The organism is Microbacterium sp. A93 (assembly GCF_051842835.1).
This window is the reverse complement of the sequence record NZ_JBPXMT010000006.1, coordinates 111,963-225,162: the sequence shown is the minus strand read 5'-3', so window position 1 is coordinate 225,162 and position 113,200 is coordinate 111,963. Positions and strand designations below refer to the sequence as shown.

At 69.3% G+C, this 113,200-nt stretch carries 105 protein-coding genes and 2 pseudogenes (2 of these 107 only partly in view); 38 read left to right on the top strand and 69 right to left on the bottom strand.

The genetic code is table 11. From position 1 onward, the window contains the following. From ACSU1G_RS16725 to ACSU1G_RS16710, 4 genes and pseudogenes are all read right to left on the bottom strand, one after another. Positions 1-762: the 5' portion of a 4Fe-4S dicluster domain-containing protein gene (locus ACSU1G_RS16725; protein WP_439281096.1), read on the bottom strand. The gene continues 462 nt to the left of window position 1, outside the view; only the first 762 of its 1,224 coding nucleotides appear in the window; its start codon is at positions 760-762; its stop codon lies off the left edge, out of view. A 171-nt stretch (positions 763-933) separates the two neighbouring features. After that, a pseudogene (gene fdh, locus ACSU1G_RS16720) lies at positions 934-4,293 on the bottom strand (formate dehydrogenase); the annotation flags it as partial. Positions 4,294-4,330: 37 nt separating this feature from the next. After that, complete coding sequence (locus ACSU1G_RS16715; protein WP_439281095.1) at positions 4,331-6,082, bottom strand: S-layer homology domain-containing protein; 1,752 nt, start codon at positions 6,080-6,082, stop codon at positions 4,331-4,333. Between the two features lie 111 nt (positions 6,083-6,193). Next, positions 6,194-8,878: an NB-ARC domain-containing protein gene (locus tag ACSU1G_RS16710; RefSeq protein ID WP_439281094.1), complete on the bottom strand. Its 2,685-nt coding sequence runs from the start codon at positions 8,876-8,878 to the stop codon at positions 6,194-6,196. A gap of 164 nt (positions 8,879-9,042) precedes the next feature. On the opposite strand from ACSU1G_RS16710, the gene ACSU1G_RS16705 reads away from it, so the two are divergent. The 6 genes from ACSU1G_RS16705 (at position 9,043) to ACSU1G_RS16680 (ending at position 14,001) form a co-directional block, all read left to right on the top strand. Further along, the gene (locus ACSU1G_RS16705) at positions 9,043-9,702 is read left to right on the top strand and encodes an NUDIX hydrolase (RefSeq protein WP_439281093.1); all 660 of its coding nucleotides are present in this window, start codon (positions 9,043-9,045) and stop codon (positions 9,700-9,702) included. Next, positions 9,699-11,057, top strand: coding sequence for a quinolinate synthase NadA (nadA, locus tag ACSU1G_RS16700; protein WP_439281092.1), 1,359 nt, complete (start codon positions 9,699-9,701; stop codon positions 11,055-11,057). Before ACSU1G_RS16705 ends, nadA begins: the two co-directional genes overlap by 4 nt. Further along, the gene (gene nadC / locus ACSU1G_RS16695; protein WP_439281091.1) at positions 11,054-11,998 is read left to right on the top strand and encodes a carboxylating nicotinate-nucleotide diphosphorylase; all 945 of its coding nucleotides are present in this window, start codon (positions 11,054-11,056) and stop codon (positions 11,996-11,998) included. The genes nadA and nadC overlap by 4 nt, the downstream gene beginning before the upstream one ends. Further along, positions 11,995-13,134 (top strand): cysteine desulfurase family protein, encoded by a 1,140-nt coding sequence (locus ACSU1G_RS16690; RefSeq protein ID WP_439281090.1) that lies wholly within the window; start codon positions 11,995-11,997, stop codon positions 13,132-13,134. Before nadC ends, ACSU1G_RS16690 begins: the two co-directional genes overlap by 4 nt. 131 nt (positions 13,135-13,265) lie before the next feature. Next, the gene (locus ACSU1G_RS16685; RefSeq protein ID WP_439281089.1) at positions 13,266-13,475 is read left to right on the top strand and encodes a dodecin; all 210 of its coding nucleotides are present in this window, start codon (positions 13,266-13,268) and stop codon (positions 13,473-13,475) included. A 37-nt stretch (positions 13,476-13,512) separates the two neighbouring features. Then, the gene (locus tag ACSU1G_RS16680) at positions 13,513-14,001 is read left to right on the top strand and encodes a rhodanese-like domain-containing protein (RefSeq protein ID WP_439281088.1); all 489 of its coding nucleotides are present in this window, start codon (positions 13,513-13,515) and stop codon (positions 13,999-14,001) included. A gap of 81 nt (positions 14,002-14,082) precedes the next feature. Here ACSU1G_RS16680 and ACSU1G_RS16675 read toward each other — a convergent pair whose 3' ends face one another. From ACSU1G_RS16675 to ACSU1G_RS16655, 5 genes are all read right to left on the bottom strand, one after another. Next, on the bottom strand, positions 14,083-14,466 hold the full coding sequence (locus ACSU1G_RS16675) for a zinc ribbon domain-containing protein YjdM (protein WP_439281087.1): 384 nt from the start codon (positions 14,464-14,466) through the stop codon (positions 14,083-14,085). Next, positions 14,459-15,118: a hypothetical protein gene (locus ACSU1G_RS16670; protein WP_439281086.1), complete on the bottom strand. Its 660-nt coding sequence runs from the start codon at positions 15,116-15,118 to the stop codon at positions 14,459-14,461. Before ACSU1G_RS16670 ends, ACSU1G_RS16675 begins: the two co-directional genes overlap by 8 nt. 124 nt (positions 15,119-15,242) lie before the next feature. Continuing rightward, complete coding sequence (locus tag ACSU1G_RS16665; protein WP_439281085.1) at positions 15,243-15,659, bottom strand: DUF2695 domain-containing protein; 417 nt, start codon at positions 15,657-15,659, stop codon at positions 15,243-15,245. A 114-nt stretch (positions 15,660-15,773) separates the two neighbouring features. Then, positions 15,774-17,441: an ABC-F family ATP-binding cassette domain-containing protein gene (locus ACSU1G_RS16660; protein WP_439281084.1), complete on the bottom strand. Its 1,668-nt coding sequence runs from the start codon at positions 17,439-17,441 to the stop codon at positions 15,774-15,776. 10 nt (positions 17,442-17,451) lie between these two features. After that, the gene (locus tag ACSU1G_RS16655) at positions 17,452-19,806 is read right to left on the bottom strand and encodes an FdhF/YdeP family oxidoreductase (protein ID WP_439281083.1); all 2,355 of its coding nucleotides are present in this window, start codon (positions 19,804-19,806) and stop codon (positions 17,452-17,454) included. Between the two features lie 87 nt (positions 19,807-19,893). Here ACSU1G_RS16655 and ACSU1G_RS16650 point away from each other — a divergent pair, with 87 nt between their 5' ends. The 3 genes from ACSU1G_RS16650 (at position 19,894) to arfB (ending at position 21,632) form a co-directional block, all read left to right on the top strand. Then, complete coding sequence (locus ACSU1G_RS16650; protein WP_439281082.1) at positions 19,894-20,538, top strand: M23 family metallopeptidase; 645 nt, start codon at positions 19,894-19,896, stop codon at positions 20,536-20,538. Positions 20,539-20,611: 73 nt separating this feature from the next. Further along, the gene (locus ACSU1G_RS16645) at positions 20,612-21,187 is read left to right on the top strand and encodes a 1-acyl-sn-glycerol-3-phosphate acyltransferase (protein WP_439281081.1); all 576 of its coding nucleotides are present in this window, start codon (positions 20,612-20,614) and stop codon (positions 21,185-21,187) included. Between the two features lie 4 nt (positions 21,188-21,191). Next, on the top strand, positions 21,192-21,632 hold the full coding sequence (gene arfB, locus ACSU1G_RS16640) for an alternative ribosome rescue aminoacyl-tRNA hydrolase ArfB (RefSeq protein WP_439281080.1): 441 nt from the start codon (positions 21,192-21,194) through the stop codon (positions 21,630-21,632). Positions 21,633-21,702: 70 nt separating this feature from the next. Here the strand turns inward: arfB and ACSU1G_RS16635 are convergent, their stop codons facing one another. Together ACSU1G_RS16635 and ACSU1G_RS16630 are read right to left on the bottom strand one after the other, a co-directional pair. Further along, entirely contained in the window at positions 21,703-22,092 is a 390-nt protein-coding gene (locus ACSU1G_RS16635) for a carboxymuconolactone decarboxylase family protein (RefSeq protein ID WP_439281079.1), read from the bottom strand. Between the two features lie 54 nt (positions 22,093-22,146). Then, on the bottom strand, positions 22,147-22,662 hold the full coding sequence (locus ACSU1G_RS16630) for a flavodoxin family protein (protein WP_439281078.1): 516 nt from the start codon (positions 22,660-22,662) through the stop codon (positions 22,147-22,149). A 115-nt stretch (positions 22,663-22,777) separates the two neighbouring features. Between ACSU1G_RS16630 and ACSU1G_RS16625 the strand changes: the two genes are divergently transcribed. Both ACSU1G_RS16625 and ACSU1G_RS16620 read left to right on the top strand, forming a co-directional pair. Continuing rightward, positions 22,778-23,059 carry a cupin domain-containing protein gene (locus ACSU1G_RS16625; RefSeq protein ID WP_439281077.1) on the top strand — a complete coding sequence of 94 codons (282 nt, stop codon included), beginning with the start codon at positions 22,778-22,780 and terminating at the stop codon, positions 23,057-23,059. Between the two features lie 14 nt (positions 23,060-23,073). Beyond that, positions 23,074-23,667, top strand: a complete 594-nt coding sequence (locus tag ACSU1G_RS16620) for a class I SAM-dependent methyltransferase (protein ID WP_439281076.1) — start codon at positions 23,074-23,076, stop codon at positions 23,665-23,667. Positions 23,668-23,711: 44 nt separating this feature from the next. Here the strand turns inward: ACSU1G_RS16620 and ACSU1G_RS16615 are convergent, their stop codons facing one another. Continuing rightward, on the bottom strand, positions 23,712-24,152 hold the full coding sequence (locus ACSU1G_RS16615) for a YtoQ family protein (RefSeq protein WP_439281075.1): 441 nt from the start codon (positions 24,150-24,152) through the stop codon (positions 23,712-23,714). 976 nt (positions 24,153-25,128) lie between these two features. Here ACSU1G_RS16615 and ACSU1G_RS16610 point away from each other — a divergent pair. Genes ACSU1G_RS16610 through ACSU1G_RS16600 form a run of 3 tightly spaced genes read left to right on the top strand, consistent with a single transcriptional unit; the run spans position 25,129 to position 27,163 of the window. Next, the gene (locus ACSU1G_RS16610) at positions 25,129-25,848 is read left to right on the top strand and encodes an MSMEG_4193 family putative phosphomutase (RefSeq protein ID WP_439281074.1); all 720 of its coding nucleotides are present in this window, start codon (positions 25,129-25,131) and stop codon (positions 25,846-25,848) included. A 5-nt stretch (positions 25,849-25,853) separates the two neighbouring features. After that, entirely contained in the window at positions 25,854-26,396 is a 543-nt protein-coding gene (locus ACSU1G_RS16605) for a DUF3090 family protein (RefSeq protein ID WP_439281276.1), read from the top strand. Further along, entirely contained in the window at positions 26,396-27,163 is a 768-nt protein-coding gene (locus ACSU1G_RS16600) for an SCO1664 family protein (RefSeq protein WP_439281073.1), read from the top strand. Before ACSU1G_RS16605 ends, ACSU1G_RS16600 begins: the two co-directional genes overlap by 1 nt. Positions 27,164-27,279: 116 nt before the next feature. Here the strand turns inward: ACSU1G_RS16600 and ACSU1G_RS16595 are convergent, their stop codons facing one another. From ACSU1G_RS16595 to ychF, 4 genes and pseudogenes are all read right to left on the bottom strand, one after another. Further along, positions 27,280-27,528 (bottom strand): GNAT family N-acetyltransferase, encoded by a 249-nt coding sequence (locus ACSU1G_RS16595; RefSeq protein ID WP_439281275.1) that lies wholly within the window; start codon positions 27,526-27,528, stop codon positions 27,280-27,282. Between the two features lie 232 nt (positions 27,529-27,760). After that, positions 27,761-28,063, bottom strand: coding sequence for a HigA family addiction module antitoxin (locus ACSU1G_RS16590; RefSeq protein ID WP_439281072.1), 303 nt, complete (start codon positions 28,061-28,063; stop codon positions 27,761-27,763). Continuing rightward, a pseudogene (locus ACSU1G_RS16585) lies at positions 28,050-28,330 on the bottom strand (type II toxin-antitoxin system RelE/ParE family toxin). The gene ACSU1G_RS16590 and the pseudogene ACSU1G_RS16585 overlap by 14 nt, the downstream one beginning before the upstream one ends. Positions 28,331-28,363: 33 nt before the next feature. Next, positions 28,364-29,449, bottom strand: coding sequence for a redox-regulated ATPase YchF (gene ychF / locus ACSU1G_RS16580; RefSeq protein WP_439281071.1), 1,086 nt, complete (start codon positions 29,447-29,449; stop codon positions 28,364-28,366). Positions 29,450-29,487: 38 nt separating this feature from the next. On the opposite strand from ychF, the gene ACSU1G_RS16575 reads away from it, so the two are divergent. After that, the gene (locus tag ACSU1G_RS16575) at positions 29,488-30,012 is read left to right on the top strand and encodes a hypothetical protein (protein WP_439281070.1); all 525 of its coding nucleotides are present in this window, start codon (positions 29,488-29,490) and stop codon (positions 30,010-30,012) included. Between the two features lie 80 nt (positions 30,013-30,092). Here ACSU1G_RS16575 and ACSU1G_RS16570 read toward each other — a convergent pair whose 3' ends face one another. Continuing rightward, positions 30,093-31,598: an amidase family protein gene (locus tag ACSU1G_RS16570; protein ID WP_439281069.1), complete on the bottom strand. Its 1,506-nt coding sequence runs from the start codon at positions 31,596-31,598 to the stop codon at positions 30,093-30,095. Between the two features lie 24 nt (positions 31,599-31,622). After that, on the bottom strand, positions 31,623-32,159 hold the full coding sequence (locus ACSU1G_RS16565) for an O-acetyl-ADP-ribose deacetylase (protein WP_439281274.1): 537 nt from the start codon (positions 32,157-32,159) through the stop codon (positions 31,623-31,625). A gap of 139 nt (positions 32,160-32,298) precedes the next feature. On the opposite strand from ACSU1G_RS16565, the gene ACSU1G_RS16560 reads away from it, so the two are divergent. From ACSU1G_RS16560 to ACSU1G_RS16530, 7 genes are all read left to right on the top strand, one after another. Then, positions 32,299-33,360 (top strand): ABC transporter ATP-binding protein, encoded by a 1,062-nt coding sequence (locus ACSU1G_RS16560; protein WP_439281068.1) that lies wholly within the window; start codon positions 32,299-32,301, stop codon positions 33,358-33,360. Continuing rightward, positions 33,357-34,241: an ABC transporter permease gene (locus tag ACSU1G_RS16555; protein ID WP_439281067.1), complete on the top strand. Its 885-nt coding sequence runs from the start codon at positions 33,357-33,359 to the stop codon at positions 34,239-34,241. The genes ACSU1G_RS16560 and ACSU1G_RS16555 overlap by 4 nt, the downstream gene beginning before the upstream one ends. 4 nt (positions 34,242-34,245) lie before the next feature. Next, positions 34,246-35,448, top strand: coding sequence for a sensor histidine kinase (locus ACSU1G_RS16550; RefSeq protein ID WP_439281066.1), 1,203 nt, complete (start codon positions 34,246-34,248; stop codon positions 35,446-35,448). Then, positions 35,445-36,053, top strand: a complete 609-nt coding sequence (locus ACSU1G_RS16545; protein ID WP_439281273.1) for a response regulator — start codon at positions 35,445-35,447, stop codon at positions 36,051-36,053. Before ACSU1G_RS16550 ends, ACSU1G_RS16545 begins: the two co-directional genes overlap by 4 nt. Positions 36,054-36,197: 144 nt before the next feature. Further along, on the top strand, positions 36,198-37,481 hold the full coding sequence (locus ACSU1G_RS16540) for a DNA recombination protein RmuC (protein ID WP_439281065.1): 1,284 nt from the start codon (positions 36,198-36,200) through the stop codon (positions 37,479-37,481). A gap of 108 nt (positions 37,482-37,589) precedes the next feature. Further along, complete coding sequence (locus ACSU1G_RS16535) at positions 37,590-38,144, top strand: NADPH-dependent FMN reductase (RefSeq protein ID WP_439281064.1); 555 nt, start codon at positions 37,590-37,592, stop codon at positions 38,142-38,144. A 277-nt stretch (positions 38,145-38,421) separates the two neighbouring features. Continuing rightward, positions 38,422-40,140 carry a DEAD/DEAH box helicase gene (locus ACSU1G_RS16530; protein WP_439281063.1) on the top strand — a complete coding sequence of 573 codons (1,719 nt, stop codon included), beginning with the start codon at positions 38,422-38,424 and terminating at the stop codon, positions 40,138-40,140. An 85-nt stretch (positions 40,141-40,225) separates the two neighbouring features. Here the strand turns inward: ACSU1G_RS16530 and ACSU1G_RS16525 are convergent, their stop codons facing one another. The 3 genes from ACSU1G_RS16525 to ACSU1G_RS16515 are packed head-to-tail and all read right to left on the bottom strand — an operon-like array spanning position 40,226 to position 42,921. After that, the gene (locus ACSU1G_RS16525; protein WP_439281062.1) at positions 40,226-40,735 is read right to left on the bottom strand and encodes a gluconokinase; all 510 of its coding nucleotides are present in this window, start codon (positions 40,733-40,735) and stop codon (positions 40,226-40,228) included. Then, positions 40,735-41,856, bottom strand: coding sequence for a 4-hydroxy-3-methylbut-2-enyl diphosphate reductase (locus tag ACSU1G_RS16520; RefSeq protein ID WP_439281061.1), 1,122 nt, complete (start codon positions 41,854-41,856; stop codon positions 40,735-40,737). The genes ACSU1G_RS16525 and ACSU1G_RS16520 overlap by 1 nt, the downstream gene beginning before the upstream one ends. Before the next feature lie 54 nt (positions 41,857-41,910). Further along, positions 41,911-42,921, bottom strand: a complete 1,011-nt coding sequence (locus ACSU1G_RS16515) for a hypothetical protein (protein ID WP_439281060.1) — start codon at positions 42,919-42,921, stop codon at positions 41,911-41,913. Between the two features lie 123 nt (positions 42,922-43,044). Between ACSU1G_RS16515 and xseA the strand changes: the two genes are divergently transcribed. Together xseA and ACSU1G_RS16505 are read left to right on the top strand one after the other, a co-directional pair. After that, positions 43,045-44,379, top strand: a complete 1,335-nt coding sequence (gene xseA / locus ACSU1G_RS16510; RefSeq protein ID WP_439281059.1) for an exodeoxyribonuclease VII large subunit — start codon at positions 43,045-43,047, stop codon at positions 44,377-44,379. Continuing rightward, on the top strand, positions 44,376-44,705 hold the full coding sequence (locus ACSU1G_RS16505) for an exodeoxyribonuclease VII small subunit (RefSeq protein WP_439281058.1): 330 nt from the start codon (positions 44,376-44,378) through the stop codon (positions 44,703-44,705). The genes xseA and ACSU1G_RS16505 overlap by 4 nt, the downstream gene beginning before the upstream one ends. Here the strand turns inward: ACSU1G_RS16505 and ACSU1G_RS16500 are convergent. Beyond that, positions 44,702-45,271, bottom strand: a complete 570-nt coding sequence (locus tag ACSU1G_RS16500; protein ID WP_439281057.1) for a type 1 glutamine amidotransferase domain-containing protein — start codon at positions 45,269-45,271, stop codon at positions 44,702-44,704. The genes ACSU1G_RS16505 and ACSU1G_RS16500 overlap by 4 nt on opposite strands. Before the next feature lie 174 nt (positions 45,272-45,445). Here ACSU1G_RS16500 and ACSU1G_RS16495 point away from each other — a divergent pair, with 174 nt between their 5' ends. Together ACSU1G_RS16495 and ACSU1G_RS16490 are read left to right on the top strand one after the other, a co-directional pair. Further along, positions 45,446-46,807: an L-lactate MFS transporter gene (locus tag ACSU1G_RS16495; RefSeq protein WP_439281056.1), complete on the top strand. Its 1,362-nt coding sequence runs from the start codon at positions 45,446-45,448 to the stop codon at positions 46,805-46,807. Continuing rightward, positions 46,804-47,001, top strand: a complete 198-nt coding sequence (locus ACSU1G_RS16490) for an MFS transporter small subunit (RefSeq protein ID WP_439281055.1) — start codon at positions 46,804-46,806, stop codon at positions 46,999-47,001. The genes ACSU1G_RS16495 and ACSU1G_RS16490 overlap by 4 nt, the downstream gene beginning before the upstream one ends. A 58-nt stretch (positions 47,002-47,059) precedes the next feature. On the opposite strand, the gene ACSU1G_RS16485 is transcribed toward ACSU1G_RS16490, so the two are convergent. The 4 genes from ACSU1G_RS16485 to ACSU1G_RS16470 form a co-directional block, all read right to left on the bottom strand. Further along, positions 47,060-47,932, bottom strand: a complete 873-nt coding sequence (locus ACSU1G_RS16485) for a PPK2 family polyphosphate kinase (RefSeq protein ID WP_439281054.1) — start codon at positions 47,930-47,932, stop codon at positions 47,060-47,062. 10 nt (positions 47,933-47,942) lie between these two features. After that, entirely contained in the window at positions 47,943-49,175 is a 1,233-nt protein-coding gene (locus tag ACSU1G_RS16480) for a pyridoxal phosphate-dependent aminotransferase (protein ID WP_439281053.1), read from the bottom strand. Between the two features lie 68 nt (positions 49,176-49,243). Next, the gene (locus tag ACSU1G_RS16475) at positions 49,244-50,398 is read right to left on the bottom strand and encodes a hypothetical protein (RefSeq protein ID WP_439281052.1); all 1,155 of its coding nucleotides are present in this window, start codon (positions 50,396-50,398) and stop codon (positions 49,244-49,246) included. Further along, positions 50,395-50,823: an NUDIX hydrolase gene (locus ACSU1G_RS16470; protein ID WP_439281051.1), complete on the bottom strand. Its 429-nt coding sequence runs from the start codon at positions 50,821-50,823 to the stop codon at positions 50,395-50,397. The genes ACSU1G_RS16475 and ACSU1G_RS16470 overlap by 4 nt, the downstream gene beginning before the upstream one ends. A 167-nt stretch (positions 50,824-50,990) precedes the next feature. On the opposite strand from ACSU1G_RS16470, the gene ACSU1G_RS16465 reads away from it, so the two are divergent. The 4 genes from ACSU1G_RS16465 (at position 50,991) to ACSU1G_RS16450 (ending at position 55,872) form a co-directional block, all read left to right on the top strand. Next, complete coding sequence (locus ACSU1G_RS16465) at positions 50,991-52,895, top strand: tetratricopeptide repeat protein (RefSeq protein WP_439281050.1); 1,905 nt, start codon at positions 50,991-50,993, stop codon at positions 52,893-52,895. Positions 52,896-52,986: 91 nt separating this feature from the next. Further along, positions 52,987-53,511 carry a hypothetical protein gene (locus ACSU1G_RS16460; RefSeq protein ID WP_439281049.1) on the top strand — a complete coding sequence of 175 codons (525 nt, stop codon included), beginning with the start codon at positions 52,987-52,989 and terminating at the stop codon, positions 53,509-53,511. A 127-nt stretch (positions 53,512-53,638) separates the two neighbouring features. Further along, positions 53,639-55,177: a sensor histidine kinase gene (locus tag ACSU1G_RS16455; protein WP_439281048.1), complete on the top strand. Its 1,539-nt coding sequence runs from the start codon at positions 53,639-53,641 to the stop codon at positions 55,175-55,177. Then, positions 55,174-55,872, top strand: a complete 699-nt coding sequence (locus ACSU1G_RS16450) for a response regulator transcription factor (RefSeq protein WP_439281047.1) — start codon at positions 55,174-55,176, stop codon at positions 55,870-55,872. The genes ACSU1G_RS16455 and ACSU1G_RS16450 overlap by 4 nt, the downstream gene beginning before the upstream one ends. Here ACSU1G_RS16450 and ACSU1G_RS16445 read toward each other — a convergent pair. The 3 genes from ACSU1G_RS16445 to ACSU1G_RS16435 form a co-directional block, all read right to left on the bottom strand. Next, complete coding sequence (locus ACSU1G_RS16445) at positions 55,851-57,095, bottom strand: aminoglycoside phosphotransferase family protein (RefSeq protein ID WP_439281046.1); 1,245 nt, start codon at positions 57,093-57,095, stop codon at positions 55,851-55,853. The two genes, ACSU1G_RS16450 and ACSU1G_RS16445, sit on opposite strands and share 22 nt — an antisense overlap. Positions 57,096-57,113: 18 nt before the next feature. Further along, the gene (locus ACSU1G_RS16440; RefSeq protein WP_439281045.1) at positions 57,114-57,812 is read right to left on the bottom strand and encodes a hypothetical protein; all 699 of its coding nucleotides are present in this window, start codon (positions 57,810-57,812) and stop codon (positions 57,114-57,116) included. A gap of 342 nt (positions 57,813-58,154) precedes the next feature. Continuing rightward, positions 58,155-58,811, bottom strand: a complete 657-nt coding sequence (locus tag ACSU1G_RS16435; protein ID WP_439281044.1) for a GNAT family N-acetyltransferase — start codon at positions 58,809-58,811, stop codon at positions 58,155-58,157. A gap of 70 nt (positions 58,812-58,881) precedes the next feature. Here ACSU1G_RS16435 and ACSU1G_RS16430 point away from each other — a divergent pair, with 70 nt between their 5' ends. The 3 genes from ACSU1G_RS16430 (at position 58,882) to ACSU1G_RS16420 (ending at position 61,043) form a co-directional block, all read left to right on the top strand. Then, positions 58,882-59,658 carry a 5-formyltetrahydrofolate cyclo-ligase gene (locus tag ACSU1G_RS16430; protein ID WP_439281043.1) on the top strand — a complete coding sequence of 259 codons (777 nt, stop codon included), beginning with the start codon at positions 58,882-58,884 and terminating at the stop codon, positions 59,656-59,658. Between the two features lie 100 nt (positions 59,659-59,758). Next, on the top strand, positions 59,759-60,181 hold the full coding sequence (locus ACSU1G_RS16425) for an FmdB family zinc ribbon protein (protein ID WP_439281042.1): 423 nt from the start codon (positions 59,759-59,761) through the stop codon (positions 60,179-60,181). A 256-nt stretch (positions 60,182-60,437) separates the two neighbouring features. Then, positions 60,438-61,043 (top strand): hypothetical protein, encoded by a 606-nt coding sequence (locus tag ACSU1G_RS16420; RefSeq protein WP_439281041.1) that lies wholly within the window; start codon positions 60,438-60,440, stop codon positions 61,041-61,043. A 26-nt stretch (positions 61,044-61,069) separates the two neighbouring features. Here ACSU1G_RS16420 and ACSU1G_RS16415 read toward each other — a convergent pair whose 3' ends face one another. The 4 genes from ACSU1G_RS16415 to guaA form a co-directional block, all read right to left on the bottom strand. Further along, a complete protein-coding gene (locus ACSU1G_RS16415) occupies positions 61,070-62,959 on the bottom strand; it encodes a DUF222 domain-containing protein (protein ID WP_439281040.1) in 1,890 nt (629 codons plus the stop codon). Between the two features lie 126 nt (positions 62,960-63,085). Next, positions 63,086-63,433, bottom strand: a complete 348-nt coding sequence (locus tag ACSU1G_RS16410) for a hypothetical protein (protein WP_439281039.1) — start codon at positions 63,431-63,433, stop codon at positions 63,086-63,088. Further along, on the bottom strand, positions 63,420-67,262 hold the full coding sequence (locus ACSU1G_RS16405) for a DEAD/DEAH box helicase (protein WP_439281038.1): 3,843 nt from the start codon (positions 67,260-67,262) through the stop codon (positions 63,420-63,422). The genes ACSU1G_RS16410 and ACSU1G_RS16405 overlap by 14 nt, the downstream gene beginning before the upstream one ends. Before the next feature lie 166 nt (positions 67,263-67,428). Then, positions 67,429-69,060, bottom strand: coding sequence for a glutamine-hydrolyzing GMP synthase (guaA, locus tag ACSU1G_RS16400; protein ID WP_439281037.1), 1,632 nt, complete (start codon positions 69,058-69,060; stop codon positions 67,429-67,431). A gap of 63 nt (positions 69,061-69,123) precedes the next feature. Between guaA and ACSU1G_RS16395 the strand changes: the two genes are divergently transcribed. Next, on the top strand, positions 69,124-70,506 hold the full coding sequence (locus ACSU1G_RS16395) for an MFS transporter (protein WP_439281036.1): 1,383 nt from the start codon (positions 69,124-69,126) through the stop codon (positions 70,504-70,506). Here the strand turns inward: ACSU1G_RS16395 and ACSU1G_RS16390 are convergent. From ACSU1G_RS16390 to guaB, 5 genes are read right to left on the bottom strand one after another with little or no spacing between them, the layout of a single operon-like run. Then, complete coding sequence (locus tag ACSU1G_RS16390) at positions 70,503-71,051, bottom strand: DUF3817 domain-containing protein (protein ID WP_439281035.1); 549 nt, start codon at positions 71,049-71,051, stop codon at positions 70,503-70,505. The two genes, ACSU1G_RS16395 and ACSU1G_RS16390, sit on opposite strands and share 4 nt — an antisense overlap. Further along, entirely contained in the window at positions 71,048-71,986 is a 939-nt protein-coding gene (locus ACSU1G_RS16385) for an SURF1 family protein (RefSeq protein ID WP_439281034.1), read from the bottom strand. Before ACSU1G_RS16385 ends, ACSU1G_RS16390 begins: the two co-directional genes overlap by 4 nt. A gap of 58 nt (positions 71,987-72,044) precedes the next feature. Further along, positions 72,045-73,931: a glycerol-3-phosphate dehydrogenase/oxidase gene (locus ACSU1G_RS16380; RefSeq protein WP_439281033.1), complete on the bottom strand. Its 1,887-nt coding sequence runs from the start codon at positions 73,929-73,931 to the stop codon at positions 72,045-72,047. A 5-nt stretch (positions 73,932-73,936) separates the two neighbouring features. Beyond that, positions 73,937-75,073, bottom strand: a complete 1,137-nt coding sequence (locus ACSU1G_RS16375; protein ID WP_439281032.1) for a GuaB3 family IMP dehydrogenase-related protein — start codon at positions 75,071-75,073, stop codon at positions 73,937-73,939. A gap of 41 nt (positions 75,074-75,114) precedes the next feature. Further along, entirely contained in the window at positions 75,115-76,659 is a 1,545-nt protein-coding gene (gene guaB / locus ACSU1G_RS16370) for an IMP dehydrogenase (protein ID WP_439281031.1), read from the bottom strand. A gap of 230 nt (positions 76,660-76,889) precedes the next feature. Between guaB and ACSU1G_RS16365 the strand changes: the two genes are divergently transcribed. Further along, on the top strand, positions 76,890-78,350 hold the full coding sequence (locus ACSU1G_RS16365) for a dicarboxylate/amino acid:cation symporter (RefSeq protein ID WP_439281030.1): 1,461 nt from the start codon (positions 76,890-76,892) through the stop codon (positions 78,348-78,350). A gap of 67 nt (positions 78,351-78,417) precedes the next feature. Here ACSU1G_RS16365 and ACSU1G_RS16360 read toward each other — a convergent pair whose 3' ends face one another. The 7 genes from ACSU1G_RS16360 to ACSU1G_RS16330 form a co-directional block, all read right to left on the bottom strand. Next, complete coding sequence (locus ACSU1G_RS16360; protein ID WP_439281029.1) at positions 78,418-80,181, bottom strand: ABC transporter ATP-binding protein; 1,764 nt, start codon at positions 80,179-80,181, stop codon at positions 78,418-78,420. Next, the gene (locus ACSU1G_RS16355) at positions 80,178-80,339 is read right to left on the bottom strand and encodes a hypothetical protein (protein ID WP_439281028.1); all 162 of its coding nucleotides are present in this window, start codon (positions 80,337-80,339) and stop codon (positions 80,178-80,180) included. Before ACSU1G_RS16355 ends, ACSU1G_RS16360 begins: the two co-directional genes overlap by 4 nt. Then, positions 80,336-81,190, bottom strand: coding sequence for a class I SAM-dependent DNA methyltransferase (locus tag ACSU1G_RS16350; RefSeq protein ID WP_439281027.1), 855 nt, complete (start codon positions 81,188-81,190; stop codon positions 80,336-80,338). The genes ACSU1G_RS16355 and ACSU1G_RS16350 overlap by 4 nt, the downstream gene beginning before the upstream one ends. 73 nt (positions 81,191-81,263) lie before the next feature. After that, the gene (locus tag ACSU1G_RS16345; protein ID WP_439281026.1) at positions 81,264-81,857 is read right to left on the bottom strand and encodes a hypothetical protein; all 594 of its coding nucleotides are present in this window, start codon (positions 81,855-81,857) and stop codon (positions 81,264-81,266) included. Next, a complete protein-coding gene (locus tag ACSU1G_RS16340; RefSeq protein ID WP_439281025.1) occupies positions 81,854-83,725 on the bottom strand; it encodes an alpha/beta fold hydrolase in 1,872 nt (623 codons plus the stop codon). The genes ACSU1G_RS16345 and ACSU1G_RS16340 overlap by 4 nt, the downstream gene beginning before the upstream one ends. A gap of 93 nt (positions 83,726-83,818) precedes the next feature. Next, positions 83,819-84,028 (bottom strand): hypothetical protein, encoded by a 210-nt coding sequence (locus ACSU1G_RS16335; RefSeq protein WP_439281024.1) that lies wholly within the window; start codon positions 84,026-84,028, stop codon positions 83,819-83,821. Between the two features lie 41 nt (positions 84,029-84,069). Beyond that, a complete protein-coding gene (locus ACSU1G_RS16330; RefSeq protein WP_439281023.1) occupies positions 84,070-84,279 on the bottom strand; it encodes a hypothetical protein in 210 nt (69 codons plus the stop codon). A 335-nt stretch (positions 84,280-84,614) separates the two neighbouring features. Here ACSU1G_RS16330 and ACSU1G_RS16325 point away from each other — a divergent pair, with 335 nt between their 5' ends. Further along, a complete protein-coding gene (locus ACSU1G_RS16325; RefSeq protein WP_439281272.1) occupies positions 84,615-85,493 on the top strand; it encodes a M23 family metallopeptidase in 879 nt (292 codons plus the stop codon). A gap of 100 nt (positions 85,494-85,593) precedes the next feature. Here ACSU1G_RS16325 and groL read toward each other — a convergent pair whose 3' ends face one another. The 3 genes from groL to ACSU1G_RS16310 all read right to left on the bottom strand — a co-directional run bounded on the left by groL (position 85,594) and on the right by ACSU1G_RS16310 (position 88,440). Continuing rightward, positions 85,594-87,189 carry a chaperonin GroEL gene (gene groL / locus ACSU1G_RS16320; RefSeq protein WP_439281022.1) on the bottom strand — a complete coding sequence of 532 codons (1,596 nt, stop codon included), beginning with the start codon at positions 87,187-87,189 and terminating at the stop codon, positions 85,594-85,596. A gap of 171 nt (positions 87,190-87,360) precedes the next feature. Continuing rightward, a complete protein-coding gene (gene groES, locus ACSU1G_RS16315; RefSeq protein ID WP_439281021.1) occupies positions 87,361-87,657 on the bottom strand; it encodes a co-chaperone GroES in 297 nt (98 codons plus the stop codon). Between the two features lie 252 nt (positions 87,658-87,909). After that, positions 87,910-88,440 (bottom strand): hypothetical protein, encoded by a 531-nt coding sequence (locus ACSU1G_RS16310; protein WP_439281020.1) that lies wholly within the window; start codon positions 88,438-88,440, stop codon positions 87,910-87,912. 22 nt (positions 88,441-88,462) lie between these two features. Here ACSU1G_RS16310 and ACSU1G_RS16305 point away from each other — a divergent pair, with 22 nt between their 5' ends. After that, complete coding sequence (locus ACSU1G_RS16305; RefSeq protein ID WP_439281019.1) at positions 88,463-89,869, top strand: THUMP-like domain-containing protein; 1,407 nt, start codon at positions 88,463-88,465, stop codon at positions 89,867-89,869. A 150-nt stretch (positions 89,870-90,019) separates the two neighbouring features. Here ACSU1G_RS16305 and ACSU1G_RS16300 read toward each other — a convergent pair whose 3' ends face one another. The 8 genes from ACSU1G_RS16300 to ACSU1G_RS16265 all read right to left on the bottom strand — a co-directional run bounded on the left by ACSU1G_RS16300 (position 90,020) and on the right by ACSU1G_RS16265 (position 98,031). Then, the gene (locus ACSU1G_RS16300) at positions 90,020-90,853 is read right to left on the bottom strand and encodes an endonuclease domain-containing protein (protein ID WP_439281018.1); all 834 of its coding nucleotides are present in this window, start codon (positions 90,851-90,853) and stop codon (positions 90,020-90,022) included. A gap of 386 nt (positions 90,854-91,239) precedes the next feature. Continuing rightward, positions 91,240-91,995, bottom strand: coding sequence for an iron ABC transporter ATP-binding protein (locus ACSU1G_RS16295; RefSeq protein WP_439281017.1), 756 nt, complete (start codon positions 91,993-91,995; stop codon positions 91,240-91,242). Then, positions 91,992-93,215, bottom strand: a complete 1,224-nt coding sequence (locus tag ACSU1G_RS16290) for an iron chelate uptake ABC transporter family permease subunit (protein WP_439281016.1) — start codon at positions 93,213-93,215, stop codon at positions 91,992-91,994. The genes ACSU1G_RS16295 and ACSU1G_RS16290 overlap by 4 nt, the downstream gene beginning before the upstream one ends. After that, on the bottom strand, positions 93,208-94,134 hold the full coding sequence (locus ACSU1G_RS16285; RefSeq protein WP_439281271.1) for an ABC transporter permease: 927 nt from the start codon (positions 94,132-94,134) through the stop codon (positions 93,208-93,210). The genes ACSU1G_RS16290 and ACSU1G_RS16285 overlap by 8 nt, the downstream gene beginning before the upstream one ends. Before the next feature lie 227 nt (positions 94,135-94,361). Beyond that, on the bottom strand, positions 94,362-95,387 hold the full coding sequence (locus ACSU1G_RS16280) for a siderophore ABC transporter substrate-binding protein (protein ID WP_439281015.1): 1,026 nt from the start codon (positions 95,385-95,387) through the stop codon (positions 94,362-94,364). A gap of 159 nt (positions 95,388-95,546) precedes the next feature. Continuing rightward, positions 95,547-97,388 (bottom strand): glycoside hydrolase family 3 N-terminal domain-containing protein, encoded by a 1,842-nt coding sequence (locus ACSU1G_RS16275; protein WP_439281014.1) that lies wholly within the window; start codon positions 97,386-97,388, stop codon positions 95,547-95,549. A gap of 78 nt (positions 97,389-97,466) precedes the next feature. Next, a complete protein-coding gene (locus ACSU1G_RS16270; RefSeq protein ID WP_439281013.1) occupies positions 97,467-97,826 on the bottom strand; it encodes a type II toxin-antitoxin system PemK/MazF family toxin in 360 nt (119 codons plus the stop codon). Beyond that, positions 97,804-98,031 (bottom strand): hypothetical protein, encoded by a 228-nt coding sequence (locus ACSU1G_RS16265; RefSeq protein ID WP_439281012.1) that lies wholly within the window; start codon positions 98,029-98,031, stop codon positions 97,804-97,806. Before ACSU1G_RS16265 ends, ACSU1G_RS16270 begins: the two co-directional genes overlap by 23 nt. 212 nt (positions 98,032-98,243) lie before the next feature. On the opposite strand from ACSU1G_RS16265, the gene ACSU1G_RS16260 reads away from it, so the two are divergent. Continuing rightward, positions 98,244-99,470, top strand: a complete 1,227-nt coding sequence (locus tag ACSU1G_RS16260) for a glutamate--cysteine ligase (RefSeq protein ID WP_439281011.1) — start codon at positions 98,244-98,246, stop codon at positions 99,468-99,470. On the opposite strand, the gene ACSU1G_RS16255 is transcribed toward ACSU1G_RS16260, so the two are convergent. The 13 genes from ACSU1G_RS16255 to ACSU1G_RS16195 all read right to left on the bottom strand — a co-directional run. Continuing rightward, the gene (locus tag ACSU1G_RS16255; RefSeq protein ID WP_439281010.1) at positions 99,467-100,771 is read right to left on the bottom strand and encodes a hypothetical protein; all 1,305 of its coding nucleotides are present in this window, start codon (positions 100,769-100,771) and stop codon (positions 99,467-99,469) included. The genes ACSU1G_RS16260 and ACSU1G_RS16255 overlap by 4 nt on opposite strands. Next, entirely contained in the window at positions 100,771-102,222 is a 1,452-nt protein-coding gene (locus tag ACSU1G_RS16250) for a hypothetical protein (RefSeq protein WP_439281009.1), read from the bottom strand. Before ACSU1G_RS16250 ends, ACSU1G_RS16255 begins: the two co-directional genes overlap by 1 nt. A 21-nt stretch (positions 102,223-102,243) precedes the next feature. Beyond that, positions 102,244-102,747 (bottom strand): hypothetical protein, encoded by a 504-nt coding sequence (locus tag ACSU1G_RS16245; protein WP_439281008.1) that lies wholly within the window; start codon positions 102,745-102,747, stop codon positions 102,244-102,246. A 124-nt stretch (positions 102,748-102,871) separates the two neighbouring features. Then, positions 102,872-104,302, bottom strand: coding sequence for a hypothetical protein (locus tag ACSU1G_RS16240; RefSeq protein WP_439281007.1), 1,431 nt, complete (start codon positions 104,300-104,302; stop codon positions 102,872-102,874). 1 nt (position 104,303) lies between these two features. Further along, a complete protein-coding gene (locus ACSU1G_RS16235; protein WP_439281006.1) occupies positions 104,304-105,680 on the bottom strand; it encodes a hypothetical protein in 1,377 nt (458 codons plus the stop codon). 3 nt (positions 105,681-105,683) lie between these two features. Then, positions 105,684-106,208, bottom strand: a complete 525-nt coding sequence (locus tag ACSU1G_RS16230) for a DUF6507 family protein (protein WP_439281005.1) — start codon at positions 106,206-106,208, stop codon at positions 105,684-105,686. A gap of 273 nt (positions 106,209-106,481) precedes the next feature. Next, positions 106,482-107,639 (bottom strand): tRNA (adenosine(37)-N6)-threonylcarbamoyltransferase complex transferase subunit TsaD, encoded by a 1,158-nt coding sequence (gene tsaD, locus ACSU1G_RS16225; RefSeq protein WP_439281004.1) that lies wholly within the window; start codon positions 107,637-107,639, stop codon positions 106,482-106,484. Between the two features lie 20 nt (positions 107,640-107,659). Continuing rightward, the gene (locus tag ACSU1G_RS16220) at positions 107,660-108,538 is read right to left on the bottom strand and encodes an ABC transporter ATP-binding protein (RefSeq protein WP_439281003.1); all 879 of its coding nucleotides are present in this window, start codon (positions 108,536-108,538) and stop codon (positions 107,660-107,662) included. Further along, positions 108,535-109,359, bottom strand: coding sequence for an ABC transporter ATP-binding protein (locus ACSU1G_RS16215; RefSeq protein ID WP_439281002.1), 825 nt, complete (start codon positions 109,357-109,359; stop codon positions 108,535-108,537). The genes ACSU1G_RS16220 and ACSU1G_RS16215 overlap by 4 nt, the downstream gene beginning before the upstream one ends. Beyond that, positions 109,359-110,246 carry an ABC transporter permease gene (locus tag ACSU1G_RS16210; protein ID WP_439281001.1) on the bottom strand — a complete coding sequence of 296 codons (888 nt, stop codon included), beginning with the start codon at positions 110,244-110,246 and terminating at the stop codon, positions 109,359-109,361. The genes ACSU1G_RS16215 and ACSU1G_RS16210 overlap by 1 nt, the downstream gene beginning before the upstream one ends. A gap of 7 nt (positions 110,247-110,253) precedes the next feature. Continuing rightward, a complete protein-coding gene (locus ACSU1G_RS16205; RefSeq protein WP_439281000.1) occupies positions 110,254-111,171 on the bottom strand; it encodes an ABC transporter permease in 918 nt (305 codons plus the stop codon). Between the two features lie 192 nt (positions 111,172-111,363). Beyond that, a complete protein-coding gene (locus ACSU1G_RS16200; RefSeq protein ID WP_439280999.1) occupies positions 111,364-112,884 on the bottom strand; it encodes an ABC transporter substrate-binding protein in 1,521 nt (506 codons plus the stop codon). 53 nt (positions 112,885-112,937) lie between these two features. Continuing rightward, on the bottom strand, positions 112,938-113,200 hold the final stretch of the coding sequence (locus tag ACSU1G_RS16195; protein WP_439280998.1) for an NtaA/DmoA family FMN-dependent monooxygenase. It continues 1,087 nt past the right edge of the window; the window shows 263 of its 1,350 coding nt (coding positions 1,088-1,350); its start codon lies beyond the right edge, outside the window — the gene reads right to left on this strand; its stop codon occupies positions 112,938-112,940.

Below are 113,200 nucleotides of genomic sequence, written 5' to 3'. Positions count from 1 at the left end.
GGCCGGCGACCGGTCCGTCTTGGGCTGGGCGATACCGTCCGAGCGGCGCTCGATCACACCGAACGGGCATCCGGCCACACAGGTGCCGCAGCCGTTGCAGACGTCATCCTGGACCACCACGGTGCCGTGCTCCGTGCGGAACAGCGCCCCCGTGGGGCACACGTCCAGGCAACCGGCGTTGGTGCAGTGCTTGCAGACGTCCGAGGACATCAGCCAGCGGAACTCGGGGGTGTCCGGCGGGGTGGTGTCCACGGCGGAGGAGTCCACCGGGCCCCCCAGGGAGGACAGCACGTCCAGTCCGCCCAACTCGGGCGCCGGGGCCAGGCCCGCCGCACCGGAGCCGGCGGCACCGAGGGCACCGGAGAAGCCGCCGGCCGCATCGGAAGCCGGGCGGCCGGCGTCGTGCCCCGGACCGGTTTCTCCGGCGGCCCGGCGGATCCCGGGCATCCCGAGGCTGACCAGGGCGCGTCCCGAGGCACGGGCGGCCTCCACCTGCTGGCGGCCCTGTTCCACGAAGGCGACGTGGCGCCATGTGTCTGCGCCCAGGCCCTCCGAGTTGTCGAAGGAGGAGTTGGACAGGGCGAAGGTGGAGTCGACCGGGTTCCGGTTCCACTCCTTGCAGGCGACCTCGCAGGCCTTGCAGCCGATACAGATGGAGGTGTCCGTGAAGAAGCCCTTGCGGGACTCCGGGTGTGCGTAGTCGGCGTCCGCGGTCGGGTTGCCGTCCACGGCCGCGTCCGGCCCCTGGGTCAGGTGCACCATCTAGTCGTCCCTCCTCTGCTCGGTGGCCGGCCTGCTCGTCCCGGTTGTCGGCCTGATGTCCGGCCCCGCGCCCGGCACGGGGTCCGGCCCGGTCCGCGGCTCGGGTTGATCCGGGTGCCGCCTCGAGGACGTGACCGATTCCGGTGCCATCGGGTCGGCCTCCGGCCCGGCGTCCTCTCCGCTGCCCGTGACGCCCTCGTTGCCGCTGTCCACCGTCAGGCCGGCGCGCTGCTGGAACCCGGCCACGAAATCCAACAGCTCGGTGCCCCGCGGCCGGCGGCCCGGGACGATGTCACAGGCGCCGACCTTGGAGCCCTGGATGAGCACGTTGGGATCCAGTGTCACACCGATGAGGTCGTTCGCCGAGTCCCCGCTGACCACGGCGTTTCCGCCGACGCCCCAGTGATACGGCAGGCCGATCTGGTGCACGGTCTGCCCGCCGGCCCCGGCCGCCCCGCCGATCTGCAGGGGGCGCATGCGCTCGGTGACGAGCACCTTGGCTTCGATCGCGGCCCGCGGGGAGACGATGGTGGCCCAGCCGTAGGGTTCCAGCCCGCGCTCGGCGGCCAGCTCCGGGGAGACCTCGCAGAACATCTCCGGCTGGAGCTCGGCCAGGTAGGGCAGCCACCGGCTCATCCCGCCGGCGGTGTGGTGTTCGGTCAGCCGGTAGGTGGTGAACAGGAACGGATACACCTCGGAGCCGGGCTGGCCCGCGCTGGGCGCACTGTAGTTGTCCGAGCGCGGCATGGTGACCCGGGTCGGATTGTGCTGCTGCGTGTACATGGCGTTGGGCACCGGGGATTCCTGGGCCTCATAGTGCGTGGGCAGTGGCCCGTCCACCATGCCCTTCGGGGCGAACAGCCAGCCCTTGCCGTCCGCCTGCATGATGAAGGCGTCGTCCCCCGCCAGGGCTGCGGGGCCACCCGCGCCCGGCTCCGGACGCGTTCCGGGGGCCAGGTTGACGGGGAAGTCCGGGACGTCGTTGCCGACCCACGCGCCCTGCTCGGCATCCCACCAGACGAGCTTCTTGCGCTCGCTCCAGGGCTTGCCCTCCGGGTCCGCGGAAGCGCGGTTGTAGAGGATCCGGCGGTTGGCCGGCCACGCCCAGCCCCATTCGGAGCTCTGCGGCCCCGATCCCCCACCGGGCTGGCGGTCCGCGGCGTGGTTGACGCCGTCCGCGTAGACGCCCGTGTAGATCCAGCAGCCGCCCGCGGTGGAGCCGTCCGCCGTCATCTCGTTGAAGGTGGACAGGTGCTGGCCCTTCTTCGGACCGGAGACGTAGCGCCCGTTGATCTCCGCCAGCACCGCCTCGCCGTCCGGCTCCCCGTGCTCGTCCACCGGGTAGTCCCAGGTGAGGTCCAACAGCGGCCGGTCACGGGGGTCGGTGGAGTCCGCCAGGCGGGCCCGGATGCGGCGACCGACCTCATAGAAGAACTGCAGCTCACTCTGCGCGTCACCCGGTGGGGTGACGGCCTGATGCCGCCACTGCACGAGCCGCTGGGTCTGGGTGAAGGTGCCGGCCTTCTCCACGTGGTTGGCGGCCGGGAAGAAGAAGACCTCTGTCTCGATGTCCTCGGTCTTCAGCTCCCCGGTCTCGATCTCCGGTCCGTCCTTCCACCAGGTGGCGGACTCGATCAGCTGGAAGTCACGGACCACGAGCCACTTGAGGTTCGCCATGCCCATCCGCTGCATGCGCCCGTTGGCCGAGCCCACGGCGGGGTTCTGTCCGAGCAGGAAGTACCCCTCGACCTCCCCGGCGATCATGCCCTCCACCGACTGGTAGGTCCCGTGCGGTCCGGTCAGCCGCGGCAGGTAGCCGTAGCCCCAGTCGTTCTCCGCGGTGGCGGACTCCCCCCACCAGGCCTTGAGCAGGCTGATGGTGTAGGCGTCGGCGTTGGCCCAGTAGCCCTTCTGCTCCTTGGACGCGATCCCGTCCAGGTAGGTGCCCAGGTTCTCCTTCTCCACCGTGGGCATCGGCAGGTAGCCGGGCAGCAGGTTGAACAGGGTGGGGATGTCCGTGGAGCCCTGGATGGAGGCGTGGCCGCGCAAGGCCATGATGCCGCCGCCCGGGCGGCCCATGTTGCCCAGCAGCAGCTGCAGGATGGTGGCGGTGCGGATGTACTGGGCCCCCACCGTGTGCTGGGTCCAGCCGACGGCGTAGGCGAAGCAGGTGGTCTTCTCCCGACCGGAGTTCTCGGTGATGGCGCGGGCCATCACCTCGAAGTCCTCCACGCTGATGCCGCAGACGTCCCGCACCATCTCGGGGGTGTACCGGGCGTAGTGCCGCTTGAGGATCTGGAACACCGAGCGCGGGTGCTGCAGGGTCTCGTCCCGCCGCGGACGGCTCACGTCCAGCTCGGGCCCGCCCATGCCGTACTGGTCGCCCGCCGCCTCGGTGGTCTGTTCCGCGCCGTCCTGCTCGGCCGGCCCGTCCTGCGCGACGCCGGCCCCCTCGCCCGGGTGCCCGGCTGCGGAACCAGCGCCGTCACGCCCGGCCGCCGCGCCGCCATCGTCCCCTTCCGGTTCATAGGACCAGCTGGACATGTCATAGCCGCCGGTCTCCGGGTCGAAGCCGGAGAACAGCCCGTCCAGGTCCTCGGTGTCCCGGAAGTCCTTGTTGATGATCGAGGCGGCATTGGTGTAGGCGACCACGTACTCGTGGAACCAGTGCTCGTTCTCGATCACGTAGTTGATCAGGGCGCCGAGCAACACGATGTCCGAGCCGGCGCGGATCGGCACGTGCTGATCCGCCACCGCCGAGGTCCGGGAGAACCGGGGGTCGACGTGGAAGACCTTGGCGCCGCGGGCCTTGGCCTCCGTGACCCACTGGAAGCCCACGGGATGGGCCTCGGCCATGTTGGAGCCCTGGATGATGATGCAGTCGGCGTTGGCCATGTCCTGCAGCGATTGGGTGGCGCCGCCGCGCCCGAAGGAGGTCCCCAGACCGGGAACCGTGGCGGAGTGTCAAATACGGGCCTGGTTCTCGATCTGGATGGCCCCGGCCGCCGTGAAGAGTTTCTTGATCAGGTAGTTCTCTTCGTTGTCCAGGGTGGCCCCGCCGAGTGAGGCGATGCCCATGGTGCGGCCGAGGTGGCGGCCCTGGTCATCAACGTCCTGCCACTTGTTCTTCCGGGACTCGAGGAAGCGGTCCACCACCATCTCGGTGGCCGTCTCCACGTCCATCTCCTGCCAGTCCTTCGCGCGTGGGGCGCGGTACAGGACCGTGGTCTGCCGGGTGTCCGAGGTGACGAGTTGTTTGGATGCCGAGCCCTTGGGACACAGACGGCCGCGGGAGATCGGGGAATCCGGGTCCCCCTCGATCTGCACGACCTTCTCGTCTGAGACGAAGACCTTCTGCCCGCAGCCGACGGCGCAGTAGGGGCACACGCTCTGCACGGTCCGGTCCGCCGTGGTGGTGCGCGGGGTGATCTCGGTGGTCTTCTTCGAGACCACGGCCGAGCTGCGACCGAGGCGGTCGCCGTCCAGGAACTGCCGGATCACCGGCCATCCCAGGAAACTCGAGCGCGACATGGGACCCAGCCTAGACCACCTCAGGCCGCCTTGTCAGTCAGCCGATCACCCCGTGATAACGGTGGAGGAAGGCGGCGAACTCGGCCCGGGTGACGTTGGCCCCTGGATCGAAGGTGCCGTTGGCCCGGCCGGTGGTGATCTCCTCGTGGACCATCCAGGAGATGGCCTCGTAGAAGTTGGTCTGGCCCTTGATCACGTCCTTGAGCTTTGAGGTGGCCGGGGCGGTGTAGTCCGGGTCTGCCTGGCGGTAGAGCACGGCGGCGACCTGGCCGCGGGTCATGTTGGTCCCGGACCGGAAGGTGTGGTCCGAGTAGCCGGTGACTACGCCGTTCTGCGTGGCCCAGCTGATGGGTTCGAAGAAGTTGTGGCCGGGCGGGACATCCGTCAGACCCGACCTGGCCGGAACGGTGAAGTCCTCGTCCACATAGCGGTAGAGGAAGGCCACGGCCTGCCCGCGGGTGACCGGGTGGTTCGGGCGGAAGGTGCCGTCGGTGAAACCGGTGGTGATCCCGCGCCCGACCATCCAGTTCACGGGGGCGTAGAACCAGGCGTTCTCCGGCACGTCCGTCAGCCCACCAGACGCTGCCCCGCGTTGGACCGACCAGTCGAGGACCGAAGCCCCGCAGGCACCATGGTTGAAGCGGATGTCGCCGGAGGCCGTTCCGTTGGCGTGGACGGTGCCATAGACGGTGAAGTCCCCGTCATGCCAGGTGATCTCGAAGGGTCGGCCCGCGGTGATCCGGGTGGCCGGGATCGGGAAGTCGGAGAAGTCATTCGTGCCTGATCCCAACAGGCTGCCGTCCACCGGCCCGATGCAGACCCAGAAGTACTCGCCGTTCACCCCGGTGATCGTGCCGTCCGCCGAGACCTCCAGGGAGAACGCCCGCGTCCGCGGATCGTCCGCCTGGCCACGGCCGTAGTGGGTCTGCAGCGAGCTGCCGCCGTAGCGGCCGGCCGCCGGCGCGGTGCCGTGCGAGTCCGGGACCACCACGGCCGTGGCCGAGATCCCGCCGGCCGGATGGTCGAACCGTACCTCGTAGGTCCCGGGCGCGCGCGGCGAGGTCAGCGTGAACTCGGCTTTGCCCACCGAGTTGGTCATCTGCGTCTGAACCCGTTCCCCGTTGACCAGGATGTCCACCGGGGCACGGTCCGGCAGGTCATAGACGAGGAACTCCGGCGGTGTGGCCGCCAGCTGGGACTGCGTGAACACCCTGCCATCGGTGTAGACATACGGATCGAAGTCCTCGGTGTACCACTCGCCGTCTGCCACGACCGTCAGCACGGCCTCCGCGGAGTCCTCCCCGTGGGTCAGCCGGACGCGGTGCTGTCCGGCCGGCAACTCCGCGGTGAAGCTGAAGCCGACCTCGCCGGCGGCGTCCACGGGGACCTGGCCGACGGCCGAGCCGTTGAGCCAGACGGTCACCTGCTGTCCCGGGGCGAACCCCCAGCCGAAGACCTCCATGCCCTGCCGGGCGATGTCCCAGACGGAGACCGAGGTGGCCCCCAGGTAGATGTCCGCGTCGTTCGCGGTGGGATGGGGCGCGACATCCGGCCGCTGCTGCGCTTCCCCCAGCTCCTGCAGTTCCACCGTTCCGGGCACCGGGCCCGCCTCGGTGCCGGCCGGCGGATCCGGTGGCGCTGCAGCAGCCGGAGCCACGCCCGTCGCCACCAGCGAGAAGGCCAGGGCGAGGGCCGAGACCAAGCCCGCCGCCCGCCGTCGTGCTCCACCCGCGCCAGCCCGGCGGAGCTCCGCGTACCTCGACCCGTCTGCAGTGCCGTGCGATGTCATGATGCGTCCTCGGTAGTCCCTCGTGCGATGCCCTGGTGGCCATGCACCCTGCCCACAGGATGGCGGGACCTTTCGTGGTCAGCCACCCGTCCGGACAAGTCCGGACGGGGATCAGGTCCGTTGTTCCGCCCCCTCCTCCAGGTCGCCATCCAGGGCCTCCTCCAGGGCCGCCCGGAGCACGGCCGCCTCATGGGCCCCAGCCCTCTCCAGTTCCACCAGCGCCGCTGCCAGCCACCGGGACCGCTCGGCCTGCTCGTGGCACAGGTACCCGCGGTGACGCCAGATCCGGCCACGCAGGACGTGGTCACTGGCGGCGGCCAGCAGTCCCTCGGCGCGGTCCAGCATCGTCACGGCCTCCTCCGGCAGCCCCCGGCCGTCCGCCAGTTCCGCCGCCACCACCAACTGTTCGGCGGTGGTCAGGTCATTGCCCAAGGTCTCGGCGGATTCCAGCGCCCGGGTGCTGCGCCGGAAGGCCCTCGCACGGTCCCCCAGCCGGTGCAGGGCGCGGGCCGCGGTTCCGTCGCCGTCGATCATCAGATAGGGGCTGCCCACGGCCTCGGCCTGTTGGACCCCGCGGTCCGCATCGGCGAGCGCCTCCTCGGACCGCCCCTGGGACAGCCGCAGATGGGCGCGGTTGACCAGGAAGTTGGCGATGAACAGGCCGTGCCCGTGCTCCCGGGCCAGCTCGAGTCCGCAGCGGATGACCTCGTCCTCCTCCTCGAAGCGGCCGGCCGTGTCCAGGGCGGTGCCCAGGTTGACCAGGGCGCTCATCTGGCGAGCGGCCTCACCCCGCTCCCGGTGGATCGCCACCGCGCGGTTCAGGTCCCGGACGGCCCGGTCCAGGTTCCCCCGGCGGATCTCCAGCAGTGCCGTCATGTTCAGGATGACCCCGAGCACACCCGGATCAGACAGGCCGCCGGCCTCCGCGACGAGTCGGGTGGCCCGGCGGAAATGCCGCAGGGCCTCCTCCGGCCGGTCGCGCTGGGCCAGCAGCTGGCCGGCGTCCAGGCTGGCCATGGCCAGCGCATCGGCATCTGCCACCTCTACGGCGACGTCGGCGGCGGCCTCATGCAGGCGCAGGGCCTCGTTGTGGTGGCCGGCGAGGTTCATCCACCAGCTCAGCCCCTCGGAGAGGCGGAAGAGCAGCTCCGGGTGGCCCTGTTCGGGGGCGGCATGCGCCAGGGTCAACAGCGAGTCCAGCTCGGCCTGAAGCCACCGTCCGGCCTGCTCGGCGTCCCCGCCACCGGTCACGGGGCCGGCGTTGGGGGCGGTATCGGTGTCGGCGCCGGCACCCGGGTAGACGAAGTCGGTCTTCCGCGGTACATCATCCATGCTGTGGGCGATCACGGCATAGGCGTGCCACACCCGGCGGGCGGCCTGGAGGGCGACCCTGCCGAAGGCCTCCCGGCGCACGCGCGGCGGGTCTGTCCCCCGGGCCCAGGAACGACCGGAGGCCCGCACCAGGGAATGCAGGGTGATCCGGCCGTGGCGGCGGTGGACCGCGAGGCCTCGGACCGCCAGCTGCCGGGCCAGCTCGGCCGCCCGGTCCTCGGAGACCTCCAGGGCGGCTGCGGCGGCGCTCATGTCGAGTTCGGCCAACGGCAGGTCTGCGACGACACGCAACAGGCGCGCCGCCTCCTCCGGCAGGTCCGCGTAGGACAGCGTCAGGGCGCCACGCAGCTCCTCGTCCAGGCGGGCGGCCGCGACCCCGTCCTCCATCAGGTCGACATGCTCGGCCAGGGTCCACTCGGGGCGGGTCGCCATCCGGCCCCCGACCAGGGCGACGGCCAGTGGCAGGCCGCCGGAGACCCGGGTCAGCCTCTCAGCAAGCTCCGCCGGCGCATCGGGGCCCGGGCCGCCCGGTGCCTGCGCGGCCCGCATGAAGTTCTCCAGCACCGCAGCCACGTCCTCCGAGCCCATCCCCTCCAGGGCGATGAGGCTCCACCCCTCGGCGTCAGCCTCGGGCCGGGACCGGCTCGTCACCACGATCCGCCCCGGACCGCCGGGCCCAGAAGGCAAGCCGGCCCCGGACCCCACGATGGCCCGGATCTGAGCCTCGTCCACCGCATCGTCCAGCACGAGGATCCGCCCCGCCTCCCGGAGGGAGTCCACCAGACGCTCCGCGCGCTCCCGAGTGCTCCCCACGTCATCCTGACCCACCGCACGCAGAACCGCCCGCTGCGCCGCCGCCGGGTCCACCGGGGAGGAATCCACGGGGCGTCCGCGCAGGTCGATGAACAGTCCCCGGTCTGGCCCGCCCGTCTCCCGCGCGGCAGCATGGATCTGCTGGGTGGCGGCGAGCGCCAGCTGGGTTTTGCCGCTGCCGGCCATCCCGGTGATCCAGATCCGCGCATCGGGGGCGTCCAGGGACCTGGCCAGGGCCGCCCGTTCTGGGTGACGGCCGGCAAAATAGGGCACCGGGGACGGGGCGCCGTCCAGGACCACGGTGATGGAGGCGTCGGCGGCCGCTGCCTGCGCCTGGCGCACCCGGCGGGACCACCGGTCCACCGCTTCGGACGGCAGGCCCAGAGCCAGGACGATCTCCCCGACGGCGTCGACATCCAGGCGACGGCGGCCGTCACGGAAACAGTCATAGACCGTGCTGCGTGGGATCCGCCGTTCGTGGTCCGGGACCCCTCGGGAGGCCCGCCCCCGGGCGATCCGGCGGACGATCTCGGCATAGGAGGGGTCCCCGGAGGCCGACCGCATGGACCGGAGCTCTGCCGCCACACCGTCCAGTCCGGCCGGCACCGCGTCCCAGTCCACGGCACGGATCACGTCAGCCGATCCGTCCATGGTGGCCCTCCTGTGGGTCTGTTGTGGGTCTGCCGGGCGAGGGGGCGACGGCAACCCTCATTCCAGCACGAACCACCCCTCTACTTAAGGTCCGAAAGACTGTATGCTCTGAGAAGTGTTCAAGTCATTCTGACTCTAAGGACGGACGTCGAAGGGAGACTCCCGTGGACCACTCGACCACGCGCCTCGCGGTCTCAACCGTCATCTTCGCCCTGCGCCCGGAGGACGGCGGGACCCCCTCCCTGTGGACCCCGTTCGTGCTGCGCACCCGCCAACCGCATCTGGACCAGTGGGCCCTGCCCGGTGGATGGCTGCCGGACGGCGAGGACCTGGACGCGGCCGCCGCGCGGACCCTGGCTGAGACCACCGGCCTGCATCCGAGCTTCCTCGAGCAGCTCTACACCTTCGGCCGCGTGGACCGCTCCCCCACCGAACGGGTGGTCTCCGTGGCCTACACGGCCCTGGTCCGCTCGGACGAGGTGGAACGGGCCGCCCCCGGGGAGAACGTCCGCTGGTTCCGCGCCGACGCCCTGCCGCGCCTGGCCTTCGACCACAACGCGATCGTGGACTACGCGGTGCAGCGGCTCCGCACCAAGGTCGAGTACGCGCACATCGCCCACACGTTCCTGGGTCAGACGTTCACGCTCTCCCAGCTCCGCTCGGTCCACGAGGCCATCCTCGGTCACGCCCTCGACGCCGCGAACTTCCGCCGTTCGGTGGCCACCTCCCCCGACCTCATCGAGACCGGCGAGGTGCTCACGGGCACCCCGCACCGCCCACCCAAACTGTTCCGATACCGCACCGCAGAAAGCAGCCGCTCATGAGCACCCCCCTGTCCCCGCCCCTCGACGCCTCCGTGGACCGCACCCTGAAGCTCCTCGCAGCAGGGTCCACCGCGGGGTCCGCCGCCGGCTCCTCGTGTTCCCCCGTCCTGACGTCCGGGCCGTGGGAGTACGACGTCGGCCCGGACGGGACGCCGGCAGCGCCCGGTTACGGACCGGGTGCCTCCCAGGACGACCCCCTCCCGGGTGCCACTCCGCGCCAGGGTGCGTTGCCGGCGTCGTACACCGAGGCCACCGAGACCGAACTGCACGAGCGGATCCTCGCGGCCAAGACGGAGCTCGGGGACCGGGTGGTGGTACTGGGGCACTTCTACCAGCGGGACGAGGTGGTGGCGCACGCCGACTTCGTGGGCGACTCCTTCCAGCTGGCCAAGGCCGCCCGCTCCCGTCCGGAGGCCGAGGCCATCGTGTTCTGCGGCGTGCACTTCATGGCCGAGACCGCGGACCTGCTCTCCACCCCCGATCAGGCCGTGATCCTGCCGAACCTGGCGGCCGGCTGCTCCATGGCGGACATGGCAGACCTCGATTCGGTGATGGACTGCTGGGAGCAGCTCGAGGAGCTCTACGGGTCCGGCCCGGATGAGTCCGGGCGGGTGCCCGTGATCCCCGTGACCTACATGAACTCCTCGGCGGCGCTGAAGGGCTTCGTAGGTGAGCACGGCGGGATCGTCTGCACCTCCTCGAATGCGGCGGCCGTGTTGGACTGGGCCTTCGAACGCGGTCAGCGGGTCCTGTTCTTCCCGGACCAGCACCTGGGCCGCAACACCGCCAAGGCGATGGGGATCGGGCTCGAGCAGATGCCCCTGTGGAACCCGCGCAAGCCGCTCGGCGGCAACACCGAGGAGGAGCTGGAGGCGGCCAAGGTCTTGTTGTGGCACGGCTTCTGCTCCGTCCACAAGCGCTTCACGGTGGACCAGATCGCCCGGGCCCGGGCCGAGTACCCGGACGTGCACGTGGTGGTGCACCCCGAGTGCCCCATGCCGGTGGTGGATGCCGCCGACTCCGCCGGGTCCACGGACTTCATCGTCAAGGCGATCGAGGCCGCGCCGGCCGGCTCCACCTTCGCGATCGGCACCGAGATCAACCTGGTCCAGCGGTTGGCGGCCCAGTACCCGCAGCACACCATCTTCTGCCTGGACCCCGTGATCTGCCCCTGCTCCACCATGTACCGGATCCACCCCGGTTACCTGGCCTGGGTGCTGGAGTCCCTGCTGGCCGGTGAGGTGGTCAACCGGATCACGGTGGCGGACGGCGTGGCCGAACCGGCGCGGGTGGCCCTGGAGCGGATGCTCTCCGTGGTCCCGACCGCCTCGAAGCCCCCGGTGGTGGCAGCATGAGCGTGTCGGCACCGGTGGTTGGAGGCGGGATAACGGCGTCGGCAGCAGCGGCAGCGGCAGCGGCAGCAGCAGCAGCAGCAGCAGCGAGCGTCCCCGCGGTTCCGGTACCCGTCCAACGTATCGTGGCAGCGGCACTCGAGGAGGATGCCCCGTGGGGCGACCTGACCTCAGAGGCCCTGGTCCCCGTGGAGACCGTGCTCCAGGCCCGGCTGGTGGCCCGCGAGGCGGGGGTCTTCAGCGGGGCCGGTGTCTTCGTCGCCGCCTTCCAGCTGGTGGACCCCACCATCCGGGTCACCCTGCTGGCCGCTGACGGCGATTCCTTCGAGACGGGTCAGGTGCTGGCCGAGGTCTCCGGTCCGGCGCGCGGCATCCTGCGCGCCGAGAGGATCGGGCTGAACCTCATCCAGCGGATGTCAGGCATCGCCACCCAGACGGCCCGCTACGTCCGCGCCGCTGCCGGGACCCGGGCGAGGATCGTCGACACCCGCAAGACCACCCCCGGCCTGCGGCTGCTGGAGCGGCAGGCGGTCCGGGACGGCGGTGGGCACAACCACCGCATGAGCCTGTCCGACGCAGTGATGGTCAAGGACAATCATCTCGCGGCGGTGCTCGCCGCCGGCCTGACCGTCACGGAGGCACTCGTGCAGATGCGGTCCCGGCTGCCGCACACCGCCCACGTGGAGGTCGAGGTGGACCGGTTGGACCAGATCCCAGACGTCCTGGCCGCCGGCGTGGACACGATCATGCTGGACAACTTCACCGTCGAGGACTTGCGCCAGGGGGTAACCCTGATCCGCGGGGCGGCCCTGGTGGAGGCCAGCGGCGGGGTAGATCTGGACACCGTGGGCTCGATCGCCGCCACCGGGGTGGACATCATCTCGGTGGGAGCCCTGACCCACGCCGCCCGCGCGCTGGACCTCGGCCTGGACACCGCCCCATGATCTACGCCGACCACGCCGCCACCTCACCGGTCCGGCACGAGGCCCTGGAGGCGATGTGGCCCTATCTCACCGGCCGCTTCGGCAACCCCTCCAGCCATCACACGGTGGGTGAGGAGGCAGCGGCCGGGCTGGACGCCGCCCGCAGCTCGATCGCCGAGCTCCTCGGGGTCCGGGCCGGTGAACTGGTCTTCACCGGCGGCGGGACGGAGGCGGACAATCTGGCCATCAAAGGCCTCGCCCTCGGCCGCCCCCGCGGACGGCACGTGATCACGAGCCCGCTGGAACATGAGGCCGTGCTGGCCTCGGTGGACTATCTTGCGCGCGTGCACGGCTTCGAGGTCAACTACCTGCACCCTGGCGCCGACGGGATCATCGACCCGGAGGAGCTGTCCACCCTGGTGCGACCGGACACCACCCTGGTCTCGGTGCAGTACGCCAACAACGAGATCGGCACCGTCCAGCCGTTGGCCGAGCTCAGCCGCGTCACCCGCCGGGCCCGCGTGCCCTTCCATACGGACGCCGTCCAGGCGGCGGGCTGGCTCCCCCTGGACGTCCCCACGCTCGGTGTGGACGCCCTGAGCCTGTCCGGACACAAGGTCGGTGCCCCCAAGGGGATCGGCCTGTTGTGGGCCCGTGGCCGGCTCCCCCTGGAACCGGTGCTGCACGGTGGGGGCCAGGAACGCGGTCGGCGCAGTGGCACCGAGAACGTCCCGGGGGCCGTGGCCCTGGCGGCAGCACTCGCCGCAGCGGAGGCGGAGCGCCCGTCCAGCGCCGAGCGGATGACCCCGCTGCGGGACCGGTTCACCGCCGCAGTCCTCGCGGGGGTGCCGGGTGCCACGGTGACTGGTTCCGCCCGGCTCCGGCTGCCGGCACATTCCTCCTGGGTGTTCGAGGGCACCGGCGGCGAGACCGTGTTGCTGGAACTGGAGCGCCGGGGCGTGGTCTGCTCCTCCGGCTCCGCCTGCGCCGCCGGCTCGGACGAGCCCCCGCTGGCGCTGACGGCCCTGGGGATGGCCGAGGACCTGGCTCGAACGGCGGTCCGCTTCACCTTCGGACCGGAGTCCACCGGGGACGAGGTGGACGCGGTGGCCGAGGCCCTCGTCGATGCGGTGCAGTCGGTCCGCCAATTGGCCTAGGACCTGCACCTCGACCTCGGCCCGGCCGGCACCCCCGCGGTGTACCGGGGGTGTCCACGGGCCGGTGGTCGGCCGTAGCCTGCTGGGACCCGCTCCCGCCCCACGGCGGGGCCGATCCCACGGAGGACACCATGGCCAACAATGTCTACAACATCAGCGAGATCGTCGGCACCTCATCCGACGGCATCGAGGCAGCCGTCGACAATGCTGTTGCCGAAGCCGGCAAGATGGTGCGCAACCTGGACTGGTTCGAGGTCCAGTCGGTCCGCGGCCACCTCGCGGACGGAAAGGTCCAGGACTGGCAGGTGACCGTCAAGATCGGATTCCGCCACGACGGCTGAATCGCGAGTGCCGGTGCAGGGGGCCGAGGAGGCGGCGGTGGCCACGGCGCCTGTCACCCCGAGGCGGGAGCGTGGCTCGATGGCCCTGCTGCACCGGGTGCGCGCGCACCTGGACCGGCTGACTCCCCAGCAGGCGCTCGCAGAGCAGGACGCCGGGGCCGTGCTGATCGATGTCCGCACCGCACTGCACCGCGCCGACGCCGGAACGGGCGCGCGTATTGATACTGGGACCGGCGCTGGGACCGGCACGGGAACGGGTTCCGGCGGTATCCCCGGAGCCTTGGCCATCGACCTGACGGTGTTGCCGTGGCGCCTCGACCCGGACTTCCACCACCGCATCCCGGAGGCCACGGACTGGGACGCGCGGTACATCCTGTTCTGCCGGCATGGCTACTCGTCCTCGCTCGCGGCGTGGAGTCTGCGGCAGATGGGCCTACACCGAGCCACTGACATCGTCGGCGGCTATGAGGCCTGGGAGGCCGCCGGACTGCCGGTCTCCGGGGACCCGGCCGACGAACGCCCCTGAGAGAGTGCGGGCAGGAGGGGACAGGATCCGGAGCCTGCCAGCTTGCCAGCCTGCCCTGCCCTGCCTTGCTCTGCCTGGTGATCAGACGACCTTCTTGACGACGCCCGACTTCAACTGCATCCGGCCGAAGCCGGGGACCGTGGCATCGATGTCATGGTCGCCGACACCGTCCGTGATGAGGCGGATGCCGCGGACCTTGGTGCCGACCTTGATGGAGCCACCACCGCCCTTCACCTTGAGGTCTTTGACCACGGTCACGGTGTCCCCGTCGGCCAGCGGGTTGCCGACGGAGTCCTTGACCACGGGCGGTCCTTCGGCGGCGTCCTCCCCCGTGGTCTCGGGGCCAGCGGAGACTTCCGCGGCGGCGGTCCACTCGTGGCCGCACATCGGGCACACCAGCAGGGCACCCTGTTCGTAGGTGTAGGCCTCGGCGCATTCGGGGCAGGACGGCAGGTTCTCAGTCATCAGACCGGGACCTTAGCATGGGTCGCCGTCCGGCGGACGTAGTCCAGGACGGCGCACCGAGCCAGCGGGGAACCCGGACACAGTACGCCTCGTATTCCTCCCCGAACAGGACCCGCAGCGCCCGCTCCTCCGGCCGAATCTGGAGCCGGTCGATGACGATGACGAATATCCCGACCGGGAGCCACGCCAGCGGACTCGCCCGGTATATCGCCTGCGCACCCAGGATCCCGGCCATCGACAGGTACATCGGGTTGCGGCTGATGCCGTTCACGCCGGTCGTGACCAGTGCGGTGGCCCGCTCCGGGGTCACCGGGTTCACGGTGGTGCGATGGGCCACGAACGAGAGCCCTGCGGCCAGGCCGACGCCGACGGAGGCCGCCGTGATGACCTGTGCGGCCCTTCGGCGGACCGGTCCGGAGTCGATGTCACCAGGCAGCAGCCGCTGGACGAGGCCCGCAGTGATCATCAGGGCGGGAGGAGGAAGGTGGTTGGCATGCTGGGCTGATGCACCGATCCGGTTCACCAGGTCCAGTCCAGTGGCGAATTTCCTGGAGCAGAACCGGGCGGTGAGAGTCTCGCCGCTGTGGCGCCAGTCGGTCAGGCCGGCCTCGGCGACGTCGGTGGGGGACAGCTTCTGATTCGGATCGCCCATTGAACCATCCTGCCTGTCGGGTTGCCAGGGAACCACCCTGGTGACCCAGCAGACGCGTTGTCGCCGAATTCGCCGTGATCTCGCCACCGAGGCCGCTTTCCAGGCCCAGCGGTCAGGGTGGCTTCTACCAATGGAGCACCGGCCCCCAATGAGCACAGGGTTGTGTCGATCCTTTGCGGACACCGGCGCAGGCCGGCATATGTTCAGGAGGCATGGCATCGATGAACTCCTCGCCCCCGGCCTCGCTCCAGACCCTCCGCTCCGGTGACCACAAGCGCCGAACCGGTTGATAGGCGTTGAGAAATATCTCGCAATCACAGTAGCCGCCCTTGGCTCCGAGCCTACTGTCCAAGGCGGTGGCCCGCGGTGCCACCAGGTCCCGATAGGCGAGGGCGAAACGCAACGTGTTGTGGCAACCGAATTGTTCAAGCTGGCGGTCCGTGAAACAGAGTACGCATTCACCGTCCCGAGGACTCAGGATGTCCATTGACGCGTTCGTGATGATCTTCTGGGCTTGGTCCGCAATGGGTGTCGTGTTCATGAACCCACCATCTCCTGCCCTCCGGACATGTTGTCCGGTTATCCACAGGATCAAGTCGATGCCCAGGCCTGGCGCACCCCGCGGCCTCACGGTTCCGGCCGGGGACCCTCGCTATCAGAGCTCGGCGACCTGCCCTGCCTGCACGGTCCAGCGACGGTCCGTCCGGACCGTGGCCAGCATCCTGCGGTCATGCGTGACCAACAGCAGCGTTCCCTCGTAGGACTCCAGCGCCTGTTCCAGCTGTTCGATGGCCGGAAGGTCAAGGTGGTTCGTCGGCTCGTCCAGCACCAGCAGGTTGACGCCGCGGGCCTGCAACAGGGCCAGTCCGGCGCGGGTCCGCTCCCCCGGCGAGAGCTCGCCGGCGGCCCGGTTCACGTGATCGGCTTTGAGACCGAACTTGGCCAACAGCGTGCGCACCTCGGCCTGGGGTGTGTCCGGGACGAGTGCTTCGAAGGCGGCGGCCAGGGTCTGCTCGCCGGAGAGCAGGGAACGCGCCTGGTCGATCTCCCCGATCGCCACGCCCGTGCCGAGGGTCGCGCTCCCCGCGTCCGGTGGTTGCTGTCCGAGCAGGGCCCGGAGCAACGTGGACTTCCCGGCACCGTTCGGCCCGGTGATCCCGATCCGCTCCCCTGCGTTCACCTGCAGTGAGACGGGCCCGAGCGTGAAGGTGCCCTGCCGCAGTACGGCCGCGTTGAGGGTCGCCACGACCGCACCGGACCGGGGTGCGGCCCCGATGCTCAACTTCAGCTGCCATTCCTTGCGCGGTTCCTCGACCTCGTCCAGCCGCGCGATCCGGCTCTCCATCTGGCGCACCTTCTGGGCCTGCTTCTCGCTGGACTCGGTCGACGCCCGCCGGCGGATCTTGTCGTTGTCCGGCGCCTTCTTCAGGGCGTTCCGCACGCCCTGGCTCGACCATTCCCGCTGGGTCCGGGCCCGCGAGACGAGGTCGGCCTTCGTCTCGGCGAAGTCCTCATACTTCTCCCGCTGCTGGCGGCGGAGCGTCGCGCGCTCCTGGAGGTAGGACTCGTAGCCTCCGCCGTAGAGCCGGTTCGAGCCCTGCGCCAGGTCGAGCTCGAGCACGCCCGTCACACACCGGGTCAGGAACTCGCGGTCATGGCTGACCAGCACCACACCCCCGCGCAGCCCACGGACGAAGGCCTCAAGCCGCTCGAGGCCCTCCAGATCGAGGTCATTGGTGGGCTCATCCAACAGCACGATGTCGAACCGCGAGAGCAGCAGTGCCGCCAATCCCACCCGGGCGGCCTGCCCTCCGGACAACGAGGTCATCAGGGTCTGCTCGATGTCGGGACGGCCGAGGTCGCGGCCGAGGTCCGCGAGCACGGCGGGGATGCGTTCGTCCAGATCGGCGGCGCCGCTGGCCAGCCACCGCTCCAGCGCATCGGAGTAGATCTCGGCGGGGTCGCCGTCGTCCGGTCCGGTTCCCCCGGGTTCTCCGAGGGCCTCGGCCGCGGCCTCCATGTCCCTGCCCGCGGCGGCGCACCCGGTGCGCCGGGCGATATACCCGGCCACGGACTCCCCGTCCACCCGCTCATGCTCCTGCGGCAGCCAGCCGACGAAGGCATTCGCCGGTGACAGGGAGACGGTGCCCGACTGCGGGGCGTCGAGGCCGGCGAGCAGCCGGAGCAGCGTGGACTTCCCCGCGCCGTTGGCGCCGACGACCCCGATGACGTCGCCAGGGGCCACGGTCAGGTCGAGTGATTCGAAGAGGGCCCGATGGCCGTACCCGCCGGCCAGGCCGTGGGCCACGAGAGTTGCGGTCATCGGACCATCATCACACCTGCTCGAGCAGGGAGCTGACCTCTTCTCGGTTCTCCATCCCGTCCGTCCGGCGTTCGAAGCGGACCATGATCGCCTTGAAGCCCGGCGTGTTCGATTCACGGGCCACCAGGTTCCGATGGACCAACGCGTTGGCCTCCGGGAAGTAGGCGGCCGCGCATCCCCGGGCGGTGGGATAGGAGACCAGCCGGAACTTCTCGGCGCGTAGTTCCTCGCCGCTGAAGGAGGACACCACGTCCACCAGTTCCCGGTCGGCGAAGCCCGAGGCCACCAGGTCCTCGGGATGGATCAGGATCACGCGACGCCCGCCGGAGATGCCGCGGTACCGGTCATCCAGGCCGTAGAACGTGGTGTTGTACTGATCGTGCGAGCGCATGGTCTGCAGCACCAGGTAGCCCTCCGGGGCAGCGAGGTACTCCAGCGGGCGGACCGTGAACTGGCCCTTTCCCTGGGCCGTGGCGAACTGGCGGCGGTCCCGCGGCGGGTTCGGCAACACGAACCCGTATTTCTCGCGCACCCGGCGGTTGAAGTCCTCCGTGCCGGGGATGACCCGGGAGCAGTGGTCCCGGATGACGTCGTAATCGTCCGCCATCCCCTTCCAGTCCACCCGGTGGTCCGGGCCCAGCACCGCCTCCGCCATCCGGGCGATGATCACCGGCTCGGCCAGCAGATGGTCCGAGACCGGCTCGAGCCGGCCCTGGGTGGAGCTGATGACGGACATCGAGTTCTCCACGGAGAGGAACTGGGCTCCCCCGGGGTGCTTGTCATCCCGGTCGGTCCGCCCCAGGGTGGGCAGGATGATCGAGGTCTTGCCGTGCACCACGTGGGAGCGGTTCGGCTTGGTGGAGATGTGCACGGTCAGTCCCGTGCGCTGCAGTCCGGCCTCCATATGGGCCGTGTCCGAGTTCGCCAACGCCAGGTTCCCGCCCAGGGACACGAACACATCGATCTCCCCCCGGGCCATCTCGATCATGGACTCGGTGGAGTCATAGCCGTGCTCGCGCGGGGAGGTGATCCCGAACTCGGTGTCCAACCGTTGCAGCATGTCCTCTGTCGGTTTCTCCCAGATCCCGAAGGTGCGGTCCCCCTGGACGTTGGAGTGGCCTCGCACCGGGCAGGCGCCGGCGCCCGGCTTGCCGAAATTGCCCTGGGCCAACAGCAGGTTGACGATCTCCTTGATGGTGTCCACGGAGTGCGGCTGCTGGGTGATGCCCAGGGCCCAGCAGAAGATCGTGGCCTTGGAGGCGGCCAGCAGGTCACCGATGTGCTCGATCTCGGAGCGCTGCAGCCCCGTGGCGGTCTCGATCTCGTCCCAGTCGAGGTGCTCGCGGGCGGCGGCGTAGTCGGCGAAGCCCGAGGTCTCGGACTCGATGAACTCCCGGTCGAGAACGGTGCCGGGGGCCGCGGCCTCCTTCTGCAGCAGCAGGTGGCCCAGCGCCTGGAACAGGGCCTGGTCTCCGCCGACTTTGATCTGCAGGAACTCATCGCTGATGCGCTCGCCGTCGGCCAGCAGACCCTGGGGTGTCTGCGGATCCTTGAAGCGCAGCAGCCCGGCCTCGGGCAGGGGGTTGACGGCCACGACGGTGCCGCCGTTCCGGCGGCATTCGGCCAACGAGCCGAGCATGCGGGGGTGGTTGGTGCCGGGGTTCTGACCGACCACGAAGACCAGTTCGGAGTGCTCGATGTCCTCCAGGGAGACGGTGCCCTTGCCGATCCCGATGGTGGGGTTCAAGGCCGTACCCGAGGACTCATGGCACATGTTGGAGCAGTCCGGCAGGTTGTTGGTGCCCAGGCTGCGTGCGAACAGCTGGTACATGAAGGCGGTCTCGTTCGGGGTCCGCCCCGAGGTGTAGAACGTGCAACGGTCCGGTGTGGTGGCCTGGATGTGCTGCCCGATCGTGGTGAAGGCCTCGGACCAACTGATCGGCCGGTAGTGCGTCTCGCCCTCACGGATCATCATCGGGTGGGTGATACGCCCGGATTGCCCCAGCCAGTATTCCGTCTTGTCCCTCAACACCGAGATGGGATGCGCCGCCCACCACTCGGGGGTGGCCACGCGGGTGGTGTTCTCCTCGGCCAGGGCCTTGGCCCCGTTCTCACAGAACTCGATCTTCTTGCGGTCCCCGGTGATCGACTCGGGCCACGCGCAGCCCGGGCAGTCCACACCCTGCGGCTGGTTGACGCGGTACATGGACCGGACGGTCCGGCTGACCCCGGCCTGCGTCAGGCCACGCTCGAAGGACACCCCGACGGCTTTGAGGCCGGCGGCCGAGGTCTGGGGCCGGGTGACCACCAGGTCGTCCTCGTTGATGTCCTGGATTTCAACGACGTGTCCGCGGACGTCCGCCATGACTGAACCACCCTCGATGCCTTGTCCAAAAAACTGTGATGTTGTGACCATCGCAACACTACCGGGATCCGACTAGGGTTTCCCTTGATGTCCACGCTCCAGTTGCAGTACCCCTTCACCGGCCGATGGCTGGTGCAGAACAGCCCGGCCCACCGGGTGCCCAGTCACGGCACCGCGCTGTTCGGGCTCTCCTACGCGATTGACCTCGTCCCGGTGGACGACGACGGCCGGTCCGGCCCGTACACACTCACCTCCTTCTTCCGCCCGGAGGCGCCGGCGGCCTTCCCGGGATTCGGCCGGCCGGTGCTCGCCCCGGCAGACGGTGTGGTGGTCGGGGTGCACGGCTCCGCACCGGATCACGCGTCCTACCGCGGCCTGCCGTCGGTGGGCTACGCCCTCACCCAGCGGCGCCGCCTCAACCGCGGCTGGCTGGCCGTGATCGGCAACCACGTGCTGATCGAGGTGACCAGACGCCCCGAGGCGGGCTCACCGGCAGGCCGCACGGCCGTCGTCGCGCTCTGCCATCTTCACCAGGGCAGCATCACGGTCCGGGTGGGCCAGCGGGTCAGGACGGGCGAGATGGTGGGCCGGTGCGGGAACTCGGGGAACAGCACCGAGCCGCATCTGCACCTGCACGCCCTCGATGGACGGGACATCCTGCACGCGAACGCGGTGCCGATCACGTTCCCGGGTGGGCTCCCCCGCAACGGGGAGATCGTCAGCGGGAACTGACGTGACGTAGAGGTGTGCCGACGCCCCCGGGCCGGTGTGGGAATGCCCGGCAGGGTGCCATACCGTGGTGTCCATGCTCCGACGACAGTTAGCCCGCGCCTTCTGGAGGCTCAGCCCGTGGACGCTGCAGACGCAGCCGGCGCCGACCCGGCCCACCGTGCTCATCGGCGCCCCGCACACCTCCAACTGGGACTTCGTGCTGATGCTCGCCATCGCCTGGGAACTGGACCTCGAGATGCGCTGGCTGGGCAAGAAGTCCCTGTTCCACGGCTGGCGCGGCCCGGTGATGCGTGCCTTGGGGGGCGTTGCCGTGGATCGGGAGAACCCCAGCCGGGTGGTCGGGCAGGTGGTGGAATCCGCGCGGTCGGGTGAGGTCTTCGGCCTGGTGGTCACCCCCGACGGCACGCGCGGGGACCACACGCATTGGAAGTCCGGCTTCTACCGCATCGCCCGCGAGACGGGGATGCCGGTGACGCTCGGCTTCGTGGACCGCACCACCATGACCTCCGGCCTCGGACCGACCCTTGAGCTGACGGGTGAGGTGGCGGCGGACATGGACCGCATCCGGGCGTTCTACGCGGACAAGGCGGGGTTCCGTCCCGAGCGGCGCGTGGAGCCCCGGCTGCGCGACGAACGCGAGATCGGCTGAGCCGGTGGACGACCTGCACGTGCCCCCGGGGCCCGGACTGCCCCGCGGACTCACGATTCCGGCCGGCGAGCTCCTCGAGCAGTTCTCCCACGCCTCGGGACCCGGCGGCCAGGGCGTCAACACCGCGGACTCGCGGGTGCAGCTCAGCTTCGATGTAGGCACGACGACGGCCCTGGACGAGCGCCAGCGGGCGCGGGCTCTGGACGTGCTCGCCGGAAGGCTGGCCGGCACGGTGCTCACCATCAGCGCGGCCGAACACCGCTCCCAGCGGCGGAACCGGACGGCGGCTCGGCAGCGCCTCGCCGAGCTGCTGCGCGAGGTCCTGGTGCCGCCGGTCCCCCGGCGGGCGACCCGGCCCACCCGGGGCTCACAGCGCCGCCGACTCGAGGCCAAGCGCCAACGCTCCGAGACCAAGCGTTACCGGAGGCGACCGGGGGCGTCCTGATCTCTTTTGAGCCTGCGGGCCACGCCGAGGACAGGCCCGCCCCGGGCAGGGATGTTGAGGGCAGGAACGCTTAGGGCCGGCCCAGCGGTCCGTCCGGGAAGGCGTCCTTCATGCATCGCATCGCCGCCAGCGTCTTCGGCACTCCGATGTACGGCATCAGGTGCACGAAGCACTCGGCGACGTCTTCCACGCTCATGCCGGCGACGTCCACCGCGGTCTTGATGTGACCGGTGAGCTGCGGTTCGGTCCCACCCATGGCAGCCAAGCCGGCCATGTTCAGCATCTGGCGGTCGCGCAGTTCCAGGCCCTCGCGCTGGTACGTGCCGCCGAAGACTGCGCCGACGACCCAATCGGAGGCGCCGGGGGCGAACTCGTCCAGCTGGTGCTTCCACGCCGCAGCGCCCTCCGGCGACTGCGTCTCCTCAACGAATCGATGGCCCTTGTCCATACTCAAATCCACGGTGTTCTCCTCTGACCCGGTACGACGTGGTCAGGCTAGCAGTCGTGGACGGGCTCAGGTCATGAGCAGGGCTGCCAGGGTCGCACCGAGCTCCCGTGCCGAGGCGAGATGGTGAGCAGTCACATCGCCGAGCGCTTCGAGGGGCTCACCTCCCGACTGCCACCCCAAGGCGCGCACGATCCCCTCGACGGAGCGCACCGCGCCGGTGGTGTCATACCTACCGTGGACGATCAATCCGTAAGGTCGACGCGGCCGAGACCGGCCGGCGTCGTCCGTGCCGTCCGCGCTTCCATCCGCACTGAGCGAACCGCCGATCTTCAGGAAGGTGCTGTCGAAGACATGCTTGAGCGCCCCGCTCATGTACCCGAAATTGGCCGGCGTGAGGAAGAGGTACCCATCGGCCTGCAGGATGGCAGTCTCGTCCTGCGTCCCCTGCGCCCAGGCCAGGGCGGGGACCGGCTGGATCTCGACGCCGACGATCTCCGGATCGCCCGCCCCTTCGAGGACGGCGTCCAACAACTGACGAACGCCGTCGGTCGGAGCATGGTGGATGACCAGAAGTCGCTTCATCACCTCAGGCTTTCACGTCCCAGCAGTGAATTGATGCAGATCAAGGACACCCGATCACCGAGCTTGCATACTGGGAACACGATCACCGACCACGGATCATCACGAGGAGTGCACGATGAAGCAGACCGTTCCACTGGATGAGGGTTCGGATCTTGTGGCGAAGCGGATGGAGGGCACCGAAGGCACCCCGTTTCCCCGGCACATGGCGTCGCATGAGTCAGTGCTGGTCATGGTGGAGGGCAGTTGCACCATCACCTTCCCCGACGTGGCCCACGAGTTGCAGACCGGCGATACGTTCATCGTCCCTGCGGACGAGGTCCATCAGGTCGTCGGCACTCCCGACTTCGCCGCCGTGCACATCATGCCGAAGGACATCCGGTTCACTTTCAAAGCCTGAGGGAGATTCCCCTGATGACCGTGAGCGCAGATGACGTCGGCGGCGCCTACGACACACAGTCAGCGCGTCTGGCTGACATGCTCGGTACCACCGTGCACCCCGACGACCCGGACCGTGCCCTGATCGAGCCATGGGCTGACGGCGTGAACGGCAGAATCCTTGATGTCGGCTCGGGCACCGGCCGTTGGACCGGACACCTCGCGGGCCTGGGGCACGATGTCGGAGGAATCGACCCCTCGGAGAAGTTCATCGAGGGTGCTCGACGCGCTCACCCCGGGATTCCCTTCCGAGTCGAGTCCGTTCACGATCTCGCGGCGTCCGAGGAACGATGGTCGGGCGTCCTCGCCTGGTACTCCCTCATCCACCTCGACCCCGACGATCTGCGCAGTGCCCTGTCGCTCCTGCACGCTGTGCTCCTCGACGGCGGGAGCCTCCTCCTGAGCTTCTTCACCGGCCCGCAGCTCGAACCCTTCGACCACCCGGTGGCACCCGCCTACCGATGGCCGACGTCGGCCATGTCCGAGGCGTTGAGTGATGCTGGCTTCCGTGGAGTGCATCAGCATGACAGCGTGTCCGACCTGCATGCGGCGATCACGGCCACGGCGTGATCACCTACGGGGATGCGGCCTGGGTGATTCTCGGGGCTACTGGCTCACACCTTCAGCACGTACCGCAGGGTCTCCACCACCTGGTCGGTGGTCGTGCACCAGGCCTGAGCCTCAGCGTCGACCTCCTTGAGCGGATGGACGATGTCTTCGTCATGGAGGGTCACGTAGGGCTTGCCCAGCGCTGCGCAGTAGCCGGCATCGAAGGCGGCGTTCCACTGCTTGTACTTGTCGCCGAAGCGCACCACCACCAGATCGCTCTGCTCGATCAGCGTGCGCGTACGAATGGCGTTGACCTTGGCGGACTGGTGATCACGCCAGAACTGGCGATCGGTCGCACCCAGATGATCGCCAGCAGCGTCGCTCGCGGGGTGGTCGGTCACCGGCGCGGTAAAGGACACGTCCAGCCCGGCCGCCTCGGCGCCCCGCTGGATCTCCGCACGCCAATCGCTATGGATCTCGCCGGAAAGATAGACAGAAAAACTCATGACTGGAAGCTCCTCAAGGGGTGTAGACGGACCTGGCCTGGTCTCTCTGGTTCACCACCCTATTCGTCCAGCGAAAAGAATCAGTGTCCGGCACCGGAAGCGCCCCAACCGGCGGGCGAGGCCGGAGAGCGCCCGGCGGGGCGAAGACTCCCCTGGGTGCAGGGCTCAGCGGCACCGCACTGTTGGCGCGGCCGGTGCTCGCCCCGAGCCGCGTCTCAACCTGCATGCCGTCCACGGGGAGATCGTCAGCGCGGGCTGATGTACAGGTGGTCCGGCCCGTCCTGACCGTCCTCGTCCAGCTCCGGGGCCCGCACCAAGCCCAGCTTGACCGCCACCCGTGCTGCTGCCAGTGCCGGGCCCACTGGTCCATCAGTCGGCGGGTCTCGGTGAGGTCCTGGACGGCGTCCGCAGGGTAGTGCTCGGTGGTCCTCAGGCCCAGGCCGGTGGCGATGAGCTGCGAGGAGCCAGCGAGGACGGCCGTCATAGCCGGGGCGTCCTCAACGCGCAGGGGGCGGCGGGAAATGAACTCTGTCATCAAGAAGACTCAACTCCATCGCAACGGACAACACAACCTTGGCTGAGCCGTCGCCCCGTCAGCTCCGGCATCCCCGGGTGCCTTACCTAAGAAAAGCCGTCCAATGGCCGGGCCCGCTCCCAGCATCGAGAGCGCGACGCCTTATCGATGCGGCCCAATCGGCGATGACCCTACGGTCTTCGGCGGCCATCGCCTCGACGGAGCCGAGGTACTCGGTGTATTCATCCGCTCGTGCCCCGTAGCCACTCCGGACTTTCTCGACCGCCGTTGCCCCCGTATTCGTGATTCTTCCGTGTTGCACGTACCGCTCACTCTCATCCGGCTGTTCGCACATGACGGATTGAGCACGGCATCGAATAGGTTCAGAGGCCGAGCTCACGCAGAAGATCCTCATGGGAGACTCCTTCCTCGTCATCCTGACCGCGTCGTTAGGCTGGGGGTATGGCGACAGTACTTCTCGTGCGGCACGGCCGCACCACAGCCAATGCCGCTGGTCTCCTGGCCGGTCGGGCCGTCGGCGTCAGCCTGGACCGGATCGGGAGGGAGCAGGCTGCGCTGACCGGGGACCGGCTCGCGGCTGTGCCCGTGGTCGGGGTGGTCTCGGGCCCTCTGGAGCGTTGTCAGGAGACTGCCCAGCTCATCGTCGATCGGCAGACCGGCGCACCGTTTTCGTCGGTCGATCCTGACCTCACCGAATGCGATTACGGTCAGTGGCAGGGCCGCATGCTCAGTGATCTCCCGAAAGAGGATCTGTGGCCGATCGTGCAGTCGCAACCCTCCGCCGTCGTCTTTCCCGGTGGTGAATCCATGGCGGGGATGCAGGCTCGGTCGGTGGCAGCGATCCGACGCCACAATGCAACCGTGGACGCCGAGTACGGGCCGAAGGCAGTGTGGGTGGCGGTGAGTCACGGTGACATCATCAAGGCGGTCCTCGCCGACGCGCTCGGCATGCACCTCGACCTGTTCCAGCGGCTCGAGGCGAGCCCCGCGTCCGTCTCGATCGTGAGCTATGGCGCGAGCCGGCCGAGGGTCGTCGCACTCAACACCGACGCCGGTGATCTGTCGTGGCTCTCCAGCGGCATCCACTCCGGCGAAGCGCCGGTGGGCGGCGGTGCAGGCAGAGACGCCATGGACAGCGAAACGCCTAGGATCATCACATGACTGACATGCCTGCACGTGTTCTCGAGTTCGATTGGCCTGATCGGGTCGTCATCGGCACCGTCGGGCATCCGGGGGCGCGGACGTTCTACCTGCAGGTGCGCGCAGGGGCAGAGATCGTGAGCATTTCCCTGGAGAAGCTGCAATCTGCTCTGCTCGCGGAGAAGGTCGACGAGGTCCTCGACCAGCTCATCACCGTCGAGGGCAACCGCTTCAGCGTTCCCGTCAGCACTCCCGTCGAGCTCGTCGACAATGACGAGCTCGAGTCCGTCCAGGAGCACTTCCGCGCGGGAGCCATCGGCATCGGCTGGGACCCCACCACGGCCCAGATCATCATTGAGGCGCTCCCCATCGCCGGCGACGATGACGACTCACTCGAGGGGGACACCGCTGCGGAGTCCGAGAAGCTCCTAGTACGGATGCCGGTCGGTACCGCCCGTGCGTTCACCCGGCGCACCCGGGAGGTCGTGGGCGCCGGGCGTCCCCTCTGCACGCTCTGTGGCTACCCCATGGACCCAGACGACCACATCTGCACGCTTCCCGAGAGCTGATGCCCGCGACGGACCTGGCGACCGCCGAGCTCACGCTCACCGGCCGCATCACGACGGCGTCCAACGCGACATTCCTGGGCAGCATCGGCGACGCGACGGTCATCTACAAGCCGGTGGCGGGCGAGGCTCCCCTCTGGGATTTCCCCGGCGGCACCCTGGCCCGCCGAGAGGTGGCCGCCTACCTGATCTCTCAGGCTCTCGGCTGGAACGTGGTGCCGCGCACCTGGTTGCGCGATGGCCCGATGGGCGAAGGGATGGTGCAGCTCTGGCAGGAGCAGGACCGCACCCAGCGCGCCGTGGACCTGGTCAGGACGGACCACCTGCCCGAGACGGGATGGAAAGGCGTTTTCGAGGGACGGCATGAGAACGGACAGATGGTCACCCTCGTCCATGAGGACTCGCCGGCGCTGCGACGCATGGCGGTGTTCGACCTCGTCGTCAACAACGCCGACCGCAAGGGCGACCACATCCTCGCCATGGCCGACGGACATCGGTACGGCGTCGACCATGGGCTCACCTTCCACCGTGACCACAAGCTGCGCACGGTCCTCTGGGGATGGCTGGGAGGTGCTCTGACCACCGAGGAGCGCGACGGTATAGATCGTGTCAGCAACGGTCTGCGCGGCGAGCTCGGCCGAGGCCTGATGGACCTACTCAGCGCCGAAGAGGTCGCATCGCTCACCGAGCGCTGCGCCCAGCTGCGTGCGGACGGACGGTTTCCGGCCCCGAGCGGCGAGATGCCGGCGGTGCCCTGGCCGCTGTTCTGAGAGTCGCCGCAGGCTCCGGTGACCTCGCCCCTCGCTGGTCCAGCCTCCGGTCACGGGATGCTGTTCGTCCACCACATGGAAGCCGAGTGTTTCGAAGAGTGGGCGAGCCGTGATGCTCAAATGCGGGAAAGCCGGCTCGCTGACATCTTTCGCGCCAGGAGCTCGAGGAATGTCAACAGCTCGCGCGCCACACCTTGTCGTGCGAATCGCGGAGACACGAACATCATGTCGATATAGCAGTCGGCGCTCACATCGGAAATCCCCGCCACTTGCTCGCCGCCGAGGGCGACATAGTTCTCCCGCGCATGCATCGACTGATCCCATCCGCGGACCTCGCGGTTGTCCGGCCGCGCCCATGCCGCAATCTGTTCGGGCGTATAGTCCGCGGACGCCGTGACTGTGATCGCCTCGTGAACACCACCGACCCATCGAGCTCGGACGTCGAAGCGGATCTCGACCGGGTTCCGGTATATCTCAACCTCTGCAGAACACCTGCGGACTCGATCTAGCCGCAGGGACTAGCTATCCGGAATAGGCTTCCTCAACCGCCGCAGACGACAGCGAGATCCGCTTCCACTGTCTGCCGATCGGATGAGGTCACACGACTCTCAGCGGAGTGATCGAAGCGATCTGCACCCCTGCAAGGTCCTCTGCACGGTCGAGCTCGTAGTGACTCTGCAAGTTGATCCAGAATTCCGCCGAGGTGCCGAAGTACTTCGCTAGCCGCAATGCGGTGTCCGCAGAGATCCCCCGCTTGCCATGCACGATTTCGTTGATTCGCCGCGGTGGCACGCCAATCGAAACAGCGAGTTTGTTCTGGGTGATCCCGAATCCCTCAATGAAGTCCTCCATGAGGACCTCGCCGGGGTGAATCGGAGGAATCTTGTCAGTGGTAGTCAACGATCTCCACCTCCTCTGGTCCAGCGTCAGTCCATACGAAACAGATCCGCACTGGTCATTGATCCTGATGCTGTGTTGCCCGGCACGATCGCCTTTCAGCGCTTCGAGCCGGTTTCCTGGCGGGAGCCGGATATCGCTCAGTGATTCAGCGGATCCCACCTGACGCAGCTTCCGCAACGCCGTCGAGGGGATCCGAGGATCGATCGATGGCACGCGATCACGACGCCACAGCCGTTCAGTGTCTTTGTTCCCGAACGACCTGATCACGCGGCCAGCATATAACGGAGCCCGTCAATAACGCTAGACGTTAAACCTAAATTCAACCACGTCGCCGTCCTGCATCACGTACTCCTTGCCCTCCATGCGGACCTTGCCGGCGGCCTTGGCATCGGCCATCGAGCCAGCCGTGACGAGATCGTCGAAGGACACGATCTCAGCCTTGATGAAGCCGCGCTCGAAGTCGGTGTGGATCACGCCGGCGGCCTTCGGGGCGGTGTCGCCCTTGTTGATCGTCCAGGCGCGGGCCTCCTTGGGCCCAGCGGTCAGGTAGGTCTGCAGTCCCAGGGTGTTGAAGCCGGTGCGGGCCAGCTGGTCCAGCCCGGACTCGTCCTGACCGTTCATCTCCAGCATCTCCCGGGCCTCCTCCTCGTCCAGCTCCACGAGGTCGGACTCGAGCTTGGCGTCCAGGAAGACGGCGTCGGCGGGGGCGACCAGGTCGCGCAGCTCCTGCTGCCGGGCAGCGTCACCCAGCACGCCGTCGTCGGCGTTGAAGACGTAGATGAAGGGCTTGGCGGTCAGCAGGCTGACCTCGCGCAACCGCTCCATGTCCAGCCCGTCGGAGGCGATGGAGGAGAAGACGGTGTCCCCGCGCTCCAGCACGGCCTGGGCGGCCTGCAAGGCCTCGAGCTCGGCCGCCTCGCGCTTCTTGCCCTTGACTTCCTTCTCGATGCGCGGAATCACCTTCTCGAGGGTCTGCAGGTCCGCCAGGATCAACTCGGTGTTGATGGTCTCCATGTCCGAGGCCGGGTTGACCTTCCCGTCCACGTGGATCACGTCCGGGTCGTCGAAGGCGCGCACCACCTGGGCGATCGCATGGGACTCGCGGATGTTCGCGAGGAACTGGTTGCCCAGTCCTTCCCCCTCGGAGGCTCCCTTGACGATCCCGGCGATGTCCACGAAGGAGACGGTGGCCGGCAGGAGCTTCTGGGATCCGAAGATGTCCGCGAGCTTCTCGAGCCGTGAGTCCGGCAGGTTCACCACCCCGACGTTCGGCTCGATCGTGGCGAACGGGTAGTTCGCTGCGAGCACAGTCTGGCGGGTGAGAGCGTTGAAGAGGGTGGACTTGCCCACATTGGGCAGGCCGACGATTCCGATAGTAAGAGCCACGGTTGTCCATGGTACCGGTGACAGATAGCGTCGAGAACGTGACTGACCAACCAGAACACCCCACCCACCCGTCCACCGACCCGGCAGAGGTGCCCGGCACCGAGCAGGAGACGGATCCGAATCTCGTGTCCGCCGGCACCGCATTGCCCGAGGGCCAGCCCCAGCCGCCCTCCGAGCGCATCTCGCCGCTGGTCTTCCTGGCCATCGAGCAGGCCCTGGAGTTCGCCACGGAGGACGGCGACGCCGTGGTGCCCTTCCTCCTGGGCTACATCGACGAGGAGCAGAAGGGCATGTGGAAGCTGCCCGGCGCCGATGAGGACCAGATGCGCGCCCAGATCGCCCAGCTGGAGCCGCGCCCCGAGATGGCCGTCTCCGTGTTCGATGCCCGTCTCGAGGTCGAGGGCCAGCCTCACGACGCCTTCGTGCTGGAGGCCTTCGACAACGCCGAGGAGTCCTCAGCCACCGTCATCCAGCTGTACTCGCCGGCCGGTGAGGACGCCGAGGCCGAGGCCGTCGGCGCACCCCAGCTGTTTGGCAACGGGGAGAACATCCTGCGCGCCTGAATCCACACGCGCCTGAATCCACACTTTGAGGGCAGAACGAACCGGTTCGTTCTGCCCTCAAAGCGCTGGCGCGGCTGGCCTCAGATCGCCGGGGCCCGGTCCGCGTACCGGGTCGCCTCGTCGTAGGCACGGGCCACCCTCAGCAGGTCCACGTCCCGTCCCGGCGCCCCGACGAACTGCAGCCCCACGGGCAGCCCCGCCGGGGTGAACCCGCCCGGCACCGAGAGGGCCGGGCAGCTCGTGGCGGAGATGAGGGTGACCGAGCGCATCCACTCGATGTACGTCTGCATCGGTGTGCCCGCCACCTCGCGCGGCCACGTCCACTCGGCCGGGAACGGCACCAGCTGGGCGGTCGGCGTCAGTAGCACGTCGACGCCCCGGGCGCTGTCCGACCCCGTCCCGAAGAACCGCCCGATCTCCCGGTCCAGCCGTCCCCGGGCCACGGCCACCTCCATCAGGTCCGCCGAGGTCAGGGCCAGCCCGCGCTCCACATTCCAGAGCACCTCGTCCTTCACCTGCCCCGGGTGACCGGCCACCACGTCCCGCAGGGCCAGCGCCATGTCGAAGGCCCGCGTGGCCTCGAACACCCGGTCGGCCTCGCGCAGCCGCGGGCACCCCTGAGTCACGCTCGCGCCCAGCCCGGCCAGCACCTCGGCTTCCCGGAGCACGACGCCGGCCACCTCGCCTTCCACGGGCACGTCCAGTCCGAAGTCGGTCGTCACCGCCACCCGGACCCCGGCCAGCGGCCGGTCCGGCGTCGGCCTGGCTCCCCACCCCGCCCCGCGCCCGGCCCGGCTGACCCCGTCCCGGCCCACCGCCTCGGCGAGGAGCTCCGCGAAGGCCCCGGCCGGCGTCGGGCACCAGAGCGGTGAGCGGGGATCCGGGCCGGCGACGACGGACAGCGCGAGGATCACGTCCTCGACCGAGCGGGCCATGGCGCCCTTCTGGCCCAGCCAGGCCCGCGGGTCCCGGGCGGGCACGTTGGGGACGGTTCCCGGTGTCGCACGGAACCCGACGATGTTGTTGAAGGCGGCCGGGTTGCGCAGCGAGCCGCCCATGTCCGAGCCGTCGGCCAGCGGCTGGATGCGCGTGGCGAGGGTGACGGCCGCACCGCCGGACGAGCCGCCGGCGCTGCGGCTGGGGTCGTAGGGGTTGAGGGTGGTGCCGAAGACCTCGTTGTAGGTGTGGGAGCCGGCGGCGAACTCCGGGACGTTGTTCTTGCCGGTGGAGATGACGCCGGCGCGCTGGAACCGCTCGATCACCGCATCGCTCTGGCGGGGCACCAGGTCCGCGAAGATCGGTGAGCCGGAGGTGGTGCGGATGCCGGCCGTGGCGTGGGTGTCCTTGTGCGTCATGGGGATCCCGTGCAACGCCGGCAGATCCTCCGGGGCGGTGGCCGCCGCGAGTTGGTCGGCGGCGAGCGCCTGTGCCTCGGCCTGCTCACGGACTTGGGTGACCACGGCGTTGACGGCGGGGTTCACCGCGTCGATGCGCGCGAAGTGGGATCCGAGGACCTCGCGGGCGGAGATCCGGCGGTGGCGTAGGGCGGCGGCGAGGTCACGGGCAGACAGGCTCAACGGGTCCATGCCCGGAGTCTAGGTCGAGTCGGGCTACGGCGCGGCGTCCAGGGCAGCGCGGAAGGACTCCTCCGCCGCGTCGGAGAACGGGACGAAGACGACCGAGGTGACCGGCCCGGCGTCGGGACCGACCTCGGTGGCCATGGCGCGGCAGGTCTGCACCGCGATGCGGGCCGCATCGTCCATCGGCCACCCGTACACGCCGGCGGAGATGGCGGGGAAGGCCACACTGCCGGCCCCGAGCTGCGCCGCCACGCGCAGCGACTCCCGATAGCACGAGGCCAGCGTCTCCGACTTGTCGATGGTCTTCGCATAGGTGGGCCCCACGGTGTGGATGACCCACCGTGCCGGCAGCCGACCGGCGGTGGTGGCGACGGCCTGTCCCGCCGGCAACCCCTCCGGTAACTCTTCTTCCCGCAGCCGGCGGCACGCGGCGAGGATCTCGGGACCACCACGGCGGTGGATGGCCCCGTCCACTCCCCCGCCACCGAGCAGGGTGGAGTTGGCGGCGTTGACGATCGCGTCGACGGCTACTCGCGTGATGTCGCCGGGTTCGATGCGCAGTTCCATGACGCCACGGTACGTCCCCCACGTCGATCGGCGCATCGACTGACCAGCCACGGCCGGGCGTGCACCCATGACGGATGTCATGCGCACACGGTGACTCCCGGCAGATCCGCCGGACGCCCCCACCGAACAGACTGGAGTCATGAACTCCACCGCCCCCACCACCACCGCGTCCCCGGCCGCGCCGGGCGCCAACGCCGCAGCTGCCCGCGTCTCCGCCCATGCCGAGGCCGACGGCTCCGGCGACTCCGCCCTGCGCGCCTCCGGGGTCCGCCGACAGTTCGGTACCGGCGCCGCCGCCGTGCATGCCGTCAACGGGGTGGACCTCGAGATCCGCCGCGGGGAGATCGTGGCCCTGCTCGGCCCCAACGGCGCCGGCAAGACCACGTTCCTGGATCTCGTGCTGGGGTTCACCACTCCCTCCTCCGGGACCCTGTCCGTCCTGGGGACCGCACCCCGGCAGGCCGTGCTGGACGGGCGCGTCGGAGCGGTGCTGCAGACCGGCGGGCTGCTCCAGGACCTCACGGTGAAGGAGACGGTGTCCATGGTGGCTGCCTGCCATGCGCGCCACCTGCCGGTGGCCACGGTCCTGGAGCGGGCCGGTGCCTCCGCCATCGCGTCCCGCAAAGTCCGCAAGTGCTCCGGAGGCGAGCAGCAACGCCTGCGCTTCGCCCTGGCCCTGCTGACGGAGCCGGACCTGCTGCTGCTGGACGAGCCCACGGCCGGCATGGACGTGCGGGCCCGCAAGGAGTTCTGGGAGACCATGCAGACCGAGGCCGAGCGGGGCCGCACGGTCGTGTTCGCCACCCACTACCTCCAGGAGGCCTCGGACTTCGCCGACCGGATCGTGCTGATGCGCTCCGGCCGGATCGTGGTGGACGGCCCCGTGGACGAGGTGACCGACACCGGTCACCGCACGGTCTCTGCCCTCTGGGACGGCCCCGGCACCCCCGAGGAGGCGGCCGTGAAGCTGGGCCTGCCGGACGCCGTCGTCCATCAGAACGGCCGGGTGCGATTCACCGCCCGGGACACGGACCGGCTGGCCCATGCCCTCCTGGCGGGCGGACTCGCCCACGACCTGACCATCACCGCCGCCTCCCTGGACGAGGTCTTCCTCGACCTCACCGCGGACGGCCAGCCAGCCGCTGCAGCCGACTCAGCCGACGTAGCCGACGCATCCGTTTCGCCAGGAGAACTGACATGAGCACCCCCAGCACCTCCCCCGCCACCCACGCCGCTTCCGCCACTCCCGCCACTCCCGCGATCAGCACGGCCACCACCAGCGCGACACCCCGCCGGAAGAAGTCCACCCTGCGCATCATCACGGGCTTCGCCGGCTGGGAGTTCGTCCGCAACGTGCGGATGATCGAGTCCACGTTCTTCATCGTGGTGCTGCCCACCGTGCTCTACGTGATGTTCGGGGCACTGTCCTCCTTCGGCGACGCCGCGGCCGGCCACGGCAACGTCTTCGCCTACAACATGACCTCCATGACCATCTACGGCGCCACCATGGCCACCAGCGTCATCGCCGGCTCGGCAGCGCTGGAGCGCCAACAGGGCTGGGGCCGCCAACTCGGGCTGACGGGGCTGACCGGTTCCGGCTACATGATCGGCAAGGTGCTCGTAGCCTTGGGCATCGCCGTCATGCCGATCGTGGTGGTCTTCACCGTCGGCGCCCTGACCGGCGCCCGGTTCGAAGCGGGCTGGATGTGGCCGGCCTCCGGGGCACTGGCCCTGCTCGGCGCCGTGCCCTTCGCCCTCTACGGGCTGGCCGCCGCACTGCTCTTCCGCTCGGAGGCGGCGGTGTCCGCGGCCTCCGGCGTCCTCGTGGTCCTCGCGTTCTTCGGCAACCTGTTCATGCCGCTCTCTGGCACCCTGCTGGAGATCGCGCGATTCACGCCGGTCTACGGCATCGCGGCCCTGACGCGGTGGCCCCAACTGGAGGGCACCATCATCAGCATGGAGGACGGCGGCGCCCCGTTGAGTGATCCCCTGTGGGCAGTCGTGCTAAACGTAGTGGCATGGACCGTCATCTTCGCCGTGATCTGCCTGCTCGCCTCGCGCCGCACCACCCGGCGCGGGTGAACTGATGGCCGCGCAGACGTCGGGCGCCTACGGCCCCGGAGAGTGGCCCGAAGTTCCCCTGAAACGCCACGAGCTGGTTCCCATCCTGATCACGGCGGGGGTCTGGCTGGTCTTCCTGATCCTCCCGCTGGTGACCATAACGACCTCTGACGTCACCCTCGGTGTCAGGATCCTCGGCTTCGCCGGGCTGGCGGCGTTCGCGGGCATCTACCTGGGGCACTTCGTCTGGCCGTGGCCCTACCGCACGCTGCCGCATTGGGCGAACACCGCCGCCGTCACCGTGTTGCTGTGCCTGTGCATCCTGGCCACGATCCCGTCGGCGGGCCTCAACGCCTTCAACTTCCTCCCCTTCACCCTGGCGATCTGGATCTTCCCGCACCGGCTCAAGGTCGGTTTCCCCGTGGCCGTCGGCCTCGCGGCGATCTGGCTGCTGGCCGCTCTGCTGGTGGACGCCCGCGAGGAACGCTTTTGGCTGATCGTGCCCACCGGCCTGGCCCTCGTCATCATGCTCGCGCTGCGTCTGGCCATGGAACGGGAGGAACGATCCCGTGTGCTCGGCGAGGAGCTTGCCCTCTCCCGCCAGCGCGAACGGGTCGGCCGGGATGTCCACGACGTCCTGGGCCACTCCCTTACCGTCATCACCCTGAAGACCGAGCTGGCCCGGCGGCTCATGGACACGGATCCGGAGCGCGCCCAAGCAGAGCTCGACGAGGTCCTGGCCATCTCCCGCCAGTCCCTGGCGGAGGTCCGCAACACCGTGGGCGGGCTCCACGTCCCGGAGCTGGGCGCCCAGCTCGCCTCGGTCCGCACCGCGTTGGCCGCCGCCGGGATCGCCCCCGGGCTGCCGGACCCGGCCGCCGTCTCCACCCTGCCACCGGACCGTCGGGAGCTCTACGCCTGGTGCCTGCGGGAGGCCGTCACCAATGTGATCCGCCACGCTGGCGCCTCCCGCTGCACCGTCACCATCACCGCAGACCGGCTCACCGTGTCCGACGACGGCCGGGGACTTCCCTGCCCCGTCCCGCCGGTGACGGGCCGCGGCTCGGTGCCGGGGCCGGCGTCGGACGCTGTGCTGGTGATGTCAGGGGCCGGTTCCGGGCTGCGCGGCATGCGCCACCGCGTCACCGAGGCCGGTGGCATCCTGAGTGTGCGGCCGGCTCAGTCGGGCAGCGTACGCCCCGGCACGATCGTGGAGGTGATCCTCTGAGCATCCGGCTCCTGCTGGCAGATGATCAGGCCCTCGTGCGCGGCGCCCTGGCTGCCCTCCTCGGCATGGAACCGGACCTCGAGGTGGTCGCTGAGCTCGGCGACGGCACGCGGGTGGCCGCCGTGGTGGCCGAGCAGCGGGTGGACGTGGCCCTGCTGGACATTGACATGCCGGGGCTGGACGGGATCGAGGCGGCCCGGGCCATCGCGGCGGGTGGCACGGGGTGCCGCTCCCTGATCGTCACCACCTTCGGCCGGCCCGGTTACCTCCGGCGGGCCCTCGAGGCCGGGGCCAGCGGCTTCGTGGTCAAGGACACCCCCGCGGACCGATTGGCCGAGGCGGTGCGCACGGTGCACGCCGGGCAGCGGGTGGTGGATCCCTCGCTCGCGGCGGAGACCCTGGTGTCCGGCTCCAACCCGCTGACGGACCGCGAACGGGACGTGCTGCGTGCCGCCCAGGACGGATCGAGCGTGCGCCAGATCGCCGCGGCCCTGTTCCTCTCCCCCGGGACGGTGCGCAACCACCTGTCCTCCGCGATCGGCAAGACCCACACGTCCAACCGGACGGAGGCAGCCCTGGCGGCGCGGGACCACGGGTGGCTGTAGAGACTCCTGAGAGCCTCGTCAGCCTCGTCAGCCTCGTCAACGAATGGTCATTTCGTCGGCGAACCCCCTGACGAAATGACCATTCGGTGACGACACCTGCGGCACGTGGCCTAACGTGTCCCGGGTCTTTGGCAGGCTGGAGGCATGGAGACTTCTGCAGTGGTGTTGGTGGCCGTCGTGTGCGTGGTGGCGGGACTGGTGGTGGGCGCCGTGGCCGGCGCGTGGCTGGTCTGGTCGCGCGTCCGGGGCTCCTGGGAGGGCGCGGCCAGCGAGGCCCGGGAACAAGCCCGGTCATCCCGGGAGGAACTCGCGGAGTCGCAGGCCGCCCTGGCCGCTGCGGAAGCCGAGAGCCGGGTCCTCGCCGCGGAGCGCACCGCGGATCGTGACCGCGCCGCCGCCGAGTCCACCGTGCTCAAGGCGCTGGCGCCGGTGGGCCAGCGCCTGGAGACCCTGCAGCGCCAGGTGGGGATGCTGGAGCGGGACCGCGTGGAGCAGTACGGCCAGCTGTCCGAGCAGCTCAAGACCGCGGCCGCCACGGACACGGCGTTGCTGGTGAACACGCGCTCGCTCGTGGCCACGCTGAAGTCCACTTCCGCGCGGGGCCACTGGGGTGAGGTCCAGCTGCGCCGTGTGGTCGAGGCGGCCGGCATGCTGGCGCACACGGATTTCTCGGAGCAGGAGGTGCTGCGCGGCGAGGAGGACCGGATCCTGCGCCCTGACCTGGTGGTCCAGCTACCCGGGGGGAAATCCCTCGCGGTGGACGCCAAGGCACCCCTGGCCGCCGTCCTGGAGGCTGAGGAGCTGGCCGGTGACGTGACCGCGGAAGCCGCCGCCCGGCGCGCTGAGCTACAGGTGGACCATGCCAAGGCCGTCCGTGCGCACGTGGACGCGCTGTCCGCCAAGCAGTACTGGCAGGGGCTGGCGGACTCCCCCGAACTGGTGATCTGCTTCCTGCCGGCCGAGTCCTTCCTGGCCGCTGCCCTCGAGGCGGACCCGGGCCTGCTGGACCACGCCTTCTCGAGGAACGTGGCCCTGGTGGCGCCGGTGTCCCTGCTGGCCGCACTGAAGTCCGTGGCCTACTCCTGGCGGCAGGAGACCCTCACCGACAATGCCCGGGAGCTCTTCGAGGCCTCACATCAGCTCTATCAGCGGCTGGGAACCCTCGGCGGACACGTGACCAAGCTGGGAGGGTCCCTGAAGTCGGCGGTGGAGAAGTACAACGCCATGGTCGGCACCCTCGAGTCCCGGGTGCTGCCCTCCGCCCGGCGGATCGGCGAGTTGGACCCGACGAAGGGCGAGGTGATGGCACCGCTCAAACCGGTGGAGTCCACCCCGCGCGTCCTGTCCGCGGCGGAGCTGCTGGACGCGGAGTTCCTGACGGAGAACGCCGCACTGTCACGGACATCACAGCCACCACGGGAGGCCTGACGGAATAGAGCGGGCGGTATCGGAGTTGGCCATGAGTGAATCATTGAAGCTTCAATGAATAGGTCGACTCCTTGGAGTCACCTCACTGAACCGTCTGGAAGGACACCCATGCGCATCGGCTACATCGTCGGATCCCTCGCCCAGAACTCCATCAACCGCCGCCTGGCCAAAGCCCTCGAGGCACTGGCCCCGGAAGGTGTGGAGCTCTTCGAGATCTCCATCAGCGAGCTGCCCCTGTACAACTGGGACCATGACGCCGACTACCCCGCGGCGGCCCTGGACTTCAAGGACGCCGTGTCCTCCGCGGACGGCATCCTGTTCGTCACCCCGGAGTACTCCCGCTCCATCCCGGCGGCACTGAAGAACGCCATCGAATGGGGCGCACGGCCCTGGGGCCAGGCCGTATGGGGCGGCGTCCCCGCCGCCGTCATCGGCACGTCCCCCGGAGGAACCGGCACCGCCATGGCCCAGCAGCACCTGCGCAACATCCTGGCCCACGTGGACATGAAGACCATGGGCCAGCCGGAGTCCTTCATCCAGTCCCGCGAAGGCGCCATCGCCGAGACCGGTGAGGTCCAGGACGGCGCGTTGCTGCAGATCCTCCAGGGCTTCGTGGAGGCGCTCACCGCCCACGTGGAGGCCAACGCCCGCGTCGCAGCCTGATCGCTGCACCGCCTGAGTGCTGCACCGCCTGAGTGCCGCGGACCCCTCGACCCGATGCCGGCGTCGAGGGGTCCGCTGCGTTTCGGGGCGATGTTCGAGGAGCTGTTCGGGACGATGACAGCGGTACCCGTCCGATGGCGTAGACTCATCGGTAGCCAACCGGGCAGGACCCTTCCTCTCCGGTGCCGGCCAGCACCGCGTTGAGTGGCTCTTGTGATGCCGCCCCGCCAGTGCCAGGGCCGGGTCTTAATCTTCCACCCGGACGGATTCTACTTTCGTGACTTCTCTTCAGCCTGCCGCCATTTCCGGCGGTTCTACCACCCTGCCCTCCTCTGACTCGGGTTTCACCGAGCTGGGTGTGCCCGCTGGCTTGGCCGCCGCGCTGGCCCCGCAGGGCATCACCATCCCCACCCCGATCCAGAAGGCCACCCTTCCGGACTCCCTGACCGGCCGTGACGTGCTCGGCCGTGGCCGGACCGGCTCCGGCAAGTCCTACGCCTTCCTGCTGCCGCTGGCCTCCCGGCTGGATGACGGCCGCAACGCCCAGGCCCGCCGGCCCCGCTCCCTGGTGCTGGCCCCGACCCGCGAGCTGGCGCTCCAGCTCGAGGACTCCTTCAAGCCCCTGGCCGCAGCCACGGGCCTGGTCTCGCACACGATCTTCGGCGGCGTGGGCCAGAACCCGCAGGTCAAGGCACTGCAGCGTGGCGTGGATGCCCTCGTGGCCTGCCCGGGCCGGCTGCTGGACCTCATGGGCCAGGGCCACGTGGACCTGTCTGCGGTGGAGATCCTGGTGATCGACGAGGCCGATCACATGGCGGACATGGGCTTCCTGCCGATGGTCCGCCGCATCCTGGACCAGGTGCCCACCTCGGCCCAGAAGATGCTCTTCTCCGCCACCCTGGACGAGGGTGTCGGCGTGCTGGTGAAGAAGTACCTGAAGAACCCCGTGGTGCACGAGGCTGATTCGGCCGTCTCCCCCGTGGCGAAGATGGACCACCACGTGGTCTCCGTGGACGGCGATGACAAGCTCGGCACCCTGGCCGACCTGTGCGCCGCCCCGGGCCGGACCATCGTGTTCACCCGCACCAAGTACGGCGCCAAGAAGGCCGCCAAGCAGCTGCGCCAGCGTGGCGTCACCGCCCTGGAGCTGCACGGCAACCTCTCCCAGAACGCCCGGACCCGCAACCTGGACGCCTTCCACAACGGCACCGCCGGCACCCTGGTGGCCACGGACATCGCCGCCCGCGGCATCCACGTGGACGATGTCTCCCTGGTGATCCACTCGGATCCGCCCACCGAGCACAAGGCCTACCTGCACCGTTCCGGCCGCACCGCCCGCGCGGGCCAGGCCGGCACCGTGGTGACCCTGGCCGCCCGCGAACAGCGCAACGAGGTCCGCACCCTGATGCGGGCCGCCAAGATCACCCCGACCGTGCACGCCGACGGTGCCGACGCCTCCGTGCTGGAGACGCTGGCCCCCGGAGAGCGCATCTTCCTGGAGACCGCCGAGCTCGAGAAGCTCCTGTCCGTCTCCACCCCGAACGGCCAGCAGGCCCAGGGCGGCAACGGCGGCGGCCAGGGCGGCGGACGTTCCGGCAGCCGTGGTGGTCAGGGCGGCGGCCGCGGTGGCTCCCGCGGTGGCCGCGGTGGTTCCCGGTCCGGCGCCCCGTCCGGTGAGCGCTCTAATCAGTCGCGCACCGACCGTGCCCCGCAGGAACGCTCCGGCACCGGTGGCGGCAGTGGCAACACCGGCGGTGGACAGGGTTCCCGCGGTACCGGGCGTCCCGGGAACCGCCGCGCGGGCACCTCGGCCGGCGCGCCGTCGTCGGGCGGGCGGGTGTACTCCTCCGAGAGCGGCGGCCGCAACACCGACTTCCGGCAGGACCAGAACGATGAGGGCAGCCGGGGTGGCCGCGGCAGCAACGGCAACTCGGGCCGCACCCGCAACGGCCGCAGCCGCCGCGCCTCCAGCGGACAGGGTTCACCCCGCAATTGACGGTCCGGCCTCACCGCTGAACTGAACAGACAGCAGCACCCCCACCTCTCGAGGTGGGGGTGCTGCTGTCTGCTCTAGATGGAGGTCAGAGTCCGGCGACCACGGTCAGGGCCTGCTCGACCAGCTCGTCCACACTGCCGGAGTTCTCCAGCACCCAACCGTCCTCGTCCTGGCCCAGCGGCTCGAGGGTGGCGAGCTGGTCGGGCACCAGGGAGGCGGGCATGAAGTGGCCCATCCGGTGTTCCACCCGCTCGGTGATGACCGCGGGATCGGACGCCACCTGCAGGAAGACCACCCGTCCCGCGGCCCCGCGCAGCAGGTCCCGGTAGGAGCGTTTGAGGGCCGAGCAGGTGGAGACCGTGCCGCCGGCGTTGGACTCCCGGTCCATCCAGGCGCGCAGGGACTCCAGCCAGGGCCAGCGGTCCTCGTCGGTGAGCGGGGTCCCGGCGGACATCTTGGCGATGTTGGCAGCCGGGTGGAACTCGTCGGCCTCGGCGAAGGGCCGGCCCAGCCGCGCGGCCAGGCGTTCGGCCAGGACGGACTTGCCCGAGCCGGAGATCCCCATGACCACGAGGTGCAACGGCCCGGAGTCCATCAGCTGGTGGAGCTGCGGCGGCCGCCGAGGGCGTGGTCGTTGTCTCCGACCTTCTTCATCTCCGCACGCAGTTCCTTGGGCAGGGAGAAGATGATGTCCTCCTCGGCCGTGACGATCTCCTCCACGGAGCCGTAGCCGTACTCCGCGAGCAGCGCCAGCACGTCCGTCACGAGGGTCTCCGGCACCGAGGCGCCGGAGGACAGGCCGATGGTGGCCACGCCCTCGAACCAGGACTCATCCACCTGGTGGGCGAAGTCCACGCGCTCGGCGCGCTGCGCACCGTACTCCCGCGCGACCTCCTTCAGGCGCACCGAGTTCGAGGAGTTCGCCGAGCCCACGATGATCACCAGGTCGCAGTCCGGGGAGATCTTCTTGATGGCCGCCTGGCGGTTCGAGGTGGCATAGCAGATGTCATCCGAGGGCGGATCCTGCAGGTTCGGGAACCGCGAGCGCAGGATGGCCACGATCTCCAGGGTCTCGTCCACGGACAGGGTGGTCTGGGACAGCCAGATCAGGTTGTCCGGGTCCTCGACCTGGACCGTCCGGGCCTCTTCCGGGTTGTTGATGATGGTGGTGTGGTCGGGGGCCTCACCGAAGGTGCCCTCGACCTCCTCGTGGCCTTCGTGCCCGATCAGCAGGATGCGGCGGTCCAGCTTGGAGAAGCGCACCGCCTCGCGGTGCACCTTGGTGACCAGCGGGCAGGTGGCGTCAATGGTCCGGAGGCTGCGATCGGCGGCCTCGGACACCACGGCCGGGGACACCCCGTGCGCGGAGAAGACCGTCAGCGAGCCCTCGGGCACCTCGTCCAGCTCGTTGACGAACACCACGCCCTGGGCCTCCAAGGTCTCCACCACGTGCCGGTTGTGCACGATCTCCTTGCGGACGTACACCGGCGCCCCGTGGTGTTCCAGGGCCTTCTCCACCGCCACCACGGCGCGGTCCACGCCCGCGCAGTATCCGCGGGGGGCGGCGAGCATGACCTTCTTGTCCCCGGGCACGATGGCGGCCGCCTCCACCTCTTCGCGGGTGCGGCGGGCGCGGGGGATGTGGGGCATCCCGACGGAGACGGGGGCTACGGTGGTAGCGGGGGCGGCAGCGGCTGCTGCATGAACGGTGGACATATGTTCCAGTCTACCGGCGGAGCCGTCACTGGCCACCGGCGGGTGAGGCACGCCTCAATGGGCCGGTGGCCCGCTCCGCCGCGCGCTGAGGGGCCGGAGACCGGAGACGAGGACGGTGATCAGGCCCAGGACGGCGACGGTCCCACCGCCGACCATCAGCAGCAGGGTGTCCGGCATCGCGTAACCCCGGATCCCGTCCAGCAGGGAGGCGGCTGCGGCCCGGGCGAGGCCCTCCATGTCGGCAGCGGGGCCCAACCGCCCCAGAGCCCACCGCCCGGCGGCCCCCACCGCGAGGGCGGTGATCCCGGCCACGAACAGCGGGGTGCCCTTGCGGCGCCGGGGAGCGGCCATCAGCGCCAGCAGCAGGAGCACGGCGGAGGTGCCGGCCAGCCACGGCCACCGGTACAGGTGGTGCACGGTCCACGCCACGGCGTCCATCGGGACGGCGTCAGGGTCCGGGACCGTGAGGTCCACGGCCAGAGGCGAGGCGCCGCCGTCGGGCCCGGTGCCTGTCCCCGTCCCGGTCCCAGCCCCCGAGACGATCCGGTCCCCGCCCTCGCGGACCGCCCGGGCGATGACGGAACCGCCGGGGAGTGTCTCGGCTGATGCGGCGAGCCGGTCCACCCCCAGGCCGATGATCGGGGTCAGTTGCAGGTGCAGGGTTCCGGCCTCCGGGTCTGGTCCACCGCCACCGCCCGGGGAGCCCTCGTCCTGGTGGATCGCGGCCAGTCGGCCCACCCAGTCGGTCCGGGTCTGTTCCAGGGTCTCGGCCCAGACCGCAGGGAAGCGCTCATCCGTGACCAGGCCGTCGGCGGCGGCGCTGACGAGATCGCTGAAGCTGTCCTGCAGGAAGGACGGGACGGCATCGGGCCACTGCTCCGAGACGATGCCCCCGACCTCGTCCGGCAGGGCCGCGCGAAGCCCGGGGTCCTCAGACATCGGGCCGGCGATCCGCTGCAGCGGCTCCGGGGTGTGGACCAGTGCCTCGGCCCGGGCACCCACGAGGGACAGGGCCGCCAGCAGGCCGGCCAGGGCGGCGAGCAGGATCGACAACGCCGTGCGCATGGTGGCTCCGTTCGCGGGTGGGTCAGGATGGGTCCATCACGTCCTAGCCTATTGAGACAATGGAGGTGTCCGGGCACCCGGACCAGCCCGGACCGGCCGACGTACTGAGAGGACCACCCACGCATGGACGAACCGCAGCCCCCCGGCGCGCTCCCGGCCACCGCGGCCGGCACCGCGCCGGACTCCCCCTGGCCGTTGCGCGTCCTCTCGGAGAACCTGAAGTCATACTTCGAGCGGGCCCCGGAGGCCTGGATCGAGGGCCAGCTGATCGAGTTCAAGGTGATCCGGGGCAACGCCTGGATGACCCTGCGCGATCTGGACGCCGATTATTCGCTGCCCGTGACCGCGTGGCGGAACGTGGCCTCCACGCTGGAGGGCACGGTGGAGCAGGGCTCCCGCGTGGTCGCGTGCGTCAAGCCGAGCTTCTACACCAAGACCGGGCGGCTGAGCATGATCGCCTCCGCCATGCGGCCCGTGGGGATCGGGGATCTGCTGGCCCGGGTGGAGAAGCTGCGCCGCGCCCTGGAGGCAGAGGGCCTGACCGCCGAGACCCGCAAGAGGCCGCTGCCCGTACTGCCGAACCTCATCGGACTGGTCACGGGCAAGAACTCGGATGCGATGCAGGACGTGATGCGCAACGCCCACCTGCGCTGGCCCGAGGCCCGGTTCGAGGTGCGCGAGGTGGCCGTGCAGGGGGCGAACGCGCCGCGGGAGGTGATGGCCGCCGTCGCCGAGCTGGACGCGCATCCGGAGGTGGACGTGATCGTCATCGCCCGCGGCGGAGGCGCCCTGGAGGAGGTCATCCTGCCGTTCTCGGATGAGGCCCTGGTCCGTGCCGTCGCCGCCACCCGGACACCCGTGGTCTCGGCGATCGGCCACGAGGCCGACCGGCCGGTGCTGGACGACGTGGCGGATGTCCGCGCCTCCACCCCCACGGATGCGGCCAAGCGGATCGTGCCGGACGCCGCCGCCGAGCGCGAGGCCATCGCCGGGTCCCGGCTGCGGCTGGCCTCCGGGGTGGAGCGGCTCGTGCTCAACGAGGCCCAGCACCTGGCCGCCCTGCGGTCCCGGCCGGTGCTGGCCCAGCCGGAGCGGATGGTGGACGATCGTGCCATGGACCTGGACCGGATCCGCGCGCGCGCCCGCACCTCGTTGGGTGGACGGTTGGACCGGGAGCACGACGCCGTGGGGCACCTGAGGGCCCGGGTGCGGTCCCTGTCCCCGCAGCGGACCCTGGACCGCGGCTATGCGGTGGTCCAACGCGTGGCCCAGACCGCGGATCAGCCGGCCGAGGTGGTCCGTAGCGCCGGGCAGGTCACCGCCGGGGACCGGTTGGACATCCTGGTGGCCGCCGGGCGGATCGGGGCCGCCGTCACGGAGACCGAGACGACGAGCAAGCACACGAACAAGCACACGAACAAGCACACGAACACGCCGACCGACGAGGAGAACGCATGAGCGCCACCGACCCGAAGACCACCGACTCCCCGGCACCAGCCCCCGGTGCCGGACCGGCCACCGTCGACGGATTCTCCGCGGCGGACACCTCGGACATCGCGACGATGAGCTACGAACAGGCCCGGTCCGAACTCGTGGAGACCGTCTCGCGCCTGGAGGCCGGTGGGGCCGGGTTGGAGGAGTCGCTCGCCCTCTGGGAGCGCGGCGAGGCCCTGGCGGACCGCTGTGAGGCCTGGCTGGACGGCGCCCGCGCCAAGCTCAACGAGGTCCGGGCCAAGGTCGCCGGCTCCGACCCGGCCGGCGGGGCCGGTACTGGTCTGGACTAGGCCGTCTGGCCGGAGTGCTTGCCCTCGGCGAACTCCTCGACCATCTTCGCGTTGAAGGCGTCCAAGTCGCCCGGGTTCCGGCTGGTCGTCAGGCCCTGGTCCACCACGACCTCCTTGTCCACCCAGGTGGCCCCGGCGTTCTTCAGGTCCTCGGACAGGGAGTGGTAGCTGGTGAGCGTCCGGCCCTGGACCACTCCGGCGTTGATGAGCGTCCACGGCGCGTGGCAGATCGCGGCCACCGGCTTGTGGGCTTCGAAGAAGCCGCGGACGAAGGCCTGGACCCCGGTGTCCGCCCGGAGGGCATCGGCGTTCAGTGTCCCGCCGGGCATGACGAGTGCGTCGAAGTCGGCGGCGGACACGGAGCCGGCCGCGTGGTCCACGGTGAAGGTGTCCGCATGTTCCCAGTCGCCGTTCATGGCCGTGATCGTCCCGGTCTCCAACGAGACGAGCCGGGGCTGTCCGCCGGCGGCCCGGACGGCCTCCCACGGTGAGGTGAGCTCCACCTGTTCCACCCCGCGGGTGGCGAGGAAGGCGATGGTCTGTCCCGCAAGCTGCTGTGTAGTCATACCCCCACCCTAGACACGTACCCCCGGGGTGCTGGCAAACCGGAGGGCGCCGGGTCTGGAGATTGATTGACCTAGGGATATCCCGTCGCTACGCTCTCCCACAGCAAGGTCAGTACCGGGTACCAGTGAGACGGCTGGTCAGCCGGTGTTCTAACAGGGGGACCGCACACCACCATGCCCAGCATCCTCGATCGTGAGGCCATCGTCGCCCCACGGACCTTCAACCGGTGGCTGATCCCCGCCGCCGCGCTGGCGATCCACCTGTGCATCGGCCAGGTCTACGCTTTCAGCGTCTTCAAGATCCCCATGATGGGCCACTTCGAGACCGGCGACGTGGCGGTCGGGTGGATCTTCTCCGTGGCCATCGCCATGCTCGGCCTGGCGGCGGCCTTCGGCGGCACCTGGGTGGAGCGCTCGGGCCCCCGCAAGTCCATGGTGGCGGCCGGCGCGTTCTGGGTGGTGGGATTCCTCGTGGCCACCCTGGGCATCGCCACGGGCCAGCTGTGGCTGGTCTACCTCGGCTACGGGGTCATCGGCGGCATCGGCCTGGGCATCGGGTACATCTCCCCCGTGTCCACGCTGATGAAGTGGTTCCCGGACCGGCCGGGACTCGCCACCGGCCTGGCCATCATGGGATTCGGCGGCGGCGCCCTGATCGCCAGCCCCCTGTCCAACAGCCTGATGGCGCTCTTCGGTGGTGGCAGCCAGCCGGAACAACTCCAGGCCGGGCTGATGCAGACCTTCCTCACACTGGCCGTGATCTACGCCGTGGTGATCGCCCTCGGCGCGCTCGTGATCCGCGTCCCCCACCCGGACTGGAAGCCCGCCGGCTTCAACCCGGCCGAGGCGGCCGCGAAGCCGATGCAGACCACCGCCAACGTCTCGGCCGACTCGTCCCTGAAGACCCCGCAGTTCTGGCTGCTGTGGCTCGTGCTCTTCTGCAACGTGACCGCCGGCATCGGCATCCTCGAGAACGCGGCCCCCATGATCCAGGCCTACTTCAACGAGATCACCCCGGCGGCCGCCGCCGGGTTCGTGGGTCTGCTGTCCATCGCGAACATGGCCGGCCGGTTCGTGTGGTCCACCACCTCGGACTACTGGGGACGGAAGAACAACTACATGATGTACCTCGGCATCGGCCTGGCCATGTACCTGGTCATCGCCCTCATGGGCGGGGCCAACCTGGTGGTGTTCATCATCGCCACCATGGTGATCATCTCCTTCTACGGGGGCGGGTTCTCCACCGTCCCCGCCTACCTGAAGGACATGTTCGGCGTGTTCCAGGTCGGCGCCATCCACGGCCGGCTGCTGACCGCCTGGTCCGCGGCCGGGGTCGCCGGCCCGTTGATCGTCAACAGCCTGCTCGAGTCCCAGGCCGCCGCCGGCAAGACGGGCGCGGACCTCTACACCTTGTCCCTGTACATCATGGTCGGCCTGCTGGCGATCGGCTTCATCGCCAACCTGCTGGTCCGTCCGGTCGCTGCCAAGCACCACATCCCTGAGCACAGGATCCGCGAGAAGGAGACCGCCGCGTGAGCACCTCACCCCAGCCCCGAGAGTCCGACCACCACCCGGATCGGCCCGCCGACGTCCGGGTCTCGGAAGGCGTCGCCGCCACCAGCGGCACCTACAACGCCGTCGCGGTGTTCCTCGCCCTGATCGTGATGGCCGCCCTGGCCTACGGCCTCGTCCAGACAGCCATCAAGGCCTCAGCCCTGTTCACCGGCTGACGGCGCTGACTGCAGCTGACTGCACCGGGGCGCCTCCGGGCAAGCCCCGCCCGGGCGGTCAGCTGGCGGCCAGACGCCTCTTCTCGGCGCCGATGTCGAAGCCAGCCGGCGGCCATTCGAGGTCCAACCCCTCCAGGGCCGAGATCACCAGCTCCTGCACGGCGATCCTGGAGTACCACTTGCGGTTCGCCGGGACGATGTACCACGGCGTCTGGTCCGTGTCCGTCTCGGCGATGGCGATCCGGTAGGCCTCCATGTACTCGTCCCAGTAGACCCGCTCGTCCACGTCGGAGGGGTGGTACTTCCAGAACTTGTCCGGCCGGTCGAGGCGTTCGGCCAGTCGGTCCTGCTGCTCGTCCTTGGACAGGTGCAGCATGACCTTCAGCACGCGGGTGCCGCGCTGGACCAGCTCCTGCTCGAACTCCCGGATCTCGGCGTAACGCTGCTCGATCTCCGGCACCGGCGTGAGACCGCGGACCCGGTGGATCAGCACATCCTCATAGTGGGAGCGGTCCCAGACGCCCACGAACCCGGCCGGCGGGACGTGGGGGCGGATCCGCCACAGGAAGTGGTGGGACCTCTCCTCGTCCGTCGGTGCCTTGAAGGCGGCGTCCTCCACGCCCTGCGGGTCCATGGCGCCGACCACGTGGCGCATGATCCCGCCCTTGCCGGCGGTGTCCATCGCCTGGACCACGAGCAGCAGGGAGCGGCCGTGGCCCGCGGCATCGACCGAGCCCGCCACCCCGTTGGCATAGAGCAGCTCCTGCAGCTGGGTCAGCCGCTCGGCCCGGGCCTCGAGGGTGGCCTCCCCCTCGGCCTTGCCGCCCGGGTATCCGGGCGTGGCGTCGGGGTCCACGTCGACGGGACCCCTCGCCAGACCGCCCGGGGTCCGGGCCCGCAACAGGGCCCGCGGGTCCTGCTGGAAGTCCATCACATGCTTTCTAGCGCTCACGGTAGTCCTCCAGGAAGTCGGCGATGCGGCCGATGCCCTCTTCGAGGTCCCGCACGGAGGGAAGGGTGACCAGGCGGAAGTGGTCCGTGTCCGGCCAGTTGAAGGCCCGCCCGTGGGAGACCAGGATCTTCTGGGAACGCAACAGGTCGATCACGAACTTCTCGTCGTCCTCGATCCGGTAGACCTCCGGGTCCAACCGGGGGAACAGGTACAGGGCCCCCTGGGCCGGCTGGACGCTGACGCCGGGGATCTCCGAGAGCAGCCGCTGGGCCAGGTTGCGTTGCTCGAGCAGCCGTCCGCCGGGCAGGATGAGGTCGTTGACGGACTGGTACCCGCCGAGCGCCGTCTGGATGGCGTGCTGGGCCGGGACGTTGGCGCACATGCGCATGTTGGCCAGCAGCGTCAGGCCCTCGATGAAGTCCGTGGCGCGGTGCTTGGGTCCGGAGATCGCCACCCAGCCCGAGCGGAATCCGGCCACCCGGTAGGCCTTGGACAGCCCGGAGAAGGTCAGGGTGACCACGTCGTCGGAGAGCCCGGCCACATTGATGTGGCGGGCCCCGTCGTAGAGGATCTTCTCGTAGATCTCATCGCTCATCAGCACCAGGTTGTGCTTGCGGGCGATCTCCACCATCCCGCTGAGCACCTGGCGCGAGTAGACGGCGCCGGTGGGATTGTTCGGGTTGATCAGGACGAGCGCCTTGGTCCGCTCCGTCACCTTGGACTCGATGTCCTCGAGGTCCGGGGACCAGCCCTCCTCCTCCACGCAGCGGTAGTGTACGGCGCGGCCTCCCGAGAGGGTGGTGGCGCCGGTCCACAGCGGGTAGTCGGGTGAGGGGATCAGCACCTCGTCGCCGTCGTCCACCAGGGCCTGCAGCACCATGGAGATCAGCTCGGAGACCCCGTTGCCGATGAACACGTCCTCCACGTCGATGCCCATGATCCCGCGCGACTGGTAGTACTGGCTGACCGCGGTGCGGGCGGAGTAGATGCCGCGCGAGTCGGAGTAGCCCTGGGCGTGGGGCAGGTGGGAGACCATGTCCTTGAGGATGGCGTCCGGGGCCTCGAAGCCGAACGGTGCGGGGTTGCCGATGTTCAGCTTCATGATCCGGTGGCCGGCCGCCTCCATCCGCTGGGCCTCCTCCAGGATGGGTCCGCGCACGTCATAGCGCACGTTGAGGAGCTTGGAGGACTGTTTGATCTGACCGGACCGTGTCTTTGCCATGCGCTCCATCCTAGAACCGAGCGCCCGCGGATTCTGCCAGGTCTCCGGCCGCCCGGCAGAAGCGACCGTCAGAACCAGCCGTCAGGGGTCTCCTCGAGACCGGCGGCGACCAACCAGAACTGGGCCGCCTCTTCCCGGGGCAACCGGTCCGGCCCCGTGGTGAGCCGCTGCAGTTCGGCGAGCATCTCCCCGTCCAGCCGATCGGCCACGGCGCGGAGGGCGCCCTCCGTCCCGTCCGGCAGGGCCTCCTGGTCCGCCACCATCACCACACGTCCCTCGGGCAGGACCCGCGCCGGGTCGGCGAGGGGTTCCAGCGCCTGGTCCGAGATGGCAGGGTCCGTCCCGTACATCAGCGCGACGTCGGCCCGGCCGGTGACGAGGTCCCCCACGACTCCCAGCTCGCCCGGTTCCACCCACCGGGACGGTTCGCATCCCGCGAGAGAGGCGAGCCGCTCGCCGTACACGGCGGCGTCGATCTGCGGGCTGAACACCAGCCGGTCGCACAGTCCGTTCAGGTCGGTGAGGTCCTCCATCTCATACATCCCGGTCAGCGCCGTGGTGGCGACGGCCTGCAGGCGCATGGTGCCCGCGGAGGACCCCACCACCGCCGTGTCCTCCGGGAAGAACTCCGTGACCATGGCGGTCGTCCCCTGGGCGTCCGCGGCGGGACGCCCCTCGGGCAGCGGGGTGGGTGAGCCGGTGGCCGTCGGGTGCCCGGTGGGGGTGGCCGGCGCCGGGTCCGAGGCCGTGGCGCTGGCTGAGGCCTCCGCGCTGGGGCTGGCGCCGGAGCCGGGGTCCGTGCGGGACCCGGACCCGGCGGGCTCGGGTGACGGGGACGGCGTCGGGACCTCCCCGGCGAGCGTGTCCGGGATGAGTTGTGTGGCCATGGCCAGGGTGTCCACCACGGCGACCTGCTGTGCTCCGGCGGCACCCCAGGGCTCCGCGGAGGGCTCTCCGACCTCGGCGGGGATGCCCTCGTTCTCCAGGTGACGCTCGATCACCACGGCCAGCAGCTGCTCCTCGGGGCGGGTGCCCGTGATGAGGGAGACGGGGGCGTCGCCCGATGAGGCCGCGGAGGCGATTCCAGCGGCGCCGCCCGGGGCGGATCCCCCGGGGCCGGGCTGCGGTGTGCAACCCGCCAGGAGGGCTGCGGTCAGTGCGCCGGCGGTCATCAGGGCCGCGCCCCGGTGTGGTGCGGTGGGGTGATTCGAGGTGGCACTCATCGCAGCTCACCGGCCAGTTCGAGGGCGCGGTGGACCGTCGGGGAGGTGCGGTGCCGGTGCAGCCCGTCGAGCGGTATCCAGGCGGCGTCGATGGAGGAGCCGTCCGTCTCGGGCCGCAGCTCGCCGGAGACGACGTCGGCCCGGTACAGGACCTGCACCGTCAACAGCGGGCGGCCGGGATGGGAGAGGCGGCGGCCGGCCTCGATGGTGCGGCTGGTGACGCCGAGCAGGTCGCCGAGTACGGCGTGATAGCCGGTCTCCTCGAGGATCTCCCGCACACAGGCCTCCTCCGGCTGCTCCCGCAGCTCCACCTGTCCCCCGGGAAGCGTCCAGATGTCCTCCGTGGGGCCCTGCCACAGGCTCATGAGCAGGGCGCGGTCACGGATGACGACGCCGTAGGCGCCGACGCGGCTGTCGAAATCCATGTGGGCCAGTCTAAGCGGTGGGATCCCGGCCATCTGCCGGCCCCGTGTCCTGCCGGCCCGCCGTCTGGAATACTGGATGGGTTGCGGCACTGGCGCCCTGCACCCTGCACCGTGCACACCGCCGCGACTGACGAACTATGGGGACCAGTAGGACCAGAAGGGCTGGCATGACCGAGCATGACGGCTCCGAGGCGGACTCCGGGCTCCCGGCCGACCTCGGACCGCGGCTGAACGCCGTCCTGGCCCGGCGGTCCCTGACGGGCGGACCGCAGAGTGCACCCGAGACCGCCCGCGGCTGGCTGGACGTCTCCTACGAGGCCGCCTATGCGGAGGACCTGACCCGTTCCTCGCGCGCCGCCCGCACCGGCCTGGACGCCCCCGGCGGTCAGGACCCGGTGAGCCGGGCCGGCCTGTACCGGGCGTTGGCGTCCGTGGCCGCACTGACCGGGGACCATGCCACCGCCACCGGATACATCGCCGACCGCGCCCGGGTGCTCGAAGCCGCCGGCTATCCGCATCGCGCCCGGATGGAGATCGAGCTCGGCGTCATGCTGCTGCGCGAACCCGAATCGTTCGAGGCCACCGTCCTGGAGGGCGTCGTGGACCAGGAGCGGAGCCGATCGGCCCGCTCCGTGGACACCGTGCTGCCCGACGTCCTGGTGGCGCTGGCGGTGCGGCACGTGGAGGACGGCCAGCTCGATTCCGCGGTGGAGCTGCTGGAGGAATGTCTGGAGATCCAGGATGCCCGGGCGACGGCAGGGCTGCCGGTGGCCCCCGAAGCCCTGTCCTCCACCCGCATGTTCCTGGCCCACGTGCACCTGATGAGCCACGAGCCCGAGCTGTCGGCGGAGGTGGCGGACAAGGTCTTGGCCGGTCAGTCCAATCGGGCCGTGCGGGCCGCCATGTGGATGCTCAAGGCGGTGGTGGCGCAGGAGCAGGGGGACGGAACCGATGCGGTGCTCCACGCCCTGCGGTCCGTGGAACTCCACGCCGCCGCCGGGGTCCGCAAGGGTGCCGCCTCGGCCGCGGCCCTGCTGGCCGGGCTGGCGGCGGACGCCGGTGACCAGCAGGCCTCAATCCTCGCCTGGAAGGTGGCCGTGGCACAGGCCGAGCAGGGTGAGGTCCCGGAGGCCTCGGACCTGACCCTGGCTCTGGGGCACCAGCTGTTGGAGGCCGAGGAACATGCCCTCGCCGAACGGGTCCTGGCCGGCCTGGTGCGCCGCGAGGAGGCCGCCCGCCGCCTGCCCGGGCTGGCGCGTGCCCTCGTGGATCTCGGCCATGCGGCCCGTCACCAGAACCGTCCGGACGAGGCCTTGGAGCACTGGGAGCGCGCCGCGAGCCTGTTCGAGGAGGCGGGTGCCACGGACGAGGCGGCCCGGATGCACCTGGCCGCCGGCGCCCTCCTGAACCGCCAGGAGAAGACGGAGCAGGCCGCCGAGCGGTTCTCCCGCGCGGTGGAGCTGGCCCGCGCGGATGAAGAGGACGAGGACCAGACGGACCACGATCCCGCGGTGCTGCCCCAGGCCCTGCACGCCCTCGGCCACGTGCTGTGCGAGCTGGGTCAGGAACGCGGTGTGGCTCTGCTGGACGAGGCGATCGCCCTGGCCCAGGACTCCTCCGCGTCCTGGCACGAGGCCGACTTCACCGATACCCGCGCCCGCGGGCTCTGGGCGCTGCGCCAGGGGTCGGCCGCCGTGTCCTCGGCCCTGACGGCCGCGGACCTGTTCGCCGCCTCCGAGGACACCACCGCCTCCTCCAACGCCGAGCTGTTCGCGGCCTACGTGCTGTTGGAACAGGAGCGGGCCGAGGAGGCAGCGACCCTGTTCCGGATGATCACGGAGCAGGAGGGCACCGCCCGGTACCTGCGCATGGCGGCCTGGCTGGGACTCGCCCAGTCCCTGGACCTGTCCGGGGATGAGCAGGGCGCCACGCAAGCCCGCTTCGAGGCCGACGCCGCCGCCCAGGCCGAGGACCGAGACCAAGACCGGGCCGGTGATCGGGACAGCGAACCGGAGGACGATCCGGCGGGCGAACCCGACGGGGATCCGGACGCGGGCGATGTCGACGGGTGACGGGTGACGACATCCCGTTGATCATCGAGTCCTCAGGCCGGCCGGGCCGTCTCTCATCTTCGCTTCATGATGACGCGGGATCATGGATGGCATGAAGAACACAGGTCGGGGATTGAAGGCCACTGTCGTCCTGATGGTGGTCGCGGTGATGGCGGCGCTGGGCGTCGCCGTGGTGTCGGCGCGGCCCAGCAGCCTCAACCTGGGCCCGATGATCGCCGTCACGGACGCCCCCTCGTCCGACGCGCGCAACGCCCCGTCCTCGATGGACCCCTCCCCGGCCGAGACCGATCCTGCCAGCCCTGCACCAGACTCCTCCCCCGCGCCCGCCACCCCGTCATCGACCTCGGACTCGTCCCGCATCAAGATCACCTCCAAGCCCGCACCGGAGACCAGCGCTCCGGCCACGAGCGGTTCCTCCGGTTCGGGTGGGAGCGGTTCCTCTGACTCCGGTGGCACGGCCCCGCGACCCACCTACACCGCTCCGGCCCCGCCCCGGTCCGTCCCGAACCCGGCACCCCAGCAGCCTCGCGACAGTGACGACGACTGGGACGACGACGATGATGATGACTGGGATGATGAGGAAGACGATGACGACTGGGATGACGACGATGACTGAGCACGATGACTGAGCACCGGGGCACCCACGGGATGAACCGGTGACGCCTCCCCCGGACTCACGCAGAGCCACGCCGGTCCGGGAGCAATCCCGGGCCGGCGATCGTCTGCGAGGCCGGCGGAACCTCATGGTGAACTGGAGCGCCCTGCCGGTGCGCACCCGGGTCATCGCCCTGTTGGTGCTGCTGACCGCTCTGGCACTCATCCTGTCCGGGGCCACCGCCTACGTGCTGCAGCGCGGCAGCATGGTCCGGCAGATCGACGATTCCCTGACGCGCTCGGTCCAGGAGTTCCGCATCCTGGCCCAGGAGGGCATCGACCCGAGCTCCGGGGAGCCGTTCTCCGCCTCGGACCAATTGGTCTTCACGGCCATGCAGCGCACCATGCCGGCCGAGCACGAGGGCATGCTGGGCTTCCGCGACGGCACGATCAGCTGGACGGCCTCCCCCGCCGTCGAGCTCCGACTCGAACGGGACCCGGAGATCGTGCAGTGGGCGGCGAGCCGGCTCCATGACCAGAGCGTGGCGATCGAGACACTCACCACCGCCCAGACCACGTACCGCGCGGTGACGGTACCCATCCAGTTCGACCATGACGCGGCGCCAGCGCTGATGCTGCTGGCCTACGACTATTCGGCGGCGCTGCAGGAACTCGACACCGTCTTCGTCACATACGGCATCGTCGGCTTCGGCGTGCTGGTCCTCGTGGGGGTGGCCGGCTGGATCCTCGTGGGCCGCCTGCTCCACCCCCTACGGATCCTGCAGTCCACTGCGGCGGAGATCTCCGGCACGGACCTGCGCCGGAGGGTGCCGGTCTCGGGCCAGGACGACGTGGCCGGACTGGCGATGACCTTCAACGAGATGCTGGACCGCCTCCAGGAGTCCTTCTCCTCCCAGCGGCAGCTGCTGGACGACGTGGGCCACGAGCTGCGCACCCCGATCACCATCGTCCAGGGACATCTGGAGTTGCAGGATGCCGCCGACCCGGCCGATGTGCGCGAGGTCCAGGAGATCGCCCTGGACGAGCTGGACCGCATGCGGCTGCTGGTGGATGACCTCGTCACCCTGGCCCAGTCCGGCCGGCCGGACTTCGTGGCGACCCAGCCGGTCGACGTCGGCTCCCTCACCCGCGACGTGCTGAGCAAGGCCTCCCCGCTGGGCCCGAGGATCTGGACCCTGGACCACGCCGCGGACCTCACGGTGCCCCTGGATGCCCAGCGCATCACCCAGGCCTGGCTGCAACTGGCCTCCAACGCGGTGAAGTACTCCCAGGAGGGATCCAAGGTGTCCATCGGGTCGCAGGCGCTGTCCGGGACCCTGCGCCTATGGGTGCGGGATCAGGGCATCGGCATCCGGCCCGAGGACCGGCACAGCATCTTCGACCGTTTCGGCCGGGGCTCGAACAGCACCCGGGCCGAGGGCTCCGGCCTGGGCTTGAACATCGTCACCGCCATCGTGGGAGCCCACGGCGGCACCGTGGACGTGCAGTCCGCCCCGGGGATCGGCTCGACGTTCTACCTCGATCTGCCGCTGGCCCCCCAGAACCCGACCGGGCCCGACACCACCGGGCCGGATGTCACCGACCACGGGGAAACCGGCACCGGCCGGCCCCGAACGGTAGCGTCTAGCCAGAGCACAACGACACATTCCAAGGACGGTGCGGCGTGAGCCAAATCCTGATGATCGAAGACGAGCCACGGATCAGTTCCTTCGTGGCCAAGGGCTTCAAGGCCGAGGGACTCGCGACGACGGTGGCGGCCACCGGACGCGAGGGCCTGGTGTTGGCACTGACCGGTGGCTTCGAGCTGGTCATCCTGGACCTGGGCCTGCCGGACATGGACGGCTTCACCGTGCTGGAGAAGATCCGCGCCCAGGAGCCGGACCTGCCCGTCATCATCCTCACCGCCCGGGCCTCGGGCGAGGACACGGTCCAGGGATTGACCTCCGGTGCCGACGACTACATGCCCAAGCCCTTCCGCTTCGCCGAGCTGGTGGCCCGGGTGCGCCTGCGCCTGCGCCCCGAGGGCGGGTCCGCCGCCACCCCACCGGATCCCGTGTTGCGGCATGCCGATCTGGAGCTGGACCCGGTGCGGCACGTGACGTCGATCGGCGGCGTCGAGGTGGACCTCTCCGCCCGGGAGTTCTCCCTGATGGAGACGTTCCTGCGTCACCCGGGCCAGGCCCTGAGCCGCGAGCAGCTGCTCTCCCGGGTGTGGGGCTATGACTTCGATCCAGGTTCCAACGTGGTGGACGTCTATGTGCGTTACCTCCGCAACAAGCTCGGAGCCACGCGTTTCATCACCGTGCGCGGGGTGGGATACCGGCTGGTGGAGGAGAAGGACTACCAGCCCGCGGCGGACTGAGGCAGGGCCAACAGCGACTCGGCGATGTCCAGCCGCTGCCGGGCGGAGGACTGCCAGTCCCGGCGGCCCGAGTCCCGGGCGCCGGCCACGAGGGACAGCGCCACGGCCGCGGACCGGCAGGCCAGGGCCGCCGGATCCACCTCGGACACAAAGGCCGAGTGGAAGCGCCGTAAGGCCTGGTCCACGTACACGTACCGTGGGTCCACGGCCGGCAGGACCGCAAGATGGCCCAGGAAGCAGGCCAGGTCGTCCACGCGGTGCCCCGGCCCGCACCCGTCGATGTCCAGCACCCCGCTGATGCGGTTCTGGCTCACCAGGAGATTGGCCTCATAGAAGTCGCCGTGGGTGGGCACCACCGGTCCGCGGTCCGTGCTGTCCAGCTGGCGTTGGAGGTGCTCCACCAATGACCGGATCCGTCGGGCCTGGTCCGGCAGGGCGGTGGCGGCCGCGTGTCCATAGTCCACGATCCGATCCGACCAGGCGTCTCGGCGCGGCAACTCCACCAGTTCCAGCGGCATCCGGTCCAGGATGCCCAGGACGTCCGCCGGCTGCACATGACGGGCACCGTCGGTCATGATCGCCGTGGCCAGCACCTCACCTTGGCCCTGCTCCAGTGCCAGAACGTCCGCCACCGGCGGCCCGAGCACCGCCGGGACGGGCACCCCGGCCGCGGCCAGCAGGGTATGCCGTTGGTGGAGGCGGGTGGCCAGACCGGGGCGCATGACCTTGAGGAACACGGTGCGTCGGCCGGTCTCCCCGGCGACGACCGCGCGCAGCACCGCCCGGCGCAAGGGGCGGTAGCTGACCGTCTGCAGGTCGACCACGGTCCCCCCGCCACCCCAGAGGGAGGCCACCGACTCCGGATCCGAGGCCAGGGCCAGTCCGGTCAGCAACGGGTCGTGTGGGTGGAACCAGGCAGACCACGTGGCGTCGACGTCCTGGCCCGCCGCGATCACGGCGTCCTCGGGGACGGCTTCGGCGGTCAGCGCGAGGAACAGTTCCTTCGGGTTCTGGGGCTCCCCCGGAGTCTCGGGGATGGCCTGGACGCGGAAGATGCCGGTGGCTCCCGCGCCGGGCCGGTGCTGGAGGTCCACGAGCTCGGCCCCCACCAGGTGGTGGCCGTGCTCTTCCAGGACCTGGCCCAGTCGGGTGTGGACGGTGTTCGAGGCCAGGTACTGGACCTGCCGGTGTTCCGCCTCATCCCGGTGCGCGCCGTTGCGCATCGGCGGCTGCCTTCTATCTCAGACGGCCCGGCGCCGTTCCAAGACCTTGTCCAGGTCCAGGGGGCGGTGGGCGGTGGCCTCGAGCTTGGCCCGGTATTCGGCGGAGACACCGGACTTCAGCTTCACACCGGGGCTGGCCATCGGGGCCTCCGGCGTCACCAGAGGTGCCGGTGCCGGGCGGTGCGCCTCGCTGGCGTCCAGGTAGGTGGGGCGGGGAACGGCTGGCACGGCTGGCACGGTGGCTGCGCCCGGCTCGGCCGGGGCGGCCTTCTGCGGCTCCGCAGACGGCACGGCGGGTCGATCGGAGGGAGCCGAGGCCTGGGGGCGGGTGTCACCGGTGCCCGAGGCGGCGTCGAACACGGGCGTGGTGCCGGCACCGGAGACCACGTGGTCTGCTGCGGCCGGGGTGGGGCTCATGGCCTCATCGAAGGCGTGCTCGATCCGGCGGTCCGCACGCTTCTTCCGGTCCCGCACGGCCAGGGCGCGCAGGGTGGCCACGGCGGCCACTGCCACCACGGCGGACAGGCCGGCGATCAGGAGGGTGCCCGCGCCGAAGGCTGCGGCCAGTCCGGTGCCGATGAAGGTGAGGGCGGCCACGAGGGCGAGGGCTGCCAGGGCGGTGCGACCCCACTTGACGCGGAAGTCGGCCCCCGGGGCGGTCTCCTGCATCGCCGGGAGTTCGGCGTCCCGGGGCGTGGACTGGGCGGTGCGCGTCATGGTCTTCCTCCGGTGGCTCCTGGACAGGGGCTGTTTCTTCGCCCTCCGGTAGATGGCTATCAGCCACGCCACCACCAGTGCACACAGCACCAGTGATCCGTGCAGATGGATGTCCGGAAGGAAGCCCAGTGCAAGGCTGAGCGACTCCTCAAGACTACCCGTGCCTGCATCCACTCCCCCTACGCTACCGGGCGAAAACTACACCGTTGTGATTCGACGCGGTGTGTCCTCCGGATATCCCGGATATTCGCCGGTCGGAGCCGTGTTCCGTCCCGTTCTGGACCCTCTGTCTGGACCCTCTGCAGGACACCTGGTCGGACCCCTGGGAGGGCGGCCGCACCTCTAGAGCGTGGCGGCCCGTCCATTGCCGGGGCTTCGCCGGCGGCGTCCCTCCCACCGGGTCAGGAGTCCCTCCGGGACTTCCGGTGCCGTGAGGGCGAAGGACTCGTGGTCCCGCCAGTCGCCGTCGATGTGCAAGAAGTCCCGCCGCAGGCCCTCGTGGCGGAACCCGAGCTTCTCCACCACCCGCAGGCTCGCGGCGTTCTCCGGCCGGATGTTGATCTCCATCCGGTGCAGTCCCAGGCTGCCGAAACAGTAGTCCGTGGCCAGCGCCACGGCCGTCGGCACGATCCCGGCGCCCGCCCGTTGCTGGTCGATCCAGTAGCCCAGGGACGCCGAGAGTGCCGAACCGCGCACGATCGAGGAGACGCTGAGCTGTCCCACGATCACCGGCTGACCGCCGGCCGAGGTGCGCAGGCAGATCAGCCAGGGCAGGGCGGCACCGTCCCGGCCCGATCGGTTGAGCACCTTGACCATCTCGAAGTAGCTCTTCAACGCGCTGTCCGGCTCGGGATTGGTGGCGTCCCAGCGGCGGAGCCAGTCCCGGTTCCGGGCCCGGAGAGACATCCACTCCTCCTGGTCCCAGCGGCGGAACGGGCGCAGCACGATCTCCCCGTGCTCCAGGGTCACGGGCCAACGATGGGTCGCGGCAGAGGGCATAGTGCGATCCTAGGTCCACCCCTGTCTCCCGGCCTCCCTGCCTCCCGGCCCGATGGGACAGAATGGGAGGGTGTCCTTCCACCAGCCCTCCCCCGCGTCATCGCCGGACCCCGCCAAGGGTCAGGCCCAGGTGCAGTACTCCGAGTCCCTCACCGGGAACCGGGGCGACACCCCCGAGGAGGTGCTCCGGCACCGCAAGCAGGACTTCCGCACCCTCTGGCGGGCCCGCCGCCGGGAACTGGACCCGGCCGATCGGGCCGAGCAGTCCGCCGCCCTCACCCAGACGGTGCTCCAGTGGTACCTGCCGCGCGCACTCCACCGGCGTGCCGCCGTCGTGATGTCCTATGGCTCCGAGCCGGACACCGGACCGTTGCGCACCGCGCTGCACGAGGCCGGCGTGGAGGTCCTGGTCCCGATCACCGAGCCGGAACGACGCATGTCCTGGACGGCCTGGCATCCGGGCGTGGAGGTGGCCCGGAGCCCGGTGGCGCCGATCGACGAGCCGGTGGGCGAGCGCCTCGGCGTGGACACCTTCGCCACCGTGGACCTCGTGCTGGTGCCCGCCCAGGTGGTGGACACCCGCGGCCTCCGGCTGGGGCAGGGCGGCGGGTACTACGACCGGTTCCTGTCCGGTTTGGAACAGCTGCCCCAGCGGCAGCAGCACCGGCGGGAGACACCGGTGGACGACGCCGGCCCGGCGCCTTCCGCGGCCCCGATCACCGTCGCGATGGTGTTCCGGCATGAGTTCCTCTCGCACGGCCAGGTCCCGTCCGATGAGCACGACCGGCCGGTCGACGGGGTGGTCACCCCGGACGGCTTCACGTGGTTCGGAGCGGAGCCGTCCTGAGCACGCCCGGTGTAGACTTGGCACTCGAATCGCCAGAGTGCCAAGCCTGAGAGTGCCAGGAGAGATCCGCCGCTCAGTGCCCTGATGAGAGGACCGACCGGTGCCCACCTACGCCTACGCCTGCAAGGACTGTGGCCACGAGTTCGACATCGTGCAGTCCTTCACGGATGACTCACTGACCGTGTGCCCCTCCTGCGAGGGCGCCCTGCGCAAGAAGTTCAACTCCGTGGGCGTGGTCTTCAAGGGCTCCGGCTTCTACCGCAACGATTCCCGCTCCGAGGGCTCGGGCTCCAAGGGCTCAGGGTCCAAGGGCTCGGATTCCACGGTGCCCGCGACCGCAGGTGCTGGCCAGTCCTCCGGCGGCTCGTCGGACTCCTCGTCAGGCGCCTCCACCTCGGGCGACTCCGGCGCATCGTCGTCTTCGTCTTCGTCTTCCGGTTCTTCGTCCTCCGGTTCTTCTGCGGGAAGTTCCACCTCGGGCGGCTCCTCGTCTGGCAGCGGATCCAAGGGCTCAGCGGCTTAGCCGGCTCCTCCACAGAGGACCGTTTCCCCCACGCTGTCCACGGTCGGCGCCGCCACCATGGCACCCTCCTGCCGGCGACTGCTCTGATCGGAGCATGTCATCCTCCTTGCCCCGCCAGCACCGTCGCGCTGGCCTCTCCCGACCCACCCGTCGACAGCGCTCTGAACGCGCTGAACGCTCTGAACCACGTGGACGCCTTGAGCGCCGCGAGCATCGGCGAGGTCTGCGCCGACAGCGACGGGCGGTGCGCCTCCGGATGGCCACTCCCCCGCCCGCGCTGCTGACCGAGTACGACGACGGCCCGTCCGGCCCCAGCGTGGGAACGGCCCGTGGCACGCGGCGCGGGCGATGGAAGCTGGCGGTTGCCGCCCTGCCGCTGCTGTTCGCCGTCGTCCTGTTGCTGGTCAATGTCCTCGGCGGCGGCGCTGACCGTGGTGTCGCTGACGGTGGTGCCGCTGATGGAGCTGTCGCTGATGGGGCTGTCGCAGACGCCGCAGGGTTCAGGGACATCTCAGGCATCGACGCGTCGATGGCCACGGCAGATGTGGCGGCGCCAGAGGACTTCTCGGTTCCTGTGCCCGCCCCGGACACGAGCTTCCCCACTCCACCGGCTGGCCACCGTGCCGTGGCCGTCCGCTTCTCCGCACCGGACGCCGTGGACCTGGTGGACGCCGGAGACCGGATCGACGTGGTGGGTCTCGACGGCGATGTGCTGGCTACCGGCTTGGAGGTGCTCCAGGACCGGTCCACCGATCAAGCCGGAGTCCTCGTGGTGGCGGCGCCCCTGGAGCATGCCCCTGAGCTGGCGGCCGCCGCGGCCACTCGAGACCTCACCCTGCTGGTGGACCACACCGACGGCTGAGGGACGCAGACACCTGACGCCGACGGTCACGCGGCTTCATGATGCTGCGGCTCGTACTCGTCGAACCCTCCGGGTGACGGAACCCCGAAGTCCACCGGACCGACGAGGGCTGGCCGAGGCCTCCGACGGGGCGAGTGGCCCGGCCCGCCGAGTTCTACCGGGTCGGCAGGCGTCTTTGCTTGGTCAGCCGTCACTGCCGTCACTGCCGTCACTGTCGTTTCTGTCGTTTCTGGCGTTTCCGGCGTCGCTGCTGTCTCAGGGTTCTCAGCGCACTCGGCAGACCCGACCGTCACGGTGTGTGGTGGTGGCTGGAGCGGCGCCGTGGGCCGCGTATACCGGTGGCCGGTGGGAGTGGTCACGGTGAGCGACTCGGCCGTGGCATCGTGACTCCAGCCCGGGTGTTCCTTGGTCAGGTTGCAGCGCACGCACAACCCCGAACCGTTCTGATAGCTCGTCGCGCCGCCCTCTCGGAACGGGGTGGCATGGTCCAGGTGCCTGATCGGCGCACCGCAGAAGGGTGTCCGGCAGGTTCCGTCGCGGATCACGATCATCCTCCGCAACCCTCCGGAGAAGGTGCGGCGCTGGGAATCCATCGCCACCAGCTGCCCGGTTGCGGGGGCGGTGTAAAGGCGGCGAAGGAAGACCTCGGCCTCCGTGCCCGCCACCAGCCGCCGCGCGGTTGGAGCCGGGATCGGCCCGAAGCCGGGCAACCACGCTGCTCGCGCAGCAGCAGCACGGCTGCCCGGAGGTGAGCCCACCCCTGGCGCATCCGTGACGGTCTCGGGCGGACTGCCGCCAGTCGGTGCGGTGCGTGGTGGTGCAGTGCCGGGTGCGGTGTGTGGTGGTGCGGTGCCGGGTGCGGTGCTCCCGAACAGGCTGGCGTCCGTCATGACGAGGTGGACCTCAACGGGCACCGCGGTGGCGCCGGGCTGACCGGTGAGCCGCTCGACCAGGGTGTCCGCGAGGACCTGCCCCGGGGTTCGACCTTCGTGCCCGCCATCATCCCGACCACTCTCCCGGTCACCGCCCACCCGGTCACCACGCTCCTGGCCACCGCCCCGGCGCTCCGGGCCGTCGGTGGGGCCCGCCACGTGCTCCTGCCATGCCTCTCCCTCGGCGATCCGGCGGGCGGCGGTCTCGACGAGGTTCTTATAGCAGGCCGCTGCCTGCTCGATCGGCAAGAACGCGGTCAGATACGCCATCCCGGGAGTGGACTCGGAGGGCTTGACGGACACGTGACGGTCCCGCCGGGCCGCGTCGTAGCGTTCCGTGGCGGCCTCCGGATCCTGGGCGACGGCCTCAGCCTGGGCCGCGCGGGTCAGGTCCCTGACCCCGCTGTAGCCGAACAACCCGGCCAGATGGGAATCGACCGCTCGGCGCGAGCCTGAATCCAACCACTGCGTCTGGCGTTCCACCGCCGCGGCATGGGACTCACTGATGGTCCCCGCCCGCAGGGCCGCGAGGGTTTTCGGCAGATCCGCCACCACATTGACGGCCTTGCGCAGCTCCGTGGACCCGGTGTGCGGACCGATCCTGCGTGCCAGCCCGATCTCACCGCCCAGTCCCCGCCCCCGACGCTGGACCGGGACACCGCGACGGGCCTCGGCCGTGATCCGGTGGGTGTGCAGGGCGGCCGTCTCCCGCATCTGCGCCGCCGTGACCGCGGCCTTGAGCTGCTCCAGCACCGCAATCCGGTCGATGGCCTCGGACTCGACCCCGTCCGGGGAGGCGATCGACGCCGGGCCGGCAGGATGTGCGGCGTCCGGGGCACCCGGATCCGCCATCGCAGCCGGGATCATCGCGGCAAAGGCCTCACGCAGGGCCAACAGGTCCGGCGCATTCGCCAGGACACGGCTGGGACCGGCGGCGGCGCTGGTACCGTGCCGGCCGGCGTCGTGTCCTGGTGCCGTGTCCATGTCTTCGACCCTACGCAGGGGCTAGGACACGATAAGGATCCCGCTCCGGCTTGGGGATCATCGGCGCAGCTCAGCCCGGATGGATCGGCCCGAGTGGATCAGCCTGGGCATTTCAGCCCCGGTAGTTCACCCCCAGTGCGGGGGCCGCTGCTCCAGCAGCCACCGCTCATGCTCCGTCATCCGCGAGTTCTTCTGCGCCGCCTTCCCCGACTTCTCCCCCGCTTTCTCCCCCGCTTTCTTCCCCGCTTTCTTCCCCGCTTTCTTCCCCGCAGCCTCCCCCGGTGACGGCTCGGGCCGAGACAGCTCGGGATTCAGGGCGGCGAGCTGGGGTTCGGGACCGTCCGCGGAGGCGGGCCCGGTCCCCGCGGCATCCGCCCGGCGGGGACCCTTACGGCGTGGCGCCGAGGGCGGGCCCGGAGTCAGGCCCGCAGCTTGCTCCGGGCGTCCGGTGCTGTCCGGCTCAGCGGTGCCCATCGTCCTCACGCTCGTCGACACGCTCATGCTCGTGCACGCGCTCGCGCTCACCGAGACCCTCATCGAGGTCCCCGGAGGCCCCGGGCCCGTCCTCGGCCGCGGGCAGCCCCAGGAAATCGGCGACGGTCTGGGCGCAGCCCGCCGGGTCCGAGAAGACGTCGATGGTCCACAGGCCGTGGTAGCGCCAGCCGCTGCGTTCGAGTTGCTGCGGCTGCTGGCGGGAGCGCTGCCGCACGCTCATCTGGCGGTACACCTCCGAGCCGTCCGAGATCATCGCCACGGGCACGGCCTGCTCCGGAGAGGCCTGGCCGTCCCAGTCCGGCAGACCCAGCGGGTTCCAGACGGCCAGATCGATGCTCCCGGCGAAGTTCGGCAACACGGTGGCGTGGCGCTGCGCGAGCCGCTCCGACAGATCCGCCACCAGCGGATCGCGGGGCTTGAGCGAGGGCGTGTGCCCCGTGTCCTTCAGATAGGCCTCCAGCAGGCCGTAGAGGTCGGAGGCCCCGTTGCCCAGCCGGTCTGGATCCAGATCATCCGGATGGACGCAGGTCAGCACGTGCAGGTGCCGGCGCGCCCGGGTCATGGCGGTGGCGTAGAGCTCCCGGCCGCCGGCCTCGGAGAACGGTCCGAAGTGGTGCACCACGCGCCCGTGCGGGGTGCGGCCGTAGCCGAGGGTGAAGACGATGTGGTCCCGGACCACGCCCTGGGCGCGGGACATCGGGGCCACCACGAAGGGCTCGCCTTCCCGGGTGAAGAAGGAGGCCGCCCAGGGGTTGTTCGGCAGGTTCAGCCGGATGGCCTCGGCCACGCGGCGTGCGTGCAGCGAGGTGGCGGTGATGACCGCCAGCGAGTGCTCCGGCCGGTGCCGGATGTGCTCGAACACGAGGTCCATGGTGCGGTTGACCTCGGCCACGGTGGACTCCACGCCCTCGTCCCCGGCCCCGGGCATCCCGGTCCCGCCGGGCAGGAACTCGACCCGCACCGGATGGTCCGACCCGGTCAGCTCGGAGGCGCCCGGCAGCATCTGCAGCGTGCCCTCGTAGAGCTGTTCGCCCAGCAACCGGGTGAGCTTGCGCTCCAGCCCGCGGTGCATGGTGGTCAGCGCCACCTCCGGCAGCACCCGCGTCAGCGCGCTGAAGGCCGAATCGACCTCTCGCGGCAGCATCGCCGAGGCGGTCGGGTCCACGGAGACGTTGAAGGTCTTCGGGGATCCGGAGGTGCCATCACCGAAGGCCACCACCTGCTGGCCCCGGCTGATGGCGCCCAGCGCCGTGCTCAGCGCCAGGGACTCGGCGTCCAGCAGCACCACGGCGTCGAAGCCCATCTCTGCGGGGAACTCGGCCAGCGCCAGCGGGGAGGTGGTCCACACGGGTACCAGGGCCTGCAGTAGATCCGGTTCCAGGCCGGACAGCGACTCCGGATCCGGGTTGCCGTCCTTGAGCAGGGAACGCAGCACCCGGGCGGAGGCACGGTGCTGGCCGGAGATCTTCCGCCAGGTCTGGGACAGCAACCAGTTCAGCCGCTGCGCGCCGGCCTCCAGGTGGGTGTTGTCCGCCAACCGGAACTCCGCCTCGATCTTCCGCAGCGAGTCGGCGTCCATCATGGCCAGGTAGTCATCCCCGGAGATCATGGCCTCCAGGGCGGACTGCCACCATGCCAGCTCCAGCTCAGAGCGCAGCCGGTCCGTGGGGACCTCACGCCGCTGCAGATCGGTGAGGAGTTCCTGCAGCCCCTGCTCACGCAGCTGATCCCCCACGAGGGTGCGCTCGGGCAGGGTGGTCAGCGTCTCCTGGTCCGCCACCAGGCGGTCCAGGACCTCACTGAGCTCGTCCACCGCCAGGTTCTCCAGCCGACCGGAGTCATGCCGAGGCTCCGCCAGCGCCCGCTGCAGCCGACCGATCTGCCCGGCCACCTCGGTGCCCTTGGCCGTAAGCGATTCCAGGCCGGCCGGCACCGAGGGGTGGCGTTTGGAGGTGGCCCAGCGGGTCCACTCGGCACGCTGGTCCTGCACATCCACGAGAGCCTCGTGCAGGTCCGAGACGTGCACGCCCGGACGGATGTACTCCTTGGCCACGCGGCGCAGCCGGGAGCGGGTCATGGAGGACATCTCCACGCCCTGCTGCTTACGCCACTGTCCCGAGGCCGTGGCGGAGATCAGGTCGGTGACCGGGCGGTCGAAGATGTCCGGGGTGAACTGGTCGAGGGATCCGCGCACGGCGGAGAGCAGCCGGATCTGGCCCACCCAGTCGGCGAAGGTGCCGCCGGTGGCCAGCTGGGCCTGCTCGGTGGCCGCGTCCAGTTGCGCACGCAGGACGGGCAGCGCGCCGGCCAGGTCCTCGGCCAGCCCGTAGGCGTCCTCCGTCTCCTGCACGTTGCGCAGCCGCGCCCCGTACCAGGGGCTCTCCGCCGAGGCGCGGGAGAAGGCTCCCAGTTCGCCGGCGCGGACGAGTTGGGCCGCCGTCTCCTCCCGGTTCACGGTGGCATCCAACACGGAGCGCTTGAGCCGCACCGTGGTGGACGGGGCCGGGTCCAGGCCGGTCAGGGCCGCCAGGGACTGCATCGCCTGGAACGGCGAACAGCCCCAGCGCTCCCGCACGTTGTGCAGGCTGCGCAGGTGGTCACTGAGCTGATGGCGCCGCTCCACGAGCGTGGCGTTCAGCCGGCTGGTGGCCGGCTCCTGGGCGCGCTCCACCCTCAACAGGGCCTGGATCAGCTGGCGGCGCATCAGCCCGGGCGTGGCCGCCGCGGGGATGTCCAGCACGAGGGAGTCCAGGTCCACGGACCCCAGGCGACGGCGGAAGTCCTCGAGCGTTGCGGTGCGTTCGGCCACCACGAGCACGCGCTGGCCGGCACTGGCCAGCTGGGCCACGGCGTTGGCCGCGGTCTGCGTCTGGCCGGTGCCGGGCGGGGAGACCACCACCAGGTCGTGGCCGGCGGCGATGTGGTCCAGGGCCTGCTGCTGGGACGGGTCGGCGTCCAGGATCAGCATCTCGGTGGCCGGGTCGCGCTCGTCCAGCGGCGGCAGCCCGGTGTCCTGCAGTTCCGCGCGGCGCGGGACCATGCCGGTGCCGGCGTCGTACAGGGCGGAGACCACCGGGTGGGTGGAGTCCACCACGTCCACGGAGGCGGTGTCCGCCAGATCGGCGAAGGTGGAGATCATGAGCCGGTGCTCCACCACCAGTCCCCGGACCTCGCGCCCCTGGGACCGGAGCATCTCCATGGCCGGCATCGGCTCCAGCTTGGCGGTGGCGTAGGCGGCCCGCAGGTAGTCGTCCGCGTCCAGGGTCACCCCGTGGTGGTCCCGGAACCAGCGGGCCAAGGCGGGGTTGAGCCGGGCCCGGTCCGAGATCTGCACCTCGTAGTCGTCCTGCTCGGCGCGCAGCGTCAGGGTCAGCCGGGCGAGCATCACGGGGGCGGACATCTGGGTGGAGCGGCCGTCCTCGATCATGCGCCACGTGGCCAGGCCGGTGGCCAGGTAGCCCACGTCCACGCCCCGGTCCTCGGCGAGCTCCTGGATCTTGCCCCGTAGCTGGCGGGCCGCGCCCCGGGCGTGGACGAAGGTGTCCTGGTCCCGCAACAGCGTGGACAGCCTCGTCTTCCGGCCGGTCATGAACTGGGACAGCCCGGAAGGATGGGCGTGCGAGATGTCGATGCTGTTCGCCGCGGAGGGGGCGAAGCGCAGCATCGTGTCGTTCTCGGTCCCGGAGCCCAAGGAGGCCAACCAGGCCGCGAAGGTGAGACGGGAGTTGGACTCGTCGGGGCCGCCGTCGGGCATCTTCGCATCCTTACGGGGGTCCGCAAGGCCCTGCTGGGTGTCCTGCTCAGTCACAGTTGTCCTTCCTGCCGCCGCCCGCTTGCCCGAACCGTCCAATGCGTCGGTCGGCACGGTGGGGCAGTGCGGCAACGGTGCTTGCTTCCACGGTACACAGGCGCGCCGCGGAATCCCCCGAGGGAAACGGGCCGGTCGCCCCGGCGGTCCGCCCGCTGCGGGGGTGTCACTCCCACTCGATGGTGCCCGGGGGCTTGCTGGTCACGTCCAGCACCACCCGGTTGACGCCGTCCACCTCGTTGGTGATCCGGTTGGAGATCCGCGAGAGCAGATCGTAGGGCAGCGGGGCCCAGTCAGCGGTCATCGCGTCCTCGGAGGTGACCGGGCGCAGCACCACGGGGTGTCCGTAGGTGCGGCCGTCGCCCTGGACGCCCACGGAGCGGACGTCCGCGAGCAACACCACCGGGCACTGCCAGATCTGCCGGTCCAGTCCCGCCGACGTCAGCTCGGCGCGGACGATCGCGTCGGCCTTGCGCAGCAGGTCCAGGCGCTCCCGGGTGACCTCGCCGATGATGCGGATGCCGAGGCCGGGGCCCGGGAACGGCTGACGCCAGACGATCTCGTCCGGCAGGCCCAACTCGGAGCCCACCGCGCGGACCTCGTCCTTGAACAGGGCGCGCAGGGGTTCCACGAGCTCGAACTCGATGTCCTCCGGCAGTCCGCCCACGTTGTGGTGGCTCTTGATGTTCGCGGTGCCGTCGCCGCCGCCGGACTCCACGACGTCCGGGTAGAGGGTGCCCTGGACCAGGAACTTCACGTCCTTCGCGTCCGGATCGTGACGGGACTCCTCGATGATGTCCGCCTGCGCCTGCTCGAAGGTGCGGATGAACTTCTCGCCGATGATCTTGCGCTTGGCCTCCGGGTCCGTGACGCCGGCCAGGGCCGTCAGGAACACGTCCTCGGCGTCCACCATGATGAGCCGGGCACCGCCGGTGGCCGCACCGAAGGCCTTCTCGATCTCCTCGGACTCGTCCTGGCGCATCAACCCGTGGTTGACGTAGACGCAGGTCAGCTGGTCCCCCACGGCCCGCTGGACCAGGGCGGCGGCCACCGCCGAGTCCACACCGCCGGACAGGCCGCAGATGGCGCGGTGGTCCCCGATCTGCTCCTTGATCAGGGCCACCTGCTCCTCGATCACCGAGGAGGTGGTCCAGGTGTCCTCCAGCCCGGCGCCGTGGTGCAGGAAGTTGCGCAGCACCTCCTGGCCGCGCTCGGAGTGCCCCACCTCCGGGTGCCACTGCACGCCGTAGATCCTCTTCTCCGGGCTCTCGAAGGCGGCCACGGGGGCGCCGGCGGTGCGGGCCGTGACGGCGAAACCGGCCGGGGCCTCGGTCACCGAGTCCGCGTGGCTCATCCAGACGACCTGGTCCACGTCCTGGCCGCCGAAGAGCACCGAGGTGGAGCCGATGGCCTCCAGCCGGGTGGAGCCGTACTCGCGGGCGCCCGTCTGGGCCACGGTGCCGCCGAGCGCCTGGGCGATCGACTGGAAGCCGTAGCAGAGCCCCAGCACCGGGATGCCGGCCTCGAGCAGGGCCGGGTCCAGGGCGGGGGCGCCCTCGGCGTAGACGGAGGACGGCCCGCCGGAGAGGATCAGCGCGGCCGGCTTGCGGGAGAGGATCTCCTCGGCGGACAGCGAGTGCGGCACGACCTCCGAGTAGACGTTGGCCTCACGCACGCGGCGGGCGATCAGCTGCGCGTACTGGGCACCGTTGTCCACCACGAGCACGGTCGGGAAGTCGGCGGCGATCTGCGGGTTGTCCGCCTGCTGTGGGGTCTGGGGATCCTGGGGGGAAGTCACCCATCAAGGATAGTGCAGTCGAGGAGCGGACTGCGGCGATGCGGCTCCGGCACAATGTGGCCTATGTCCGATGCCCCACCGCCCGGCCCCGCCGCCGAACCCGCGCCCGATCCGGCCCTGCTGCCGCGGGCCCGCCGCGCCCAGCACCGCGCCGTCCGCGTGCTGGGCACCGCCCAGGTGTTCTCGGGACTGGGTAACGGCGCCACGCTCTCCCTCGGCTCGATCCTCGCCGTGGACCTCTCGGGGGCCGAGTCCAGTGCCGGACTGGCGAACACGGCCATGACGCTCGGCTCGGCCGCGGTGTCCATCCCCCTGGCGGGGGTGGCGGTCCGGCACGGACGCCGGGTGGCCCTGGGACTCGGTCTGGCCGCCGGGCTACTGGGGCAGGGACTCATGGTGGCCGCCGTCATCACCCGGTTCTTCCCGCTCCTGCTGCTCGGGGCGTTCCTGGTGGGCTTCGCCGCCGCCGTGAACCTGCAGGCCCGGTTCGCCGTGACGGACCTCTCCGAGCCCCGGCACCGCGGCCGGGACCTCTCCGTGGTGGTCTGGGCCGTGACCGTCGGCGCCGTGCTCGGCCCCAACATGGTGGGCCCGGGTGCCGTCCTGGCCGGCTGGCTGGGCATCCACGCCCACGCCGGACCGTTCCTGATCTCCGCCGCCGGGATGGCCGTGGGGGCCGCCATCATCCTCGCCGGACTGCGCCCGGATCCGCTGCTGCTGCGGCGGGAGCTGGACGGGACGGACAGCCAGGGCCCGACGCCGGCCGGTCACCCGGGCCGTTCGGTGCCGCACCGCAGGGGCACCGGATGGGCGGCCGGGTGGACGGCCGGGTGGCACATCGTGCGCGCCCAGCCCACCGCCTTGGCTGCGGTGGTGGCCGTGGCCTCGGCCCATGCGGCGATGGTGGGGCTGATGTCCATGACCCCCCTGCACCTGCAGCACGAGGCCGGGGTGGCCAGCCAGGAGCTGGGGATGCACCCGGACACCGTGGTGTTGATCGGCTTCACGATCTCCCTGCACGTGGCCGGGATGTACGCCCTCTCCCCCGTCATGGGGCTGCTCACGGACCGCTATGGCCCGGTCCGGGTGGCGGGCGCCGGGTTGGGGCTGCTGTTGGCGGCGGCCGGGCTCACCGGGCTGTTCCCGCACGTGCATGCCGCCGTGGTGGTCGGGCTGGTGGTGCTGGGACTGGGATGGTCGGCGGCCACGGTGGCCGGTTCCACCCTGCTCGTGGCCGCGCTGCGGCCCGAGGAGAGGGTCCCGGCCCAGGGGTTCTCCGACGCCGTGATGTCCCTGGCCGGGGCGATCGGATCTCTGGCGGCCGGCCCGCTGATGGGCGGCCTGGGCTTCGCCGGGCTCTCGGCGGTGCTCGGCGCGGTGGTGGTGCTGTGCGGGATCGGGATGGGCGTCCTCATCCGGCGGCCCTCGTCACCGGTCCGCGGTTAATACCTGCGCAGTGCCTCGGGGTGGTCGGCCAGCTCCTGGACGGTCTCGCGGTGGACGCGCTTCTCCACGATGAAGGACAGGAACGGCACCACGCCGCCGCCGGCGATCAGCAGCAGGCGCATCCCGTGCCAGCGCATGAGCGACCACAGCCGGAAGGCGGCCACGAGGTAGACCACGTACAGCCAGCCGTGGGCGATGAGCACGGCGATGGAGACGTTGAACCCGCCGGTCACGGAGTCCTCCGGCTGCAGGGAGAGCCCATTGGCGGAGCCGTCCACGAGGGTGCCGCCGGCATAGAGCTCGGTGCCGAAGCCGTACTTGAAGATCATCTCGAGCACGAGCAGCAACAGCATGATGCCGGTGATCCACGCGCAGATCTTGTACATGGTCAGCGCGGAGCGGATCTGCTGGTGCGTCCCGGCGAAACGCCGCGGGGCCTCGGTACCCGGGCGCGGCGGCGGAGCGGGCAGGTCGGCCTCCGTGATGTCCTCGGGGTCGGGCAAGGTGTTCGGGTCCACCGGGGGCTGCTGGTCCGGGCTGGTCACTGGTGCTCCTGGGATTGCTGGGGCTGCTGGGGTTGCTGGTCCGGGGAGGCCGACACGGACTCCCCATGGAAGTGTTCGTACTGCTCGATGGCCCGCTGCTTGGCCTCGCGGGCCTGCGCCCGGCGGCGCTCCAACTCGGCGGCCTTCCACTCTTCGGCCCACTGGCGGTCGAGTTCGGCCTCCTCCACGTTCCGCAGGTGGTCGTCACGCAGGAACCGCCACCAGAGGTAGATCGCGAATCCGGCGAACACGACCCACTCGATGGCGTAGAAGATGTTCATCCAGTTGTAGGTGGTCTCCTGCGGCTGTGGGTCGACGATGACCGACTCCAGGGTGCTGTCCGCGGCGGTTGCTCCCACCACGGTCCCCTGCCCGGTCGTCATCTCGAACGGAGCCACATATCCGGCGTAGGACGGCACGTCCCACAGGTTGATGAGCTCGGCCGAGGCGAGGCTGGTCAGCACGGTGCCCTCCGGGGTCTGCTCGATCCCCTCCGCCGCGGGCCCCTCGGCGGGCAGCAGCCGGCCGGTGATGTGCAGTTCCCCCTGGGGGACGGGGTCCGTTGCCGCGGTGGTGGCCGTCCAACCACGCACCACGGGGATGACCTCGTCCTGCGGGGCACCCTGGACACGGAAGGCGGACACCACCCAGTAGCCCTCCTCGTCACCGTTCAGGCGTGGGTGGATGAACACGTCCGTGTCCGCCAGGAACTCGCCGGACAGGGTGATGACCTGGTCCGCCTCCGTGCCGTACATCGCCTTCTCGGGCACGAAGTGCTCGGTCAGCGGCACGGGCGTCTCCGTCTGGGTCAGGGGAGGCGGGGCGGAGGCCGCATTGTCCATCTGCCACTTGCCGAGGAGCACGAAGACCCCGGACACCACGAGGGCCAGGATCAGTCCGGCGATCCACGAGGGTTTCAGGGCGGTTTTCAGCACCCCACCAGACTACGCGGTTCTCTACCACACGTAGAACTCAGCAGGACTGAGGAGTACCTCAGGAGGATCCCGGCAGTCCGCCCCGGGCGAGGTCCCGGGTCGAACCACGGGCCGCCTCCACGAGCAGTCCCTGCGCCTCTGCGTCCGTGGCCGCATCCTGCGTGGCCCGCTGGGCCAGGGTCCACTGCCGGTAGCGCTCGGCCTCGGCCGAAGCCCGCTCGGCGTCCCAGCCGATCAGCGGCGCTACGAGCCGGGCGACCGTCTCGGCGGCGGCAGCACCGGCGTCGTCCGCCTCGAACACCGCGCGGATCCGCCGCGCCAGGACGTCCTGGACCGACCGCGCACCCTCGTGGGTGACGGCATGCACGGCCTCGGCAGCGAGGTGTCCGGGCAACCCCGGCAGCTCCTCGGCGAGTTCCGGCTCGGCCATGGCCAGGGCGATCACCTCAGGGGCGACGGAGCCGTAGCGGTGCAGCAGGGACTCGACCGTGGCGGCCTGCAGACCGGACTCCCGGGCGAGTAGCAGGCGACGATTCCAGGACGGCGTCCACCCCTGGGCCCCGAGCAGCGGCAGCTCAGCGGTGCAGGAGGCGGGCACCCCCTCCCCGGATCCCGTCTCGTCCTGGCCCGTCAGCGGGCCGGTTCCGGGTGCTCCAGCGGTCCCGACGGCGGCGTCCACGGCATCGGCGGCCATGGTCCGGTACGTCGTGAGCTTGCCGCCGGTCACCACCGTCAGACCCGGCAGGGGCGTGGCGACGACATGCTCGCGGGACACCTTGGCTGTAGACGCCGTAGATGCTGCAGTGGCAGGAGCCTCGGTGTCCCCGAGCGGCTCGTCCTCCCCCGCCGGTGTCACCAGGGGTCGCAGGCCGGCGAAGACCCCCACCACGTCTGCCCGTGTCAGCGGCTCGGTGAACACCGCGTTGGCGTGCTCGAGCACGTAGTCGATGTCGGCGCTGGTGGCGGCGGGCTGGTCCACGGCCTCACGCCAGGGGGTGTCCGTGGTGCCGATGATCCAATGCCGTCCCCAGGGGATGACGAACAGCACGGATTTCTCGGTGCGCAGGATCAGCCCGGCGGTGGAGGTGAAGCGGTCCCTCGGCACCACTAGGTGGATGCCCTTGGCAGCCGTCACCCGTGGCATCCCCGCGGTCACCGGATGCTCGGTGCCGTCCGGATGCCGCACGGGGATGGAGCCGGTCCACACGCCCGTGGCGTTGATGATGCGCCGGGCGTGCACGGTGATGCGCTGGTCGGTCTCGCGGTCGAGGATCTCGACGCCGGTGATGCCCTCCTCAGGCCCCGCCCCCGTGCCGAGGTAGGCCGTGGCCTCGCCCCGGGAGACACAGTGGGCCCCGTGGGCGGCGGCCGTGCGGACGAGTTCGATCACCAGGCGGGCGTCATCCACCTGCGCGTCGTAGTAGCGGATGGCCCCGAGGTAGATCTCGGGCTTGAGCCCGGGGGCCACCCGGGCCACGGCGGCGCGGCCGAGGTGTTTGTGCACGGGCAGGTGCCCCGTGCGTCCGGCGGCCATGCCGTCATAGAGCGCGATGCCGGCCCCCACGTAGGGCCGCTCCCACGGCTTGGACAGGGGGTAGAGGAAGGGCACGGGCCGCACCAGGTGCGGCGCGATGTCCTCCACCAGCCGGCCCCGCTCCCGCAGCGCCTCGTGGACGAGGGGGAAGTCCAGCATCTCGAGGTAGCGCAGCCCGCCGTGGACCAGCTTGGAGGACCTCGAGGACGTGCCCCAGGCGTAGTCGGTGGCCTCCACCAAAGCTGTGGAGAGCCCACGGGTGGCGGCGTCCAGTGCCGTGCCGGCGCCCACCACTCCCCCGCCGATCACCAGCACATCCAGCGGATGCTCCGGGGTAGTGGCGCGCAGCGTGGCGAGCGCACGGTCCCTGCTGTCAGGACCGAGCCGCTCGTTGCCGCCGGTGACCGTCATGCTGGTCAGCGGTCCTGGGTGGGCGCCACCAGGACCTCGACCTTCTGGAACTCCTTGACGTCCGAGTACCCGGAGGTGGCCATGGCCCGCTTCAGGGCGCCCATGAGGTTGGAGGTGCCGTTGGTGTGGTGGCTCGGGCCCCACAGCACGTCCTGCAGGCTGCCGACGGTGCCCACATAGGTACGGTCCCCGCGCGGCATGTCCGCGTGGGCGGCCTCCCCGCCCCAGTGCCAGCCACGGCCGGGGGCCTCCTGGGCGCGGGCCAGGGCGGCACCCAGCATCACGGCGTCCGCACCCATGGCCAGGGCCTTGACGATGTCACCCGAGGTGCCCACCCCGCCGTCGGCGATGACGTGGACGTAGCGTCCGCCGGACTCGTCCATGTAGTCCCGGCGCGCCTCGGCGATGTCCGAGATGGCGGTGGCCATCGGCACGCGGATGCCCATGGCGCGTCGCGTGGTGGAGGAGGCGCCGCCGCCGAAGCCCACCAGGACGCCAGCGGCACCGGTGCGCATCAGGTGCAGGGCCGGGGTGTAGCCGGCCGCGCCACCGACGATCACGGGGACGTCGAGCTCGTAGATGAACTGCTTCAGGTCCAGCGGCTCACGGTTCTGGGAGACGTGTTCGGCGGAGACGGTGGTGCCGCGGATGACGAACATGTCCACCCCGGCGGCCAGCACGGTCTCGTAGTACTCCTGGGTGTGCTGCGGGGTCAGCGACCCCGCCACCACCACGCCGGCCTCACGGATGTGGGCCAGGCGCTCGGCGATCAGCTCGGCCTGGATGGGTTTCGAGTAGATCTCCTGCAGCCGCCGCGTGTTGGTGGGCGAGTAGTTGCTGCGCTCGAACGCGGCGATCTCCTCGAGGACCGAGCTCGGGTCCTCGTACCTGGTCCAGAGGCCTTCGAGGTTGAGCACTCCCATGCCGCCGGCCTGCCCCAGGGCGATGGCGGTCTCCGGGCTCATGACCGAGTCCATAGGAGCGCCGATCACCGGCATCTCGAACGTGAAGGCGTCGATCTGCCAGTTGATGGACACATCTTCGGGGTCCCTCGTACGGCGCTCAGGTACCACTGCGATGTCGTCCAAGGCATAGGCCCTGCGTCCCCGCTTACCGCGGCCGATCTCGATCTCGTTGCTCACGCGTTCCAGCCTAGTGCAGGTGCCGGACGTCCAGGCGCGCGCTACCGGGTCCGGTAGTTCGGCGCCTCCACGGTCATCATGATGTCGTGCGGGTGCGATTCCTTCAGCCCTGCCGGGGTGATGCGCACGAAGCGGCCGTTCTGCTTCAGGTCCGCGATGGTGGCGGCACCGGTGTAGAACATGGTCTGGCGCAGACCGCCGACGAGCTGGTGCACCACCGCGGAGAGGGGACCGCGGTAGGGCACCTGTCCCTCGATGCCTTCCGGGATCAGCTTGTCCTCGCTGGGCACGTCTGCCTGGAAGTAGCGGTCCTTGGAGAAGGACCGTTGCCCGTTGCGGGTCTGCATGGCCCCCAACGAGCCCATGCCGCGATAGGCCTTGAACTGCTTGCCGTTGTAGAACACCAGGTCACCCGGGGATTCAGCGGTGCCCGCCAGCAGCGAGCCGAGCATCACGGAGTCGGCGCCGGCGACCAACGCCTTGCCGATGTCACCGGAATGCTGCAGGCCGCCGTCGGCGATCAGCGGGATGCCCGCCGGGATGGTGGCCTTGGCCGCCTCGTAGATGGCGGTGATCTGCGGGACCCCGACGCCGGCCACCACACGGGTGGTGCAGATCGAGCCCGGGCCCACGCCCACCTTCACGGCGTCCGCGCCCGCGTCAACGATGGCCTTGGCCCCGGCGTAGGTGGCGGCCTGGCCGCCGATGATGTCCACGTGCGCCGAGGACGGGTCCTTCTTCAGCCGGGCGATCATGTCCAGCACGCCCTGCGTGTGGCCGTTGGCGGTGTCCACCACCAGCACGTCCGCACCGGCCTCCACCAGGGCCATGGCACGCTCGTAGCCGTCCCCGAAGAAACCGACGGCACCGCCCACGCGCAGCCGGCCCTCCTCGTCCTTGGTGGCGTCCGGGTACTGCTGGGCCTTGTCGAAGTCCTTGACGGTGATCAGGCCCTGCAGCTTGTTGTGGTCGTCCACGAGCGGGAGCTTCTCGATCCGATGCTCGGAGAGCAGCCGGATGGTGTCCTCCCGGGAGACGCCGACCCGCGCGGTGACCAGCGGCATCGACGTCATGGCGGAGGCCACCGTGCGGTGCTCATACTCGGAACCCGGGATGAACCGGGTGTCCCGGTTGGTGATGATGCCCAGCAGGGTGTTGGAGGCGTCCACCACGGGCAGCCCGGAGACCCGGAACTGGGCGCAGAGGTCATCCCACTCGGCCAGGGTGGCGTCCGGGCCCACGGTGACGGGGTCCGAGATCATCCCGGACTCGGAGCGCTTGACGCGGTCCACCTGGGCCGCCTGATCCCCGATGGAGAGGTTGCGGTGGATGATCCCCAGTCCACCCTGACGGGCCAGCGAGATGGCCAGCGGCGCCTCGGTGACCGTGTCCATGGCGGCGGAGGCGATGGGCGTCTTCAGGGTGATGCGCCGGGTCAGCCGCGTGGAGGTGTCCGCGTCGGCCGGGATGACATCGGTCATGTTGGGCAGCAGCAGGACGTCGTCATACGTCAGGCCGACGAAGCCGAAGGGATCGGCGGCGGTTGCCACCGGTTCTGCCGAGGGGCCGGGGATCTGTGCACTCACGGGCGAAGGGCCTTTCAGTCTGCGGGATTGCGACCAGTCTAGGCCCGCCACTGGCGGGTGGGTCGCGGGGCATCGTGGCTGTGGAACACCGCCCGGCCCCCGGTCTATTCCGCGCGTGGCGCGGGTCACGCCAGGGGTTCGCCCTCAGCCACTTTGGCGTGGGTCACAGAGATGTCATCTGAGGCAACACCATTCCCGAATTGTGGTATTGGACCGTTAGCGTTCTCCGGGTGAACTCCTCGACCAACACCGCGCCCCTCACCCCGGAGACGCAGGCGGCACCCCGCCGGCGACTGCCCGGGTGGATGACCAACTTCGGCACGCAGATCCTCGCAGCCCTCATCCTGGGCCTGGTCCTCGGCCTGGTGGCCCGCTCCGGCGGACACACCCCCGAGACGCCCACCGGGCTCGGCACCACCCTGGAGGTCCTCGGCTCCAGCTACATCTCGCTGCTGCGCGCCGCCGTCGTGCCCCTGGTGTTCTTTGCCGTGGTCGCCTCGATCGCCAACCTCGCCCAGGTGACCAACGCCGCCCGTCTGGCCGCCAAGACCCTGCTGTGGTTCGCGATCACCTCGCTGATCGCGGTGGTGATCGGCCTCGTCATCGGCGGCGTGATGCAGCCCGGCGTGGGCACCGGTCAGACCACCCCGCCGGAGTACGAGGGCAAGACCGGCAGCTGGTGGGCGTTCCTGCAGGGGCTGATCCCCTCCAACTTCCTGGGCCTGTCCGCCTCGACGAGCGCCGCCGATGACGGCTCGCTGACCACCTCGGTCAGCTTCAACGTGCTGCAGGTGCTGGTCATCTCCATCGCCGTGGGCGTCGCCGCCCTCAAGCTGGGTGAGAAGGCCAAGCCCTTCCTGGACTTCTCCGCCTCCATGCTCGAGGTCATCCAGAAGGTGCTGTGGTGGATCATCCGCATCGCCCCGCTGGGAACCGTCGGGCTCATCGGCAACGCCGTGGCCTCCTACGGCTGGGACACCATGGGCACCTTGGTGAAGTTCGTGGTGGCCATCTACGTGGGCCTAGCGATCGTGCTCCTCGTGGTCTACCCCGTGTTGGTCAAGTTGCACGGCCTGTCCATCCGGCAGTACTTCACCGGCATGTGGCCGGCCTTCCAGATGGGCTTCGTCTCCCGCTCCTCGATCGGCACCCTGCCCGTCACCCAGCGCGTGGCCGAGCGGAACTTCGGCGTGCCCCGCGGTTACGCCGCCTTCGCGGTGCCGTTGGGCGCCACCACCAAGATGGACGGCTGCGCCGCCATCTACCCGGCCATCGCCGCGATGTTCGTGGCGCAGTTCTTCGGCATCGACCTGGCCTGGAGCGACTACCTGCTGATCATCCTCGTCTCCGTCCTCGGCTCCGCGGCGACCGCGGGCACCACCGGTGGCGTCGTGATGCTGACGCTGACCCTCTCCACGCTGGGACTGCCGCTGGCCGGCGTCGGGCTTCTGTTGGCCATGGACCCGATCGTGGACATGGGCCGCACCGGCGTCAACGTCGTGGGCCAGGCGCTGGTTCCCGCGCTGGTGTCCAAGCAGGAGGGCATCCTGGACGAGGGCAAGTACAACGCCTCCCGCGCCGGCGGCAACCTGCTCGCCGATGATGGAACCGAGGAGGCACCCCTCGAGACCAACAACGACGGCGGCGCCGGCACCGGCGCGGAACGTGACAGCGAGTCGGTGCGCGCCTGAAGACGACGGTCCGGGCACGACTGCGCAGCCTCTACACCGAGCTCGGGGCCGGCTTCTGACCCGGCCGTCAACGCACCGGGCCCCGGGAGGCCTGCGCAGGTTCCGGTCGGCCGGCCACGGGCTGTTCGAACTGCTGGGAGACCAGCCGTCGGTACGTCTCGTGGACCTGCATCAACTCGCCGTGACGGCCAGCACCGGTCACCCGCCCGTCTTCGAGGACGAAGATCTGGTCGGCCCTCACCACGGAGGAGAGGCGGTGGGCGATCAGGACCACCTGGATGCTCTCGGCCAGCGTCGCGATGATGCTGGAGATCCGGGCCTCGGAATCTGAGTCCAGGTGGGCTGTCGCCTCGTCGAGCAACAGCAGGTCCGGCTGGTGGATGAGCACGCGGGCCAGGGCGAGCCGTTGACGTTGCCCGCCCGAGAGCCCCGCGCCGTCGTCCCCGAGAGCCTGGTCCAGTCCCAGGGGGAGGCTGCGGATGGCCTCCTCGAGCCCCACCTCGCGCAGGACGTCCCACACGGCGTCCCGGGAGGTGTCCGAGGCTCCCAGGGTGATGTTGTCCCACACCGAGCCGCGCATCAGGCTGCCGTCCTGGCTGACGAAGCCCATCCGTCCGCGCAGCTCCTCCAGAGGCATGGACCGGATGTCAGCACCCTGCCAGAGGACGGACCCGGCGTCTGGTTCGTAGAAGCGCTCCAGCACCTTGAAGACCGTGGACTTCCCCGCCCCTGACGGGCCCACGATGGCGGAGAGCCCCCGTGCGGGCAGGACGAGGTCCAGGCCCTGCAGGGCGGGTTCCTCACGCCCGGGGTAGGTCAGCCGGACCCCACTGAACCGCACCAACTCACCGCCGGCGCTCCCCTGCTCGGGCACTCCGAATCCGTCCGGCACGGGCCCCTCGGACTCCAACCCGGCCAGCTCGCCGACCCGGTCGAGGGCCGCCCGCCCCTGCTGGAACTGCGAGACGGACATCAGGGCCACCACCAGGGGGGAGACCAGGTACAGCAGGTAGAGGATGAAGGCCACCAACGCGTCCAGGGCCATCAGGCCCTGTCCCGCGCGGGCGGCGCCCACGATGATCACCAGGGCCAGGGACAGTTGCGTGCCGACGTTCATGGCCGGTGTCAGCAGCGCGGCGATGCGGGCGACCTTCAATCCGGACCCGCGGGCGCGGGACGCCTCAGCTGTGACCCGGTCGAGCTCCGCGTATTCCGCCCGCAGCGCCTTGACCGTCTCCAGGTTGGACAGCTGGGACAGGACGACGGAGCCGAAGTCGGAGTTGTGCTCGCGATTCTCCACGGCGGACTTGCGGATGGCCTTGACCAGTCCGACGCAGGCCAGGGAGGTCACTCCGATGGTGGCTGCGGTCAACAGGGCCAGCCAGGCATCCAGGACGAACATCATCACCAGGCAGCCGGCCACGGACAGCAGGGAGGTGGCCAACTGCGAGACGGAGGAGGACAGGGCCACCCGGGCCAGCGAGGTGTCCGCCGAGACCCGCGTGAAGAGGTCTCCCCGGTCCCAGGTGGAGACCGCGGGAATCCTGGACCGGAGGATGCGGCTCATCACCGTGGTCCTCAGGTCCAGGACGATGTTCTCGCCGGCTCGCGCCACCAGGTAGCTGCCCACGGCCCCGCACAGCACGTCGGCGGAGAACAGAACGACCAGGGCGACGACCTCCGCCGCCGCAGACCCGCCGGCCACCAAGGTGTTGATCAACGCGGCCACGAGCAGCGGCTGGACCAGCATGGCGATGGTTCCCACCATGGACAGGAGGATCCCCGCACCGAGCAGGGGGCCCTGGGCGGCCGTGAGCGAGCGGAGCCTCACCCTTCGGATCTACCGGTCGCGGTGCGTGCGGTGAAGGCGACGGAGACCCCGGTGATGACCGCGATGACGATGGCGGGGATGAGGTCCATGAACTGTGCCAGCACCAACCCCGTGACGATGCCCACGGCCGCTCCCATCAAGAACTCAGTCGGCTTCACTGCGCTGCTCCTTCCCTCGTCACCGGCTCCGCCTCAGGCGGCCGGCGATAGCTTCTGATGTACAACGGGGCCTCGTCCCCGTAGGGGGCACCCGACCAGGTGGCGAACAGCAGCTCCGGAACCAGGCCGGCCTCTGTCGCCATCTGGTCCATGACCTCAACGGGTGTCAGGAGTGACTGTTCGACTCCCGTGTGGAGGGTGCCGTCACGCTCGATCCAGATCTGGCGGCAACGCCAGGCCTCGTCTCCGGCCTCGGACTCGGTGAGCTGGGAGTAGGTGGTCAGCCACCCACCCTGCGCCTCCAGAGGGACCGTGGTCACAGCGGGATTCTGTCCACCCATCAGGGCGTGCACCTGCAGGGGGTTGCCGGTCTCGACCACGAAGATCCCCCCGGGTGCCAACGTCTGGGCCACACGGTGCATCGCACGGCGCTGGTCCGCACGGCTGCCGACCATCGACATGGTCTGGCAGACCGCGAAGATCATGCCATAGCGGCGGTCGGGAAGTTCGTGGACGAAGTTACCGTGCGTGGCATGGACGGGTTCGCCGTCACGATGCCCCTCCAGGAGGGCCAACATCTCCACCGAGGAGTCCACGGCGTCGACGGGACCGATGCGCCGTGCCAGCGGCAGGGCGATGCGCCCCGTGCCCACCCCGAGCTCCAGGGTTCCCTGGGCGATGTCCGGGTGGATCCTGGCCAGGCCGTCAGCAGTGATCTCCGCGAACTCGTCATGCTGGAAGATCCGGTCATAGAATGGGGCGAACTCACGGCCGTAACCGGTGTCCTCGACACCGTCCCGAGCCTGCACCGCACCACCGGGGTGTGTGGCGGTCATGGATGCATCGGTCATACGTTCCTCCTTGTCGGTGGACACGCCCGCGGGGGCCCGTGGTCCTCCCACCTCCCCCGCGGGTCATCCCGGCTCAATAGCTGTACAGGGACTCCGCTGCGTCGAACGGCTCGGTCATCGAGATGAAGACGGGACGGGGGTCCTCCGACTCGTCGTAGCCCGATGACTCCACGATGGCGAACTGGAAGTCGCTCACCTCGACACCGAGGCGGTCCTCTCTGATCTGGCGGCGGATGAATTCCGTCATCAGCTGGTACTCGGGATAGGTACTGACGTGCCCGCTGCTGGGTTCAGCGACCCTGGACATGAGACTGCTGCAGATGTCGAAGACGGCCTTCCCCGTCCGGCGGCTCGCGAACCAGATGGCATGGCGTAGTTGACGGGGGACGACGAGATCGACTTCCTGCCAGAGGAGCGTCTCCCCCTGAGCCGTCCGCACCCGGTAGGTGTAGTGGTAGTCCTTGGTGGCCGGATAAGGGGCGAAGAACTTCCAGTTCGGTATGGAGGAGAAGACGTCCCAGCGGCCGCGAGGTCCGTTGAAATTGGCGTGTGGATGCTGGGCGGCCAGTGTCAGCAGCGTCGCACCGGCGACCGCCAGGCGGGGCAGCAGCCCCTCGTCCTGGATACTCCTGCGGCCGGCCTCCATCAACCCGTGCATCGCGTTCATGACACCACCGCCTCTGTCATCTCCTGTTCCCGCATGAAGGCCGTCAGATGGCCGACGACCTTCTCGGCCACCTTGCTGTCGCTGAGCATGGAGTCATGGTTGGCGTGTGCGAGGATCCGGTACTGACGATCCTGACGGGCCTCGATCTCGCTGCCGGGCACCAGTTCCTCGTACAGCGCACCCTGTTCGGGAAAGCTGTTCAGCGTGTCATCGGCGGCGATGAGAAGGGCCGGGACGTCGGGCACCTCGAGGGGGCCGGTGAAGGCCAGCAATTCCTCGTACACCGCGTTCCATTCTCGTAACGCAGCCTCCCAGAGCCGGGAATCCGCGTAATGCGCCATGTGACGCTCGCGATAGTTATGCGGGAAGGAGTCGATCCATTGCGGCCGCTTCATCAGGAAGCCGGTACCCCACTTCAGATAACGGACCATCTGCTCCAGTGAGTCCGTCATCTTCTCAGCGCCCTCGCGCTGCTGATCGGAACGGCTGAGTTCAGCGGGGTGGGTCGGGTCCAGGTAGACGACCGCCTGGACCTTGGAGGGGCCCAGCCGCAAGGCCAGGCGCCTGACGAGTTCTCCGCCCAGAGAGTGTCCCAGCAGCACCACCTTCTGCTCCGGGGCGACGGTCTCGGCCACCAGGTCCTCCAGGTCGTCGAGCGCCTCGTCCAGGGTGAATTCATCCTTCGCGTGGCGCAGACTGGCCGCATAGCCGGGACGGCTGGCCATCACCACCCGCTTGCCGTGGTTGTACGCCAGGCTCTCCGTGATCCAGGCGAAATACTCTGCCGTGGCAGCCATGGCCGGGGTGAAGAGATAGACCGGTTCGGAGGCGTCTGCCCGGGGCCCGCCCCATTCATACCGGTACACGTTGCCCCGCCGGGTGGTCATCGAGAGGGTATGCGGCCAGCCCTCCATCACGATCTTCCGTCGGTTGGTCTTCACGAGCCAGGCGTAGACGCCGACCGCGACGGCGCCCAGGCCCAGGAGCGGCAGCACGGAGTCATCCCGCTCCTGTCCGATCGGATGATCCTTGGGAATCGTGACATAGGCCAGTGCCGGGTACATCGCGGGGAACGCCAGCAGGAAGCGGCCCAGCCCCATCAGGACGGCATTGACGGCATGGAAGCCCACGCCGGTGAGCAGGAATGACTTCGTCAACCGTCCACGCGTCAGAAGCACCAGGGGGAACAGTGCTTCAAAGGCCAGCGCGGCCTGGGTCACCGCTCGGGCGAGCCTCGGAGACCTCTGAGTCCAGCGGAAGAACGGTTCGGAACCGTACGTCTTGGTGCGCATGATGCCGGACAGGGCGCTTCCCTCCCTCCACATCGGTCCCGCCATCTTGACCCATCCGGACAAGCCGTAGGCCATGCCCGTCTGGAGCGCGAGTCCCCAGAGGAACGTGTCCTTCGACCGCGGGGACGCGGAGAGCCGCGCCAGGCCGTTGAAGGTCTGGACGAGGGTGCCCACCTGGTCTGAACCGTCCGTGCCGAATCGATGCCGGGGTGTCAGGAGCGCATAGGACACCGAGTTGTAGAGGTTGAGCACGCCACGGACGGTAGACCACGAGGACGGCAGGACGAGGAGTCCAGCACTGGCCGCAAGCCGACCGGCGTGGAGGCTCAGGGACACCTGCTTCCCGCTGAGTCGCGAGACCACGGAGCGCAGGACCCGGTTGTCGATCTCCCGGGACTTCTTGATGCTGTCCCAGTCATTGAGGCCACCGGAATCCATATGCCGGTGTTGGACCAGGTACTCAAGGGAGGAGATCGTGGTAGCGACCGAGACGATCCGCTCAGAGACCACCATCGCCTGGTCTCTGCCCAGGCCGAAGGGACGGAAGACCGATTTCAACGCGTCGGAAACCTTCACCAGTGCTGCTTTCTACGAGTACTGATTCGTCGAGGACCATGCCTGGTGCGCGCCGGATGCCTCCGGCACGCACCAGGGATTCTGTGTGGGTGACTAGCTGTTGTTGGTCACGGTGTACGCGGCGATGCCCGCCGTGACGACAGCAGAACCGGCACCCGCCCCCTTGGCGAAGGCCGCGCCGAAGGCCAACAGTCCGGGCGTGGCGAGGACCGGGTTGATCCGCGCTGCGGAACTCGGTGCCACTACCCCGGGGGTCAGGTCGTAGGAGGCCTGCTCATTCATCACATCGGTGACGGTCTTCATGAATCGGAACCCTCTCGCAGTCCAGTGTGGTTGTGGTGTATTCAGTCGCCGGTGGCCACGGTGAACAAGGCGGCGGCCGCACCGACGACGGCACCGAAACCGGCGACACCGCCGGCCACCTTCCAGCACGTGGCCACGGCCACGGGGGCCGCGGCAGCAGGGGTACCCAGCACCGGCGCACCTGCGGAGGACATGGAGCCGCCCTCGAAATCGATATTTTGGGCGTTCATAAACTCGGCTACAGCAGTCATTGTCTTGAATCTCCTACCCTTTTATCTGAGTGCCACCTGATCCGAAGATGTACTCTTTGGGCGCGAAAAGATGGGAAAGAAATGGCAATTTAGTGAGCCCTCTCCTCAAAAAACCGCGACGCCTCAAGGTGAATCAACCGACGGAATCATCTGTAATGGCGTGAACAACGTCACCGTAACAAGGATGCGACGACCGCCTCAACCGCGTCGGCGGGGATCGCCAAAGAATGAACAAAAGTACTAGGACGGATGGACGAAAGTGCCGGTTCCGCCGTGGTCTGCCGTCGCTAGGGTGGATCCATGGCCTTTCAGCCCCCTACCTCGGATCTCACGTGATGCCGCCGAACGCCGAGCCTGGGATCCATGCACTCCGACGTGCCATCGCCCGGTGGCAGACCTGGTGGGTACGCCTCTTCATCCTGACCGTGCTGGTCATGTCCTACGGGCCTGTACCCCGCCTGTGGGCCGTTATCTGCATGGTGGTCCCCCTGCTGTTGTTCCTGGTGCGCCCGCCGGCCAGGCGGCCGGAGCCCGTCGTCCTGTGCGCGCCGGTTCGCGGCCGGTGGGTCGCGTTCAACAGCCCCGGTTCACGGGTTCCCAGCCACCGGGTGCGTGCCCATGGCCAGATGTACGCCGTCGACCTCCTCCGGGAGGACACCGGCGGCCCCATGGGGATGAGCGGGACCCTGCGTGGGCGCAGCCCGGAGGATTACCCGAGCTTCGGCACCCCCGTGAGGGCCATGGCCGCCGGGACGGTGGTCCACGCCACCGATCACGTCCGGGACCACCGTGCCCGTGATTCCTGGCCGGGACTGATCTGGATGCTGACCCTCGAGGGGTTCCTCAGGCTTCTCGGCGGTTCGCCGGCCATCCTGGGCAACCGGGTGATCATCCGCCATGATGACTCGACGTTCTCGGCCTATGCCCACCTGCGCCGGGCGTCTGTGACAGTCCGCCCCGGTGACGAGGTGGACGTGGGCCAGACCGTGGGTCAGGTCGGCAACACCGGAAACTCCTCCGAACCGCACCTCCACGTCCAGCTCATGGACCGGCCGCGGCCGGAGTCCGCCGCGGGACTCCCCATGCGTTGGTCCGGGGTGGAGGTCGACCCCGAAGGGCTCAGCCTCCGCTGGGCCACCGGATACGCCAAGCCCAGTGCCGTCCCCGGCTTCCCGGCCAACGGCCAGTACTTCGACGCCCCCGGTCCGCGGTGATCCCCTCTCCGAGCGCCCCCTCCCCCCAGACGAAAATGACCTCACCCCGTCACAACGGACGGGGTGAGGTCACTGTGCGCTTGACGCGGGGAGAAGAGGGTTACTTCTCGTCCTCGTCCGCGCGCTTGTCTGCCACGAGGGTCTCGGTGGTCAGGACCAGCGCGGCGATCGAGGCGGCGTTGAGCAGGGCGGAACGCGTGACCTTGACGGGGTCGATGACGCCCTGGGCCAGCAGGTCACCGTACTCGCCGGTCTTGGCGTTGAAGCCGAAGTTCGGCTCCAGCTCGGCCACGTGGGAGGTGACCACGTAGCCGTCCTCGCCGGCGTTCTGGGCGATCCAGCGCAGCGGCTCCACGAGCGCCTTGCGGACGATGCCCACACCGAACACGGCGTCACCGGTCAGTGCCTTGACGGCCTCGTCCTCATCCAGGACGGCCAGGGCGTTGATCAGCGCGGTACCGCCGCCGGCCACGATGCCCTCTTCCAGAGCCGCACGGGTGGAGGACACAGCGTCCTCGATCCGGGCCTTGGACTCCTTCAGCTCCACCTCAGTGGCTGCACCGACCTTGATGACGCCCACGCCGCCGGCCAGCTTGGCCAGGCGCTCCTGCAGCTTCTCGCGGTCCCAATCGGAATCGGTGGCCTCGATCTCAGCCTTGATCTGCGCCACGCGGCCGGCCACCTCGTCGGCGGAGCCTGCGCCCTCGACGATGGTGGTGTTGTCCTTGGTGACGGTCACGCGACGCGCGGTGCCGAGCACCTCGACGCCGACCTGGTCCAGCTTCATGCCGAGGTCCGGGGAGACCACCTGCGCACCGGTGAGGGTGGCGATGTCCTGCATCATGGCCTTGCGGCGGTCGCCGAAGCCCGGGGCCTTGACGGCCACGACGTTCAGGGTGCCGCGGATCTTGTTGACCACGAGGGTGGACAGGGCCTCGCCCTCGATGTCCTCGGCGATGATGAACAGCGGCTTGTTGGCCTGCAACACCTTCTCCAGCAGCGGCAGGAACTCCTGCACGTTGGAGATCTTGCCGGAGTTCAGCAGGATGTACGGATCCTCGAGGATGGCTTCCTGGCGCTCGGCGTCGGTGACCATGTACGGGGACAGGTAACCCTTGTCGAACTGCATGCCCTCGGTGATGACCAACTCGGTGGAGGTGGTCGAGGACTCCTCGATGGTGATGACGCCTTCCGTGCCGACGGTGTCGAAGGCGCGGGCCAGCAACTCGCCGACCTCGTCCGACTGGGCGGAGATGGCGGCCACGTTGGCGACCTGGTTGCCGGAGACGGCCACGGCGTTGGAGGCCAGGCGGGCGTCGATGGCGGCCACGGCGGCCTCGATGCCCCGCTTGATCTCGTTCGGGGCGGCACCGGCGGCCACCTGGCGCATGCCCTCGTTCACGAGGGCCTGGGCCAGCACGGTTGCGGTGGTCGTGCCGTCGCCGGCCACGTCGTTGGTCTTGGTGGCCACTTCCTTGGCCAGCTGGGCGCCCATGTTCTCGTACGGGTCGTCCAGCTCGATGTCACGGGCGATGGTCACGCCGTCGTTGGTGATGGTCGGCGCGCCCCAGGACTTGTCCAGGACCACATTGCGGCCCTTGGGGCCCAGGGTGACCTTGACCGTGTCGGCCAACTTGTCGATACCGGCCTGGAGGGCGCGTCGCGCCTCATCGTTGAAGGCTAGCTGCTTCGCCATGAACGAAGCTCCTTTCGTAAAGGATCTGAAGGATCAGAAGAATGGTGGGTGGACGCGTCAGGGCCCGGCCGGCCGAAATGCCTGGCCGGGCCCTGGCGCGTCAGCCGGACCGCACTGTGCGGGCAGAGAACACCAGTGCCCTGTGCCCGGACAGTGGAGACCGGCGGAAGATCACTTGGTGACGATGGCCAGCACGTCGCGGGCGGAGAGCACGAGGTACTCCTCGCCGCCGACCTTGACCTCGGTGCCGCCGTACTTGGAGTACAGGACCACGTCACCCTCGGCCACGTCGACCGGGATGCGGTTGCCGTTGTCGTCAACACGACCGGCGCCGACGGCCACGACCTGGCCCTCCTGCGGCTTCTCCTTGGCGGTATCCGGGATCACCAGGCCGGACGCGGTGGTCTGCTCGGCTTCCAACGGACGGACGACAATACGATCCTCAAGGGGCTTGATGGAGACAGACACGTCTGTACTCTCCTTCGTTTCGGGTGGGCCGGGCCCGTTCAAGACGGACCGGCCAGCGTTATGGATGGTGTGGTGCGCCGGAGGCTGGCCAACCGTCGTCGCGGGAGCCGGGTGGCAGGTCCTTCAGGCTTAGCACCCGGTGCCCCGGAGTGCCAGAAATGACTCTAGGCGGGCTTTAGCACTCGGTCAAGGCGAGTGCCAAGGTGACGTCGCGGGTGGGCGAGCCCAACAGGTTCCGGCGCTCGTCCACCGTCAGGCGTTCCGCCGGGCCCGGAAGATCCCGACGGCGGCCACGCACAGTCCCGCGAAAGCGGCACCGAGCGCGATCAGTGGCCCGGCGAGTGGAACCCAGACCACGTCCCGGCGGATGGCGTCCGCCGTCTCGGAGTCGGAGAGCATGTCCCCGCCGCCGAGCGTGAAGGTGCCGGCCACGAACACCTGGGCGATCACCGTGATGATCAGCAGCAGCGCCGCCACCACGCCCACCGCCATGGATGCGTACAGCAGGATCTTGCACCACAACGGCGCGGATGCCGCCTGCTGGGAGGCGCGGGAATCACGCCCGACGTCGGCCCGGCCCCCACCCGAGGTGAGGTCACCTGAGTGGTGGGGGCCGTCGTCGTACCCTTCCTGCCGGTCCCCCGTGGCCGGGCGGGCGTCCTCGAAGCGGCCGAAGAAGTCGAAGCCGGGCTCGCTGTCCCAGCGCCGGTCCGGGTCCAGGCGGTCCCGGTCACGGCGCGCGGAATCGGGCAACGGCAGACGCGGGGCGGGACGGCTAGGCATGCTTCCAGCGTACCGTTGAGCCGTGGCCACTTCCTCTCCCGTTCCCTCCTCCGCTGCCGAGTCCACGCAGGACGAGACGGTACTCGCGCCGGTGCTCACGCCCGAGGGCTGGCAGCTGCTGAACGCGGTCAGCGCCGCGCAGGGTCCCACGGGATACCGGGAGTCCGAGGCGTTGGCCCTGTCCACCCGGCTCCGGGCCGAGGGACACGCTGCCGAGCTGGTCTCCGCCGTGCTGACCCAGCTGAAGTTCCGGACCCAGGCTGCCGCCAAGTTCGGGCCCTTCGCCGCGAACATGCTGTTCACCCGGGCGGGTCTGGAACAGGCCACCCGGATGAACGTGGCCGCCCTGCACGCCGGACGGTTCGCGGCCGCGGGGGTGCGGAGCGTGGCCGATCTGGGCTGCGGGATCGGTGCGGATGCCATGGCCCTGGCCGCCCTGGACCTGCAGGTCACCGCCGTGGAACGGGACGAGACCGTGGCCGCCGCCGCCACCATCAACCTCATGCCGTTCCCGAACGCCACCGTGGTGGGTGCGGACGCCGTGCAGTGGCTGGGCGCGCTGGACGGCGCGGCCGGATCAGCTGACCAGGCCGGGGCGGTTGGCGGGGCCGGCGCGGTTGGCGGGACCGGCGCGATTGGCGGGGCCGGCGAGGCCCGGCCCGAGGGGTTCTGGCTGGATCCGGCGCGGCGCGTGGTGTCCTCGTCCGGCTCCGCGCGGGTGTTCGACCCGGAGGCCTTCTCCCCGCCCCTGTCCTTCGTGGAGCAGCTGGCCGAGACCGGTGCTCCCGTGGGCGTCAAGCTCGGACCGGCGCTGCCCCACGCCTCCGTCCCCGCCGGCTGTGAGGCCCAGTGGGTCTCCGTGGGCGGGTCCCTGACCGAGGCGGTGCTGTGGTTCAACGCCCTGGCACGCCCGGGGGTCCGTCGCTCGGCACTGGTACTCGGTGGTGGGGATACGGGGTCGGCAGAGCTGTTCTCCGCCGCCGACTTCGGGGATTCCCCCACGGTTGACGTGGCGGGGGTGGCGGGCCTGTCCGGCTTTCTGTATGAACCGGACCCCGCCGTGATCCGGGCCGGGCTGGTGGCGGACCTCATCGACCGGGAGTTCGCTGGTTCGGGCGGGCGGCTGCTGGACGAGCACATCGCGTATTTCTGCGCGGACGCAGCACAGGGTTCACGGTTTGCCACGGGCTACCGGGTGCTGGAGGTCATGCCGTACAAGGTCAAGGGACTGCGGCGCTGGGTCAGGGAGACGGGCGTGACACGGCTGGACATCAAGAAACGGGGAGTGGACGTCACCCCGGAGGAGCTGCGGCGGCTGCTGATGTCCGGTCAGGGCAAGTCGGGCAAGGGCTCCGGCCGTCACGCCACCCTCGTGCTGACCCGGATCGGCGCGGACCGCGTGGCCGTGGAGGTCGAGCCCCTCCCCTGAACCCACCTCCAGTTCTGGTCGGGAGTTCCCGTGGCGATTGAGCTGAGAACGGCACCATAACTCCCGATTCGATGTGACGACGGCCGGCAGCTCTGTGCGTCAAGCGTGTCAAGCGTGTCAGCGAGGGCTGTGTCAGGACTTCCCTCCGAGTCAGCATCCTCCCCGGGAGGCGAAGGCCAGGCGCAGGTTCTCCAGGAGTTCTTCCCATCCGACCCTGGTGAAGCTCTTCTTCGTCACACGGATCACGATCCAGCCGTCTCGTTGCATGCGCAGATCACGCTGGATGTCCCGGTCCCACTGGTCGGCATCGCTTCGGTGGTGGTCGCCCTCGTACTGCAGACAGATCTTGACGTCCTCCCACACGAGGTCGGGCCGGATCTTCTCGCCGGTGGACAGCTCCACCTCCGGGTTCACCGCCGGTTCCGGGAAGCCGGCCTGGATGACCCCTACCCGCAGTCGGCTCTCCTGGGGTGAGTCGGACCCCGGCCTGAGCCAGGTGATCGCCTCTCGGGCACGGCTCAGCCCTCTGAATCCTGGACGGCGGCAGATGGCATCCTCCATGGCCTGGATCGAGGAGAGGGGATGTAAACCGGGATTCCTCTGTCCCGCGGGCCCGTCCTTGCTCTGCAACAGACTGTCTCCTGCTGCGACGAGGTCATCGAACTCCATACCCGTCGCCGCCAGCTCGACCCATGTCCAGGCCGGCCCCGTGACCCGAACCCCTTGATAGCGCTTGATGGGCGCGTGGACGGGCAGCAGGTGGCCTTTGACCCGCCGTCGCCGTGGCGGCCCGCCGGCCTGCGACGCCTTGGAGAGGTGGATTGGATGGCATCCTGTGGTGCCTATCGGCAACCAGATCCCCCACAATGCCGCCGCCGTCTCGTGGGAGAACACCCCCAGGGGGTGAAGGTGCTGCAACGCCACCAGGTGCTCCAGGAAATCCACCTCCTGGTCACGGCGCTGGCGGATTCCCCGGCTGATCACCTGGAGTTCAGGATGACGAAGGTGCTGTGGCTTCAGGCCACCCTCCAACTCCTTCCGGGTGGAGAAGCAGCTGGCTGGAAGGGTATCGGGGAGTGGGCGTTTCCTGGGTGGCATCAGTCCAGACTGGGCAGCTCGGTCCGGGCACGGTATCGCGGTGCCGAACACTCTGGATGAACCGCCGGAGCTTGGCCGCTGTGGAGTGACCGGAGCACCTGCAGGCTCTCCGACCGCGCCGGCCCGTTCGGGAGTTGGCGTGGCGATCTACGGTCAACCGGCACCGCAACTCCCGAGCAGACGGGAACTCCCGAGCAGATATGGCGCTCGCACGGCTCAGGGGCGCTGAGGCGCTGAGTCTCTGGGGCGCTGAGGCTCAGGGCCTCAGGACCTCAGTAGTAGACGGCCAGCCGGCTCTCGGGGCCGTCGATCACTCGGACGGGCGTGGAGAACACCCGGGAGAGCACCTCGTCTGTGATGATCTCTTCAGGGCGGCCGAACTCGGTGATCTGACCGTCGTTCATGGCGAGGATCCAGTCGGCATACCGGGAGGCGAAGTTGATGTCATGCAGCACGATCACCACGGTGCGGCCCAGCTCGTCGGCGGCGCGGCGCAGCTGCTTCATCATCTGCACGGAGTGCTGCATATCCAGGTTGTTCAACGGCTCGTCCAGCAGCACGTAGTCGGTGTTCTGCGCCAGCACCATGGCCACGTAGGCACGCTGGCGCTGACCGCCGGAGAGCTGGTCCAGGTACCGGTTCTCCAGCGCCTTCAGGTTCAGGAAGTCGATCGCCTCGTTGATGTAGCCCTCGTCCTCGGCCGTCAACCGCCCCCGCGAGTAGGGGAAGCGCCCGAAGCCCACGAGCTGGCGCACGGTCAGGCGGGTGACGAAGTGGTTCTCCTGGCGCAGGATGGACAGGACCTTGGCCACGGCCTTGGACGGGGTGTTCACGATGTCCTGCCCCGCCACCTCGATCCGTCCGGCGTCCACCTTGAGCAGCCGCCCGATCATGGTCAGGATGGTGGACTTGCCGGCACCGTTCGGCCCCACCAGGGCGGTGATGCCGCCCTGTGGCAGTTGCACGGAGACGGGCCCGATCTGGACCTCGTCACCATAGGATTTCTGAACGCCGTCGAGGGTGATCACAACCGGCCCTTTCGCAGGATGACCAGGAGGAAGACGAGCCCGCCCACCAGTTCGATGATGATGGTCACGGCTCCTTCTGCATAGAAGATGTTCCGCAGTACGAAGTACGCCCCGGAGAGGATGGTGTAGCCGATCAGGACCGCCACGGGCAGGATCAGCCGGTGGTCGTAGGTGTCCGTGAACTGGTAGGCCAACGTGGCCACCAGGAAGCCCAGGAAGGTCATGGGCCCCACCAGGGAGGTGGTCATCGCCATCAGCACGGACACCAGGGTCAGTACGACCATGATCTCGCGCTTGTGGTTCAGCCCGAGGTTGTTGGTGGCGTCCGCCCCCAGCGCCAGCACGTTCATCCGCCGCGCGCGGATGAACAGCACCGCCGCGCAGACCAGTGCGATCGGGATGACATAGGGCAGGTACTCGGTCTGGGCGTTGGAGATGTTGCCGAACAGCCGGGCGGTCAGCACGTCGAACTCGTTGGGGTCCAGCACGCGTTGCATGAAGGTGGACAGTGCTCCGAGCCCGCCGCCGAGCACCACGCCCACGAGCAGCATGATGTGGATGTTGCCGAAGCGCCCGGACAGCAGCCAGGAGTACAGCAGCACCGCGAAGACCACCATCATCCCCGCCTGCAGGGCGAACTGGCCCAGCCCCACCACCATGGTCACGCCGGCCACGCCGAAGAAGAACACGGCGGCGGTCTGCACCAGTGTGTAGAGGGATTCGAAGCCCATGATGGAGGGCGTGATGATGCGGTTGTTCGTGGCGGTCTGGAAGCTCACGGTGGCCACGGCCTGGCAGAGCGCCACCACGGCCATCACCACCACCGACTCCACGCGCATCCTGGCGATGATCCAGAAGCCCTCGGAACCGGGCGGCATGGGATTGTCCCACGCGAGGTTGCCGTAGGTGGTCAGCGCGGCGAGCAGCAGCAGCCCACCCACCAGCCACACGTAGCGGTTGCGGTGCTTGCGCTCGGCGAACGGTCCGGACTGGCGCCGCGCTGTCCGCGGTGGTCGTCCACCACCGGAGCGCACGACGCCGGCCGCAGCCTGGGCCTGCCCCGCACCGGGGTGCCCCGCGGCTGCCGGCCACGTGGCTGCCCGCCCAGCGGCCTCCGGCCCGGCAGTCACCCGCGCGGCGTGGTCCTGCCCGGCACGCGGTCCGCTGTCCTCGGGCCAGTCACCGGCCATCCCGGTGCGTTCCATGGTGCTGTCAGACATGCTTGCGCCTCCTGACGAGCAGGCCGATGAAGACGACGGCGCCGACCACGCCGAGGATCAGGGAGACGGGCACCTCGAAGGGCATGATGACGGTTCGCCCGATGATGTCACACACCGTGACGACCGCGATCCCCACGAGGCAGACCCACGGCAGGTTGGTGCGCAGGTTGTCCCCGCGGAACATGGAGACCACGTTGGGCACGATCAGCCCGAGGAAGGGCAGGGACCCGATCACCACGGTGACCACGCCGGTGACGATCGCGATCATGGAGACCCCGGTCAGCAGCACGGCGGTGTAGTTCAGGCCGATGTTGGTGGCGATGTCCTTGCCCAGTCCGGCCACGGTGAAGCGGTCGGCCAGCAGGAAGATGAGGATACCGATGGCCAGCACGATGAACAGCAGCTCGTACCGGCCGCGCACCACCCCGGTGAAGGAGCCGGCGAACCAGATGCCCAGCTGCTGCAGCATGTCGGTCTGCAGGGCCAGGAAGGTGGAGAAGGCCCCCACCACGGCGCCGAGCATGATGCCGATGATGGGCACGATCAGCGAGGACTTCAGGGTCACCCGCTGCAGGAACGCGAAGAACACCATGGTGCCCACGAACGCGAAGAGCACGGAGCCGAACATCCGGTCGAAGACGGAGGCCTGCGGCACCACGAGCATGGTCACCAGCAGGCCGAGGCCGGCCCACTCGGTGGTGCCGGTGGTGGTGGGTTCCACGAACCGGTTCTGGGTCATCAGCTGCATGACCAGCCCTGCCATGGCCATGCTGGCCCCGGCCAGCACCAGGGCGATGGTCCGCGGCACCCGGGTGATGAAGAACATCTGCCAGCCGCCCTCGGCACTCGTGATGTCATAGACGCCCACGAACAGCGAGGTGACCACCAGGGCCAGCACCGCCACGACACCGATCAGCATCGGCCACGCGGTCCGCCAGCGGGACTGCCACGGCGCCTGCGGCACCTGGGACCCCTGCGGGGGCAGGCCCTCATGGCCGCCCGGCTGGACGGTCTGGTAGTCGGAGCCCAACGGAGCCGTCTGGGCCTCCGGGTTCCGGTGTTCATAGGGTGCGGTCACGGTGATTCCTGACGGGGCCGCCGAAGATGGCGGCGGCCCCCGTTGGTGTCTGGGTGGTGTGCCGAGGATCAGGCGCCGAAGGCCTCGGCGAGGTCATTGAGGAAGGTGGTGTAGTTCTGGATGTCCTCGTGCACGTAGAAGTCCGCCGGCAGGTAGACGATGTTGCCCTCCTTGACGGCGGTCACCTCCTGCAACGCCTCGGAGTTCTCGATCAGCTCGGCGGCTGGCTGGTAGCCCTCCTCCTCCGAGGCCGAGACCGCGGCATCACGGTCCATCACCAGCAGCCAGTCCGGGTTGGCCTCGGCGATGGCCTCCACCGAGATGTCATCGCCCTGGTGGTTGGAGGAGCCGTCGCGCTCCAGCGCCGGGGTCAGCTCGAGCATGTCGAACACCGGGCCGATGGCGCGGCCGGTGGACGGGGCGGCGTAGGACAGGTCCCCACCGGTGGCGATCAGCCCCACCACGCTCTGCTCCGGATCGTAGGCGCCCTTGGCGTCCTCGATGGCGGTGTCGAAGTCGGAGATCAGGGTCTCAGCGGCGGCCTGCTGGCCGAAGACGTCGCCGAGCAGGGTCGTCAGGCGGCGCAGCTCGCCGTCCAGGGGTTCACCCTCCACCACGTTGGTGTCCACGAACGCGGCCTCGCCGATCAGCGGCTTGATCTCCTCGGCCATGGCGGAGAAGCGCTGGCCGTTCAGGACCAGGTCCGGCTGGGCCTCCACGAAGCCCTCCATGTTGGGCTCGCGGTGGCTGCCCAGATCGAGGATCGAGTCGTCGGAAGGGTAGTCCACGGTGTCCTCGTTCATGAGGCCCAGCGGCGCCGCGGCCAGCTCCACGCCCCAGTCCTCCAGGGTGCGGAAGATGCGGTTGTCCGTGGCGATCACGGCATCGGCAGACTCGATGCTCACGTCCGTGCCGGACATGTCCGTCACGTCCACCGGGAAGGACTGCGCCTCTGCGCTGGCCGATCCGCCGGCCGAGGACGAGGCGGGTGAGGTCTCACCGGTGGTTCCGGCGCCGGCGCCGCAAGCGGTCAGGGAGAGGGCCGCGGTGGTGACGAGAGCGGCCAGGCCGAGGCGTCGGTTCGTGGTCTGCATGCGAGTGGTACTCCTTGGGGACGTGCAACAGGTGAGGTCGCGCAGGGCCGTGCAGGACTGACCGGCAGCCCCTCCGCTGTTTGGTAAGCCTTACCTTAGACGAATACGCCACTCGAATGGTCGCTTATTTCGAGATTGCGTCGAAACGTGACGCACGCCTCAGCAACCGGTGCCCACCGGCCAGTCGCCCACCTGAACCGGCAGGGTGCCGGGCGCCTCGGCCTTGCCGGTCAGCACGTCCACCAACGCCTCGAACGCCCCCGGGGTCCGGCCGTACAGCGCCACCAGGGTGCCGCCGTCGGGCATGGTGGATCCTGCCAGGCCGAAGGGGGCGTCCAACGCCACCACCACGTCCCCCCGGCCCGGCTCCCGGGCCCCGCCCAGCAGGGCGACCACGGGGCCGGCTCCGACCCTCAGCCCGGCCGCCTCGGCCGCCGCAGTGAGCCGCGTCCGGTCCTTCGCGGTCCCGCCGGTGATCTGCAGCGAGTCCTGCACCAGCGGCGCCGAACACCCGCCCTCCACCACGGTGATCGCCGCGGCCGAGACCTCGCGGGACAGCCGCGCGGGATCCTCAGCGGGCACGACGCCGGCCGCGGCCTTCTCCTCCCCGCTCGCCTGTTCGAGGGCCTGGGCCAGCTGGTCGCGCCACATCAACAGGGCCACCACCCGTTCGGCGGCCTCGGTGAGCCGCTCCGCCGACACCTCGCCGGAGTCCACGGCGTCCACGATCCCGTCCCGCGCCCCGGTCAGGTCCGAGGGCATCAGCAGCAGGTCCGCCCCGGCTGCGAGCGCCTTCACGGGGGCCTCGTCCGCGCCGTAGCGCTCCACGAGGGCGCCCATGTTCAGGGCGTCCGTGACCACCACGCCGTCATAGCCCTCCGGCACATCAGCGCCGTCGCCTTCGCCGGCACCGTTGTCCGAGGGCGCTCCGAGCCCGCGCAGTGCCTCATAGGCCGGTGCAGACACCGACGACGGCACACCCGGTTCGAGCGCCGGCACCACGATGTGCCCCATCATGATCATCGGCGTGTACTGGTCCCCGCTCAGCAACTCCTGGAAGGGCAACCAGTCGCGGTCCTGGAGCTCGGCCACCGTGGCCTCCTGCACCGGTGCCGTCACATGCGAGTCGGCGGTGACGGAGCCGTGGCCCGGGAAGTGCTTGGGGGCCGGCAGCACGCCGGCGTCCAGCAGGCCGTGCGTTGAGGCCTGCCCGAGCACGGAGACCGTGGCGGGGTCCGAGGAGAACGAGCGCGACCCGATGGCCGGGTCGTCCGTCCCGATGGTGACGTCCACGCTGGGGGCGAAGTCCAGGGTGAAGCCGAGCTCCGCCAGCTGTCCCCCCAGGGCAGCATGACCGGCACGGGCCAGGTCGGCGGCGGGACCGTCACCGGCGTCTCCGGTCTCACCAGTCTCTGCGCCGGAGCCACCCGCCGCGATGGCCCCGTAGCTCATGGGGGTGGGCCACTCCACGAGCGGTTCCTGGACGCGCGCCACCAGCCCACCCTCCTGGTCAACGCTGATGATCCCACTCCAGTCCCGGCCTGCAGACAGCGCCTGACGCGACTCCTCCAGCTGGGCGGCCAGCGCCTCCACGTCGGCGGTGCCGTCGGCGGCCCGGGGCACGGCATCCCCCATGACGATCACCCCTGCCAGGTTCAATTCCTGGATCGAGGCGGGATCCGTCCCCGCCGCACCGAGCTGACCCACCAGGACCTGGCCTGCCTGTTCGGCGGTGTCCATCCCGGCCACGGCCTGCGCGGCGGCCTCCGCGGTCTCGACCGACGGTGCGCCCAGCGCCAGCTCCAGCGCGCTCGGCTCGGGTTCCGCGTCGCCTGACTCGTCTGCACCCGACCCGGCACCGGCGGAACTGTCCGTGCCGGAGCCGGGGGCCGGCGTCGTGCCCTGGGGGTCCGCGGTGCAGGAGGTCAGGGCCAGCGCCGCCGTCAGCAGGACGCTCACGGGCACCACGGCGGACAGGGGCAGGCGGGAGGAGGTCTTCACCCGTCCATCGTAGGGAAGACCGGGGGCGTCGAGGAGATCAGTGTGCCGCTGGGGTCAACCGACGGACGAGGTCCAGGTTCAGGGCAGTGCGAGGAAGTCGCGGAGCCAGCCGTCGACATCACGCATCGTCGCCGCATCCACGCTGCCCGCCACCTCGACGAGACGCTCGCGGGTGACCGCCCGGGGCTGTTCCGTCATCGCGAACGTCGGGAGGGTCAGTGAGAGATCGTCTCCCCTCAACGCCACGTGATTCGGCCAACCACGGTCGGTGGTGGTTGCCGGAACGATGATGGCGAGGGTGTCAGCCTGCTCGAGGTAGAGATCACTGGCGATCACGAGCACGGGCCGGCGGCCGGACTGCTCACGCCCGCGGACCGGGTCGAGTTCTGCCCACGCGACCATCCCCCGCCGCAGGTCACCGATCATCTGGCCCGTCACTCAGTGCCACGTCCCAGTCCCGGAATTCATCCCAGTACCCCTGGTCAGCGCCACGGAACGCGCGCCCGAATGACTCCATCCGCCGACGCCGCTCATACCCGTCCAACAATCCCTCGATCAGCCCGGCCGCGGTCACTCCTCGGGCCCGCGCATCACGATTGATGCGGTCGCGGAGTTCTGCCGATACTTTGATCGTCGTTGCCATCCCGAAAGTATACCAATCAGTATATGAGTGCGTCTACGCTCCGTCCTTCCGATCTGCGGGGCGCTACGCGGTCACCGGCGCAGGAGGCTCGGAAGGGAGGCGGGGGTTCACAGCCAAACGGTCATTCCATGGCGGAATCCCAGCATGAGAAGACCAATCGGGTGTGAAGGCCGATACGGGTGTCACGGCCAGGTACTTCTAGGATGGACCCCATGAACCTTCCCTTCGCGCGGTCCGAGCAGTCCACCCTGGGCCTGGAATGGGAACTGGCCCTCGTGGATGCCTCGGATGCCACGCTGCAGCCGGTCGCGGACCGAGTGCTGTCCGAGGTGGCGGACGCGGCGGAGCTGCACCTGGGGCAGGAGCACCCGCACATCAAGCCGGAGCTGCTGCTGAACACGGTGGAGCTGGTGACGGATGTGTGTCACACGGTCTCCGAGGGGATCGGCCAGCTGCGGGACTCCGCCCGGACGGTCCGGGCGGTCACGGACCCGATGGGGGTGGAACTGTACTGCCAGGGTTCGCACCCCTTCGCGGAGCCCACCGGCGAGGCCGTCACTCCGGCGGACCGCTACGGCAAGATGATCGACCGCACGCAGTGGTGGGGCCGGCAGATGCTGATCTACGGGGTGCACGTGCACGTAGGCCTGGATGACGTGCGCAAGGCGATGCCCGTGGTGGACGGACTGGTCAACTACGTGCCGCACTTTTTGGCACTGTCCGCCTCCAGCCCGTTCTGGGCCGGCGTGGACACCGGCTACCAGTCCCAGCGCACCCTGATGTTCCAGCAGCTGCCCACCGCCGGGCTGCCCTTCCAGTTCTCCGAGTGGTCCGGCTTCGAGCAGTGCGTGGCCGATCTGACCAAGACCGGTGTGATCGACGACGTCACCGAGTGCCGCTGGGACGTGCGTGCCGTGCCCCGCCTGGGCACCGTGGAGATGCGGGTGTGCGACGGCGTGGCCACCCTCGAGGAGATGGCCTCGATCGCCGCCCTGACCCAGTGCCTGGTGCAGGACTTCTCCGATGTCCTGGAGTCCGGAGGCAGCATCCCGACCATGCCGCCGTGGCACGTGCAGGAGAACAAGTGGCGTGCCGCCCGCTACGGCCAGGACGCCATCATCATCCTGGACGCCGCCGGCGAGGAGACCCTGGTGTCCGAGCACCTGCGCTCCGAGCTCGAACGGTTGGCGCCGGTGGCCGAGCGCCTGGGCTGCTCGGCGGAGCTGGCCGGGGTGGAAGACATCCTCGCCGGCGGCGGCGCGGCCGCGCACCAGCGGCGGGTGGCCACCGCCGTGGCGGAGGCCGCACTGGCGGATGCGGGCCCGGACTCCGGTGCCATGGGCCTGGGGCCAGAGACCCCGGGGCACGACGCCGGCGCTCCCCTGCGCGCGGTCGTCGCCGATGCGGTGGCCCGGACGCGGGTGTCGATCGGGGGTTAGGCGGACGCCTCGGTTCCCCTGCCCTGCCGCTCCACCATCTGACGCTGATAGGGACCCGGGACGAAGCCCGCCAGATCGGACATCAGCATCGTGAACAGCTGGGCTCCTTGGATCGGGCGGACCGCCACATCGTCAACGCCGGAGGGCGTCACCACATAGGTCCCCAGGGATCCGGCGTTCAAGATCATCAAGGGCAGGACGGACCCGGGAAGACGAGAACGGCCCGATTCCACGAGCCATAGGCCGAATCCCTCGTGGGCCCATAGGCCTTCCCAGCGCTGGTCCTTGGCCAGGTGTGCCGGCAGCGGATACCCCGATTCCATGGAGCGTCGGACCAGGTCCCTGAGGGAGACCTGTTCTTGGTCGAGTCGGCCGGAGAAGGCCGGAACCACGCCCATGGCTCGGAACATCATCTCGCCACTGCGAGTGGCCGATACCGTGCCGATCCGGGCCGGTGCCCCTCCCTTCGGAACGACCACCACTGTTACATCCGCTCGGCGTGAGAGTTCGAGCCGAACCTGCCGGCCCACGCCGCTGAACGCTGTGAGCCGCGCGCTGTCTTCAGGCTCCTGGAGGATGCTGGCCACCCCCGATGCCCACGATCCCCAACGCAGCCCGTCCCCGTCGGCCAAACCGCGCTCTACGGCGTGGTGGGTGGCCTCGGAGTTCAGACGTCCCCAGGATCTTCCTTCGGGATGATGGCGCAACAACTCCAGTAGGGGATCCTGGATCACAGCCAGCGGCACCGCATCCCATCCGTCCGCCTCGGTGAGACCGTCCAAGGGGTCGAGCGAAGTGGCGGCTCCGGGTCTTTCGTCAATGCGCAGGAATTCATCCTCGGGGCCGCCGCGCGGCACGACCGGCACCCAGTCACCGGGAATGCGCCCGACGAGGGTGTCCAGGATCGTGTCCATCAGGGGTAGATCTTCCAGTCCCACGGTAGCGATGACGCACAAGACCGGGTCATGGTTCCAGATATCCACGGTGGCCGAACCGGTGCCGTCCGCTTCCGGCCACAGCATCCAGCGAATCTCTGCCGCCGGTGACCCGTCGACGACGGAGACACGCAGGAATCGGAGCCCGAACCAGGCTCCCTCGCGCCAGTGGTCCATGCCGACGGTCCACGCACCCTCGTCTGGAGTACCGCGCAGGTCGAGGCCAGAACCCGTTCCCTGTCCTTCGCCCCATCGAAACACCATCAGGGTCGGCCGCACCGGTCGCCCGCCAATGCGCGGGAGCATCGCCACGTCCATCCCCGGAAGCGCGATCGTGGTCCAGCGTGATGGCAGGAACAGGGCCATCAGACGAGTTCCCCTTCGGCATAAGCCTTCTGGCGCTCTTCCTCGGTCCACGTCTGGTCAAAGGTCTCGTCAATGGCGAGTGTGGCCAGCTGGCCACCACTCCAGGAGATCAGGGTGATCAGCAACCAACCGGGTGCACCTCCCACCCCCAAAGCGGCGACACCGGCCCCTGCTCCGGCGTCGACGGCGCCTGACGCCAAGAACGTCAAGACCTCCTGTGCAAGGACTCGGCGTGTCTGGGTTTGGACTTGTTCATCGGAGAGCAGCGGATTCTGTTCCGAGAACTCCTTCTCGAATTCCTTGGTGTTCCACCCGCTGGACACCAGACCCGTGATGACGGTGGCGTTGACGTCGAAGAACTTCGTGCCGGCTTTGTCCAGTCCGATGCTCTTGTACGCAGCGTCGTAGATGGCACTCTTGGGCACGCCCTCGATCTTCCCGCTGGCAACGCTGATGCCCTGTGCGGCCAGATACTCCACCATGTTCGGGGGATCTGCGAACGAGCTGCCGTCCGGCGCGGTGACGTTGGGGAGCTCGATGTCGCTGTAGTCCTCGTTCTGGGCGATCGCCAGCTGGACCGCATAGGTCAGGTATGGATCCTCAGCCGAGCCAGACCGGACCAACTCGCCAGCCCCGTTGTAGGACCACTTGAGACCATCGGTGTCCATGTAGTCGTACGGCAGGTCCTGAAGGGGGACGGACTTGGCGATCTCGAGGTAATCGGCTTCCGAGAGTCCGTCGATCCCGCCGAAGAAGTGGCTCTCTTCGAGGAAGTCCGCGAGTTCCTCCGGCGATCCCGCGATGTCCAGTGCCGTCGTCCGGTTGACATAGGCCAGTCGCGACAGCTCACCCATATCGATGGCGGACACCGCATCGGCCAAGGAGTTTCGGGCTTCTTCAATCGTCAGGTAGATGTCGATGGCCGTCTGCTGGTGTTCGTGCCGTTCCTGCTCCAGCGCGTTGAAATGATCCGTCGGCGTTTTGCCGTGCTTTTGGACGTAGTCTTCCTCTTCCCATTCCCCGGTGTAGACCTTGTTCTTGTCCCGGTCATACTCGTAGAGGCGGGTCAGCCACCCCCGAGCCCAATAGTCGTACGGCTCCTTCTTGCCCTGCTTCGTCTGGATCGTCGCGTCGAAGGTCGTTGCCGCCGCGGCAAAGATCTCGGCACCGTGGAGCAACCCTCCGAGCTTCTCGGCCACCGGGGTCATCGCCTCGAAGACCTTCTCCTTGTCAGCACCCCCGTAGACGTCTCTGAAGCGGGACCACTGGCGTACAAGGTCCATGAGGACATCATGGGTATTGCGGACGGCCTCCAAAGTGCTTTCCGCACCCACGACGACGCGGGACGAGGGAGGTAAGGGAACGGCCCATGACACGAAGTTGTCATGCTCTTCCGGAAGGATGTTGTCAGGGACCGACGCCTGTTTCCAACGGATGGTCTCGAATCTCATGGCACGTTATCCGTTACTGCCCTACGGGGCATCGTGGGCGGTGGTGAAGGGTTCAGGATTGTAGGAACCAGGCGTCTCGGCACCGGACGACGGCGTATATTCCCACGCACCGTTCTCCGGGTCGTCAGGAGTCGGTCGCGAGGTGTCCGACTCACCGTGCTCCCCCCCGGTGCGGAACTCCGGATACACGCCCTCCGCGCCGGCGGCATCAGCAGCCATCGCCGCGTCCCCCGATGCGTAGTAGACGACCACGTCCCGCATGGCGTCGATGAGGCTGCGGATATCACTCTCGATGGATTCGTAGTGTGGGATCAACTGTTCATCGTAGAACTGCGCATAGGCAGCATCGGCCCGTATGGCGCTGTCCTGAACCTGGTCGGTCTCGTCCGTCCCGTAGGTCCCGGTGTCCACCGAGTCCTTATCCAGATCCAGACCAGTGAAATGCGTGTTGTCATTGGCAAGGATTCCGTTCAGATCGTTGATGATCTGCTGGCATCCATCTAGATCTATCCAATAGGAACTCATCAGCCCACATACCCCTTCCTCGGTTCTGAAAGCCTATGAGACCGCAGCAAGACACAGCAATGGGGACAACTCCCCATCCCCCCTGAACGCTCCTGTGGTCGGCAGGCCTGACGTGTCTCGGCCTCTACCGTGGCGGCCGTGGCCTGGCTCCCGAGGGGTGTTTGGGAGACGGGGTGAGACGGTTCAACAGGGTCACCAACAGGCTCGAGGTCTGGGCGGGGACCAGTCGAACCGACGGCCCCTGGCCCACCTCATCGTGGGTATCACCGTGAGCGCCGCTGGCTTCGCCGGCCGGTCGGGTCAGCACCTGATTACCGTGCCGGCCGGCGTTCAGGGCGATGAACGTGGTCACCTCCGGGTCCGAATCCCCGGTGGCGGCCCTGGTCTCGGTCTCCAGCCCCCACAGCAGCCATTCGGCGTCCCAGAGGTCCTCCCAACGGGGATCCCCGGCAAGGTCTTCCGGCACGGCCGTGGACGGCATGAGGCTGCGCTGTACCAACAGGTCCCGCGGGACGGTGTCCACCGTCAGCCTGCGGGAGTCCGAGGGGCCCAGGGCTGCCGCACGTAGGACCAGCTCGGCGGACCGCTCCACCGGGAAGAGTCCGAGCAGTGCCTCGTCCGGCAGGCCCTTCATCGGCCGGGCCCACGCGATGGCGACCACCACTCCCCCGGCGCTGTGGAGCTCCAGAGTGTGGTGACGGCCGTGCCTGCTGGTGACGGTCAGCTTCGAGACCCGTTCCGCGTTCTGCAGGATGGTTGCGGCCACGGTGGCCCGGTCCGTCAGACGTCGGGTGCCGGCGTCCGCGAAGCCGGCCTCCATCAGCGGCCGGGCCGCCTCGTCCTGGAGCGCCCCCCAGGCCGCGTCCGGCCGGTGGCTGCGGAGGAATTCGACGGCGGCCGGGGTCAGCTCGGACATCGGGGCCCCCTGCCAGGCCCCCGCGGTGGTGAGGCGCTCCGGGAATGGGGCGCGGCCGTCGTCGGGGGTCCTCCGCTCCACCTCCACCACGGACCGCGCCGAGGGGTGGCCCGGCGTCAGGGCGGGGGCCCAGCTGGTGGGCACCGCCCCGGCCATCGAGTCCAGCGGCATCTCCAGCAGGGACAGGTCGGCCACCCCGCAGACGGCCGTGACGTCAAGGTCCGGAGCGCTGGTCTGGGGGTCGAAGCCCTCCGGTACCCCGGACAGGGCGGACCACAGGAGCCAGCGGGTCTCCGCCGCGGGCCGGCCGGTCAGCGACGGCACCAGACGGAGGAAGCGCAGCCCGAACCAGTCCCCGCCGGACCAACGATCCATCCCCACGGGCACCCCGCGGGCCGGGTCAGGGCCGTCGGGGGCTCCGAAGCGGGGCGAATCCGGCGAGGAGTCCGTCCGCGGGTCATGCACGTCGGTGCCCTCGGGCAGGTCCGCGTTCGTGTTCCAGCGGCGGACGGTGAACACGGGACTGATCCGGTCCTGGCCGGGTAGCGGCATCATCAGCAGGTCGGCGCCAGGCAGGAACCCGGGCGACCAGCCGGCCGGAACGGGAAGCGTGGGGGTCAGGGCAGGGGGTGCGTTCATATCAGTCCGTCTCGAATTCGCCGGTCACCGGATCGTAGCGGTCCTGCATCTCGTCCAGGTCCCACGTCTCATCTCCGGCCGTGTTCAGGATGAACTCCGTGATACCGGTGGCCACGTACGTGACCGCGAAACCCAACACCATTCCACCCGGGCCCAGCACCGCGGTGAGCACTGCGGCCCCGGCACCCGTGGCGATCTGGACCCCGTCCATGATCAGCGTCTCGTTGGTGTACTTCTGGACGATCGCGTCGTAGTCCTCCTCCGAGAGCATCGGGGCGGCCATGGAGAGGTTCTCCCGGAAGCGTTTGATGCTCACCCCGGTGCCGATCAACTGGACGATCGCCGTGGCCCAGCCGCCGATCACCCCCTTGCCGAGGGTGCTGTCGGTGAGACCGCCGATCCGGTTCAACCCGAACTTGGTCGCCAGCTCGGCCACCGTCTGGGTACCCTCGCCACCGAAGGACAGGTCCACCTGCCGCCAGTCCGTGTCCTCGTTCATGACGGCCAGGACGGCGGCGTTGAAGTTCGGGTCCATGGGGGACCCGGTGCGGACCAGTTCCCCGTTGGGGCCGTAGGACCACCGCACCCCGTTGGTGTCCACGTAGTCGAACGGCAGATCCCCCTGCTGGGCGAAGACCTCCTGGGCGATCTTGAGGTAGTCCTCATCCGAGAGGTCCGCCTCCCCGAAGATGTGGCTGCCCTTCAGCGCCTCGGCCAGTTCCTCCGGTGTCTCGTACTGGGTCAGTGCCTCGGGCCGGTGGGAGAACTCCATCTTCCCCAGCTCCGCCATGTCGATGCCCTCGATGGTGCTGGCCAGCTCCCGCCGGGCGGTGTTGAGGTGGTCGATGACCCAGACGGGCCCGTTGGCCTCCTTGCCGTCCCGCTCGGTGCGCATGGCGTTGTGCTTGTCCGTGTAGCTCATGCCGTACTTGGTCATGAACTCCTCGTCGCTCAGGGTCGTGTGGTGCCGCTCGACCCTGTCGTGCTTCTCCATCCATCCCGTGGCCCAGGTGTCGTAGTCCCGCTTGATGTCGTCGAAGTCCTGGGCCCAGGCCTTGTAGACCTGGACGGCGCCGGAGAAGACCGACCCCGCGTTCTTGATGGCCTGCAGCTTCTCCGCCACCGGGGTCATGGCCGCGAAGACGGCGTCCTGGTCGGCCCCGCCGTAGACGTCGCGGAACTCATTCCACTTCGTGACCGCCTGCATGAAGTGGGTGAAGGTCTCCTGGCAGTTCTCCGCCAGGTTCTCGGCACCGTTGACCATGGAGGTGAGGTTCGGGGTGTCGATCGCCCACGCACACACCCCGTCCCAGTGCAGGGACGTGTGGTTCTCCTGGGAGACGTCCATGACCCATTCCACGTGGTCGAACTTGGTCATGGCTCAGTCCTGGCTTCCGTAGGCGGCTTCGTAGGGGTTCTGGATGTAGTGCTGGTCCCCCAACGGGTCGTTCGGGTCCGGGTAGCTCGGCATGGGCGAGGGCGTCGGCTCCCCTGATCCGGAGTCGGAGGGGTCCGAGGGGGTCGCGTAACCGCTGGTGGAGCTACCGTCGGCGGAGCGGTACTCCGGGAAGTCGGAGCTGGCGTCCGAGGCCGTATAGGCCATGGCGGCATCACCCGAGGCGTAGTAGTCGACCGCCTCCTCCATCGCGTTGATGCAGTTCTTGAGTTCCCTGAGCATGGAATCGTAGGTGGGCTCCAGCTTGTCCTCCAGGAAGCTGTAGAACTGGGTGTCCACCTTCTCGGCGTCGTTCTTGGTGTTCGCGCTCTCCTGTGCCGCGTAGGTGTGGCGGTCCACCATCCACAGGTCGTTGTCGACCCATTGGAAGTCGTTGGTGGCCTCCGCGATCTCGCGCAGCTCGCTGATGACTCGCTGGCACCCGGCGATGTCGATCCAGTATGTGGTCAAGGTCTTCCCTTCACGCAGGGGTCCCCGTGACCCACCGGGGACAGCCTAGGGTCCCCGTCCGGTCGCCGCGATGGGGAGGACTCCCCATCGCGGTGCCACGGTTCGACCTGCTTCCAGAGGGCCAGCCAAGGACGGCGGCAGTTGGTCGCCAGCAGCTGCGCATAGTGCACGGCCATGCCGGTCACGGCCGCTTCTGACGTGACGATCACGGCCGCAGTTGATGTCGGGAATCGCCGAAGTGATCGACAGTTACCGGTGCCGTGATCGGACTGCTCAGGCCGGCAGCGAGATCCGCTCCACCGGCTGCCCCGGGTCCGCGGCGAAGTCGAGCCCGCTCGGCGCCACGCCGTCCGCCACCAGCTGGGCTCCCAGAGCCGCGACCATGGCCCCGTTGTCCGTGCACAGCCTCACCGGGGGCACGGTCAGCCCGATCCCGGCCGCCTCGCAGCGTTCGGCCAGCAGCGAGCGCAGCCGCGAGTTGGCGGCCACGCCCCCGCCGAGCATCAGGTGCCGGATCCCGTGCTCCACGCAGGCACGCACGGCCTTGGTGGTGATCACGTCCGCGACCGCCTCCTGGAAGGAGGCGGCGATGTCCGCCGTCGGGATCTCGGCGTCCGGGACCCCGGCGGCCTCGAATTGCTCCACGCAGCGGGCCACCGCAGTCTTCAGCCCGGAGAAGGACCAGTCGTGGCGGTGCTTGCCGGGCTCCTCGGCCGTGCCGACGAACTTGGGTGCGCTCAGTCCGCGCGGAAAGCGGAAGGCCTTCGGATCCCCCAGCTGGGCCAGCCGGTCGATCACCGGCCCGCCGGGATATCCCGCGCCGAGCAGCCGGGCGACCTTGTCATAGGCCTCACCCGCGGCGTCGTCGATGGTGGAACCCAGCAGCCTCACGTCCGAGGTGAGGCGGTTGACCTGCAGGATCTCGGTGTGCCCGCCGGAGACGAGCAAGGCCCCGAGATGCTCGGGCAGGAGGGTTCCGGCTCCGCCGGGATGCACGACGCCGGTCGGCCGGGCGACGCTCCCGGCGTGCGGTTCCGTGTCACGCACCCCGTCCAGCACGCCGACTCCGACGTGGGCGACCAGGTGGTTGAGGCCGTAGAGGGGCTTACCCGTGGCCAGGGCCAGGGCCTTGGCACCGGCCACCCCGACCATGAGCGCGCCAGCGAGGCCGGGCCCGGAGGTCACGGCGATCGCGTCGAGCTCGGCCAGGGTGACGCCCGCGGTGTCCAGGGCCTGCTGCAGGGTGGGGATGAACTCCTCGAGGTGGGCGCGGGCCGCGATCTCGGGGATGACCCCGCCGAAGCGCACGTGCTCCTCCATGGAGGACGCCACCGCGTTGGCCAGCAGCTGCGTGCCGCGCACGATCCCGAAGCCGGTCTCGTCGCAGGAGGATTCGATGCCGAGGACGAGCGGTGCGGAGGGCGAGGACATGGTGACCAGTCTAGGATCCGCTACGAGACCTGCTGCAACGTATCCGGTGGGGATGTCTCGGTGGGTTCCAGCTCGAACCGCAGCTGGGACTTCTCCGCTGCAGTCAACGAGGCACGCGTCGTCAGCGTGGGCGCAGACCCGACCAGCAATCTGGTGTAGGGGTGCTGAGGTGCACCGATGATCTGTCTCGTCGGGCCTTCCTCGACGATTTCTCCACGGTAGAGCACGATGGTTCTGTCGGTGATGCCTGCGACGGATCCCAGGTCATGCGAGATGAAGATCAGTGCGATCCCCCTGCTGCGCAGTTTCTCCAGGAGTTGAAGCACCTGGACACGATTCGCCGCGTCGAGCGCGCTGACCGGCTCATCGAGAATCAACAGCTCCGGCTCGGTGATCAGCCCGCGCGCGACGGACACCCGCTGGCGCTGGCCCCCGGAGAGCTCGGCGGGATACCGGTCCAGCAAGGCGGTATCGAGATTGACGTCGATGGCCAGTTCTGCAGTGCGTCGCTGGATCTCCGCCCGTGACAGCGTCCCCCGTAGCCTGAGTGGCTCGGACAGTGACCAACCGGCGGTCTGGTCTGGGTCCAGGCTGCGCAGGGGATCCTGGAAGACGTACTGCACAGCCCCGGTTCTCCGGAATGTTGACCACTGCCGTGCGTTGTAACCACTCAGCGCCTGATCTCCGAAACGCACGGTGCCCCGGCTGGTCCCGGCGATGCCGAGAATGGTGCGTGCCAGGGTCGTCTTCCCCGATCCGCTCTCGCCGATCACCCCCACCGATTCCCCGCGGTTCACGGCGAAGGTGATGTTCTTGAGGATGTGGCGCCGTTGGCCCAGGCTCCCGAGGTGAACGTCCACGTCATCGACATGGAGCAGCGGTGCAGACTTCTCACTCATCCGTGGCCTCCTGAGGGAATCAAGAACTTCTCGATGCCGTACTTCTGGTGTTCATCGACCAATAACCGGGTGTACTCGTGGCGCGGCCGCAGGATGATCTCGTCCACGCTGCCGTGATCCACGATCTCCCCGTGGCGCAGAACCACGACCCGGTCGCACAGTTGTGCCACCACGGCCAGATCGTGTGAGACGACGACCAGGGCGAGCTCCCGACGCTGGTTCAGTTCGAGGAACAGATCCAGGATCTCCGCCTGCACGGTGACGTCCAAGGCGGTCGTGGCCTCATCCGCAATGAGCACCTCCGGGTCCAGGGCCAACGCCCCGGCGATCAGGACCCGTTGCAGCATCCCCCCGGACAGCTCATGGGCGTAGCGCTGGTACACATCGTCAGGATCCGGCAGGTGCACTTCACGGAAGAGATGGAGCACCCTGTCACGCGCCTCCCGCCGCTTCATCCCGAGCCGCACCCGCAGCGGTTCGGCGATCAGTGACCCCACCCGGATGGAAGGGTTCAGGTACGAGCCGGGGTCCTGGAAGACCGCGCCGATGCGCACGCCACGGACCTCGAGCCAGTCCTGTGCTGACCGCCCGGGCACACTGTGCCCGAAGACCTCGGCTCTGCCGTCCGTGATCTCGAAGCCTCGAGGAAGAATCCCCAGCAGGGAACGGCACGTGATGGATTTTCCGCTGCCTGACTCACCCACCAGGCCCAGGACCTCGCCCGGTTTCAGGGAGGCCGTGAAGCCCCGCACGATGGATTCCCCGGTGTAGGTGTTGGTAATGGTGACGTTCTCGTACTCCACCAGTGTGTTGGTGCCCATCAGGCACTCACCGCCTCTGACGTCGCGAGTTTCCGTGCTCTGGTCGCTTTCGCCTGACCGCCCGTGCCGAGTGACCCGGGCGCGGCACCGGTGACGTCCCGGAGTCCGTCGGCGATGGCGTTCAGGGCCCACACGGTGCCCATGATCAGGGCAATGGTGAAGAAGGGAGCGTACGGCCGGTAGGACAGGTACCCGAGGTCGGAGGCCAGCACGCCGCCCCAGGTGGGTTCGGGCGGTTGGACGCCGACTCCGATGAACGACAGGCTGGCGATCACCACTAGGCCGGCGCCGAGGGTATTGGCCACTGCCACGCCCAGCGCCGGGATGACCTTGCTGGCGATGTGGTTTCGCACCACCCAGCCCGTGGAGGCCCCGTTGAGTATCGCTGCTTCGACATATTGCGAACTGACCGCTGCCTGGGCGGCAGCGCGGGCCACCCGGTAGAACACCGGCGAGGCCAGGAGTCCGACGGCCAGCATGGCCTGTTGGACGCCGTTGCCGAGCAAGGCCGTCATGGCCACCGCCACCACCAGGAACGGCAGTGCGATCAGGGTGTCGACGACCCGCAGCGTCACCCATTCGAAGACCTTCCCCAGGTAGACGGACAGGATCCCGGGAACGGCGCCCACCACCAAGGCGATCACGGCGACTTCCACGGCCCCCAGAACGCTGATGGGAGCGCCGGCCAGAATGCGGCTGAAGACGTCGCGTCCCATGTAGTCGGTCCCCATCCAGTGCGCCCAGCTCGGGTGCTGCAGGACCTCGGATCCGCGCTCCAACGGGTTGTAGGGAGCCAGCACGGGGCCGAGAAGTGCCAGCGCGAGGATCACGAGCAGGAACACCGCGGCGATCCGGACGCTGAGCAGTTGTGTGAGATGTCGTAGCATGCTCCGTCTACACTCCTCTCTGCGATGCCGGCGTCAGTCGATTCAGCGTGATGTTCACGATGACGTTGAAGACGACGACGAGCACCACCGCCAGGGCGAGGACGCCCTGCACGGCGGGCACGTCACCCCGGATCGCAGATTCACTGGCGAAGAGTCCATAGCCAGCGATCCCGAAGATGGCCTCAGTGACGACGGCCCCGCCGAGGAGGTTGGGGAACTTCAGGCCGAGAATCGCGATGGAGGGGCTGGCCCCGTTGCGCAGCACATGGACGAAGAACGTGCGTCGGGGGCTCAGTCCGCGTACCAGGGCTCCGACTGCGTAGTTCTGCCGTTGGGACTCCACCAATCCGGTGCGCAGCTGTCGAGCGACGTCGGCAATGGTATCGAAGCTCAGTGCGAGCGCGGGCAGTATCAGGTAGCTGAGCCAGGGCCCGAACCCGGCACTCAGCGGAACGTACCCTGCGGCGGGCAGCCAGGCCAGTCCGACCGCGAACACGGCCACGAGACCGATGCCGACGACGAACGGCGGCATCGTGGAGATCAATGTGGTGAAAGCGGTGATTCCCCGGTCAATCCAGGTCCCCTGCAGAATCGCGGCCACGGCACCCAGGATGAACCCGAAGACCACGCCAATCGTGAGGGCAATCCCCGCTACCGACAGGCTCACGACTGCTCGGCCCCACAACAGGTCACCGACGCCCTGGTTGTTGTACCAGCTGGTGCCCAGGTCGCCTTGGAGCAGGTCGGTGAACCAGTTCCAGTATTGGACGAGGAAGGGCTGGTCGAGTCCCCATTCCCGTTCCAGCTGGGCCGCCAACTCGGGTGTCGCCGATTCACCCAGTTGTACGTAGGCGGGGCTCAGCCCGCTGACGTGCCCCAGCAGGAAGGTGAGGAACGTTCCGAGCAGGAAGACCGGGACGAACACGCCGAGTACCTTGCCGGCTCCCCGCACTATTCCTCCGGCTCGGCTGGCCCTCCGTCCTACCGTGGAAGCTTCCGCGGGTGTTCGTGGGGCCGGGTACTCGACCTGAGCGGACGGGCGTTCATCATCCGTTCGCGATTTCTCTGTTGTGGGTAGTGACATGGGTTCCCCGCATCCTTTCTGGCCTGATCGGGGTCAGTTCTCGATGGTGACGCCATCCCAATGGATCTGTCCCGGAACCTGGGGGAGCTCCGAGATCCCTGATTGTCCGAAGATGTTCGGGAGGCTGTAGGTGAAGATCGTCGGGCTGTTGAGCACGCCTGCCTGCGTTGCGGCCTGCAGGTTCTCTTCGTAGTCAGGTGCATCCAGCGGTGTCTCCCGGGCGAGTGCGACGGCTTCGAGGAATTCGTCATTCTCGTAGGCACCCGCCAGGTTCAGCGGGCCGTCCTCTCCGAAATGTGCCGTGAGGGTCTGCACGGGCGATTCGCGACCGGTGGTGCTGTAGGTCGAGATCGGAAGTTCCTTGGCGAAGAACGGCTGCTCCCAGTTCGGGATGATCTGCAGGTTCAGGTTGATTCCGACATCGGCCAACTGCGACTGGATGATCTCGTTGACCGGCTCGTCATCGCGGACTGAGAAGTCGACGGTGACGCCGTTGCTGTACCCGGCGTCCTCCAGAAGCTGTCTGGCCTTCTCGGGGTCATAGGGCCACGGATCCTCCACGGTGGAGCTCCATGCCAGATAGTCGTCCGGAAATGGTTGGGACACGGCTTCGCCGTATCCGAAGGTGATCGAGTCAACGAATTCCTGACGGTCAATCGCGTACCGCGCGGCTTCGAGCACGGCCGGATCATTGAACGGCTCGAGGTTGTGGTTGATCGAGATGTTCGCCGCGTTGAACCCCGGGTGGGTCAACACGTCGATCCCGGCCTGTTCCGCAGCCTGTGCCTGGGCGGGCGGCAGATCAGCGAAGTTGTACGTGCCGGTCTGCAGGGCGGGGACGAGCGATGCGCTGTCGATGCCCCAATGGACCTCGACCCGGTCGATGGTGATCTCGTCGGCATTCCAGTAGTCCGGATTCTTCTCGAAATAGGCGTGCGAGTCCGGCACGATCTCGACGGGGGTGAACGGCCCCGCACCGACCGGCTTCTGTGTCAGGTCGTCAGGGTCGGCCTCCGGTGAGGTGATGAGGGCGACCCGGCGGCCCAACAGCAACGGGATCTGGTGGTCCACCTGGGTGAGGTGGAAGGTGACGTCCAGCTTGTTGTCCGCCGTGATGCGATCGATCGAGCCGAGATCGTTGGCGAGTGCGGAATCGTCCTGGGAGATGGCCCGTTCGACGTACGATTTAATCGCTTCTGCGTCGAGTGGTGAACCGTCCTGAAAGACCAGGCCTTCGCGCAGGGTGAAGGTCACTGCGTCGCCGGCTTCGTTGTACTCCCAGGATTCGGCCAGACCGGGCACGGCTTCACCCTCTTCATTGATCTCCGTCAACGATGCATACGCCAAGGAGAGCTGGTTGAACTGGAAGCCACTGCCCTGGACGACGGGGTCCCAACTCCAAGGACTCGTACTGGGGGCCCACTTCAGCACCTGGCCAGCCCCTGCTTCGTCCCCGCCGCTCGCCGGGCCGGCGCACGCGCTGAGCACCAGCATGGATGCGATGGCCGTAGCGGCGATGAGCCTCCTGGGTGTTCGGCTGGTTCGTGATGGCATGGTCTTCTCTCTTCGGTACGGATCTGTTCGATGCGGATGCTCGGCGTGGGGGACTACGCGCCCTGCTCGACGAGCGACGGTGCCGTGTGGCGATTGGGGATGTAGGGCAGGCCGAGGTTCTGCCGCAGGGTGCTGCCGTCGTACTCCGTGCGGGCCACACCTCGTTCACGCAGCAGCGGAAGCACCTCGTCCGTGAATCGGGTGAATTGCTCGTGGGTGCGGTAGTGGACGTTCAGCCCATCGAGGGCGCCGGTCTCATACCATTCCTGGATGGTGTCGGCCACGGTTTCCGCACTGCCGGTGAACGGCGACTGCT

Bases quoted from the DNA above. Each gene is read 5' to 3' on its own strand.
- ACSU1G_RS16715 (WP_439281095.1), bottom strand. From the start codon at position 6,082: ATGACATCGCACGGCACTGCAGACGGGTCGAGGTACGCGGAGCTCCGC.
- ACSU1G_RS16710 (WP_439281094.1), bottom strand. From the start codon at position 8,878: ATGGACGGATCGGCTGACGTGATCCGTGCCGTGGACTGGGACGCGGTG.
- nadA (WP_439281092.1), top strand. From the start codon at position 9,699: ATGAGCACCCCCCTGTCCCCGCCCCTCGACGCCTCCGTGGACCGCACC.
- nadC (WP_439281091.1), top strand. From the start codon at position 11,054: ATGAGCGTGTCGGCACCGGTGGTTGGAGGCGGGATAACGGCGTCGGCA.
- ACSU1G_RS16690 (WP_439281090.1), top strand. From the start codon at position 11,995: ATGATCTACGCCGACCACGCCGCCACCTCACCGGTCCGGCACGAGGCC.
- ACSU1G_RS16685 (WP_439281089.1), top strand. From the start codon at position 13,266: ATGGCCAACAATGTCTACAACATCAGCGAGATCGTCGGCACCTCATCC.
- ACSU1G_RS16675 (WP_439281087.1), bottom strand. From the start codon at position 14,466: ATGACTGAGAACCTGCCGTCCTGCCCCGAATGCGCCGAGGCCTACACC.
- ACSU1G_RS16670 (WP_439281086.1), bottom strand. From the start codon at position 15,118: ATGGGCGATCCGAATCAGAAGCTGTCCCCCACCGACGTCGCCGAGGCC.
- ACSU1G_RS16665 (WP_439281085.1), bottom strand. From the start codon at position 15,659: ATGAACACGACACCCATTGCGGACCAAGCCCAGAAGATCATCACGAAC.
- ACSU1G_RS16660 (WP_439281084.1), bottom strand. From the start codon at position 17,441: ATGACCGCAACTCTCGTGGCCCACGGCCTGGCCGGCGGGTACGGCCAT.
- ACSU1G_RS16655 (WP_439281083.1), bottom strand. From the start codon at position 19,806: ATGGCGGACGTCCGCGGACACGTCGTTGAAATCCAGGACATCAACGAG.
- ACSU1G_RS16650 (WP_439281082.1), top strand. From the start codon at position 19,894: ATGTCCACGCTCCAGTTGCAGTACCCCTTCACCGGCCGATGGCTGGTG.
- ACSU1G_RS16645 (WP_439281081.1), top strand. From the start codon at position 20,612: ATGCTCCGACGACAGTTAGCCCGCGCCTTCTGGAGGCTCAGCCCGTGG.
- ACSU1G_RS16630 (WP_439281078.1), bottom strand. From the start codon at position 22,662: ATGAAGCGACTTCTGGTCATCCACCATGCTCCGACCGACGGCGTTCGT.
- ACSU1G_RS16625 (WP_439281077.1), top strand. From the start codon at position 22,778: ATGAAGCAGACCGTTCCACTGGATGAGGGTTCGGATCTTGTGGCGAAG.
- ACSU1G_RS16620 (WP_439281076.1), top strand. From the start codon at position 23,074: ATGACCGTGAGCGCAGATGACGTCGGCGGCGCCTACGACACACAGTCA.
- ACSU1G_RS16615 (WP_439281075.1), bottom strand. From the start codon at position 24,152: ATGAGTTTTTCTGTCTATCTTTCCGGCGAGATCCATAGCGATTGGCGT.
- ACSU1G_RS16610 (WP_439281074.1), top strand. From the start codon at position 25,129: ATGGCGACAGTACTTCTCGTGCGGCACGGCCGCACCACAGCCAATGCC.
- ACSU1G_RS16605 (WP_439281276.1), top strand. From the start codon at position 25,854: ATGCCTGCACGTGTTCTCGAGTTCGATTGGCCTGATCGGGTCGTCATC.
- ACSU1G_RS16600 (WP_439281073.1), top strand. From the start codon at position 26,396: ATGCCCGCGACGGACCTGGCGACCGCCGAGCTCACGCTCACCGGCCGC.
- ACSU1G_RS16570 (WP_439281069.1), bottom strand. From the start codon at position 31,598: ATGGACCCGTTGAGCCTGTCTGCCCGTGACCTCGCCGCCGCCCTACGC.
- ACSU1G_RS16565 (WP_439281274.1), bottom strand. From the start codon at position 32,159: ATGGAACTGCGCATCGAACCCGGCGACATCACGCGAGTAGCCGTCGAC.
- ACSU1G_RS16560 (WP_439281068.1), top strand. From the start codon at position 32,299: ATGAACTCCACCGCCCCCACCACCACCGCGTCCCCGGCCGCGCCGGGC.
- ACSU1G_RS16555 (WP_439281067.1), top strand. From the start codon at position 33,357: ATGAGCACCCCCAGCACCTCCCCCGCCACCCACGCCGCTTCCGCCACT.
- ACSU1G_RS16550 (WP_439281066.1), top strand. From the start codon at position 34,246: ATGGCCGCGCAGACGTCGGGCGCCTACGGCCCCGGAGAGTGGCCCGAA.
- ACSU1G_RS16540 (WP_439281065.1), top strand. From the start codon at position 36,198: ATGGAGACTTCTGCAGTGGTGTTGGTGGCCGTCGTGTGCGTGGTGGCG.
- ACSU1G_RS16535 (WP_439281064.1), top strand. From the start codon at position 37,590: ATGCGCATCGGCTACATCGTCGGATCCCTCGCCCAGAACTCCATCAAC.
- ACSU1G_RS16525 (WP_439281062.1), bottom strand. From the start codon at position 40,735: ATGGACTCCGGGCCGTTGCACCTCGTGGTCATGGGGATCTCCGGCTCG.
- ACSU1G_RS16520 (WP_439281061.1), bottom strand. From the start codon at position 41,856: ATGTCCACCGTTCATGCAGCAGCCGCTGCCGCCCCCGCTACCACCGTA.
- ACSU1G_RS16515 (WP_439281060.1), bottom strand. From the start codon at position 42,921: ATGCGCACGGCGTTGTCGATCCTGCTCGCCGCCCTGGCCGGCCTGCTG.
- xseA (WP_439281059.1), top strand. From the start codon at position 43,045: ATGGACGAACCGCAGCCCCCCGGCGCGCTCCCGGCCACCGCGGCCGGC.
- ACSU1G_RS16505 (WP_439281058.1), top strand. From the start codon at position 44,376: ATGAGCGCCACCGACCCGAAGACCACCGACTCCCCGGCACCAGCCCCC.
- ACSU1G_RS16500 (WP_439281057.1), bottom strand. From the start codon at position 45,271: ATGACTACACAGCAGCTTGCGGGACAGACCATCGCCTTCCTCGCCACC.
- ACSU1G_RS16495 (WP_439281056.1), top strand. From the start codon at position 45,446: ATGCCCAGCATCCTCGATCGTGAGGCCATCGTCGCCCCACGGACCTTC.
- ACSU1G_RS16485 (WP_439281054.1), bottom strand. From the start codon at position 47,932: ATGGACTTCCAGCAGGACCCGCGGGCCCTGTTGCGGGCCCGGACCCCG.
- ACSU1G_RS16480 (WP_439281053.1), bottom strand. From the start codon at position 49,175: ATGGCAAAGACACGGTCCGGTCAGATCAAACAGTCCTCCAAGCTCCTC.
- ACSU1G_RS16475 (WP_439281052.1), bottom strand. From the start codon at position 50,398: ATGAGTGCCACCTCGAATCACCCCACCGCACCACACCGGGGCGCGGCC.
- ACSU1G_RS16470 (WP_439281051.1), bottom strand. From the start codon at position 50,823: ATGGATTTCGACAGCCGCGTCGGCGCCTACGGCGTCGTCATCCGTGAC.
- ACSU1G_RS16465 (WP_439281050.1), top strand. From the start codon at position 50,991: ATGACCGAGCATGACGGCTCCGAGGCGGACTCCGGGCTCCCGGCCGAC.
- ACSU1G_RS16460 (WP_439281049.1), top strand. From the start codon at position 52,987: ATGAAGAACACAGGTCGGGGATTGAAGGCCACTGTCGTCCTGATGGTG.
- ACSU1G_RS16455 (WP_439281048.1), top strand. From the start codon at position 53,639: ATGGTGAACTGGAGCGCCCTGCCGGTGCGCACCCGGGTCATCGCCCTG.
- ACSU1G_RS16445 (WP_439281046.1), bottom strand. From the start codon at position 57,095: ATGCGCAACGGCGCGCACCGGGATGAGGCGGAACACCGGCAGGTCCAG.
- ACSU1G_RS16440 (WP_439281045.1), bottom strand. From the start codon at position 57,812: ATGACGCGCACCGCCCAGTCCACGCCCCGGGACGCCGAACTCCCGGCG.
- ACSU1G_RS16435 (WP_439281044.1), bottom strand. From the start codon at position 58,811: ATGCCCTCTGCCGCGACCCATCGTTGGCCCGTGACCCTGGAGCACGGG.
- ACSU1G_RS16420 (WP_439281041.1), top strand. From the start codon at position 60,438: ATGGCCACTCCCCCGCCCGCGCTGCTGACCGAGTACGACGACGGCCCG.
- ACSU1G_RS16415 (WP_439281040.1), bottom strand. From the start codon at position 62,959: ATGGACACGGCACCAGGACACGACGCCGGCCGGCACGGTACCAGCGCC.
- ACSU1G_RS16410 (WP_439281039.1), bottom strand. From the start codon at position 63,433: ATGGGCACCGCTGAGCCGGACAGCACCGGACGCCCGGAGCAAGCTGCG.
- ACSU1G_RS16395 (WP_439281036.1), top strand. From the start codon at position 69,124: ATGTCCGATGCCCCACCGCCCGGCCCCGCCGCCGAACCCGCGCCCGAT.
- ACSU1G_RS16380 (WP_439281033.1), bottom strand. From the start codon at position 73,931: ATGACGGTCACCGGCGGCAACGAGCGGCTCGGTCCTGACAGCAGGGAC.
- ACSU1G_RS16350 (WP_439281027.1), bottom strand. From the start codon at position 81,190: ATGACCGATGCATCCATGACCGCCACACACCCCGGTGGTGCGGTGCAG.
- ACSU1G_RS16345 (WP_439281026.1), bottom strand. From the start codon at position 81,857: ATGAACGCGATGCACGGGTTGATGGAGGCCGGCCGCAGGAGTATCCAG.
- ACSU1G_RS16335 (WP_439281024.1), bottom strand. From the start codon at position 84,028: ATGAAGACCGTCACCGATGTGATGAATGAGCAGGCCTCCTACGACCTG.
- ACSU1G_RS16330 (WP_439281023.1), bottom strand. From the start codon at position 84,279: ATGACTGCTGTAGCCGAGTTTATGAACGCCCAAAATATCGATTTCGAG.
- ACSU1G_RS16325 (WP_439281272.1), top strand. From the start codon at position 84,615: ATGCCGCCGAACGCCGAGCCTGGGATCCATGCACTCCGACGTGCCATC.
- groL (WP_439281022.1), bottom strand. From the start codon at position 87,189: ATGGCGAAGCAGCTAGCCTTCAACGATGAGGCGCGACGCGCCCTCCAG.
- ACSU1G_RS16310 (WP_439281020.1), bottom strand. From the start codon at position 88,440: ATGCCTAGCCGTCCCGCCCCGCGTCTGCCGTTGCCCGATTCCGCGCGC.
- ACSU1G_RS16290 (WP_439281016.1), bottom strand. From the start codon at position 93,215: ATGTCTGACAGCACCATGGAACGCACCGGGATGGCCGGTGACTGGCCC.
- ACSU1G_RS16285 (WP_439281271.1), bottom strand. From the start codon at position 94,134: ATGCTGATCGGTGTCGTGGCGGTGCTGGCCCTGGTGGTCACCTCGCTG.
- ACSU1G_RS16280 (WP_439281015.1), bottom strand. From the start codon at position 95,387: ATGCAGACCACGAACCGACGCCTCGGCCTGGCCGCTCTCGTCACCACC.
- ACSU1G_RS16265 (WP_439281012.1), bottom strand. From the start codon at position 98,031: ATGGCAACGACGATCAAAGTATCGGCAGAACTCCGCGACCGCATCAAT.
- ACSU1G_RS16260 (WP_439281011.1), top strand. From the start codon at position 98,244: ATGAACCTTCCCTTCGCGCGGTCCGAGCAGTCCACCCTGGGCCTGGAA.
- ACSU1G_RS16255 (WP_439281010.1), bottom strand. From the start codon at position 100,771: ATGGCCCTGTTCCTGCCATCACGCTGGACCACGATCGCGCTTCCGGGG.
- ACSU1G_RS16250 (WP_439281009.1), bottom strand. From the start codon at position 102,222: ATGAGATTCGAGACCATCCGTTGGAAACAGGCGTCGGTCCCTGACAAC.
- ACSU1G_RS16245 (WP_439281008.1), bottom strand. From the start codon at position 102,747: ATGAGTTCCTATTGGATAGATCTAGATGGATGCCAGCAGATCATCAAC.
- ACSU1G_RS16240 (WP_439281007.1), bottom strand. From the start codon at position 104,302: ATGAACGCACCCCCTGCCCTGACCCCCACGCTTCCCGTTCCGGCCGGC.
- ACSU1G_RS16235 (WP_439281006.1), bottom strand. From the start codon at position 105,680: ATGACCAAGTTCGACCACGTGGAATGGGTCATGGACGTCTCCCAGGAG.
- tsaD (WP_439281004.1), bottom strand. From the start codon at position 107,639: ATGTCCTCGCCCTCCGCACCGCTCGTCCTCGGCATCGAATCCTCCTGC.
- ACSU1G_RS16220 (WP_439281003.1), bottom strand. From the start codon at position 108,538: ATGAGTGAGAAGTCTGCACCGCTGCTCCATGTCGATGACGTGGACGTT.
- ACSU1G_RS16215 (WP_439281002.1), bottom strand. From the start codon at position 109,359: ATGGGCACCAACACACTGGTGGAGTACGAGAACGTCACCATTACCAAC.
- ACSU1G_RS16210 (WP_439281001.1), bottom strand. From the start codon at position 110,246: ATGCTACGACATCTCACACAACTGCTCAGCGTCCGGATCGCCGCGGTG.
- ACSU1G_RS16200 (WP_439280999.1), bottom strand. From the start codon at position 112,884: ATGCCATCACGAACCAGCCGAACACCCAGGAGGCTCATCGCCGCTACG.